This is a genomic window from Xanthomonas campestris pv. campestris str. ATCC 33913 (assembly GCF_000007145.1).
Lineage (GTDB): Bacteria > Pseudomonadota > Gammaproteobacteria > Xanthomonadales > Xanthomonadaceae > Xanthomonas > Xanthomonas campestris.
This window is the reverse complement of record NC_003902.1, coordinates 4952501-5067843: the sequence shown is the minus strand read 5'-3', so window position 1 is coordinate 5067843 and position 115343 is coordinate 4952501. Positions and strand designations below refer to the sequence as shown.

General features: G+C 66.3%; 84 protein-coding genes, 3 other RNA genes and 9 pseudogenes (2 of these 96 running past the window's edge). 51 read left to right on the top strand and 45 right to left on the bottom strand.

What is annotated here, in order from left to right:
* Together XCC_RS22000 and XCC_RS21995 are read right to left on the bottom strand one after the other, a co-directional pair.
* Nucleotides 1-1514, bottom strand: the start of a protein-coding gene (locus tag XCC_RS22000; RefSeq protein WP_011039298.1) for a TonB-dependent receptor. It extends 1531 nt beyond the left edge of the window; 1514 of the gene's 3045 nt are visible here — the first part of the coding sequence; its start codon is at nt 1512-1514; the stop codon falls past the left edge of the window.
* Between the two features lie 779 nt (nt 1515-2293).
* The gene (locus XCC_RS21995) at nt 2294-3136 is read right to left on the bottom strand and encodes an acid phosphatase (protein ID WP_011039297.1); all 843 of its coding nucleotides are present in this window, start codon (nt 3134-3136) and stop codon (nt 2294-2296) included.
* 195 nt (nt 3137-3331) lie between these two features.
* On the opposite strand from XCC_RS21995, the gene XCC_RS21990 reads away from it, so the two are divergent.
* Nucleotides 3332-5647 carry a TonB-dependent receptor gene (locus tag XCC_RS21990; protein WP_011039296.1) on the top strand — a complete coding sequence of 772 codons (2316 nt, stop codon included), beginning with the start codon at nt 3332-3334 and terminating at the stop codon, nt 5645-5647.
* Nucleotides 5648-5821: 174 nt separating this feature from the next.
* Nucleotides 5822-5896: non-coding RNA, sX9 sRNA (locus XCC_RS21985), on the top strand.
* Nucleotides 5897-5914: 18 nt separating this feature from the next.
* Here the strand turns inward: XCC_RS21985 and XCC_RS22590 are convergent.
* Entirely contained in the window at nt 5915-6043 is a 129-nt protein-coding gene (locus XCC_RS22590; protein ID WP_256328407.1) for a hypothetical protein, read from the bottom strand.
* Between XCC_RS22590 and XCC_RS21980 the strand changes: the two genes are divergently transcribed.
* Both XCC_RS21980 and XCC_RS21975 read left to right on the top strand, forming a co-directional pair.
* A complete protein-coding gene (locus XCC_RS21980) occupies nt 6042-7142 on the top strand; it encodes a glycerophosphodiester phosphodiesterase (protein ID WP_029629091.1) in 1101 nt (366 codons plus the stop codon). The genes XCC_RS22590 and XCC_RS21980 overlap by 2 nt on opposite strands.
* A gap of 140 nt (nt 7143-7282) precedes the next feature.
* A pseudogene (locus XCC_RS21975) lies at nt 7283-7390 on the top strand (glycerophosphodiester phosphodiesterase); the annotation flags it as partial.
* Nucleotides 7391-7518: 128 nt separating this feature from the next.
* On the opposite strand, the gene XCC_RS21970 reads toward XCC_RS21975, so the two are convergent.
* Nucleotides 7519-8307: a rhomboid family intramembrane serine protease gene (locus XCC_RS21970; protein WP_011039294.1), complete on the bottom strand. Its 789-nt coding sequence runs from the start codon at nt 8305-8307 to the stop codon at nt 7519-7521.
* A gap of 601 nt (nt 8308-8908) precedes the next feature.
* Entirely contained in the window at nt 8909-9865 is a 957-nt protein-coding gene (locus XCC_RS21965; protein WP_011039293.1) for a TerC family protein, read from the bottom strand.
* Between the two features lie 263 nt (nt 9866-10128).
* On the opposite strand from XCC_RS21965, the gene XCC_RS21960 reads away from it, so the two are divergent.
* Both XCC_RS21960 and XCC_RS21955 read left to right on the top strand, forming a co-directional pair.
* Entirely contained in the window at nt 10129-11298 is a 1170-nt protein-coding gene (locus XCC_RS21960) for a class I SAM-dependent rRNA methyltransferase (RefSeq protein WP_011039292.1), read from the top strand.
* 208 nt (nt 11299-11506) lie between these two features.
* Entirely contained in the window at nt 11507-11824 is a 318-nt protein-coding gene (locus XCC_RS21955; RefSeq protein ID WP_011039291.1) for a hypothetical protein, read from the top strand.
* Nucleotides 11825-12046: 222 nt separating this feature from the next.
* On the opposite strand, the gene XCC_RS21950 is transcribed toward XCC_RS21955, so the two are convergent.
* Nucleotides 12047-13918, bottom strand: coding sequence for an Svx/AvrXca family virulence/avirulence protein (locus tag XCC_RS21950; protein WP_011039290.1), 1872 nt, complete (start codon nt 13916-13918; stop codon nt 12047-12049).
* Between the two features lie 309 nt (nt 13919-14227).
* On the opposite strand from XCC_RS21950, the gene XCC_RS21945 reads away from it, so the two are divergent.
* The 8 genes from XCC_RS21945 (at nt 14228) to XCC_RS21910 (ending at nt 28098) form a co-directional block, all read left to right on the top strand.
* Entirely contained in the window at nt 14228-15472 is a 1245-nt protein-coding gene (locus XCC_RS21945) for a dipeptidase (RefSeq protein WP_011039289.1), read from the top strand.
* A 413-nt stretch (nt 15473-15885) separates the two neighbouring features.
* On the top strand, nt 15886-17196 hold the full coding sequence (locus XCC_RS21940; protein WP_029217132.1) for an MFS transporter: 1311 nt from the start codon (nt 15886-15888) through the stop codon (nt 17194-17196).
* Nucleotides 17197-17230: 34 nt separating this feature from the next.
* Nucleotides 17231-18406 (top strand): glycerate kinase, encoded by a 1176-nt coding sequence (locus XCC_RS21935; RefSeq protein ID WP_011039287.1) that lies wholly within the window; start codon nt 17231-17233, stop codon nt 18404-18406.
* Nucleotides 18407-18456: 50 nt separating this feature from the next.
* The gene (locus tag XCC_RS21930) at nt 18457-19635 is read left to right on the top strand and encodes a sugar diacid recognition domain-containing protein (protein ID WP_011039286.1); all 1179 of its coding nucleotides are present in this window, start codon (nt 18457-18459) and stop codon (nt 19633-19635) included.
* Between the two features lie 183 nt (nt 19636-19818).
* Nucleotides 19819-21615, top strand: coding sequence for a sensor domain-containing diguanylate cyclase (locus XCC_RS21925; RefSeq protein ID WP_016945044.1), 1797 nt, complete (start codon nt 19819-19821; stop codon nt 21613-21615).
* Nucleotides 21616-21722: 107 nt separating this feature from the next.
* Entirely contained in the window at nt 21723-22112 is a 390-nt protein-coding gene (locus XCC_RS21920) for a DUF2628 domain-containing protein (protein ID WP_011039284.1), read from the top strand.
* A 483-nt stretch (nt 22113-22595) separates the two neighbouring features.
* Entirely contained in the window at nt 22596-25526 is a 2931-nt protein-coding gene (locus tag XCC_RS21915; protein WP_011039283.1) for a TonB-dependent receptor plug domain-containing protein, read from the top strand.
* Between the two features lie 97 nt (nt 25527-25623).
* Nucleotides 25624-28098 carry a GH92 family glycosyl hydrolase gene (locus tag XCC_RS21910; protein ID WP_011039282.1) on the top strand — a complete coding sequence of 825 codons (2475 nt, stop codon included), beginning with the start codon at nt 25624-25626 and terminating at the stop codon, nt 28096-28098.
* A 480-nt stretch (nt 28099-28578) separates the two neighbouring features.
* Here the strand turns inward: XCC_RS21910 and XCC_RS21905 are convergent, their stop codons facing one another.
* The 4 genes from XCC_RS21905 to XCC_RS21890 all read right to left on the bottom strand — a co-directional run bounded on the left by XCC_RS21905 (nt 28579) and on the right by XCC_RS21890 (nt 32366).
* Nucleotides 28579-29991 carry an amino acid permease gene (locus XCC_RS21905; protein ID WP_011039281.1) on the bottom strand — a complete coding sequence of 471 codons (1413 nt, stop codon included), beginning with the start codon at nt 29989-29991 and terminating at the stop codon, nt 28579-28581.
* Nucleotides 29992-30343: 352 nt separating this feature from the next.
* Entirely contained in the window at nt 30344-30724 is a 381-nt protein-coding gene (locus XCC_RS21900; protein ID WP_011039280.1) for a hypothetical protein, read from the bottom strand.
* 387 nt (nt 30725-31111) lie between these two features.
* Complete coding sequence (locus XCC_RS21895; protein WP_029217134.1) at nt 31112-31342, bottom strand: hypothetical protein; 231 nt, start codon at nt 31340-31342, stop codon at nt 31112-31114.
* A 103-nt stretch (nt 31343-31445) separates the two neighbouring features.
* Nucleotides 31446-32366 (bottom strand): LysR family transcriptional regulator, encoded by a 921-nt coding sequence (locus tag XCC_RS21890; protein ID WP_011039278.1) that lies wholly within the window; start codon nt 32364-32366, stop codon nt 31446-31448.
* A 95-nt stretch (nt 32367-32461) separates the two neighbouring features.
* Here XCC_RS21890 and XCC_RS21885 point away from each other — a divergent pair, with 95 nt between their 5' ends.
* From XCC_RS21885 to XCC_RS22865, 6 genes and pseudogenes are all read left to right on the top strand, one after another.
* The gene (locus XCC_RS21885; RefSeq protein WP_011039277.1) at nt 32462-33469 is read left to right on the top strand and encodes a zinc-binding alcohol dehydrogenase family protein; all 1008 of its coding nucleotides are present in this window, start codon (nt 32462-32464) and stop codon (nt 33467-33469) included.
* Nucleotides 33470-33502: 33 nt separating this feature from the next.
* Nucleotides 33503-33704, top strand: a pseudogene (locus XCC_RS21880) (zinc-binding dehydrogenase); the annotation flags it as partial.
* Between the two features lie 441 nt (nt 33705-34145).
* Entirely contained in the window at nt 34146-35678 is a 1533-nt protein-coding gene (gene rmuC, locus XCC_RS21875) for a DNA recombination protein RmuC (protein ID WP_029217135.1), read from the top strand.
* Nucleotides 35679-36683: 1005 nt separating this feature from the next.
* Nucleotides 36684-37073 carry a hypothetical protein gene (locus XCC_RS21870; RefSeq protein WP_029629089.1) on the top strand — a complete coding sequence of 130 codons (390 nt, stop codon included), beginning with the start codon at nt 36684-36686 and terminating at the stop codon, nt 37071-37073.
* An 83-nt stretch (nt 37074-37156) separates the two neighbouring features.
* Nucleotides 37157-37702: a glutathione peroxidase gene (locus XCC_RS21865; RefSeq protein WP_011039274.1), complete on the top strand. Its 546-nt coding sequence runs from the start codon at nt 37157-37159 to the stop codon at nt 37700-37702.
* Between the two features lie 315 nt (nt 37703-38017).
* Nucleotides 38018-38290 (top strand): lysozyme inhibitor LprI family protein, encoded by a 273-nt coding sequence (locus XCC_RS22865; RefSeq protein WP_080663162.1) that lies wholly within the window; start codon nt 38018-38020, stop codon nt 38288-38290.
* A 156-nt stretch (nt 38291-38446) separates the two neighbouring features.
* Here the strand turns inward: XCC_RS22865 and XCC_RS21855 are convergent, their stop codons facing one another.
* The 6 genes from XCC_RS21855 to XCC_RS21830 form a co-directional block, all read right to left on the bottom strand.
* Entirely contained in the window at nt 38447-39511 is a 1065-nt protein-coding gene (locus XCC_RS21855) for an MlaA family lipoprotein (protein WP_011039273.1), read from the bottom strand.
* An 11-nt stretch (nt 39512-39522) separates the two neighbouring features.
* Nucleotides 39523-39816 carry an STAS domain-containing protein gene (locus tag XCC_RS21850; RefSeq protein WP_012439719.1) on the bottom strand — a complete coding sequence of 98 codons (294 nt, stop codon included), beginning with the start codon at nt 39814-39816 and terminating at the stop codon, nt 39523-39525.
* A complete protein-coding gene (locus XCC_RS21845; protein ID WP_011039271.1) occupies nt 39806-40471 on the bottom strand; it encodes an MlaC/ttg2D family ABC transporter substrate-binding protein in 666 nt (221 codons plus the stop codon). The genes XCC_RS21850 and XCC_RS21845 overlap by 11 nt, the downstream gene beginning before the upstream one ends.
* Nucleotides 40468-41010, bottom strand: a complete 543-nt coding sequence (mlaD, locus tag XCC_RS21840) for an outer membrane lipid asymmetry maintenance protein MlaD (RefSeq protein ID WP_011039270.1) — start codon at nt 41008-41010, stop codon at nt 40468-40470. The genes XCC_RS21845 and mlaD overlap by 4 nt, the downstream gene beginning before the upstream one ends.
* A gap of 108 nt (nt 41011-41118) precedes the next feature.
* Nucleotides 41119-41868: an MlaE family lipid ABC transporter permease subunit gene (locus XCC_RS21835; protein ID WP_011039269.1), complete on the bottom strand. Its 750-nt coding sequence runs from the start codon at nt 41866-41868 to the stop codon at nt 41119-41121.
* A complete protein-coding gene (locus XCC_RS21830) occupies nt 41868-42662 on the bottom strand; it encodes an ABC transporter ATP-binding protein (protein ID WP_011039268.1) in 795 nt (264 codons plus the stop codon). The genes XCC_RS21835 and XCC_RS21830 overlap by 1 nt, the downstream gene beginning before the upstream one ends.
* A 239-nt stretch (nt 42663-42901) precedes the next feature.
* Between XCC_RS21830 and XCC_RS21825 the strand changes: the two genes are divergently transcribed.
* Nucleotides 42902-43189, top strand: coding sequence for a DUF6916 family protein (locus tag XCC_RS21825; RefSeq protein WP_011039267.1), 288 nt, complete (start codon nt 42902-42904; stop codon nt 43187-43189).
* Here the strand turns inward: XCC_RS21825 and XCC_RS21820 are convergent.
* The 4 genes from XCC_RS21820 to XCC_RS21805 all read right to left on the bottom strand — a co-directional run bounded on the left by XCC_RS21820 (nt 43182) and on the right by XCC_RS21805 (nt 45506).
* Nucleotides 43182-43694, bottom strand: a complete 513-nt coding sequence (locus XCC_RS21820) for a GNAT family N-acetyltransferase (protein WP_043877852.1) — start codon at nt 43692-43694, stop codon at nt 43182-43184. The two genes, XCC_RS21825 and XCC_RS21820, sit on opposite strands and share 8 nt — an antisense overlap.
* Nucleotides 43695-43758: 64 nt before the next feature.
* A complete protein-coding gene (locus tag XCC_RS21815; RefSeq protein WP_011039265.1) occupies nt 43759-44298 on the bottom strand; it encodes a phage tail protein in 540 nt (179 codons plus the stop codon).
* Nucleotides 44299-44358: 60 nt separating this feature from the next.
* Nucleotides 44359-44886 (bottom strand): phage tail protein, encoded by a 528-nt coding sequence (locus XCC_RS21810; protein ID WP_011039264.1) that lies wholly within the window; start codon nt 44884-44886, stop codon nt 44359-44361.
* Nucleotides 44887-44960: 74 nt separating this feature from the next.
* Nucleotides 44961-45506, bottom strand: coding sequence for a phage tail protein (locus XCC_RS21805; RefSeq protein WP_011039263.1), 546 nt, complete (start codon nt 45504-45506; stop codon nt 44961-44963).
* 361 nt (nt 45507-45867) lie between these two features.
* Here XCC_RS21805 and XCC_RS21800 point away from each other — a divergent pair, with 361 nt between their 5' ends.
* The 5 genes from XCC_RS21800 to XCC_RS21780 all read left to right on the top strand — a co-directional run bounded on the left by XCC_RS21800 (nt 45868) and on the right by XCC_RS21780 (nt 61490).
* Nucleotides 45868-50982, top strand: a complete 5115-nt coding sequence (locus XCC_RS21800; RefSeq protein ID WP_420192181.1) for a putative Ig domain-containing protein — start codon at nt 45868-45870, stop codon at nt 50980-50982.
* Nucleotides 50983-51277: 295 nt separating this feature from the next.
* Nucleotides 51278-54682: an exodeoxyribonuclease V subunit gamma gene (gene recC / locus XCC_RS21795; RefSeq protein WP_011039261.1), complete on the top strand. Its 3405-nt coding sequence runs from the start codon at nt 51278-51280 to the stop codon at nt 54680-54682.
* Complete coding sequence (gene recB, locus XCC_RS21790) at nt 54679-58797, top strand: exodeoxyribonuclease V subunit beta (RefSeq protein WP_011039260.1); 4119 nt, start codon at nt 54679-54681, stop codon at nt 58795-58797. Before recC ends, recB begins: the two co-directional genes overlap by 4 nt.
* The gene (recD, locus tag XCC_RS21785; protein WP_011039259.1) at nt 58794-61031 is read left to right on the top strand and encodes an exodeoxyribonuclease V subunit alpha; all 2238 of its coding nucleotides are present in this window, start codon (nt 58794-58796) and stop codon (nt 61029-61031) included. The genes recB and recD overlap by 4 nt, the downstream gene beginning before the upstream one ends.
* 168 nt (nt 61032-61199) lie before the next feature.
* A complete protein-coding gene (locus XCC_RS21780) occupies nt 61200-61490 on the top strand; it encodes a HigA family addiction module antitoxin (protein WP_011039258.1) in 291 nt (96 codons plus the stop codon).
* 532 nt (nt 61491-62022) lie between these two features.
* Here the strand turns inward: XCC_RS21780 and XCC_RS21775 are convergent.
* Nucleotides 62023-62355, bottom strand: coding sequence for a hypothetical protein (locus XCC_RS21775; protein WP_011039257.1), 333 nt, complete (start codon nt 62353-62355; stop codon nt 62023-62025).
* 264 nt (nt 62356-62619) lie between these two features.
* On the opposite strand from XCC_RS21775, the gene XCC_RS21770 reads away from it, so the two are divergent.
* From XCC_RS21770 to XCC_RS21760, 3 genes are all read left to right on the top strand, one after another.
* Entirely contained in the window at nt 62620-63177 is a 558-nt protein-coding gene (locus tag XCC_RS21770; RefSeq protein WP_011039256.1) for a hypothetical protein, read from the top strand.
* A gap of 551 nt (nt 63178-63728) precedes the next feature.
* The gene (locus XCC_RS22705; RefSeq protein ID WP_172973914.1) at nt 63729-64541 is read left to right on the top strand and encodes a peptidoglycan-binding domain-containing protein; all 813 of its coding nucleotides are present in this window, start codon (nt 63729-63731) and stop codon (nt 64539-64541) included.
* A 590-nt stretch (nt 64542-65131) separates the two neighbouring features.
* On the top strand, nt 65132-66499 hold the full coding sequence (locus XCC_RS21760) for an IS5-like element IS1478 family transposase (RefSeq protein WP_011035783.1): 1368 nt from the start codon (nt 65132-65134) through the stop codon (nt 66497-66499).
* 75 nt (nt 66500-66574) lie between these two features.
* On the opposite strand, the pseudogene XCC_RS22860 reads toward XCC_RS21760, so the two are convergent.
* The 5 genes and pseudogenes from XCC_RS22860 to XCC_RS21735 all read right to left on the bottom strand — a co-directional run.
* Nucleotides 66575-66925, bottom strand: a pseudogene (locus XCC_RS22860) (SIR2 family protein); the annotation flags it as partial.
* A gap of 244 nt (nt 66926-67169) precedes the next feature.
* Nucleotides 67170-68189: a ParA family protein gene (locus tag XCC_RS21750; RefSeq protein ID WP_011039254.1), complete on the bottom strand. Its 1020-nt coding sequence runs from the start codon at nt 68187-68189 to the stop codon at nt 67170-67172.
* A gap of 182 nt (nt 68190-68371) precedes the next feature.
* Nucleotides 68372-68524: pseudogene (locus XCC_RS21745) on the bottom strand (topoisomerase DNA-binding C4 zinc finger domain-containing protein); the annotation flags it as partial.
* Between the two features lie 36 nt (nt 68525-68560).
* Nucleotides 68561-69775 carry an IS4-like element IS1481A family transposase gene (locus XCC_RS21740; protein WP_011035386.1) on the bottom strand — a complete coding sequence of 405 codons (1215 nt, stop codon included), beginning with the start codon at nt 69773-69775 and terminating at the stop codon, nt 68561-68563.
* A 129-nt stretch (nt 69776-69904) separates the two neighbouring features.
* Nucleotides 69905-70741, bottom strand: coding sequence for a restriction endonuclease (locus tag XCC_RS21735; RefSeq protein ID WP_019238140.1), 837 nt, complete (start codon nt 70739-70741; stop codon nt 69905-69907).
* A 360-nt stretch (nt 70742-71101) separates the two neighbouring features.
* On the opposite strand from XCC_RS21735, the gene XCC_RS21730 reads away from it, so the two are divergent.
* Nucleotides 71102-71998 carry an RluA family pseudouridine synthase gene (locus XCC_RS21730; protein ID WP_011039253.1) on the top strand — a complete coding sequence of 299 codons (897 nt, stop codon included), beginning with the start codon at nt 71102-71104 and terminating at the stop codon, nt 71996-71998.
* Between the two features lie 24 nt (nt 71999-72022).
* Here XCC_RS21730 and XCC_RS21725 read toward each other — a convergent pair whose 3' ends face one another.
* On the bottom strand, nt 72023-72268 hold the full coding sequence (locus XCC_RS21725; RefSeq protein WP_016945057.1) for a helix-turn-helix domain-containing protein: 246 nt from the start codon (nt 72266-72268) through the stop codon (nt 72023-72025).
* Between the two features lie 111 nt (nt 72269-72379).
* Between XCC_RS21725 and XCC_RS21720 the strand changes: the two genes are divergently transcribed.
* Nucleotides 72380-72709: a hypothetical protein gene (locus tag XCC_RS21720; RefSeq protein WP_012439699.1), complete on the top strand. Its 330-nt coding sequence runs from the start codon at nt 72380-72382 to the stop codon at nt 72707-72709.
* Nucleotides 72710-73105: 396 nt separating this feature from the next.
* Here XCC_RS21720 and XCC_RS21710 read toward each other — a convergent pair.
* Nucleotides 73106-73375 (bottom strand): annotated as a pseudogene (locus XCC_RS21710) (integrase core domain-containing protein); the annotation flags it as partial.
* A 547-nt stretch (nt 73376-73922) separates the two neighbouring features.
* Here XCC_RS21710 and xopL point away from each other — a divergent pair.
* Entirely contained in the window at nt 73923-75548 is a 1626-nt protein-coding gene (gene xopL, locus XCC_RS21705) for a type III secretion system leucine-rich repeat domain-containing effector XopL (protein WP_019238141.1), read from the top strand.
* A 125-nt stretch (nt 75549-75673) separates the two neighbouring features.
* Here xopL and XCC_RS21700 read toward each other — a convergent pair.
* Nucleotides 75674-75909 (bottom strand): annotated as a pseudogene (locus tag XCC_RS21700) (transposase); the annotation flags it as partial.
* A gap of 72 nt (nt 75910-75981) precedes the next feature.
* On the opposite strand from XCC_RS21700, the pseudogene XCC_RS22855 reads away from it, so the two are divergent.
* Both XCC_RS22855 and XCC_RS22850 read left to right on the top strand, forming a co-directional pair.
* Nucleotides 75982-76179, top strand: a pseudogene (locus XCC_RS22855) (IS5/IS1182 family transposase); the annotation flags it as partial.
* A gap of 11 nt (nt 76180-76190) precedes the next feature.
* Nucleotides 76191-76397: pseudogene (locus XCC_RS22850) on the top strand (IS5/IS1182 family transposase); the annotation flags it as partial.
* Between the two features lie 133 nt (nt 76398-76530).
* Here the strand turns inward: XCC_RS22850 and XCC_RS21690 are convergent.
* Entirely contained in the window at nt 76531-77406 is an 876-nt protein-coding gene (locus XCC_RS21690; protein ID WP_011039247.1) for a hypothetical protein, read from the bottom strand.
* 112 nt (nt 77407-77518) lie between these two features.
* A complete protein-coding gene (locus XCC_RS21685) occupies nt 77519-77974 on the bottom strand; it encodes a hypothetical protein (protein ID WP_164923354.1) in 456 nt (151 codons plus the stop codon).
* A 315-nt stretch (nt 77975-78289) separates the two neighbouring features.
* On the opposite strand from XCC_RS21685, the gene XCC_RS21680 reads away from it, so the two are divergent.
* Entirely contained in the window at nt 78290-78691 is a 402-nt protein-coding gene (locus XCC_RS21680; protein ID WP_016945062.1) for an antitoxin Xre/MbcA/ParS toxin-binding domain-containing protein, read from the top strand.
* A 565-nt stretch (nt 78692-79256) separates the two neighbouring features.
* Here XCC_RS21680 and XCC_RS21675 read toward each other — a convergent pair.
* The 3 genes from XCC_RS21675 to XCC_RS21665 form a co-directional block, all read right to left on the bottom strand.
* On the bottom strand, nt 79257-80876 hold the full coding sequence (locus XCC_RS21675; protein WP_019238144.1) for an alpha/beta hydrolase: 1620 nt from the start codon (nt 80874-80876) through the stop codon (nt 79257-79259).
* Nucleotides 80877-81504: 628 nt separating this feature from the next.
* A complete protein-coding gene (locus tag XCC_RS21670) occupies nt 81505-82620 on the bottom strand; it encodes a type II toxin-antitoxin system RelE/ParE family toxin (RefSeq protein ID WP_012439694.1) in 1116 nt (371 codons plus the stop codon).
* Nucleotides 82607-82813 (bottom strand): hypothetical protein, encoded by a 207-nt coding sequence (locus XCC_RS21665; RefSeq protein ID WP_014509615.1) that lies wholly within the window; start codon nt 82811-82813, stop codon nt 82607-82609. The genes XCC_RS21670 and XCC_RS21665 overlap by 14 nt, the downstream gene beginning before the upstream one ends.
* A 258-nt stretch (nt 82814-83071) precedes the next feature.
* Between XCC_RS21665 and XCC_RS21660 the strand changes: the two genes are divergently transcribed.
* Nucleotides 83072-83587 (top strand): hypothetical protein, encoded by a 516-nt coding sequence (locus tag XCC_RS21660; protein ID WP_011039241.1) that lies wholly within the window; start codon nt 83072-83074, stop codon nt 83585-83587.
* A 31-nt stretch (nt 83588-83618) separates the two neighbouring features.
* On the opposite strand, the gene XCC_RS21655 is transcribed toward XCC_RS21660, so the two are convergent.
* Both XCC_RS21655 and XCC_RS21650 read right to left on the bottom strand, forming a co-directional pair.
* Nucleotides 83619-84884 (bottom strand): phospholipase D-like domain-containing protein, encoded by a 1266-nt coding sequence (locus XCC_RS21655; protein WP_043877851.1) that lies wholly within the window; start codon nt 84882-84884, stop codon nt 83619-83621.
* Between the two features lie 143 nt (nt 84885-85027).
* Complete coding sequence (locus tag XCC_RS21650; RefSeq protein WP_014509612.1) at nt 85028-85867, bottom strand: SDR family oxidoreductase; 840 nt, start codon at nt 85865-85867, stop codon at nt 85028-85030.
* Nucleotides 85868-85967: 100 nt separating this feature from the next.
* Here XCC_RS21650 and XCC_RS21645 point away from each other — a divergent pair, with 100 nt between their 5' ends.
* The 3 genes from XCC_RS21645 to XCC_RS21635 all read left to right on the top strand — a co-directional run bounded on the left by XCC_RS21645 (nt 85968) and on the right by XCC_RS21635 (nt 89080).
* Nucleotides 85968-86870 (top strand): LysR family transcriptional regulator, encoded by a 903-nt coding sequence (locus XCC_RS21645; RefSeq protein ID WP_019238146.1) that lies wholly within the window; start codon nt 85968-85970, stop codon nt 86868-86870.
* A 110-nt stretch (nt 86871-86980) separates the two neighbouring features.
* Nucleotides 86981-87526, top strand: a complete 546-nt coding sequence (locus XCC_RS21640) for a YdeI/OmpD-associated family protein (protein WP_011039237.1) — start codon at nt 86981-86983, stop codon at nt 87524-87526.
* 192 nt (nt 87527-87718) lie between these two features.
* Nucleotides 87719-89080, top strand: coding sequence for an MFS transporter (locus XCC_RS21635; protein WP_011039236.1), 1362 nt, complete (start codon nt 87719-87721; stop codon nt 89078-89080).
* A gap of 353 nt (nt 89081-89433) precedes the next feature.
* On the opposite strand, the gene XCC_RS21630 is transcribed toward XCC_RS21635, so the two are convergent.
* The 5 genes from XCC_RS21630 to XCC_RS21610 all read right to left on the bottom strand — a co-directional run bounded on the left by XCC_RS21630 (nt 89434) and on the right by XCC_RS21610 (nt 94834).
* Complete coding sequence (locus tag XCC_RS21630; protein WP_011039235.1) at nt 89434-91734, bottom strand: FUSC family protein; 2301 nt, start codon at nt 91732-91734, stop codon at nt 89434-89436.
* On the bottom strand, nt 91731-93182 hold the full coding sequence (locus tag XCC_RS21625) for an efflux transporter outer membrane subunit (protein ID WP_011039234.1): 1452 nt from the start codon (nt 93180-93182) through the stop codon (nt 91731-91733). The genes XCC_RS21630 and XCC_RS21625 overlap by 4 nt, the downstream gene beginning before the upstream one ends.
* The gene (locus XCC_RS21620; RefSeq protein WP_016945064.1) at nt 93179-94102 is read right to left on the bottom strand and encodes an efflux RND transporter periplasmic adaptor subunit; all 924 of its coding nucleotides are present in this window, start codon (nt 94100-94102) and stop codon (nt 93179-93181) included. The genes XCC_RS21625 and XCC_RS21620 overlap by 4 nt, the downstream gene beginning before the upstream one ends.
* A complete protein-coding gene (locus XCC_RS21615) occupies nt 94099-94317 on the bottom strand; it encodes a DUF1656 domain-containing protein (RefSeq protein WP_011039232.1) in 219 nt (72 codons plus the stop codon). The genes XCC_RS21620 and XCC_RS21615 overlap by 4 nt, the downstream gene beginning before the upstream one ends.
* 73 nt (nt 94318-94390) lie before the next feature.
* Complete coding sequence (locus tag XCC_RS21610) at nt 94391-94834, bottom strand: MarR family winged helix-turn-helix transcriptional regulator (RefSeq protein ID WP_011039231.1); 444 nt, start codon at nt 94832-94834, stop codon at nt 94391-94393.
* Between the two features lie 133 nt (nt 94835-94967).
* On the opposite strand from XCC_RS21610, the gene folE reads away from it, so the two are divergent.
* From folE to XCC_RS21580, 5 genes are all read left to right on the top strand, one after another.
* On the top strand, nt 94968-95570 hold the full coding sequence (gene folE / locus XCC_RS21605) for a GTP cyclohydrolase I FolE (protein WP_016945065.1): 603 nt from the start codon (nt 94968-94970) through the stop codon (nt 95568-95570).
* A 19-nt stretch (nt 95571-95589) separates the two neighbouring features.
* Entirely contained in the window at nt 95590-97059 is a 1470-nt protein-coding gene (locus XCC_RS21600) for a DUF3375 domain-containing protein (protein WP_011039229.1), read from the top strand.
* The gene (locus XCC_RS21595) at nt 97046-97753 is read left to right on the top strand and encodes a DUF4194 domain-containing protein (RefSeq protein ID WP_011039228.1); all 708 of its coding nucleotides are present in this window, start codon (nt 97046-97048) and stop codon (nt 97751-97753) included. The genes XCC_RS21600 and XCC_RS21595 overlap by 14 nt, the downstream gene beginning before the upstream one ends.
* Nucleotides 97754-98868: 1115 nt before the next feature.
* Nucleotides 98869-102885, top strand: a complete 4017-nt coding sequence (locus XCC_RS21585) for an SbcC/MukB-like Walker B domain-containing protein (RefSeq protein WP_011039227.1) — start codon at nt 98869-98871, stop codon at nt 102883-102885.
* 441 nt (nt 102886-103326) lie between these two features.
* The gene (locus XCC_RS21580) at nt 103327-105387 is read left to right on the top strand and encodes a TonB-dependent siderophore receptor (protein ID WP_011270106.1); all 2061 of its coding nucleotides are present in this window, start codon (nt 103327-103329) and stop codon (nt 105385-105387) included.
* A gap of 43 nt (nt 105388-105430) precedes the next feature.
* On the opposite strand, the gene XCC_RS21575 is transcribed toward XCC_RS21580, so the two are convergent.
* From XCC_RS21575 to XCC_RS22845, 3 genes and pseudogenes are all read right to left on the bottom strand, one after another.
* A complete protein-coding gene (locus XCC_RS21575) occupies nt 105431-106204 on the bottom strand; it encodes a sulfite exporter TauE/SafE family protein (RefSeq protein ID WP_014509595.1) in 774 nt (257 codons plus the stop codon).
* A gap of 305 nt (nt 106205-106509) precedes the next feature.
* Nucleotides 106510-106584: non-coding RNA, sX9 sRNA (locus XCC_RS21570), on the bottom strand.
* Nucleotides 106585-106679: 95 nt separating this feature from the next.
* Nucleotides 106680-106868: pseudogene (locus XCC_RS22845) on the bottom strand (hypothetical protein); the annotation flags it as partial.
* A 383-nt stretch (nt 106869-107251) separates the two neighbouring features.
* On the opposite strand from XCC_RS22845, the gene XCC_RS21565 reads away from it, so the two are divergent.
* From XCC_RS21565 to XCC_RS21535, 7 genes are all read left to right on the top strand, one after another.
* Nucleotides 107252-107641 carry a YchJ family protein gene (locus XCC_RS21565; protein ID WP_011039223.1) on the top strand — a complete coding sequence of 130 codons (390 nt, stop codon included), beginning with the start codon at nt 107252-107254 and terminating at the stop codon, nt 107639-107641.
* Between the two features lie 242 nt (nt 107642-107883).
* The gene (locus XCC_RS21560; protein WP_011039222.1) at nt 107884-108093 is read left to right on the top strand and encodes a hypothetical protein; all 210 of its coding nucleotides are present in this window, start codon (nt 107884-107886) and stop codon (nt 108091-108093) included.
* Between the two features lie 187 nt (nt 108094-108280).
* Nucleotides 108281-110440 (top strand): lytic murein transglycosylase, encoded by a 2160-nt coding sequence (locus tag XCC_RS21555; RefSeq protein WP_011039221.1) that lies wholly within the window; start codon nt 108281-108283, stop codon nt 110438-110440.
* Between the two features lie 554 nt (nt 110441-110994).
* On the top strand, nt 110995-112257 hold the full coding sequence (locus tag XCC_RS21550; RefSeq protein WP_011039220.1) for a TCR/Tet family MFS transporter: 1263 nt from the start codon (nt 110995-110997) through the stop codon (nt 112255-112257).
* A 95-nt stretch (nt 112258-112352) separates the two neighbouring features.
* Nucleotides 112353-112946: a biliverdin-producing heme oxygenase gene (locus XCC_RS21545; RefSeq protein WP_012439682.1), complete on the top strand. Its 594-nt coding sequence runs from the start codon at nt 112353-112355 to the stop codon at nt 112944-112946.
* Nucleotides 112943-114847 carry a bacteriophytochrome BphP gene (gene bphP / locus XCC_RS21540; protein WP_011039218.1) on the top strand — a complete coding sequence of 635 codons (1905 nt, stop codon included), beginning with the start codon at nt 112943-112945 and terminating at the stop codon, nt 114845-114847. The genes XCC_RS21545 and bphP overlap by 4 nt, the downstream gene beginning before the upstream one ends.
* A gap of 55 nt (nt 114848-114902) precedes the next feature.
* A non-coding RNA gene (locus tag XCC_RS21535) (sX9 sRNA) lies at nt 114903-114972 on the top strand.
* Nucleotides 114973-115158: 186 nt separating this feature from the next.
* Here the strand turns inward: XCC_RS21535 and XCC_RS21530 are convergent.
* Nucleotides 115159-115343, bottom strand: partial view of a benzoate/H(+) symporter BenE family transporter gene (locus XCC_RS21530; RefSeq protein WP_011039217.1) — the 3' portion only. 1000 nt of this gene lie beyond the right edge of the window; the window shows 185 of its 1185 coding nt (coding positions 1001-1185); its start codon lies off the right edge, out of view; the stop codon is at nt 115159-115161.

The window sequence follows — 115343 nt, the reverse complement described above, 5'->3', positions numbered from 1 at the left end:
TAGGTCTGGCCACGGTGGCTGGATTCGTATTTTTCCTGATCCACGCCAAAGCGCAGTCGGTGCTCGCCCAGCACCCATTCGCCATCCACGCGGAAGGCTTTGCGGACGTCTTCATCGGGTTCGGCATCCAGATCAGCGATGGTCGTGATCGTGCCCGGGTTGCAGCCGATATAGCGGTCAATCACGCTGGTGGTCAGGCCGAAGCTGTACGCCCATGGGCACTCTCCGCCGGCGGGATTGGCAGGTAAGCGGGAATCGATCAGGTTGCTCAAATAGCCGTATTGCGCCGACACGGTGAAATTGTCGGTGAAGTAGCCGGTGTACTTGAGGATGCCGACCTTGCCGCCGTTTTCCATCTCGTACTGCTCGATCGGCACTTCGTGCCTGCCAACGTTGTAGCGGTTATCGCCGTTGGCGTCGGTGTCGTATTCGTAGGTGCGGTACTTGGTCTTGGCCTGGTTGTAGATGCCGGTGAATTCGACCAGGTTGCTGTCGTTGATGTACCAGTCGAGTTTGACCAGGCCCTGCGGCGTCGTGTCACTGACACGCCGGCTGGTCAGCGCGTAGAAGTTGTCTTCCGTCTCCTGGCGGCCTTCCACCATTGCGAAGAAGAACAAGCGGTCCTTGATGATCGGGCCGCTGGCGTAGGCCGAATAGATGGTGCTGTCGAACTGGTCATCGCTACGGTATTGGTACAGCGGGTCCGACGCATCGGGATCGCGCTCGCGCACGTTCTTGGCTGCTGCAGCGCCCCAGTCCGGTGCCCATTCAACGCTGGCGCCGTAATGCCAGTCGTTGGAGCCGGATTTGGTCACGATGCTGACGATGCCGCCCAGCGAGCGCCCGTACTCGGCACCGTAGCCGCCGGTCTTGATCTGCAGCTGGCCGATGCCCTGGAACGGGATGTTGGCAAAGGACAGGAACGTGCGCATGTTGGTCACGTCGAAGCCGTTGATGTAGTAGCCGTTCTCGGCCACCGAGGAGCCGCCGAACGAGGCCAGATTGCCTGCGCCCAGGCCGCTGTCGCCGCGAACGGCGCCCGGCGCCAGCAGCGCCACCGACGACACATCACTGGCCACCGGCAGCGAGACCATCTGCTCGGCCGTGAACACCGTGGTCGATTCCACCGACGACACGTCGATCGGATTGAAGGCCTGTACGCCCACGACCTCCACACGGTCCAGTGTCTTGGCATCGCTGCCGAGCAATACCTGCGAGCCGCTACCGACCTTGACGTCCACCTCGCGCGTCACCCCATCGGCGGTGATCACGTACTTGCCCGGTGGCAATTGGCTGAAAGTGAAACGCCCGTCCGCGCCCGCGGTGATCGAGCGGCTGACGCCGGTCTGCGGGCTCTGGATGGCGATCGTACTTCCTGGCTGGCCACTACCGAAGATCGAGCCGACTGCGCTCTGCGCTTGCACCCCACCGACGACGCACATCCCCAACGCAAGACTCAAGGCACTGCGCTTGATGTTCCTGCACAACACACTACGAACCCCTGGACGCGTCATTCCTCTCTCTCCTGATGAATTCGGTCACGGACACTGCAGACGTGGGACTCGACTGCGATCGCAGTCGAGGGGAACTGCACTTCAGGGATCGCCTGAACAACCTGAACGGATGTCAGCTTCCTGAAGCTTGTCTGAAGATTAACCCAGGATTTACAGAGATGTCATCTTCCGGGAACTTTTAACGAGATCGATGCTTTCGGGCCGGGATTCGTTCGAGCAAATGCTGTATGCGAATGAAGTATTTGCCGCTGCTGCGGAAGTGCCTAAGGGCCAGGAGTTGTGGCAAACGCCAGATGATGCATCTAGGCATGCCAGTGCGCGCTGGCCTTTCGACCTCAGCGAGGTGGTGCGACAGCTGGGCGAGTCAGTGCCGGGAGAACACGCCCGCAGGTCGACCAAGCGGGTCTCTCGCATCTCTTGCGGAAGCATCACCTGCCAAGAGGCCGCCAACTGCTGTGCTCAACGGATGGTGGGTTGCAGGCGCCTATGCCAGGCCAACGCTCTGTGATCGCTAATGCCGCGCATGACCAGCATCTCGGCGGCTATGCGCCAAGGCAGCGGTCAACAAGTAACCAGTGGAAACGGCACTATTGCCAGCGTTAGAGCGGGCAACGCACTGCTGCACGCATGCGCCAGATAGTCTGCCCATCGACTCAGAGCCCAGGCATCCCCATGCCTTCATGCCTGCATGCGCCAATCGACGAATGCTGCGAGCCGCAGTGTTCGGCTGCATGCCTGCGACCTGCACATCGCGCAGGCGCGCATCACTGCGATGTGGCCTACAGCACGCCCGGCAACACCGTCTGCAGGGCGGCGGCTTCTGCCGCGCATGTCGTGGAGTTCGCCGGCGTGGCCTTGGCTATCTCGCGGCGGGCGGCGGCCAGGTCGTTCTGGAACTCGGCGTTGCCATGCAGTGCCGCGACGGTGGCGGCGCCCATGATGCGGCCCTGCAGGACGTCGCTTTGCCAGTGCACGTTGCAGACCAGGCGGCTGTCGCCGAAGGCGCGGCCGCGAGCGAGCAGGGCATCGCGCCTGGCCGGTGCCAGTTCGGCCAGGATCAGGCCCCAGCTCCAGCCGATGGCGGTGTGACCGGACGGGTAGGAGCCGTTCTTGCGTAGGCTGTCGTCGTCGGCCGGGGTGCACATCGGTTGATTGTTGCGCATGAACGGGCGCGGGCGTTGGTAGCGCCCCTTGGCCGCACTGGTGCTGGTGCTGGCATCGCGCAGGCTGCGTTCGAGCAGGCGCAGCAGGTGTGGCGTCGTGGCCTGGTCGATCTGCACGCCCAATGCGCAGCTGAAGTGGCCAACCGCCGCCGGGAAGCCCAGCGCGGCGTCGCGCGTGGCCAGGTCCCAGCGTGGTGTGCCGCGTAGTTGCAGCATCGCCTTGGCCACTGCCTCGTCGTTGGCGAGCGCGGCGCTGCCATCCTGCGGCGGTGGCGGAACCAGCTGCAGGCTGTCGGGCAATTGCTCTTTCTGCAGATAACCACGTGCGTCGGTAGCAATCACCGAACCTGCGGAGGCAGGCTTCTCCCGCGCACTCGCCAGGCCGCTGCCGATCAACAATGTGGCAATTGCGGCGCCAGTCAGCGTCCGATGGAACGAGCGAGCACGGCGCTGCGGCATGGAACACTCCTCAAACGACACAACGGGAAGAACGCGCACATTACGACGCGCAGATGACAGCTGCATGCCGGCGCCACGCAGTGACGGCGCGCGCAACGCAGCGACTGTCGCCGCACTGTCATGCGGCAGTCGCATCGGCGCAAGACAGCTGTCGCACGCTTGCCGCCATCTTTTGACTCTTCCCCCACGCCGCTCATGCCCAAGACCCATCTCCTCAGTGCCGCTGTTCTTACCGCGCTCGTGCTGTCACCGGCCGTGCGCGCCGCCGATACGCCCGCCGAGGCAGGTGCCGACGCGTCTGCCGCCACGGGAACCGTGCAGCAACTCGATGCGGTGTCGGTGATCGGTCAGGGCGAAACCCGTCAGGTGCAGCGCATCACCCAGCAGGACATTCCGGTGCTGCCGCCGGGCACCAGCATCCAGAAGCTGCTCAACCGCATGCCGGGCGTCAACGTGCAGTCCAACGATGCCTTCGGCGCGAACGAAGAGTCGCAGACGATCAGCCTGCGTGGCTTCAACGGCACGCGTCTGGGCTACACGCTCGATGGGTTGCCGCTGGGCGATAACGCGTACGGCAACTACAACGGCCTCAACATCAGCCGCGCGCTGATCGCCGAGAATTTTGGCGGCGTGGAGCTGGCTTCGGGTATCGGTGCGCTCGGTACTGCCTCGACCAGCAACCTCGGCGGCACCATCCAGTACTACTCGGCCGATCCGTCCAGCGTATTTGGCGGCCAGCTGTCGCAGACGGTGGGCTCCGATGCCAACCGCCGCACCTTCCTGCGTATTGATACCGGCGACTACAACGGGTTCTCGGCGTATGTGTCCGGCATCAATGCCGAAGCCGACATGTGGGCGCGCCCCGAGTCGCCGACCACCACCCGCCAGTTCAATGCCAAGGGCGTGTATCAGTTCGACGGCGGCAAGCTGACCGCATTTGCCGATACCTCGCGCACCTCGCAAGCCGATTATTCCTACCTGTCCAAGAGTGGCATGGCGCGTGGTCTGGGCTGGGATTGGAATTTGTACGCACCGGACTGGAACCGTGCGTTGGCGGCGGCGTACTGCGCGCCGGCCACGCGCAATGCGGCGCGCTGCAGCTTCAGTGGTGGCGTGGATAACGTGGACGATGCGTATTACCAGAGCCGCGCGCTGCGCGACGACGACCTGTTCTACGTGGCCGGCGACTTCCAGCCCAACGATGCCATCAGCCTGCACACGCAGGTGTATCACCATGAAAACAAGGGCCAGGGGCATTGGTGGTCACCGGGTCAAGCGTCCAACCCGGGTACGCCGCAGGCACTGCCGATCTCGATCCGCAGCACCAACTACTGGATCAATCGCACTGGCGGTATCGCCTCACTCGGTTGGGATCTGGGCCCGCATCATCTGGAAGCCGGGCTGTGGTACGAGCGCAACCACCACGATGTGGAGCGCAATTTCTACTGGATCGATGGGCCGGTCAGCGATGACAAGTTCCTGCAGGATCCCGACCGCCGGCTGTTCTCGCAGAACTACATCATCACCACGCGGCAGTTCTACGTGCAGGGCAACTTCAAGTTTCTCGACGACCGCCTGAGCGTGGATCTGGGCATCAAGAGCCCGAGCACCGAAATGACCGCGCGCGAGACGCCGGGCATCGCAGTGGAAGCGCCGGTGGCCACCGGCTCGATCAAGGCCAGCGAGTCGGTGCTGCCGCAGATCGGGTTGGGATATCGCCTGGCCGAAGGGCAGGAAGTGTTCGCCTCGTACGCGGAAAACATCGCCGCATTCCAGGGCGGCGGCGCCGGTGGCCCATTGCTGGTGACGCAGGCCTCGTTCGATGCCAGCGTGGGCGCGCTGGAGCCGGAAAAGTCGCGCACCCTGGAAGCCGGCTACCGCTTCGTGCGTGACCGCTTCGAAGCCTCGCTGGTCGGCTACGACGTCACCTTCGACAACCGCCTGCTCTCGCTCAACCCCTGCGCCAGCATCCAGCAGGGCACCACGCCGGCCTGCACCACGCGCTTCTTCAACGTGGGGTCGGTGAGCAGCCGCGGTGGCGAACTGACGGTGATCTGGAAGCCCACCAGCTACCTGCAGTGGTACAACTCGGCCTCGATCAACCGCTCCACCTACGACGACAACTACGTGCAGAACGGGGTGACCATTGCCACTGCCGGCAAGACCACGGTGGATACGCCCAAGCGCATGCTCGCCAGCGAAATCGCCTTCAACTACGCTGGCTGGAATGTCAACCTGCGTGGCAAGTACACCGGTGAGCGCTTCTACACCTACACCAATGATCAGGGCTTTGGCGGTTACACCTCGTTCGATGCCGGCGCCGGCTATGAGTTTGGTCAGGTCAGCATGCTGCAGTCGTTGAAGCTCTCGCTCAACGTGACCAACCTCACCGACAAACGCTACGCCTCCAACCTCACCGCGTTCGCCAACAGCGATCCGAATGGCCGCCAGCTGGCATTCCACGCCAGTGCACCGCGGCAGGTGTTCTTGACGTTGGATGCCAAGTTCTGAGTTAGGGATTGGGGAATCGGGATTGGGGATTCGTAACGGCGGGTCTTGCTGCTGTTTACGGATTTCCGATGCTGATGGACGCTGTTAGTTTTAGAGTGGCTGACAAGACGTAAGAGCAGCTATCAAAACGACTGCGCAGCCGCCAGGCGGGCGCGGCCGGTGCTCGGAATTCTCATGTACCCCCGTACACTCCGGTTCCTCCGCGCCGTCCGCACCCACCTGACGACTGCTCGCTACGTTTTGTTAGCCGCTCTTAGCGCGTGGTTGTCAGGCGTGTACGAACGATGCGGAGAAAGCGGGGGTGTACGTGTAGTACATGCCGCACCACCAATCGGCCGCGTTCGCCTGGCGATCATGCTTTGGTTTGATGGCTACTTTTTCGTTGGAGAAAGGCATGATGCAGTTCCACCGTGTTCTAGTCTTGGGAGCGATGATGGCCGTCATGAGCAGCCCTGCACTGGCAGAAGCGCCGCTGGCCAAGACGGTGCAGATCTTCGCGCACCGCGGTGCCAGCGCATTGCGCCCGGAACATACCTTGGCGTCCTACGCCAAGGCTATCGTCGATGGCGCTGATTTCGTCGAGCCGGATCTGGTGTCGACCAAGGATGGCGTGCTGGTAGCGCGCCATGAGAACGAGATCGGCGGCACCACCGATGTGGCCAGCCATCCGGAGTTTGCCGCGCGCAAGACGCGCAAGACCATCGATGGCCAGGCGCTGGAAGGCTGGTTCACCGAAGACTTCACCCTGGCCGAGTTGAAGACCCTGCGCGCGCGTGAGCGGTTGCCGCAATTGCGTGGCACGCAGTGGGATGGCCATTTTCAGATCGTGACGCTGGACGAGATCATCGACTTCGTTGCGGCAGAGTCGGCCGCCACCGGGCGCACGATTGGGCTGATTCCTGAGATCAAGCACCCGAGCTATTTCAGCGGCCTGGGCCTGGCGATGGAAGACAAGGTGCTGGCCACCCTGCAAGCGCACGCGTATACGCGCACGGCGCCGGTGGTGATCCAGTCGTTCGAGACCACCAACCTGCGCTATCTGCGCGGCAGGATCGGGCGGCAGAGCAACATCCGGCTGCTGCAATTGCTCAGTGGTGCGCAGATGGCGCTGCCCGATGCGGGCAAGGGCGCTGCGCCAGCCACCTATGCGCAACTGAGGACGCCTGCGGGGCTCACGCAGGTTGCCACCTACGCCGACGCGATCGGCCCGGACATCCGCGCGATCATTCCGCTGGATGCGCAGCAGCGCCTGGGTCAACCGACCAGCCTGGTGCGCGATGCGCATGCGGCGGGATTGCAGGTGCAGCCGTACACCTTTCGTCCGGAAAACTATTTTCTCGCCGCCGACAACCGCAGTGGCGGTGCGCCGACCGAACGTAACGAAGCGGGTGCGCTGGCGGAATTGAAGCGCTATCTAGACACCGGCATCGATGCGTTTTTCGCCGATGACCCGGGCCTGGCGCGGCGTGCATTGAGCGGGAAAACACCGCGGTAAGCAACGCATACGTAGGAGCGCGCTTGCGCGCGACGGGGCATTACCGGTGACGCTTCATCGCGCGCAAGCGCGCTCCTACGTGAGGCGGGCGGCGACGTGGATTGGTCGGTGGCTTGTTTGAAGAATGGTGTTACGTGCCTGGTGCACTGGCGCAATTGAAGCGCTATCTGGACACCGGCATCGATGCGTTTTTCGCCGACGACCCGGGCCTGGCGCGGCGTGCATTGAGCGGGAAAACACCGCGGTAAGCAACGCATACGTAGGAGCGCGCTTGCGCGCGATGGGGCGTTACCGGTGACGCTTCATCGCGCGCAAGCGCGCTCCTACAAACGCGGCACAGCACTGATTACTTGGTTAGTCGCCTGCAGAACGCGCACTACGTGCCCGGCGGGCGTTCGCGTGGCGGGAAATGCAGCACCACGTTTTCCGAGCCGTCGTCCTGGCGTTGCCACAGCACCGGCACCTGACGCGGCGGCGGCGGTTCCAGCATGGCGTGCTCGGGGTTGCTGACCTCCCAGGCGGCGTCTTCGTCCTCGTCGTCCCAGCTGTAGCGCGGCTTGGCCTGTTGCGGGTCGCGAAGGCGCAGCAGCAGCGCGGCAATCAGGCCGGCCACCGCGCCGCCCAGATGCGATTGCCAGGACACGCCGGCTTCGTGCGGCAGGATGGTCATCAGCATGCCGCCGTAGAACAGGAACGCGATCATGCTGGTGGCGATCGCCGGGCGGTCGCGGCGCAGCAGGCCCAGCACGAACACCAGGAACATCAGCCCGTGGGTGACACCGCTCGCCCCCAGGTGGCGGCTGCCGGGGTCGCCCAGCAGCCATGCACCCAGGCCCGAGCCCAGCCACAGCAGCGGCAACGCCATCGCGGTGGCACGCGGATACACGCTGCCGGCGAGGGTGCCCAGGATCAGCAGTGCGGCCGCATTGGCGCCCAGATGGGCGAGTGAGCCGTGCAACAGTGGCGCGGTGAGGATGCCGATGAGCCCGTCGGCCTGCAGTGGCGCCACCGCCCACGCACGCCAGTCGAACATGCCCTGGGCGGTGAACACGGCCACCAGCAGCAGCACGGCAGCGAGGCTGAGGTTGAAGGCACGCAAGACCCGGGAGCGATCCAGGCGGTCTTGCGTGGGGGCGTCGGCGATGGCAACAGGATGCGAGGTCATGCCTTCACGGATGGCGTCGCACGGGTTTTTTACAAGCCTATGCGGCTCGGGATAAGCAGGCCCGGCGACGGGATAATCCACTCCCGGCGCCGATCGTTGGCGCATCACCCTGGACGATCTGCGGCTTGGCTGCAGGGCCCTTGCCCGCCCATCATCGCGGGACACGCTGCAAGTACATCCTTGTAAAGCGCTTACGCGGCATCCCTGCCGCGTAAGGTCCCGCGACGGTGGGCGGGCAAGGACCAGTCGGAGCTGGTCGGTGTGCATGTTTTCAACAAAGCCACCTACAAACTGTCTGGTGTGGTGTCCTCGCCGCTTGCGGGACGGGTTCACGGCGTGTCCCGCGAGCGGTGAGGGCACCGCGCCCTCGACTCACCTAGCTTCTGATTGTTGATCTGTCGCTTGGCTGCAGCGCCCTTGCCCGCCCACCGTCGCGACACGCCGCAAGTACATCCCTGTAAGCGCTGACGCGGCATCCATACCGCGTCAGGGCCCGCGATGGTGGGCGGGCAGGGACCCCTCAAGATGGTCGGTGCGCCAGAGACGAGCAGCACACGCGGCGCTGCCCTTCACGAATCCCCAATCCCCCAATCCCAGCCCCTCAGTGCCCAGCCGGCTTCGCCGGGCGCAGCAGGCTCAGCACGATGGTGGCGACCAGGATGGCGACCACCACGGCCAGCGAGACCAGCACCGGGATCTTGTAGAGATCGATGATCATCATCTTGGTGCCGATGAACACCAGGATCACCGCCAGCCCGTACGGCAGCAGGTGGAAGCGGTCGGCCATGCCGGCCAGCAGGAAGAACATCGCGCGCAGGCCCAGCACCGCGAACACGTTGGAGGTCAGCACGATGAACGGGTCGGTGGTGATCGCGAAGATCGCCGGGATGCTGTCCACCGCGAAGATCACATCGATCACCGCGATCAGGATCAACACCACGAACAGCGGGGTGAACCAGCGCTTGCCATCCTTGATCACGCTCAGCAGGTTGCCGTGGTACTGCGGGCTCAGGCGCAGGTGGCCACGCATCCAGCGCAGCACCGGGTTGGCTTCCAGGTCCGGCTCCTTGCCGGCGGAGAACCACATCTTGATGCCGGTCAGCAGCAGGAATGCGCCGAACACGTACAGCAGCCAATGGAACTTGGCCAGCAACATCGAGCCGGCGAAAATCATGATCGCGCGCAGCACGATCGCGCCGAGCACGCCGATGATCAGCACGCGCTGGCGCTGTTCCTCGGGCACGCCGAAGTAGGTCATGACCATCAGGAACACGAAGATGTTGTCGACTGCCAGGGATTTTTCCACCAGGTAGCCGGTGAGGAACTGCAGCCCGATCTGGTCGGCCTGCGCATCGCCCACGCTGCCTTGCAGGTACCACCACAGCCCGGCATTGAAGGCCAGCGCCAGCAGCACCCAGCCGATGCTCCACCAGGTGGCTTCCTTGAAGGTGACCTTGTGGGCACCGCCGTGGCGCATCAGCACCAGATCGATCATCAGCGCCGCGATCACCACGACCGCGAAGCCACCCCATAACCAGACATTGCCAATGGTTTGCATAAGAATCCCGAAAAGTGAAAACGACCTGGACAGCCGGTAGGGCTGAGGCCTTGTGACACGGAAATCGTGGATTCCGGGTGACGGACCTTCGCCTGCGCGGCGAAGGTCTCGCTCGCAACCGGCCGGGCCGGTTGCCGTTGCACCGGAGCGCCTGACAGGCAGGGCTCGTAATGACGGCGACAACGCTGGGAGCTACTCCCCTTCTGCGGCCGATTCTGCGGGCCGGGGGCGGGCGCGTCAATCCAGCCGGATACAATAGGTGAATGAATACTCCTGTCCCCGTCGTCCGACTCAAGAATGCGTGGCGCTCCAGCCACCCGTGGATCTTCCAGAAGCTGGTGGAAAAGCCCGCCGCCAAGCCCAAGCCCGGCACCATCGTCGATGTGGTCGGCGTGGACGGGGAATGGATCGGCCGCGGCTTCTACAACGGCCATTCGCGTATTGCCGTGCGCATCCTGGAAACCGACCAGTCGGTGCCGGTGGATGCGGGCTGGTTCTCGCGCAAGATCGCCGCGGCGGTGAGCCTGCGCCGCGACTGGCTGCAGCTCGATGGCGTGTCCGATGCCTGGCGCGTGGTGCATAGCGAAGGCGATGGCCTGTCCGGGCTGGTGGTGGACCGCTATGGCGACCTGGTGGTGGTGGAATTCTTCGCCGCCGGCATGTTCCGCCACCGCGAGTGGATCTACGAGGCCTTGCGCGAGCAGTTCCCGGGCTGCCGTTTCCACAGCTTTGCCGATGAGCATGTGCAAAAGCAGGAAAGCTTCGATTTCCACAGCAACACCACCACCGAAGCGTCGGTGATCACCGAGTACGGCATCAAGTTCCGTGCCGACCCGGCCGGTGCGCACAAGACCGGTTTCTTTGCCGACCAGCGCGAGAACCGCCAGTGGCTGAGCGAGCAGGTCAAGGACAAGACCGTGCTGGACCTGTGCTGCAACACCGGCGGGTTTGCGGTGTATGCGGCTGCGCGCGGCGCCACCGAGGTGCTGGGCGTGGACATCGACGAAGACGTGATCGCCATTGCCAAGGGCAACGCCAAGCTCAACAACGTGCGCCCGAAGTTCGTGCAGGCCGACATCTTTCCGTGGCTGCGCGATGCGGCCAACCGCGGCGAGAAATACGACGTGGTGATCCTGGACCCGGCCAAGATGACCCGCGACCGCGAGCAGGTGATTCCGGCGCTGAAGAAGTATCTGGACATGAACAAGCTGGCGCTGGGCGTGGTCAAGCCGGGTGGCCTGTTTGCGACCTTCTCGTGCACCGGCCTGGTGGCTGAGCAGGAGTTTCTGGACATGCTGCGGCGCGCTTCGTATTTCTCCGGGCGCACCATCCAGATCCTGAAAGTCGCCGGTGCCGGCCCGGACCATCCGTTCATGGCGCACGTGCAGGAATCGCGTTATCTCAAGGCGGTGTTCTGCCGCGTGGTCGACTGACAACGTCCTTGCTCCTTGCCGGTGCCGTGGGTATCGGCGGGGGCGATGACGCGGGCCGCAGTACGATCGAGGCGTGATGCCCGCGCCATGCCCTGGCACCATGCACGGGGCACATGGCTACACGGACCGCGCTGCACGTGCGCCCATCACCGCGCGCCTGGCAGCCAGTGGGTTGCCGCCCTCCACATCCCGCAGCAGAGGCCTGGCGATGACCACCCACGACGACGAACGCAAGGCGCTGCGCCGGTTGTTGCGGCAGATCGAGCGCCCCAACACCAGCCTGCTGGCCAGCAATTGGCCGGTGTTCGGTGTGTGGCTGCTGTTCGCCGGAGCCTTCATGTATCTGTTCAAGACCGGCGTGCAGTCGCCGCTGCATCCGCTGATCCTGGCGCTGGGTTCGACCTGCCTGGGCGTGTTTGGCGCCTGGATCGTGTTCCTGTCGGTGTGGGCACGGCAGTGGCCGCACCTGCGCGACCACATCGATGCCGACAGCGTGCGTGCACGGCTGGCCGAACTCGACGATTGAGCGGGCCGGTGCGCGCGGCAGTGTGAGCGCAGGCTGTTGATCGGCACGCGATGGGTGTCCGATGCGCGCGTTGCCTGGCTACTCACGCGTGTCACCGCACGCGCAACAAAGACACGCGTGCTGCGCGATCCACAGTCGTGATCGCGCCAGCACCGCACGCACGGCCTCCCTGGCCCGCGCGCGCTGTCTGCGGGGCAGACAACGCTCAGCGCGACAGCTTGATTACCAGCCCGCCGGCCGCGCAGTGATCTCCGGCACCGCCTGGCGCAGGTCTGCACCGAACTCAGGGTTGCGCATCGTCTCGGTGTCGGCATAGCCGTAGAACACGCCCTGGCTAGGTGTGGTGCCTTCGCGCAGTTCCAGATCGCCACGCACCTGGGTGGTGCCGGCCACGGCGACCGCACCGAAGGCGCCCGGGCCCATGAACACGGTCTGGGCCTGCGCGGTGTTGCCGATCACCGCGCCGGGGTGCCATACGGTCAGCCCGCCGAGCACGGCGTTGCCCTGCACGGTGCCGCCCATCACCGTGGCGTGGCCGTCGATGCGCGCATTGCCCAGCACGTTGCCGGCCAGCACGCGCGCGAACGGGCCCACATAGGCGGTGGAGGCGACATTGGCGGTGTTGGCCACCCAGCCACCGCCGTTGGCATGCCGGCGGCCCACCGGCGTGGGCGTGGGCGCGCCGGGCTGGCTGCCGGCCGCAGCGGCGTTGCTCAGGGTCACGCTCCACGGGTAGCGATAGATCGCGTAGTAGGACTGGTCCCACTTGATCTTGTGCATGTTGGTGGGCGCGCCCATCACCATCAGGTACACCGCGCGGTCGCCGCTGCGCAGGGCCACGGTGACGCTGGCTTTGGCGCCGCGCTGCAGGGCGCTGTAGCGCGCGCGGCCGCTGCTGTCGATGCTGACCACGCCCCAGCGCCAGTCCGAATCCGGCGTCGGAATACTGGCCGGGTCGGTCACCAGGCCGGGCAATGCGGTGACCGCGGGCGCAGTCTGCACCTGGCCTTCGAAGCTCACGCCGATGCTGGTGGCGCCGGCAGCGGGGATCAACTGCACCAGGTTGTAGCCCCAGCGCTGTGGCGCCCATTCGAACGGCACGCGGTAGCGGTTGGCCTGGCCGGCGACCGGGTCGAGCACGGTCATGCGCAGCGCGCGGTCGCGGTTGTCCCAGTCCTGGGTGCGTTGCGGATCGAACGCCAGGTTGCTGCCGTAGCGCGCGCGGTACAGCGCGCCCTGATCGCTGCCATCGGGGTTGGTGTAGTCCCAGTTGACGTTGCGCAGCGCCCAGTCGCCGAACACATCGTTCAACTGCGCCTGCGTCCAGCCCATGTTGGTGCGGAGTACCGAAAACGGGTCGGCACTGCGTTGCGCCGGATCGCCCGGCTTGGGCGCCTTGGCCCACAGGTCGTTGACGATGGCGTATCCGTAGCGGTTCTTGAGGTATTCCAGGAACTGCCAGTTGCAGTAGCGGTCGCGGGTGGAGCCCAGATACAGGTGCGGGTAGTTCACCAGCATGCTGGAGCAATGCACGTCGCTGGCGTGGAATTCCGGTAGCTGGTGGGTCATCCAGTTGGCGTGCGATTCCCAGATCCAGCCGGTGTAGTCGGAGTCGCGCAGGCTTTGCGTCTGCCCCTGCAGTGCGTGCGTGAGTTCGTGTGCCAGGCCCCAGTGATCGCGCAGGCCGCCCGGTGCCATCCACATGCCCATGTTGCCGCTGCCGGTGACCCCGCCGCTCAGCCCGAAGCCCGGATCCAGGTGGATGCTGGCCTTGGTCTTGGTGGTGCTGTTGCAGGCCGGCTCGGGAAATTGCAGGCGATTGATGAAGGTGTCCCAGACCATCTCCAGGTGCTCGCCAGCCGCGCGGACGTCGGCGCTGGACACGCCGTCGCCATTCCAGCGGAACGCAAAGTGCGTGGTTTCATAACGCACCGGTGGCATGCCGGCTTCGTTGGCGCGCGCAGTCCAGGGACCGGCCGTGCAGGCCGCACTGGCGGTGGAGGCGGCACCCAGCAGCCCGGTGGCGATCAGGGCGGCGGCCAGCAGACGGCGGGCGGGCAGGCGGCGGGGCAATGCAGGCGATGCGTTGGGCATGAGGGCGCTCGGGCATGAGTGAAGGCGCGCACGCCACCGCACAAACGCCGAGGCGGTGTGGCGAAGCGAGGGCGGTGGCAGGCCGTTGGAGTGGCGGCGGCGCAAGTGTGCGCAGCGCGCGCGGGTCTGCAATTGATTTGAAGATGGATTATTCGGTTATGCAACGCGGTCGGCGTTCGTGCTGTGGCACCGGTGGACATTGCACCGCTGCGCCCGCCCGATGGCGGCCAGCCGATGACGCAGTGCGGGCGCCCGCCGCGCCGACACCTGCGGCTATGATCCGGTGACCCCCCCTGCAAGCGAGACCGCATGAAACTGCACACGCTGTATCTGTCGTTGTTGCTGGCCGCCACCACCTCGGCACACGCGATGGAGTTTTCCGATGCCGAGCTGGCCCGCGCCAGCGCACTGCAAAAGCGACTGGTCACGCTGGATTCGCACCTGGACACGCCGGCCAATCTGGAGCGCGGCGATTTCGATGTGATGCAGGGCCATGCCGGCAATCGGCTGTCGCAGGTGGACTACCCGCGCATGCTCGAAGGCGCGCTCGATGGCGGCTTCTGGGCGGTCTATACCGGGCAAGGCAATCGCAGCGCAGCCGCGCATCTCGATGACCGCGACGCCGGCCTGCAGCGGCTGATGAAGATCCACAACCTGCTGGCCGCGCAGCCGCAACGCTTCGCGCTGGCCACCACGCCCGCCGATGCCGCCCGCATCAAGGCCGCCGGCAAACGCGTGGTGTACATCAGCATGGAAAACGCCAGCCCGCTGGTGGCCGACCCGTCGCTGTTGCGCTTTTATTACGCGCAGGGCCTGCGGCTGATGAGCACGGTGCATTTTCTCAACAACGAGTTCGCCGATTCGGCCACCGACCCGAAAGGGGCCGAGTGGAAAGGCCTGAGCCCGGCCGGCAAGCAGCTGGTGCAGCAGGCACTGGGCATCGTGATCGATCAATCGCATGCCTCCGATGCGGTGTTCGACCAGTTGATCGCGCTGTCGCCGGTGCCGATCGTGCTCTCGCACAGCGGCGCGCGGGCGGTCTACAACCACCCGCGCAACATCGACGACGCACGCCTGAAGGTGCTGGCCGCGCACGGCGGGGTGATCCAGGTGAATTCGTATGGCGGCTATCTCATCGACAGCGGCGCCAGCCCCGAGCGCAAGGCCGCCGAGAAGGCGCTGGCCGACCAATACGGCGGCTGGGAGCATCTGAAGATGTCCGACGGCACCGCCCTGAGTGAAGCGCTCAAGGCGCTGGATGCGCGCTACCCGGTCAAGCGCGCGACCGAAGAGGATTTCTTCGCGCATCTGGAGCACGTGCTCGCCGTCGCCGGGCCCGCGCATGTGGGAATCGGCATGGACTGGGATGGCGGCGGTGGCGTGGTCGGGCTGGAAGACGTCTCCGACCTGCCGCGCATCACCGCCTGGCTGCTGCGCAAGGGCTATAGCGAGCCGCAGATCGCCGGCATCTGGGGTGGGAATCTGCTGCGGGTGATGGAGCAGGCGCAGGCCTATGCGGCTGGGAATCGGGAATCGGGAGTGGGGAATCGTTGAAGCGGTTGGTCGTGCGCGGTGGGGGCAGGGCGTTGTGCAGGGAGAGCGGTGGGGCTGGATGGCTTGTGGGTGGATGGGGTGATGGCTGCGGCGTGATTCGGCTGGGGGGGGGCCTGCGTCCGTGTGCTGAGGTAGCGGGCAGCGCTCGCCGCGTTTGGTGTTGGGCTTGTCTGGCAGCGGTCGGGCGCGCGGCGGCCAGCGGCTGGCTTGGCTAGGTGGGCTGCCTTGGCTGATGGGGCTGAAGCGCTCCGCTTGGGTGTTTGCACAAAAACCAGTATTTGCCGGCGCCACTACAGGCAACGCTCTGCCGAAGATTTCAGGAAAAAGCGCCAACTAGAATGCGTTCACCCCTTCCGCGGTGCGGGCGCTGCGGCGTCCGGTTCGCCTGGACGACCCCTGAGTTGGAGCGTGCGATGACCCCAGCCTCCCGGCCCCTGCCGCAGCCTGACGGCATGGCCGCCACCTACCGCAAGATCCTGCTGCGGCTGATCCCGTTCCTGTTCGTCTGCTACCTGTTCAATTACCTGGACCGGGTCAACGTCGGCTTCGCCAAGTTGCAGATGCTGGGCGATCTGGGCATGAGCGAGACCGTGTACGGGTTGGGCGCAGGCACCTTCTTCATCGGCTACCTGGCCTGCGGGGTGCCGAGCAACCTGATCCTGCAGCGGCTGGGCGCGCGCCGCTGGGTGGCGATCATGATGATCAGCTGGGGCCTGCTCTCCACCGGCCTGATGTTCGTGCGCACCCCGGCCGGGTTCTACACCCTGCGCCTGCTCACCGGCGCGGCCGAGGCCGGCTTTTTCCCGGGCATCGTGCTGTACCTGACGCGCTGGTTCCCGCGCGCGCAGCATGGCCGGGTCATGACCATCTTCATGTCGGCCATTCCCATTTCCGGGGTGCTGGGTGGGCCGTTGTCGGGCTGGATCCTGAGCCATTTTTCGGCCGGGCAGGGCGGGCTGGCCGGCTGGCAGTGGATGTTCCTGCTGCAGGGCCTGCCCACCGTGCTGCTGGGCGTTGGCGTGTGGTTTCTGCTCAGCGATGGCGTGCAGCAGGCCCGCTGGCTGACCCCGGGCGAGAAGCAGGCGCTGACCCGCGCGCTGGACGCCGATGAAGCGGGCAAGCCGGCCGGGGCGTCCACCTCGCTGGCGGCCGTGCTGCGCAACCCGGCGGTGTGGATGCTGGGCACGGTGTACTTCTGCATCCAGAGCGGGGTGTATGCGATCAACTTCTGGCTGCCGTCGATCATCCAGGGCAGCGGCGTCACCGACCCGACCCGGATCGGACTGATGAGTGCCATTCCCTATCTGGCCGCAGCGGTGTTCATGGTGCTGATGGGGCGTTCGGCCGACCGCCGCCGCGAGCGCCGCTGGCATCTGGTGATCCCGCTGCTGATGGGCGCCGCCGGCCTGTGCCTGGCCGCCGCGCTCACCGACCACCTGTGGCTGGCCTTGCTGGGCATGACCCTGGCCACCATGGGCGCGGTCAGCGGGCTGCCGCTGTTCTGGCCGCTGACCAACGGCTTTCTGACCGCCGCCGCCGCGGCCGGTGGGCTGGCGCTGATCAATTCCACCGGGCAGGTTGCCGGCTTCGTCAGCCCCTATCTGGTGGGCTGGATCAAGGACACCACCCACAGCACCGAGCTGGCCCTGTACGTGCTGGCCGCGGCCATGGTGCTGGGCGCCGCGTTGGTGCTGCGGGTACCGGCCAGGGCGGTGAACCAGTGATGCCCGTGCCCCTTTTCGTTGAGCCCATTCCGTCATGAAAATCGTCATCGCGCCCGATTCGTACAAGGAAAGCCTGTCCGCGCTGGAGGTGGCCACCCAGATCGAGGCCGGCTTCCGCGAGGTGTTCCCCGACTGGAGCTACACCAAGGTGCCGGTGGCCGACGGCGGCGAGGGCACGGTGGCGGCGCTGGTCGCCGCGACCGGCGGGCGGGTGATCGACTGCACCGTCAGCGGCCCGCTGGGCACGCCGGTGCAGGCGTTCTTCGGGTTGACCGGCGATGGCCGCACCGCGGTGATCGAGATGGCCGCTGCCAGCGGCCTGGCGCTGGTGCCCCCGGCGCAGCGCGCGCCGCTGCAGGCCAGCACGGCCGGGGTGGGCGAGCTGATCCTGGCCGCGCTGGATGCCGGCGCGCGGCGCTTCATCATCGGGATTGGCGGCAGCGCCACCAACGACGGCGGCGCCGGCATGGCCCAAGCCCTGGGCGCGCGCCTGCTGGATGCGCGTAATGAGCCGATCGGCGCGGGCGGCGGTGCGCTGGCGGCGCTGGCCCGCATCGAGACCGATGGCCTGGACGTGCGGCTGCAGGAATGCCACATCGAAGTGGCCTGCGACGTGGACAACCCGCTGATCGGCCCGACCGGCGCCTCGGCGGTGTTCGGCCCGCAAAAGGGCGCAACGCCGGCCATGGTGCGGCAACTCGATGCCAACCTGCAGCACTACGCCAACCTGCTCGAGCGCGACCTCGGCCTGCGCCTGCACGGCTTGCCCGGTGGCGGCGCGGCCGGCGGGCTGGGCGCTGCGCTGGTGGCGTTTCTGGGCGCGCAGCTGCGGCCCGGCGTGGAGATCGTGGCGCAGGCGCTGGGCCTGGACGCCACCATTGCGCAGGCGGATCTGGTCCTCACCGGCGAAGGCCGCATCGACAGCCAGAGCCTGCATGGCAAGACCCCGGTCGGGGTGGCGCGGGTGGCGCAGCACCACGGCAAGCCGGTGATTGCCATTGCCGGGTGCCTGGGCAACGGCGCCGGCCTGCTGCATGCGCACGGCATCGCAGCGATGTTTGCGGTGGTGCACCGCGCCTGCACGGTGGAGCAGGCCCTGGCCGAGGCGGCCAGCAATGTGCGCATCGCCGCGCGGAACGTGGCCGCCGCGTTGCAGGTGGGCATGGCGCTGGCGCAACCGGGGTTGCCGGTCCCGGCGCGCGCGTCTTGATGGTGCGCCGCGCACGCCGGCCGGCGCCGGGTTTCCCCTAGCATAGGGCGATGCTTACGCTCGACCGCACTCTGGCGCAGTCCATCGTCGACCGTTCGATGACCATCATCGACGGCAACGTCAACGTGATGGACCACACCGGCGTGATCGTTGCCAGCGGCGACCCGGCGCGCATCGGCCAGCTGCATGAAGGCGCGCTGCTGGTGCTGTCGCGGCAGGGGCGGGTGGAGATCGACGCGGCGCTGGCGCAGCAGCTCGACGCAGTACGTCCCGGCGTCAACCTGCCGCTGATCGTCGATGGCCGCGTGCTCGGCTGCGTGGGCCTGACCGGCGACCCTGCGCGCATCGGGCAACAGGCCGAACTGGTGCGCATGGCCGCCGAGGCCATGCTCGAACAAGCCGGGCTGCTGCGCCTGCTGGCCCGCGACGCGCGCCTGCGCGAGGAAGTCACGCTGGGGCTGATCCGCACCGACGGGCCGACCCCGGCGCTGGCCGGCTGGGCCGAACGGCTAGGCATCGCGCTCGATCTGCCGCGCGTAGCTGCGGTGATCGAAGTGGAAAGCGACACCCTGGATCTGGACGCCATGCTGGTGGAGTTGCAGCGCCTGCATACGCTGCTGTCCACGCCCGAGCGCGGCAACCTGATCGCCGCCACCGCGCTCAACGAGCTGGTGGTGCTTAAACCGGCGCTGGACCGGCGCGGGCAGTGGAATGTGGACGAGCAACGCCGGCGTGCACACACCTTGCTCGAGCGCATGCGTGCCAGCAGCCCGCTGCGCATCCGCCTGGCGCTGGGCCAGTATTTTCCGCAGCCCAACGGGCTGGCGCTGTCGCACCAGATCGCGCGCACCACCATGCGCATCGGCAAGGCGCGCACGCCGGGCGCCGATGCCTTCTTCTTCGACGACTACCGCCTGCCGGTGCTGGTGGACGACCTGCGCCAGGCCTGGCAGGCCGAGGAACTACGCAAGCCGCTGCAGGCGCTGCTGACGCAGGACCGCCGCAGCCAGTTGCTGCAGACCTTGTCGTGCTGGTTCGCCAATGGCATGCGCATGACGCCTACCGCCAAGGCGCTGGGCATTCACCGCAATACGCTGGACTACCGCATGCAGCGCATCCAGGACCTGTGTGCGGTGAACCTGGGCGTCACCGACGATTGCATGCGCCTGTATCTGGCGCTGCAGATGCGCCAGGACAGCGCCGCGGCCGAGCCCGAGGGCGCGCAGTAGGTCTGCGCAGGCCAGGCACTGCGTGTGCCACGACGCGGGGCGACGCCGTGCAGGTTCCACGCGCACGCGGCACTGCTGCATCGGTTGCCGCGCCCTGCTGCCGGATGCAGCCGCACATGCCGTTGCGTCCTGGGCCAGCGGCACATCTGCGTGGCAGCGCACGGATTTGCTGCGCGGGCTGTTATGCCTGCTCCGCTAGACTGCGCGGATGACATCGGGCGAGCGACCACGTTGAAACAGCGCCACGTAGCAGCGCCGCTTGCGGCCAACGAGACCGACCGCCTGGCGCGGCTGGCGTTGCTGCGGGTGGTCGATAGCGAAGCCGAACCGTTCTTCGACGCCCTGGCCGCCGCCGCGCAGGCCATTGCCGGCACGCCGATCGCACTGGTGTCGCTGGTGGACGAGCACCGCCAATGGTGGAAGGCCAACGTCGGCCTGCCGGGCGTGTCGCAGACCCCGCGCGAGCTGGCGTTCTGCGCGCATGCCATCCTCGATGACGCAGTGATGGAAGTGCCCAATGCGTCGGACGACCCGCGTTTCAGCGGCAACGAACTGGTCACCGACGCACCCGGCATCCGCTACTACGCCGGTGCCCCGATCGTGCTCTCCGATGGCCTGCGCATGGGCACGGTGTGCGTGATCGACCAGCGCCCGCGACAGCTGCAACCGGCCCAGCTGGAGGCCCTACGGCATCTGGCACGGGTGGCGGCCGAGGGCCTGGAGCAGCGCCGCCTGATGCTGGAGCGTGCCGAGACCAACGCCCAGCTGCAGCAGCGCCTGCGCGAGAGCGAAGCGTTCCTGGAGCGCACCGGGCGGGTGGCCGGCGTGGGCGGTTGGGAAGTGGATGTGGCCAGCGGCACCTTGAGCTGGTCTGACCAGACCTGCCGCCTGCACGATCTGCCGCCGGGCTACCGGCCCAGCCTGGGCGAGGCGATCGCGTTCTATCCGCTGGACGCGCGCGCGGTGATCACCGAGGCGGTGGAAGCCTGCGTACGCGACGGCACGCCATGGGACCTGGAGCTGCCGCTGATCAGCAGTACCGGCCGCCACTTATGGGTGCAGAGCACCGGTGCGATGGACATGACCGACGGGCGCATGCGCCTGATCGGTGCCGTCCAGGACGTCACCGACCGCCACCGCGCGATGGACGCCCTGGCCACCAGCGAGCGCAAGTTCCGCAAGATGTTTCAGTACAGCCTGGGGCTGATCTGCACCCACGACATGGACGGCCGCCTGATCAGCGTGAACCCGGCCGCCGCGCGCTCGCTCGGGCGTAGCGTGGAGGACATGGAAGGCCGCGCGCTGGTGGAATTGGTGCGGCCGGAGCGGCACGCCGCCTTGCACGGTTATCTGTCGCGGATGGTGCTCGATGGCCAGGACTCGGGCGTGATCGAGCTGGTTGCCGGCGATGGCAGCCTGCGCCACTGGCAGTACCACAACGTGCTCGACGTGGAAGCCGATGGCACCGTGGTGCTGGCGCATGCGCAGGACGTGACCAACCAGTACAAGCAGGAAAAGCAGCTGCTGGAATGGTCCTTCACCGACCCGCTGACCAACTGCTTCAACCGCCGCTATCTGGACGAGCTGGACAAGCGCGACCCCAGCGTGCGCTGGGGCTGCATCGTGGTGGACCTGGACAAGTTCAAGCTGGTCAACGACACCCACGGCCACCAGCGCGGCGACGAAGTGCTGGTGCAGATGGCCTGGTTCCTCAACCAGCCGCTGCGCACCCAGGACCGCCTGGTACGGCTGGGCGGCGACGAGTTTTTGGTGCTGCTGCATCAGCCCACACCTGCGCAGCTGAGCGCGCTGGCGCGCGACTATCTGGACGCGGCGGACGATGCGCCGATCCGCTTCACCCTGGGCAGCGCGCTGCGCCAGGACGGCGAAGCACTGGCGGCGGTGGTCGACCGTGCCGACAAGTCGTTGTACGCACTGCGGCGCTCCCGCCGCGGCAGCAGCCCCACCGACCAGCGCTGACCGCGTAGCGCCCCTTTGTTCCTGGTGATGTCCCGGGCGCCGAAAGAGCGTGCTCATGAATACGCGATCGCCTATCATGTAAACGCTTTCAATCATATTGGTACGGAATGGACACCTTCGATCGCACCCAGCTCAGCCCCAAGTGGCAGTTCCGCTTCGACTTCTTCGACCGTCATGGCGGTCCGAAGGATCCTGCCTACAAGGAAACGCTGAAGACGCTGCCGTTCGGCGAGAAGCTCAAGGTCGGCATGAACTTCTACGCGCTGTTCTTCGGCTTCATCTACTTCTTTATCCTGGGCCTGTGGCGCAAGGCGCTGGGCCTGATCGGCATCGGCCTGGTGGTGGGCATCATTGCCTCGTTCCTGCCCGGCTCGCTGGGCAACGCCTTGAGCATCCCGCTGGCCCTGCTGGCCGGCATGAGTGCCAACTACGCCTACTACCTGGACAAGGTGAAGGGCAGCACCAGCTTCAACCCGTTCGAAGGCATGCGCTGGTAAGTCATGGCATGGCCGCGCCGGCCCCTCCCGCCGCTGCGCAGCGTTGCCAAGCCCGGTCTCGACCGGGCTTTTTTATGCCTGTGGCTTGCTGAGCCTGCGCAGCGAGTTCATGAGCCGATGCTTGCTCGAACGCAGAATAAGCAGGCCTTAACCCGCTAATGCCGGACGATCAAGCCAGTTGACTGCTTTTAGTGAGACCACAAGCGGGCGAAACCGTTAGCGGCGCTTGCGTACCCTCAGCAGTCCGCACTGCGCCCACGGCAACTGCCTGAATTCGCAACAGATCCGGGTTCACCCTTCCGCTTGAGTCCGTACGGTCTGCTGCGCCGCAGTATGGCGCCACGGTTTAGCCTTGCTTAATCTTTGCCACACCGTGACACACGTCGCGCCGGATTTGGATCGGTCCAAAGCACACTATCCCCCGCAAGTGTTTGAAAAGACGAAGTCTTTCCGTCGCACCACCGCCCCCGACGAGACGCTTGAATGACCGATTCCCGTTGTCACCGCCCGCGTGTGCTGTCCCAGGCCCTCTTGCTCGCCATGCTGTCACCGTTCCCGGCGCTGGCGCAGCAGGCCGATCCGCAACAACTCGACGCCGTCACCGTGACCGGCTCGCGCATCAAGCGTGTCCAGGCCGAAGGGCCGGCGCCGGTGCAGATCATCGGCTCGGAGGAGATCCGCGCCCAGGGCTTCACCACCGTCTACGACATGCTCGGCACGTTGAACCAGGCGATCGGCACGGTGGAGGCGGATGTCAGCTGGGGCTCGCACACGCCCAACGCCAGCCCGCTCAACCTGCGCAACCTCGGCCCCAACCGCAGCCTGCTGCTGGTCAACGGCCGCCGCGTGGCCGATTACCCGCTTCCCTATAACGGGCAGAGCAACGTCTCCAACTACAGCAACATCCCTGCCGCGGCGGTGGACCGGGTGGAAGTGCTCACCGGTGGTGCCTCGGCGATCTACGGCTCGGACGCGATCGCCGGCGTGGTCAACGTGATCCTCAAGCAGAACTACAGCGGCGACCAGTTCCGCATGCGCGGCGGCACCTCCACCGAGGGCGGGCGCGATACCGCGGATGTGTCCTGGGCCGGCGGGCGCACCGGCGACAACTGGAGCGTGACCTACGCGCTGCAGTACACCAGCCGCGACCCGCTGTTCGGCCGCGACCGTCCGCAGATGGACGACGCCAGCGACGCGCCCTACAGCGCCTGGACCACCGAGCAGCGCCGGGTGGGGTTTCGCCCCAGCAGCGGCATTGCCCTGATCGACAACGCCACCGGCACCCGCCAGGCGCCGCCACCGGGTGCGTGCGAACAGTTTGGCGGCGCCTATTACCGCGCTGATCGGCTGCTCTACAACCGCAATACCGACACCACCACCAACACCGGCCAGCTGTGCGGGCTGAGCGCCGACTACGGCGACTGGCTGCTGCGCAGCGGCAGCAAGGACCTGTCCGGGTATCTGTACGGCACCTGGGAATTCGGCAACGGCGTGCAGGCCTGGACCAACCTGGCGGTGTTCGATTCCGAAGCACAGTGGGGCACCTCGCCGCCGTATGTGCAGCTGCCGGCGGGGCTGGATTACCCGGCCTTCCACGACGTCACCAGCGGCCAGCAGTTGATTGGCGTGCGCCAGTTCACCGCCAACGAAGTCGGCAGCCAGGCCGGCCTGCGCAACCGCAACCGCGAGCGCTCCTGGGACATCAGTGCCGGCCTGCGCGGCACCCTGGCCGACGGCCGCTTCGACTGGGATGCCTCGCTGGGCCGCTCGTACTACCGCGTGCAGGAACGTATCTCCACCGTGGACTGGCAACGTGCCAATGACTATTTCCTCGGCCCGCAGCTGGGCACCGTGGACGGCCTGCCGGCCTACGCCCTGGACCGCGCGCGCTGGTGGACCCCGCTGACCCCGGGCCAGTACGCGCAGATCGGTGCGCACTCGGTGAACCGCGCCGCGTCCTGGGTCAATCAGGGCGCGTTGAGCCTGAGCGGCACCTTGTTCGACGGCTGGGCCGGGCCGATCGAATTTGCCGCGGTGGTCGAAGCCGCGCAGCAGGGCTACCGGCTCAACCCGGACCCGCGCGCCAACCTCGATTACGAAGTGCAGAACGTGGACCGCGGCGGTGGCGAGCGCACCCGTTACTCGGGCGGTCTGGAGTTCAGCGTGCCGCTGACCACCACGCTCACTGCCACGTTGGCTGGCCGCTACGACCGCTATGGCGACTACGAGGCGTTCAACGATGACGCCAACCTGCTGGATATCGGCACGCAGAAGGAATCCACCTGGAGTGCTGGCCTGCAATGGCGGCCAATCGACAGCCTGCTGCTGCGCGGCAGCTACGCCACCAGCTTCCGTGCCCCGGACATGCATTACCTGCTCGGCCAGCCCAGCTCGGCGCAGGTGCGCACGCTGGACCAATACCGCTGCATCGCCAGCGGCGCCTACCAGACCAACAACTGCACCGGCGACAACACCGCGGTGACCTATCCGTTTGCGATCAACCGCCGCGGCACTCCGGATCTGGAATCGGAACTGGGCGACTCGTGGACGGTGGGCTTTGTCTGGGATGCGTTCGAAAATTTCTCCTTCACCGCCGACTACTGGCGCATCCACCTGGACGAAGAAATCCGCGATATCGACGAAACCACCATCCTGCGCGACGAGGCCGGCTGCCGCACCGGGCTGACCATCACGCCCGGGCAGGCCTGGTCCAACCCGGGCGGCGCCGACTACTGCGCCTCGATCCTGGCGCGCGTGCAACGCGATGGCAGCGGCGCGATCACCGCGATCGAGCGCGGCCCGATCAACCTGGCCCAGCGCGATGTCAGCGGCATCGACCTGTCGGCGCGCTACCAGCTCAAGACCGGTTTCGGCGATTTCCAGATGGGGCTCGACTACACCAACCTGCGCTCGATGCGCGAGCAGACTTACCGCACCGACCCCAACCCCGAGCGCCGCGACCGCGACATCCGCAGCAAGCTGCGCGGCAGCGTGAGCTGGCTGTATGGCAACTGGAACGCCACCGTCTACGGCGACCGCGTCGGCGCGGTGCCCAGCGTGCGCTCGCACTGGGGCCTGGACCGGCTGGACAACCCCGGCGGCTGCGTGCCGTTTGCCGATGGCGGGGTGCCAGACGACCGCGCCAACTGCACCGACACCGATCCCAATAGCCCCACCTTCGGCCAGAGCACACGCAAGTACTTTGGCCGCGTAGGCCCGGCGATCACCTGGAACGTCAATGTCGGCTACCGCATCACCCCGGCGATGAAGCTCAACCTGTACATCAACAACGTCTTCAACAGCACCGGCTACAACCACAAGGACCCGTACAAGCTGGACTACGAGTTCTACAACAGCCGCCTGTTCAGCCCGGTTGGCCGCGAGATCGCGGCAGAATACGTGTTCGATTTCTAGAATGCGGTTGCGCGCGTGCCTGCCGGCGCCCTGCTGTGGCAGGCACGCTTCCCACCTGCGACGTCCGCGTCGCCCTCTCCCCCGAGGTGATTCCCGCATGTTGTCTGTCGTGCCCAGCGCCACCCCTGCCTTATCCGCTGCCTGCCCCTGGTGGCGCCGCGCCGCCGCCGGCCTGTGCCTGCTTGGTGTCACTCTCGCCGGCCCGCTGGCCGCGCAGGACCCGGCGCAGGTCAACACCTTCATCGGCAGCAAGGACGACGGCAATACCTTTCCCGGCGCGTCGGCGCCGTTCGGCCTGATCCAGGTCAGCCCGATCGGTGCGCATTACGCCGGCTGGCGCTACGACGACCCCAGCATCCGCGGCTTCGGGCATTCGTTCCTGTCCGGGGCCGGCTGCTGGGAGCAGGGCGGCCAGGTCTCGATCCTGCCGGTAACCGGCAGCATCGGCCCCGGCGGCGATTTCGATACCGGCGACGCCAAGGCCTTCGACCAGAAGCGCTATGCCGCGCGCTACACCCACGACGGCGAAGTGGGCCAGGCCGGCTACTACAAGGTGCGCCTGACCGATTACGGCGGCATCGACGCCGAAGCCACCGCGCTCACCCGCGCCGCCGCCGAGCGCTACACCTTCGCGCCCGGCGCCGACACCGGCCATGTGCTGATCAACGTGGCCCAGGCCAACGACCGCCACGTGGTGATCGGCAGCCAGGTGCAACTGGTGGGTGACCGCGTGGTGGAAGGCAAGCTGACCACGCAGAGCTTCTGCGGCGGCCAGGAATACACCACCTGGTTCCGGCTGGAATTCGACCGCCCGTTCACCGCGTTCGGGGTGTGGGGCGAAGACGGCGGCGTGCCCGGCGCGCGCCACAGCATGGGCGGTGAGCTCAAGCCCAACGGCGCCTGGCTGAGCTTCCCATTGGGCAAGGGCAAGAACGCGCGCGCGGTGACCGTGGTCAGCGCCATCTCGCACGTGGACGCCGAAGGCGCGCGCACCAATCTGCGCGCCGACGGCATGCAGGGCGGCACGCTGCTGGGGCTGGAGCAGATGCGCCAGCGCGCGCAGCAGACCTGGCGCACCGAACTGGCCAGCGTGCAGGTGGAGGGCGCCGGCCGCGACGACCGCACCGTGCTGTACACCGCGCTATACCACGCCCTGCTGCAGCCGCTCACCGGCAGCGATGCCGACGGCCGCTACCGCGGCTACGACGATGCGATCCACCGCGCCGACGGCTGGACCTACTACGAGTATTTCTCGCTGTGGGACACCTACCGCTCGCAGAACCAATTGCTCGCCCTGCTGCGCCCGCAGCGCGCGCGCGACATCGGCCGCTCGCTGCTGGCCATCCACCAGCAGGGTGGCTGGCTGCCGCGCTGGGGCTACGCCAACTACGACACCAACATCATGACCGGCGACCCGGTGACGCCCTTCCTGGTCGACCTGTGGCGCTTCGGCGCGCTGCAGGGCAACGAAGCCGAGGCCTACGCCGCGCTGCGCCAGAACGCCTTCGGCCAGCCGCCCACCAATTCGCGCCACGCCGGCCGCTCCGGCAACGCGAGTTACCTGGCCAACGGCTACGTGCAATACGACCGCGCCTTTCCCTCCAAGGGCATGGACGTGGACCCGCACCACGGCGGTTCGGCCACGCTGGAATACGCGCTGGCCGATTGCGCCCTGGCCCAGATGGCCGGTGCGCTGGGCCATGCACAGGACAGCGCGCAGCTGCGCCAACGCGGCGGCAACTGGCACCGCGTCTGGGATGCGGACGTGCGCGATGCCGACGCCGGCTTCAGCGGTTTTCCGCGCCCGCGGCTGGAAGACGGCAGCTGGTACGCACCCTCCGACGATCACTACAGCCCGCGCTCGCAGCACGGCTTTCACGAGGGCACCGCCTGGCAATACCAGTGGCTGGTGCAGCAGGACATCCCCGGCATGCTGCAGGCCATGCACGGCAGCGAACAGGCAGGCAAACGCCTGGACACCTTCTTCGCCTACGACGACCTGTTGAAGGACCTGGGCAACGGCGCACGCACGCATTGGGTGGTGGGCCCGTACAGCTACTACAACCAGTACCGCTACAACCCCAACAACGAACCGGACCTGCACGCCCCGTGGATGTACACGCTGATCGGCCAGCCGTGGAAGACCGCCACCGTGGTGCGCGCCGCGCAGCAGTTGTTCACCAATGCGCCCAACGGCGTCACCGGCAACGATGACCTGGGCACGATGTCGGCGTGGTACCTGTTCAGTGCCTTCGGCCTGTATCCGGCGGTGCCGGGCAGCGGCGAATTTCTGTTGCATGCGCCGCGCTTCAAGCGGGTCACGCTGGATCTGGGTAACGGCAAGCGCCTGCGCATCGACGCCCCCGGCGCCGATGGCCGCACGCTGCAGTACGTCGATGGCGTCCGCGTCAACGGCAAGCCGCAGCCGCAGGTGTTCCTGGACTGGGCCCGGTTGCAGCAAGGCGGCACGCTGTCGTTTGCGCTGACCAAGCAGGCACCCACTCAGGGCTGGGGCACGCAAGCGGACGCATTGCCCACCTCGTTCTGCGCCACGCCTGCCGCCGCACAGTGACCGCAAGCATCAAGCCGACGCATGAAAGCCCCTCTCCCTGCGGGAGAGGGGTTGGGGTGAGGGTACGAGGCAAAGCCACCGACTCACGCGCGGCAGCAGACTTCCACCGCTAAACCTTCGCCATCGATGATGCAGGGTTGAAGGCGCGTGGCGACGCGTTCCTCATCGCTGGTCGCCGGTGGATACCTGCGGCGCACCCTCATCCGCCCTACGGGCACCTTCTCCCGGTGGGAGAAGGGCACAGCTCACCTGCATTTGGCGGCGGAGTACTCATAGCAGCCGCGCAGCACAGCACTGCTACCGCCAAGACCTTCCCATCGATGATTCACTCTTGAAGGCGCGTGGCGACGCGTTCGTCATCGTTGGCACTGAAAGATATCTGAGGCGCCCCTCATCCGCCCTACGGAGACCTTCTCCCGGCGGGAGAAGTAAGAGCAGCTATCAAAACGACTGCTCGCTATGTTTTGTTAGCCGCTCTAACTACCCCACCTTCCCCAAGCGACTATTCCGCCGCCCGTAGGCCAGGTAGACCACCACGCCCAGCGCGTTCCACACCAGGAACCAGCCCTGCGTGGTGCTCGGCAGGCTCCAGAACAGATACAGGCAGCCCAGGATCGCCACCGGCCCCACCACCCAGGCCAGCGGCGTGCGGAACGCCCGCGCACGGGTGGGTTCGCGCACGCGCAACACCAGCAGACACGCCGCCACCGCCGTAAACGCCGCCAACGTACCGGCATTGGCCAGCGCGGCAATCTCGTCCAGCCGCGCCACGCCCGCCAACGCGGCCACCAGCACCGCGGTGAACAAGGTGATCGCCACCGGCGTGCCGGTGCGTGCATTGACCTTGGACAAGCCACGCGGCAACAGACCGTCGCGCGACATCACAAAGAAGATCCTGCTCTGCCCGTACAGGAACGCCAGCAGCACCGTCGGCAGCGCGATGATCGCCACCGCGCCGATCACCAGCGCCGCCTTGCCATGGCCGAGCTCGCGCAGGATCAACGCCAACGGCTCGGGGCTCTTGCCGAACACGGTGAAGCTCATCGCACCCACCGCCGACAACGCCACCAGCACATAGATCAGCGTGCAACCGATCATCGAACCGACGATGCCGATCGACAGATCGCGCCCCGGGTTCTTGGTCTCTTCGGCCGCAGTGGAGATCGCATCGAACCCGTAGAACGCGAAGAAGATGATCGCCGCCGCCATCACGCCGCGCTCCACGCCATCCGGGCCCATCGCCTTGGAGAAGCCATAGGGCATGAAGGGCTGCAGGTTGGCGCTGTTGAACGCCGGCAGTGCGATCGCCACGAACACGCCCAGCGCAATGATCTTCAGCACCACCAACACCGCATTGAGCGTGGCGCTTTCCTTGGTGCCGGCCATCAGCATGCCGGCCACCAGGAAGGTGATCACCACCGCCGGCAGGTTCACGATGCCGCCGGCGTGCGGCCCGGCAATCAATGCATGCGGCAGATTGACTCCCAACCACTGCAGGAACCCGACGAAATAGCCCGACCAGCCCACCGCCACCGTGCTCACCACCAGCGAATATTCCAGCACCAGGCTCCAGCCCACCACCCAGGCGATGCTCTCGCCCAGTGCGGTGTAGCTGTAGGTGTAGGCGCTGCCGGCGGCCGGCATCATCGTGGCCATCTCCGCATACGCCAGCGCCGCGCAGGCGCACACGATACCGGCGGCCACAAACGAGAGCAGCACCGCCGGGCCGGCCTTGTCCGCGCCCACGCCGATCAGCGTGTAGATGCCGGTGCCGACGATCGCGCCGATGCCCAGCGCGATCAGGTGTGGCCAGCTCAGGCTGCGCACCAGCTGCCGCCCGGCCTCGTGCACGGTGACCTGATCGATGGATTTGCGCCTGAGCCAAGACGACATGGGGACCTCGCAGGAACCAAAAGAATTCCCGAGTGTCGCCCAACGCGGCGCAGCAAAGCTATCGGTCCAAGGTCACGCGACGCCGGGCACGGGCTGTGGCAGCGCGGAGTTAATTAGATCGACGCGCTGGAAACGCAGCGGCTGGTGGCGATGCAGCTGCGCGTGAGGCGTTGCGGCGTGATCAGCGCTGGCGCGTCATCGGTGGTGCGAGCTGTCTTGCAATGGATGGCGGCGGCCGTTTCCACGGCATGCTCTGCCGACGCGGGTGATCGCCATCAACAGTGACGACCGGATTGGTTGGTGATGCGCGCGCTGCAAGACACCGGCCAACACTGGCCAGTGTCGGCCACCCTCAATCGATCGACGGACGATGCGGCGGACGTGCACGCCGATACAACAACTGCACCGCCCAGGCGCTGGCCAGGCCGATCGCGCCGGCGGCAAAGTGGCTCCAGTCGAGCACGCGTGGCGCCGCGCCATTGGCATCGTGGCCCCAGAAATTGAACCACAGCAGCACGATCGCAGTGACGATCATGCCCAGCCAGAACCACAGCCGCGTCGCGCCGATGGCATAGATCAAGAACGGCAGTGCCGCACCGATCAGGAAATGCACCGGGAAGAAATACGCGGTGCCATACGGCCGCATCAGGTACCAGATGATCGCCCCAAACAGACCCAGAAAGGCGAACAGGCCCAGGGCAAGCAAACGGGTTTGGGTCTTGACGGTGGTCATCAGGCAGCCTCGCAGGTGAGAACGTCAGCCTACCGGCGCGCAGGTCACGTTGAGGTCAATGCGCGTGCGCCTGCATGCCGCGCCTTCGCAGCATCGCTTCGGGCCGCTTGTGCAACTGCGATGCAGTCGGCGCTGCATGTGCGCAAAAACAGGCGGTTGCGTCATCAAGCACCATCGCGCTGGTGGCCGGTTGATGCGTCATTGAAATCGTTGGCCAATCCCAATGGGATGCAGGTTGTTGTGTACTGCCGATGCGATGGACCCGCAGACATCGCGATGGCGGCGGTGTCGTACATGTTGCGATGTGGCGCTGCTGTCGCGTTGCCGTTCGAGTTACCGCATGCATGGCGGTGCAACACGCCAGTGTGCATGGCACATGTCGAACTGCTAAGGCTCAAGTTTGCCGGCGTAACGCTCGCGCACATGCTGGCTGATGTAGGTACTCAATCCGCGTCCGTCCGCGGCCAGGCGTTGCATGGTGGCGATCGCCTCGGCGCCGGCACTGGCGTCGGTATACACGTAAGTCTCGCCACTGCGAAATTGCACCGCGATCGCGCCGGTGGTAACCGCATAGGCCACCACGCCGGAGTCGCCATCGCGGTTGCCGTAGCGCTGCAGCAAGGGAGGACGGCGCGTGACCATGCACACAGGCTAGGGCGGCTACGGTGAGGATGCCTTCAACGGACGCGGCCGCGTGCGCCGCTGTGCGCGCGGTGGTGGCTCAGCTCGCCGGCAGACCTGGCAACAGCGCAGTCAACGCCTGGCAGCGCTGCGCGAAGTCCGCATGCAACTGGCGAACGGCGGGCGAGAACTGCTTGCGATGCGGGCACACCAGCTGCAATGGCAGCCGGTCGCCGTAGGCCGGCAGCAGCACTTCCAGGCGCCCGGCCTGCACATCGGCGCAGACATCCAGCCACGACTTGTAGGCGATGCCTTCGCCCGCCACCGCCCAGCGCCGCACGACGTCGGCGTCGTCGCACAGCATCGCCCCACGCACCGGCACGGTCTGGCGGCGGCCATCACCCTCGAACTGCCAGCGGTCGTACGGGCGCCCGGCCAGCACGTACAGCAGACAGGCGTGCTCGCGCAGCGCCTCCAGCGTGCTTGGCCGCCCATGCCGGTGCAGATAATCCGGTGCGGCCACCAGCACGCGGCGGTTGTCCGGCGCCAGCGGCAGTGCCACGTGGTCGGCGTCGTCGATGCGCCCCAGCCGGAACGCCACATCCACCGGCGCGCGGTACAGGTCGGCCACCTGGTCGGACAGGTGCAGGCGCAGCGTCAGCCGTGGATGCGTCGCGCGGAACGCGGTCAGCCACGGCAGCAGCACGTTGCGGCCCAGGTCCGACGGCGCGGTCACCTGCAGCAGCCCGTGCAGCGCCTGGTCGCCGCCGCGCACCTGCTCGCGGCCATCGCGCAGCAACTCCAACACCTGGCGCACGTACGGCAGGTACTGCTCGCCCTCGGCGGTGAGCCGCAGGCTGCGGGTGGAGCGTGCAAACAGGCGCAGGTCCAGCGCCCGTTCCAGCCGGGCCACTGCGGCACTGGCCTGGCCCGGCAACAGGTCGGCCTCGCGCGCGGCACTGGAAAAACTGCCCAGCGCTGCGGTGCGCACGAACAGCGCCAGATCATCGAACCGGACCATCTTCTCTCCAGCAGTGAAACTGCTTGCGCAGTTTGCCGGTTTTTCCGGAAATGGCGATGGCGCACGCTGCAGCTCCTCGCCCCACGGCCACCACCATGAAAGCCATCGCCTACCCGCAACACGGCCTGCCCATCGACGACCCGCGCGCGCTGGTCGCGCTCGACCTGCCACTGCCCACGCCCGGCCCACGCGATCTGCGCGTGCGCATCCACGCCATTTCGGTCAACCCGGTCGACACCAAGGTGCGCGCCACGGCGCCGGTGGAGGCGCCCCGCGTGCTGGGCTGGGACGCCAGCGGCGTGGTCGATGCGGTCGGTGACGAGGTGACCCTGTTCCAGCCGGGCGACGCGGTGTACTACGCCGGCGCGCTGACCCGCCCCGGCACCAATGCCGAATACCACCTGGTGGACGAGCGCCTGGTCGGCCGCAAGCCCGCCACGCTCGACGACGCATCCGCCGCCGCGTTGCCGCTGACTGCCATCACCGCCTGGGAACTGCTGTTCGACCGGCTCGGCATTGTTGAAGGCGGCGGCGCAGGCCAGACCCTGCTGGTGGTCGGCGCGGCCGGCGGGGTCGGCTCGATCCTGGTGCAACTGGCACGCGCGCTGACCCAGCTCACCGTGGTGGGCACCGCCTCGCGCCCGCAGACGCAGGACTGGGTCTACGCGCTCGGCGCCCACCATGTGATCGACCACACCGAGCCGCTGGCGGCCGGCCTGCAGCGCATCGGCATCGCCCAGGTGCAACATGTGGCCAGCCTCACCCATACCGACCAGCACTTCGCGCAATTGGTCGAGGTGCTCGCCCCGCAAGGCCAGCTGGCGCTGATCGACGACCCCGCCACGCTCGATGCGCTGCCGCTCAAGCGCAAGAGCCTGTCGCTGCACTGGGAACTGATGTTCACCCGCTCGCTGTTCGCCACCGACGACATGATCGCCCAGCACCACCTGCTCAACCGTGTCGCCGCGCTGGTGGAGTCCGGTGTACTGCGCACCACGCTGGGCGAGCACTACGGCCGCATCACCGTGGACAACCTGCGCCGCGCGCACGCCGCGCTGGAATCGCACCGCACCCGCGGCAAGCTGGTGCTGGAAGGTTTTTGAACGAGCGGTGGGTGCTGCACGGGGCGTTGATGTTTCACCGGCTCGCTGTTCGCCACCGATAACACGATCGCTCGGCAGCACTTGTTCAACCGCGTCGCCGCATTTGTGGAGTCCGGCGTGCTGCGCACGACGCTGGGCGAGCACGACGGCCGCATTAAGGTGGATAACCTGCGCTGCGCAAGCCGCGCTGGAATCGCATCGCACCCGCGGCAAACTGGTGCTGGAGGGATTTTGAGCGAGCGGTAGTGGTGATGGCGGTGGCCGCTGCGGGACGTGGCGCCACAGCGCGTCTCGCGTTCGCGCGATGCAGGGCGGGCACCAGGTCGGCGGCGGCTGCGCTGCGGTGACGAGGCCTGGATTGCGAGCGATGGCACGCGCTGTGTGGATGGCGGCATCGGTCTGTGCGTGGTGTTGCGATCAATCCCGCTAAGGACCGACTGCGCGTGGCAGCCGCGCAGTCGGTCGGGTGCAGTGCGGCGCAGGTCGCAGTGCACCGCCAGCGCGCGCCACGCAGTTCACCCCGAACCAGCACGTGCGCCCTCCCGACCATCAGGCAACCACTGCGCCGACCCTGCAGCCGGCCACCCACTGACGCAGCTGCTGCGACCGGCACCGCTACACTGCGCGCATGTCATCCGAATCCCTCATCCTCATCGGGCTGCTGTGCGCAGTCTTCGTGCTGCAGCTGGCCATGCTGCTGCGGCGCTCTTCCACCACCGGGCTGGAGCAGGCGCTGCGCGCCGAACAACGCGACGGCCGCGGCGAACTACGCGAACAACTCGAGGGCCTGGCGCGGCAGCAGGATGGCCGCCTGGAGACCTTCGCGCGCAATCTCACCGAGCTCTCCACCCGCACCGACCAGCGCCTGGACCTGCTGCGCGACGCGCTCGGCGAAGATGCCCGCAAGGCACGCGAAGAAAGCACCCAGGCGCAGCTGCGCACCGGCGAGCTGCTCACCGGGCGGCTGACTGAATTGCGCACCCAGCTCGATGGTTTTGGCCAGCAGCAGGAAGCCCGTATCCACGTGTTCGGGCAGCAACTCACCGAGCTGATCGCACGCACCGACACCCACATGGCCGCGCTGCGTGAAGCGCTCGCCGAGGACGCGCGCAAGGGCCGCGCCGAAGCGGGCGAGTCGCAGCAGCGCTTCACCGAAGCGCTGGGCCAACGCCTGACCGAACTGACCCAGCGCAACGAACTGCGCATCGGCGAAATGCGCGCCACGCTCGAGCAACAGCTGGCCAGCCTGCAGAGCGACAACGCCAGCAAGCTGGAACTGATGCGCGCCACCGTCGACGAGAAACTGCAGACCACGCTCAACACGCGCCTGGACGCCTCCTTCAAGCTGGTGTCCGAGCGGCTGGAGCAGGTGCAGCGCGGCCTGGGCGAAATGCAGCAGCTGGCCACCGGCGTGGGCGACCTCAAGCGCGTGCTCACCAACGTCAAGGACCGCGGCGGCTGGGGCGAAGTGCAGCTGGAGAACATCCTGGAGCAGACGCTGACGATGGAGCAGTACGCGCGCAGCGTCCGGGTCAAGCCCGACAGCGCGGAAGCGGTGGATTTCGCGATCCGCCTGCCAGGGCGCGGCGACGACACGGTGGTGTGGCTGCCGGTCGATGCCAAGTTCCCGCGCGAGGACTACGAACGCCTGATCGACGCGCAGGAAAAAGGCGACCTCGACGCAATCAAGAGTTCGACCGCGCAGCTGGAACGCGCCATCCGCATCCAGGCCAAATCCATCAGCGACAAGTACGTCTGCCCGCCGCACACCACCGACTTCGCAGTGATGTTCCTGCCCACCGAAGGCCTGTACGCCGAAGTGATCCGCCGTGCCGGGCTGGTCGACCTGCTGCAGCGCGAACATCGCGTGGTGCTGGCCGGGCCGACCACCTTTACCGCCCTGCTCAACAGCCTGCAGATGGGCTTCCGGACCCTGGCGATCGAAAAGCGCTCCAGCGAGGTCTGGCAGGTGCTGGGCGCGGTGAAGAGCGAATTCGGCAAGTTTGCCGGCATTCTCGAAAAGGCCGAGCGGCAGATCACCACGGTCGGCAAGAGCCTGGGCGAAGCCAGCCGCAAGACCCGCACCATCGAGCGCCGCCTGCGTGGCGTGGAAACCCTGGCCGGCGAGCAATCGCAGGCGTTGCTCGACGACGCCGGCAACGACGACACCGGCAGCAGTGATGACGAGGCCGGTGACGAGCAGGAATGAGTGCGGCGTGCAGCGTGCCAGTGCGGAAGAGGGCCAGTGCAGATGGTTCGTTCGCGCGACCAACGGTGAGCCGGCTACACCGTAACCAGCGCGGGCAAGCCACTCACCTCACAGCCGCACCCAGTGCATCGAACCGCATTCGGTAGGAGCGCCCTCGGGCGCGATGAGGCATTCCCGATAACGCCCCATCGCGCCCAAGGGCGCTCCTACACGGCCAACGCCATCTCACAGCCGTCGCTGGTTTAGTCGTGATCCATTCCGCTGCAAATCGATGCACAAGCCACGTAATCGGCAAGCTCTCAAATCGCAACTGACCTCACGTAGGAGCGCCCTCGGGCGCGATGAGGCCTTCCCGGTAACGCCCCATCGCGCCCAAGGGCGCTCCTACACGGCCAACGCCATCTCACAGCCGTCGCTGGTTTAGTCGTGATCCACTCCGCTGCAAATCGATGCACGAGCCACGTGATCGGCAAGCTCTCACCTCGCAACGGATCTTCCGTAGGAGCGCCCTCGGGCGCGACGAGGCATTCCCGGTAACGCTTGATCGCGCCCAGGTGCGCCCCTACACAGTTGAAGGCATCTCACATCAACGGGTTAGCTGGTGATCCACGCTGGCGCAACCGACGCATAGCCATGGGTCGGCAACCCGGCTGCATCCCAACCGATACCCGTAGGAGCGCCCTCGGGCGCGATGAGGCCTTCCCGGTAACGCCCCATCGCGCCCAAGGGCGCTCCTACACGGCCAACGCCGTCTCACAGCCGCCGCGGTTTTAGTCGTGATCCACCCCGCTGCAAATCGACGCACGGGCCACGTGATCGGCAAGCTCTCACCTCGCAACGGATCTCCCGTAGGAGCGCCCTCGGGCGCGATGAAGCCTTCCCCGTAACGCCGCAGCGCTCCCAGCTACGCCCCCACGCCGCAGCCGCAGCCATCGCCCACCCGAGCACGCCACGCAGACACACCAGCCGCGATGCTTGCCTCACCTTGTTCAAGAAGAAGCCCGCATGTCGAGCCGATGGATGTACACGACACTGTCCGCACTGCTGCTGGCCGCCTGCAGCAATACGCCCACCACGCAACCGTCCCAGGCGGCGGGCGTGACACCTGCACCATCCACATCCACATCCACATCCACAGACGCTGCCGCCTGCACCGCCAAAGGCGGTCAGATGCGTCCGGTAGGCCGCATGCAGACGCCGCGGTGTGTGGTGCCCTACGCCGATGCCGGCAAGACCTGCACCGACAACTCGGATTGCAGCGGTGATTGCCTGGCCACCAGCATCGTGCCCGCCGGCACCGCCACCAGCGGCACCTGCCAGCGCGACAGCGATCGCTTCGGTTGCCGCCAGGAAGTGGTCGGCGGCATGGGCCAGGCAGCGCTGTGCATCGATTGATCCGCTGACCTTAGCGCGTCGGGTGCAGCGCTCGCGCTCGCCCGGCGGTTATGCTCTGGCGCTTTCTCCAACAGGACGCACCGATGAGCCAGAGCATCCACGACATTCCCGTGACCGACATCAACGGTGGCGCCACCAGCCTGGCCGCGCATCGCGGCAAGGTGCTGCTGGTGGTCAACGTCGCCTCCAAGTGCGGGCTGACTCCCCAGTACGAAGGCCTGGAAGCGCTGTACCGCGACAAGCAGGCCCAGGGCCTGGAAGTGCTGGGTTTCCCGGCCAACGACTTCAATGGGCAGGAGCCCGGCAGCGAGGCGGAGATCGCCCAGTTCTGCCAGCTTACCTATGACGTCACCTTCCCGCTGTTCTCCAAGATCGCCGTCACCGGCGCCGAGATCCATCCGTTGTACCAGGCGCTGACCAGCGCACAGCCGCAGGCCACCGGCGATGGCCCGATGCGCGAAAAGCTGGCCGGCTACGGCATCGCCGCCAACCCGGCACCGGGCGTGTTGTGGAACTTCGAAAAATTCCTGATCGGCCGCGACGGCCAGGTCATCGAACGCTTCGCACCCGACGTCGCCGCCGATGACGTCCGCCTGCGCCAGGCCGTCGATGCGGCGTTGGCGCACTAACCGGCGCTGCTTGGACAAAGACATATTGCGACTCGTCATCCAGTCAGCCACCTGTTCGATTTCGGTCCAACAGGGCGCTGCTACGCGGGCGGTCTCAGCAGTTGCATTCCACGTTGACTGACCGTGCAGACGTAGAGAAGAGCAATGCGTGAAAGCCAAAGAGACACCGTGAGGCACCTACTTCCACTCCTGAGCCTTCTTTACTGCGTTTCAGCACATGCATCTGACCTATGTGTGGACCTGGCGACAACTGCGCAGAGCAATGCCTGCTGGACCAAAGAGGTTGCGTAGTCGCAGGCACACCTCGACGACTATCTGCAGGCAGCAGGCACAAGGGCGCTGACAGATTTTGGTCTGTCAGCCGATGCGTTCGATGCAGCGCAAGCTGCCTGGCGGACTTACAGCGAAAGGCAATGCGGTAATGTGCGTGTGTTGTGGGGCACCGCATCAGTCGCGCTGGCGAAAGCGGCGAGCTGTCGCGTCGATCTCAACGATCAGCGCTCCCATGATCTATGGAAGAGCTACCTCACCTACGCCGATCGCACTCCTTCCGTCATGCCCGAACCGGCGCTGCGGTCCGGTAAATAGCGGCGCCGTGGAACGAACGCCTGCTTAAACGCAGAAGGCATCGGTACCAACACGCCGCATGTACCACGCGGATCAGGGCGGCATGCGCCACAACAAAAAAGCCCGGGATCGCTCCCGGGCTTTTTTATATTTTCCAGCAAACCACTCACCCACCCATCAGCGAATCCACTGCGGGATCGGCATGGCGTCCACCGGGACCGTGCTGTCCTTGTCTTCGCGCAGGTATTCCGGCAGCTCGCCGTCTTCCTTGCGCTGGCTGCGCAGGTCGCGGGTGATCTGGTAGTTGCGGCGCTGCATCCAGGCATCGCGGGTCAGGGCGTATTCGTCCGGGGCCTGGTCGCGCAGCGAATCCAGCGACATCAGCTGCGCGCGGGTGTCCACCAGCTGCAGGCCCTGCAGGGCGAAGCGTGCGCCGCCATCGTTGACCTGGCGTACCCACGACAGCGGAATGTCGCCGCCCAGGCCCAAGGTATCGCGCACCGTGCGTGGGCCGAACAGCGGCAGCTCGAAGTAGCGCGAGTTGCGCCAGCCCCACACGCCCAGCGTCTGGCCGAAGTCTTCGCTGCGGCGCGGGATGCCGGCGGCGCTGGCCGGGTCGAACAGGCCGGCCACGCCCAGCGTGGAGTTCATCACGAAGCGGCCCAGGGTCTGCACCGCGTAGACCGGATGGCCCTGCAGCAGCTGGTTGACCATGGTCAGCGGCGAACCCAGGTTGTCGAAGAAGTTGGTCACGCCCAGGCGCGCCGGGCGCGGCACCACCTTGGTGTAGCCGGTCGCCAGCGGCCGGGCCACGCCGCGGTCCACCGCCAGGTTGAAGCGGTGCATGCCGCGGTTGTAGCGCTCCCACGGGTCGTAGGCCGGGGCACCGCCAGGCAGGGCCGGGCCTGCGGCTGCGCCGCCGGCTTGCGGCGCGGTGGAGCCGTACAAGGCGTCGAAATCATCTTCGGCCGTGGTCGGCGCGTCAGGCGTGCCGCTGTCGGCAGCGCTGCTGGCCGGTTCGGCCGGTGCAGTCGCCGCAGTGGCCGCAGTGGCCGGCAGGGCGTCGGGCGCGGCGAAACCGGCCGCGGCCGGCTGCGCGGTCACCCCGGCATCGTCGCGCACCGCGGTGTCGGGGGCGCTGGCAGCAGCATCGGCGGCGGGCGGGGCAGACTTGGGCGTCTGGCTCGCGCAGGCGCCCAGCAGCAGGCAGGCCAACAGGGAAAGGGAGCGGAACTGATTCATGGGGGTGGCACTCAGGCCTGAAAATCGAGAGAGGGCGACAAACGGTAGGCGGCGCACAATTCGTCCAGACCGGACGCCTTGCCCACCACCGTGCCATTGCCGTTGCTGCGCAGGCGCGCGGCCAGTTCGGCCAGCATCGCCACGCCGGCGCTGTCCAGGCGTTGTACACCGGAAAGATCCAGCGTGCGGGCGCCAGCGAGTTGCGCGAGCGCGCGCGGCCACAGATCCGTGACCGCGGCCCGGTCGAGCACGCCGCTTACCGCCAGCGTGTCGCCGTTGCGCTGCAGTTGGTCGTTACTGGCCATTGGCCGGTGTCGCACCCACCTGCAGGTTGCCGCTGCGCAGGTCGGCCGCGACCTTGGCGATGCCCTTTTCGCGCAGCGGGCCGTCGAACTGGGTCTTGAAGGTCTGCACGTAGGAAATGCCTTCGATCATCACGTCGAAGATCTTCCATTGGCCGCCGCTGTTGCGCATCAGGTAGTCGACCGGGGTCGGGTCGTTGCCGGCGCGCAGCAGGTCGGTGGAAACCTTGACGCCGCGGTTGCCCGGCAGCGCGCTTTCAGACTTGGCGCGGAAGGTCGGCTTGCCTTCGAAGTTCAACAGGGCAGTGCCGTAACGCTGCATCAGGTTCTCGGCCAGCGCATCGGCAAACAGCTTGACGTCCGCATCGGAGGCACCGCGGCCGTGCACGCCCAGCACCAGGCGGGCCGAGTAATCACGATCGAAGGCCTTGTTCAATTCGCCATTGATGTACTGGCGCAGGGCGGCCGGGTTGCCGCGGAATTCGGCGCGGCGCTGATCCAGCGTGGACAGGATGCGGGTGCTGCTGTCGATGACGGTCTTGGTGGCCGCGCCCTGGGCAGCAGGCGCGCTGGAGGTGGCCGGCTGTGCCAGCACCGTGGCCGGTGCGCACACCAGCAGGGTCGAGGCCAGGACAGCGGAGAGCAGGGTGGTCTTCATGGGGTTGGTTCCGTAGAGGGGGAGGCGGGCTGCGCAGGCGCGGGCGCCTGGCCGTTGGCAGCGGGGGCATTACTGCTGCCGCCGCCACCACTGAACATGTATTTGCCGACCAGCTGCAGCAGATCCACCGCCGGTTGGGTGAAGCCGATTTCTTCGCCCGGCTTGAGCGTCTCCGGGTCGCCGCCCGGCTGCAGCCCGATATAGCTCTCGCCCAGCAGGCCGCTGGTGAAGATGCCGGCCGAGGTGTCGGCGGGCAGATCCTTGTATTTGGTGTCCAGCGACAGGGTCACCACCGAATCGAACTTGGTCGGATCCAGACTAATGTCGGAGACCTTGCCAATGGTGACGCCGCCGATCTTCACCGGCGCCTGCGGGCGCAGCTGGCCGATCTGGCTGAAGCGCGCAATCAGGGTGTACTGGCTGGAGCCAAAGCCCCAGCGCTGGTTGGTCGAGGCCACCGCCAGTACCAGCAGCGAGGCCAGGGTCAGCAGCAGAAACGCGCCGACGGCAAATTCGAGTCGTGGTCCACGCATGGCCATGGGGTTATCTCACTCCTGGTGGTGCAGGTGCCCCGACGCGGATCGGAGCGGATGGTTCGGTGGGTCCACACACCGCATGTTGCGGGCGGGTGCGAGAAGAGCGGCGGATCATCGGAACAACATGGCCGACAGCACGAAATTGAACATCAGCACCAGCAGCGAGGCGTTGACCACCGCGCGCGTGGTGGCGATCGAGGTGCCTTCGATGGTGGGCTCGGCATGGAAGCCCACGTAGGCGGCCACCAGCGCAGCAGTACCGCCGAAGATCGCCGACTTGAGCATCGCCACGCCGAAGTCGTCCCAGAAATCCACGCTGTTGCTCAGCCCCGACCAGAAGGTGCCATTGTCGATGCCCAGCACGTGGACGGCTTCGAAATAGCCGCCGGTAATGGCCAGCGAGCAGAACACGCCGGTCAACAACGGCACCGTCAGCACCGCGGCCCAGAACCGCGGCGCCACCGCCTTGGCAATCGGGTCGATGGCCATCAGCTCCAGCGCCTTGATCTGGTCGGTAGCGCGCATCAGGCCGAGCTCGGCGGCGATCGAACTGCCGGCGCGGCCAATGAACAGCAGCGCGGTCAGCACCGGCGCCAGCTCGCGGTACAGCGACAGGCCGAGCAAGGTGGACAGCGCATCGGAGGCGCCATAGGTGGTGAGCGTGCGGTAGCCCTGCAGCGTCAGCACCAAGCCGACGAAGGCGCCACCCACGGCGATGATCGGCAGCGAGCGCGCGCCGACCTTGTAGATCTCGCGCACCAGCTCGGCAATGAAGTCGCGTGTGGGCAGCGAGCCGCGCAGCACGGTCAGCGAGAACAGCCCGGCGCGGCCGAAGGCACGGATCGATTCGGCAATGGCCATCAGGCGGCACTCCGGTCGCGGCGCGGCGCCGCATCGAACGGGATCGGGCCGTCCGGCTGGCCGTGCAGGAACTGCTGCACGAGCGGGTCGGTGCTGTCCTGCAGCTGCTCGGGGGTGCCGGCGAACACGATGCCGCCATTGGCGATCACCACCGCCTGGTCGCAGATCGGCAGCGTCTCGTGCACGTGGTGGCTGACGATGATGCTGGTCAGGTCCAGGCTGTCGTTGAGGCGCTGGATCAGGCTCATGATCACGCCCGAGGCGATCGGGTCCAGCCCGGTCAGCGGCTCGTCGTAGATCATCAGCGGCGGGTCCAGCGCCAGCGCGCGCGCCAGTGCCACACGCCGCGCCATGCCGCCGGACAACTCGCGCGGCCAGGCATCGGCCGCGGCCAGCAGGCCCACCGCATGCAGCTTCATCTGCACCAGGCGCTGCAGCACCGGCGCCGGCAGGCGGGTATGCGTGCGCAGCGGCAGCGCGACGTTGTCGGCCACGCTCAGGTCGGTCAACAAGCCATTGCCCTGCAGCAGCACGCCAACATTGCGGCGCATCTCCAGCAGCGCCCGGCTACCGCGCGGAATTTCCTGGCCGAACAAGGTCACGCGGCCGGCCACCGGGCGCAATTCGCCCGTCAGTGCCGCCAGCAAGGTGGACTTGCCGCTGCCGGAGGGACCGAGCACGGCCGTGATGCTGCCGCGCGGGACATCCAGCGACACGTCGCGCAGGATCGCGCGTCCGCCGCGATCGATGCGGACACCGGACAATTGCACGACAGGGGATTCGGACGCCGTCATTGCAGCCTTTAACAGAATTCCAACGCGATAGAGTAACCGTCACACGGCTGAACATAACCGAACCGGTGCGTGCAGTATTGTCGCATGCGCCTGTACCGCAGGCAGATGGCCAACGCCCCCACAACTGCAACGCCCCGTCTCACGAGCGTGACGCAGCACGGGGTTCGTACATGGCTACGTTGTGTGAGGTATGCCTGCACGTAGATGATGGAGCCGCCTTAGCCAGCCCGAGCGTGCAGATGGATTTGCTGACCCTGGAACACTTCGCAGGAAGCGTCAACGACAACTTCTCTGCTGCCTTGAACGACGGCGAGATTCCCTTCGTGCTGGTCGAGGCACGCCCGCTTCCGACCACGCAGGCGGTGCACCGGGCGCCGTTCTCGCTGCTGTTCCGCAACAGTTCGGCGTTTCTGTTTCCGCAGCAGATCTATCAGCTGCGGCACAGCCGGCTGGGCGAGGTCGGGGTATTTCTTGTGCCGGTAGCACGCGAGCGCGACGGCTTTTTGTATCAGGCGATATTCAACTGAGCGGCGTGGCCGCCCTCTCGGCGGGCTGCCAGTGCATCGCAAGGTGGGTACTGCTGGCGTCGCCTGCGAGAAAGCCCAGGCGCGTATAAAGCCGGCGCGCCGCAGGATTGGCATGAAAGACGTGCAATGCCACGCCACAGCCTGCGGCCTGCGCCAACGCCTGCGCATGCATGATCAATGCGGTGCCCACGCCCCTGCCGCGCCAATGCGGTAACAAACTGATATCGACCAGCACGTGCTGCACGGCTGCGCGTTGAAGATACAGCCGGCCGATGCGTTCGTCCGGCGTCTGTACGATCAGAAAGTCGGCGTCGCGATAATGCTGCCGATAATGCGTGCGCTGCAGCGCGAACTGCTGATCCACAAACGCGCGCTTGGTCGTCTCCGGCCAGGGGACGTGCGCCAGTTCGTCGCTGCGTGCGCTGGCATAGAGATTGCGTAGCCAAGGCACATCGGTGTCGTGTTCGGCGCGCAGTGTGATGCGGTGCGCAAGCAGTGCAGGCATGCGCTCGCATTCTGCTTGCGGATGCACGCTCGCTGGAGTCGCGGAAGCTTCGCCCTGCATGGCGTCAATCGAACTGTGGATAGGTGCCAGACAACGCAATGCAGAAATTCACCGCCAGATACGGTTGCTGGTTCTGGTGGGCCAGGCCGTTGCCGGTTGGCAGCAGCGCCGCCGGCGAGAACTGGGTGTCGGGTTGTGTCACCGTCACGAACGGGCGTGCTGTGCTGCCGCCCAGCGCTGAAAGCGCTGCGCCATTGGCGGGCGTGCCGCTTTTCTTGGTCGAATCCGGTTGCGTGAACGCGCTGACGCCATGCTGGTGCGGCGGGATCTGCGTGGGCAACAGGCTCACGGCGGCCGTGCCGAAGCTATTGCCCAACTGCCGGCTGCTCAGTCCCGGGCCCTGCCCCTGCTCGCAGCCGGCGCGTCCACAGAAGTTAGGCAGTTGAAACGTGGTCGTGCCGTTACCGCCATAGACGATGCCCAGCAGCGAGTACAGCGTGGTGTTCTGCTGCAGCGGCAGCGTGGCGCCGTTGCACAACGCCCAGCCGACGGGATTGAAATCGAAGCCGAACAGCTGGATTTCGCCGATATAGGGTTCGGTCATGAACGCGGTCCTTCTATAGAACGTGCAGGCACCGCACCGAGCGCGGCGCGGTGAATGGGCTCAGCTCTGCTGCGGGAAAATGCCGACAGTGGAAATGCAGTACTGCACCGTCAAGGTCGGCATGGTGTTCTCGTGCGCCAGGCCACCGCCGGTGATCGTGGTCGACTGCGTGGCCATCGGCGCTGCCGTGGCACCGGTGGTGTCGGTCGCGTAGAACACGTCGCCGGTGACTGTGCCAGGCAATAGGCCGGACGGCGCGGTGGCCGTCGCGGCAGCGGTTGTGGCCACCAACGTATGTGTGTGCGCCGGCAACTGCAGTCCGGTCAGTGCAACTGACTCGGTGCCAGCCGTCTGGGCGATCACGTAGTTGCTCAGGCCCGGGCCCTGGCCTTGATGCAGCGGCACGCGCCCGCGCAGATCCGGTACCGCGAAGGTGTTCTGCCCATCGCCGCCGTAGGTGTTGCCGATCAGCATGAACAGCACCTCGTAGTCGGAGATCGATAACAGGCTGCCGTCGCAGGCCTGCCAGCCTTGCGGAGTACGCCCGAAGCCGAACATGCGGATCTCGCCGATGAATGGAGTGGCCATGGTGTCCTTTCTGGTCGATGGGCGCGCTGCCCCGCGGCGGTGGCACGCTGCGTTTATGAAATGCAGGCGCCGCGCTAGCTGCGCGAGGGAAAGATGCCGGACAGCGCGATGCAGAAATTGAGCGTGGTGTACGGCTGCAGGTTCGGATGCGGCTGGCTGCCACCGGCCTGAGCCACGGTTGCTGGATTCATTGCCACCAGGGGTCCCGGCGCCGCATACAGCGCGGTGGCCGGACCGGTCGTGCTGGCATTGGTGCCGAAAGAGCGGCCGCTGGGACTACGGTTGTTGCCCGCAGCGCTGGAACCCTCCAGCGAATGGTTGTGCGCTGGCAGGTTGTCGGGCAGCAGCGAAACGTTCTCGGCGCCGGAGTTCTGGCCCATCGGTAGCGGCGAAGGTTGCCAGGCCGGATCTGCAGATGGCGCAAAGCCGACCGGGGTGCGCCCGCGCATGTCCGGCAGCGCGAAGGTGGTACTTCCATTGCCGCCGAAACGCGTACCAAGCAAGCTGAAGAGCGCCTGGTTCTGGTTGACCGGCAGCAACTGCCCATTGCACTGCGCGAAATATTTTGGCGCGAAAACGAAGCCGGTCATCATGATCTGACCCATGAAAAACTCGCTCATGCGGATTTCCTTCCCGTAAGTGCAACACCGACCGCGTGTCGGGGTCATTCGTACAGATACTTGTCCAGTTCTGATTGAGCAAGCCTGGAATATCTAGAACTGGAATGAAGTATTAAGTTTTCATTGTTTATTCGTCAGTCAGTTCCTGTTCAAATACGCTCGCAATGCCGAAGGGGAAAATCTCTAGGGCGGCGTTGCCTTCAGGCACGAGGATCGTTGCCGGCGCCGGGGATGGCGCGCTCCAGGGGTGTGGACAGTGAACAAGCAGCGTAGGTTTCTAGCGGACGCCACCGGCGGCCGCGCACGTTTGGTCGTGATGTTTGTCCTGTTCGCGATGACGCTCTTGGCACCAGGCTGGGCGATGGCGCAAGCCTCGACCTACTGCCCGACCTTGAACGCCACTGTGGTGCAGGGCGGTTCGGTACAGATCGACGTAACGACCTGCGATGGCACGGGGGTAGACGATATCGGCGTTGGCTGGAACGGTGTGCAACCTGCGCACGGCACGATCGTCGTTCCCAACCCAAGCGGCGCCCAGGGCACGCAGATCGTCACCTACACCCATAACGGTGACAACGCCACCAGCGATACGTTCCCGCTAGAAGATGGCCGGAGCGACATCATCACTGTCAACATCACCATCACCCCGAGCCAGCCGACGCTGTCGATCAACGACGTCTCGGTGAATGAAGGCAATGCCGGCACGAGCAATGCCACCTTCACCGTCTCGCTCAGCCAGCCGGCCGGTGCCGGCGGCGCCAGCTTCGATATCGCCACCGCCGATGGCTCAGCCATCGCAGGCGTGGACTACGTCGCCTCCAGCCTCACCGGGCAGACCATCCCCGCTGGTAGTAGCAGCGCGACTTTCACCGTGCTGGTCAACGGCGACACGCTCAGCGAACCCAACGAGACCTTCTTCGTCAACGTCAGCAACGTCAGCGGCGCCGGGGTCAGCGACGCCCAAGGCCAGGGCACCATCGTCAACGACGATGCGCTGCCTTCGCTGTCGATCGACGACGTCAGCGTCAACGAAGGCAACAGCGGCACCACCACGGCCACCTTCACGGTGACCCTGAGCGCGGCCAGCGGCCAGACCGTGTCGGTCAATTACGCCAGCGCCGACGGTACTGCCACCGCCGGCAGCGACTATGTCGCGCGTTCCGGCACCCTGACGTTCGCGCCCGGCACCACCGCGCAAGGCGTGGCCATCACCGTCAACGGCGATACCGCGCTCGAACCCAACGAGACCTTCAGCGTCGGCCTGTCCGGTGCCAGCAACGCAAGCATCGCGCGCGCCACCGGCGCCGGCACCATCCTCAACGACGACGTGGTGGTGACGGTCGGGCCGGCATCGCTGCCGGCGGCGACCGCGGGCAGCGCCTACAGCCAGAACCTGAGCGCCAGCGGCGGCACCGCGCCGTACAGCTTCGCCGTCACTGCCGGTGCGTTGCCGGCCGGGCTGACCCTGAGCGCTGCCGGCGTGCTGTCCGGCACGCCCACGGCCACCGGCAGCTTCAACTTCACCGCCACCGCTACCGATAGCGGCGGCAGTCCCACCAGCGGCAACCGTGCCTACACGTTGACCGTGGCCGGCGCGACGGTGACCTTGCCGGCGACCAGCTTGCCGGCCGGCACTGCAGGCCAGGCTTATTCGGGGGCGCTCAACCCAGCGACCGGCGGCATTCCGCCGTATACCTACGCCGTCACTGCCGGCGCCCTGCCGGCGGGCATCACGCTCAATGGCAGCAGCGGCGCCTTGACCGGCACCCCCGGCAGCGTGGGCAGCTTTGCCTTCAGCGTGACCGCCACCGACAGCACCAGCGGCACGCCCTCGCAGGGCACACGCGGTTACACCTTGAACATCGCCGCGCCGCCGATTGTGGTTGCGCCGTCCACGCTGCCGGCCGCCACGCGTGGCACTGCCTACAGCCAGACGCTGAGCGCCAGTGGCGGCACCGCGCCGTACACCTACGCACTCGCCAGTGGCGCATTGCCGGCCGGCCTCACCCTGGCCAGCAACGGCACGCTGTCGGGTACCGCAACGGTGGAAGGCAGCTTCAACTTCACCGTGACCGCCACCGATGCGGGGAGCTTCACCGCCAATCAGGCCTACAGCCTGACCGTGGCTGGCCCGAACCTGGTGTTGCCGGCAAGCAGCTTGCCGGCAGGTACCGCCGGGCAGGCGTACTCCGCGTCGATCACGCCCGCCACGGGCGGCACCGCGCCTTACAGCTATGCACTGACCGCCGGTGCGTTGCCGACGGGTGTGGTCGTGGACGTGGCGACCGGTGGACTCAGCGGCACGCCGACCGTGGCGGGCACGTTCAACTTCACCCTGACCGTGTCCGACAGCACGCCCAGCCCGGCGGCGCAGGCCAGCCGCAGCTACACGCTGACCATCGCAGCACCTGTCATCGTGGTCGCGCCCACTGCGCTGCCGGCGGCCACGCGCGGCACGGTCTACAGCCAGACGCTCAGCGCCAGCGGCGGAACCGCGCCATACACGTATGCCGTCAGCGCGGGCAACGTGCCGGCTGGCCTCACCCTGGCCAGCAACGGCACGCTGTCCGGCACCGCGACGGTGGAAGGCAGCTTCAACTTCACCGTGACTGCGACCGATGCAAACACCTTCACCGCTTCGCAGGCCTATGCAGTGACGGTGGCCGGCCCGAACCTGGCGTTGCCGGCGAGCAGCTTGCCGGCAGGTACGGCGGGGCAGGCCTACGCGGCGACGATTGCTCCTGCCACCGGCGGCACCGCGCCCTACAGCTATGCACTGAGCGCCGGCGTATTGCCCAACGGCGTTGTCCTCGATACGGCGACCGGCGGCCTCAGCGGCATGCCGACCCTGTCTGGCACGTTCAACTTCACCCTGACTGTCACCGACAGCACGCCCAGCCCGGCTGCGCAGGCCAGCCAGAGTTACACGCTGAGCATTGCGGCACCTGTCATCGTGGTCGCGCCCACTGCGCTACCGGCTGCAACCCGCGGCACGGCCTACAGCCAAGTACTGACCGCCAGCGGCGGCACCGCGCCGTACACCTATGAGGTGAACGCAGGCAGTGCACCAGCTGGCCTCACCTTGGCCAGCAACGGCACGCTGTCCGGTAACCCGACGGTGGAAGGCGGCTTCAATTTCACCGTGACGGCGACCGACGCGAACAACTTCACCGCGTCGCAGGCCTATGTACTGACGGTGGCCAGCCCGAACCTGGCCTTGCCGGCCAGCAACTTGCCGGCCGGTACGGCGGGGCAGGCCTACACGGCGGCGATTTCGCCGGTGACCGGCGGCACTGCGCCGTACAGCTATGCACTGACCGCGGGCGCATTGCCGAGCGGTGTGGTGCTGGACGCTGCGACCGGCACGCTCAGCGGTACGCCAACGGTGTCTGGCACGTTCAACTTCACCCTGACTGTCACCGACAGCACGCCCAGCCCGGCCGCGCAGGCCAACCAGAGCTACACGCTGAGCATTGCCGGCGCCACGTTGGTACCTAGTCAACCCACGCTGCCGCCAGCGGTGCGCGGTACGCCGTACAGCCAGGTGTTGACCGCCACCGGTGGTGTTGCGCCGTACACCTACAGCGTTGCCAGCGGCACCTTGCCGGCCGGACTGACGCTGGCGAGCAACGGCGTGTTGTCAGGCACGCCCACCGCCGAAGGCAGCACGTCCTTCACCATCGCGGTGGCCGATGCCGGCAACGCTACTGCGACGCAGGCGTACACCTTCACGGTGAGCACGGCGGCCCCGGTTGCCGTGGCCGATACCGCAGCGACCATGAGCGATGCGGCGGTGACGGTGCCAGTGACCGCCAACGACACCGGCAACATCACTGCGATCGCCATTGCGACCGCGCCGACCAACGGCACCGCCGCGGTCAATGGGCTGGAGCTGGTGTACACGCCGGCGGCCGGGTTTGTCGGCACCGATGTGGTGAGCTACACGGTCACCGGCAGCGGTGGAACCTCGGCCGCAGCAACGGTGACCATCGCCGTCAATGCGCGCCCGATCGCCGTGTCGGTCACCGCCGAGGCGGTGCCGGGTGCGGCCTCGCAGGTCGATCTGACCCGTGATGCCACCGGCGGGCCGTTCGTGGCCGCCGCGGTGGTCGCAGTGCTGCCGGCCTCGGCCGGGACCGCCACCATCACCCAGGTGGGTGGTGCAGCGGCGGCAGCGGCGCGCACTTCCGGCTTTGTGCCTGCGGCCACTGCGCAGGCTTCTTCACCCAGCTTCATGCTGACCTTCGTGGCGAACCCGGCTTTCGTCGGTCAGGCCACCGTGCAGTTCACCTTGTCCAACGCGTTCGCCACCTCGGCGGCGGCAAGCGTGACCTTCACCGTGGCGCCGCGGCGCGACCCGAGTGTGGATGCGGAAGTGCGTGGCCTGATCGATGCGCAGTCCGAGTCGACGCGGCGCTTCGCCAAGGCGCAGATCGACAACTTCCAGCGCCGTCTGGAAGCCACCCACCGTGGCGGCAGCACGCTGAGCAATGCGGTGACCTTCCAGCCGACCTCGCATTGCCGCCAGGCCGATCGCGGCATCAGCGCGCAGCCGTGCAGCCCGGACACCCAGGATGCCGACAACGAGTTCCGCGATGCGCCAGCGATGGCGACCGGCGGCACCGGCGGTGCGCAGGGCCAGGGCGACCTGGGCCTGTGGGTGGGCGGTGCGATCCGCTCCGGCAGCCTGGACAGGCAGGCCAACACCAACGGCGTGGACTTCCAGACCGATGGCTTGAGCGTGGGTGCGGACTACCGGCTGGCGCCGTCGCTGGCAGTGGGTGCGGGCCTGGGTTGGGGCCGCGACGACAGCGATGTAGGCAGGAACGGCAGCCACTCCAAGGCCACCGCCTACACCATGGCGCTGTATGCCAGCTTCCATCCGGGCAAGGCGTTTTTCTTCGACACCCTGGTGGGTTATCAGTTGCTGTCTTACGACCTGCGTCGTTTCGTCACCGACGACGCTTCGATGGCCGAAGGCAGCCGCGACGGCAAGCAGTGGATCGCCTCGCTGTCCAGCGGTGCAGACCTGCAACGCGGCAATCTGCAGATCACCCCGTATGCGCGGGTGGATGTGGCGCGGGCAACCCTGGATGGCTACGTCGAAGATGGCATCGCGCCGTTCGCGCTGCGCTATGACGACATGGATGTGGCCACCACCACCGGCAACCTGGGCCTGCGCCTGGAATGGCGCCGCGATGTGGCCTGGGGACGCCTGACCCCGCAGGTCCGCGTGGAGTATCAGCGCGACTTCCAGGGCCGCGGCGACGCAACGCTGGGCTATGCCGACATCATCGGTGGCCCGGTGTATCGCACCGGTCAGAACGCGTTCGATCGCAACCGCCTGATGGTCGGTATCGGTGCGGCCTTGCTGACCGAACAAGGCTTGTCGACGCGGCTGGAATACCGCGGCATCACCGACGGCGACAGCGGCAACGATCAGACCTGGATGATCAACCTGGAAAAGAAATACTGATCGCGTCTGTCGACGGGCAGTGAGCAATGCGAAGGGCCGTGCAGATGTACGGTCCTTCGCGTTTGTCGGGTGCGTCGCTTAGGAGCGTGCAGCCGGCGAGTGGGTATGCCCGTCGCCGGGACTAGTGGTGCAGCGCTGTAGGTCCATACAGAGGGCATGACAGCGATCATTGCAGTGGCGATGTAGCGACCGCACCAGGCAACGTGCATTGCGCTCTGCGGGGCGCAGTGCGCAATGCACGCATACGCCTCCCCAGACTGCGCATCTCGCCTGCATCCGGCACAATGCCGCACGCATGCATGCCACGTCCGCGCCCGATTTCCGTCTGTACCCGTCCAACGCGCTGGATACCCTGGCCGCCTTGCTCGCCGAAGAACTGCGCCGGCCGGTGCCGGAACAACCGGTGTTGCAGCCGGAGGTGGTGCTGATTCCGCAGGTGGCGATGCGGCGCTGGCTGCAGTCCACGCTGGCGGCCGAGCACGGGGTGGCGGCGAATCTGGAATTCCTCACGCCCGGCGAATTCGTCGCGCGCGCGCTGGAGCGCAATCTCGGCCCGGCCGACGACGACCTGGACATGGCCACCACGCAGTGGCGCCTGTACCAGACCCTGCAAGGCGAGCTGGGCAGCGATGCGGCGTTGGCGCCGTTGGCCGGGTATCTGGCCGATGGCGATGCGCTCAAGCCGTGGGCGCTGGCCGGCGAGCTGGGCAGCGTGTTCGAGAAATACCAGGCCTGGCGGCGCGACTGGTTGCTGCGCTGGGAAAGCGGTGCCGACGCGGACGACCCGCAGGCGCGGCTGTGGCGCAGCATCGCCGGCGGGCGGCAGTACCGTGCGCGCCGCATCGGCCAGTATCTGGACCGTTATGCGCGCCCGGACGGCCCGCTGCCGCAGGGTTTGCCGAAGCGGTTGTTTGCCTTCGCCATCCTCAATGTGTCCCCGGACGTGCTGCGCGTGCTGGCCACGCAGGCGCGGGTGGGTACGCTGCATTTCTATCTGCCCACGCCCACGCAAGGCTATTGGGGCGATCTGCAGACGCTGTGGCAGCGCCGCCGCGAGGGCGGGGCGGTGGCGTTGTTCGCCGAGCAGGTGCAGGAAAACCCGTTGCTGCAGGCCTGGGGCGCGGCCGGGCGCGATTTCATGGCATTGGTCGGCGATTACGAAGTGGTGCACCCGCTGGCCGAGATCGCCGCCTACGCCGACCCGCTGGACGCCGGCCGTCGCACGCTGGCCGAGGGTGGCCTGGGCGACAGCCTGCTGCGGCGCATGCAGAGCGACCTGTTCCATCGCCACGCCCCGGCCGTGCCGCCCGTGTTGCCGGCGGTGAACCTGCACGACCCCAGCCTGCAGGTGCACGCCTGCCACACGCGGTTGCGCGAGCTGCAGGTGCTGCACGACCAACTGCGCGCGTTGCTGGACGATGCGCGCTTCGACCCGCCGCTGCAGCCGCGCGAGATCGCGGTGCTGTCGCCGGACATCGACCCGTACGTGCCGTATCTGGACGCGGTGTTCGGTGGCCATGGCAGCGATGACGGGCTGCCGTACGCACTGGCCGACGCCAGCCCGCTGGCCAGCGAGCCGTTGGCCGATGTGTTCCTCACCTTGCTGGGCCTGCCGATTTCGCGCTTTGGCCTGCACGAGATCCTGGACCTGCTGGCCAGTGCACCGATCGCCGAGGCCGCCGGGCTGGACGAAGCCGGGCTGGAGCGCCTGCGTGGCTGGCTGCACGGCGCCGGCGCGCGCTGGGGGCTGGATGCGGTGCACCGGCGCCAGCACCAGGCGCCTGGCGACGATGCCTACACCTGGCGCTTTGCGCTGGACCGCCTGCTGCTCGGCCATGCCAGCGGTGCCGAGGACGACATCGACGGCGTGGCGCCCTGGCCGCAGCTGGAAGGCAGCGCGCTGGCCGCGCTGGACACCTTGCTGCGGCTGCTGCGCGTGCTCGATCGCCACCAGGCCGCGCTGGCCGAGGCGATGACGCCGGTGCAGTGGCGCGAATGCCTGCTCGGCCTGCTGGAGGCGCTGATCCCGGCCGCCCCCTCGGCGCCGCGGGCGCAGCGCGCGCTGGAGCGGCTACGTACCTTGATCGACCAGTTCGCCCGCGACGCGGTGCGCGCCGAGTACGCCGGCAACGTGCCAGCCGAGGTGGTGCGTGCGCACTTTGCCGCGGTGCTGGGCGAGTCGGACACGCGCGCGCCGCTGCTCACCGGCGGCATCAGCTTCGGCCGCATGGTGCCGATGCGCCTGCTGCCGTTCCGCGCCATCTGCCTGCTGGGCATGAACGATGGCGACTTCCCGCGCCGCGACCCGGCTGCCGGGCTCAATCGCCTCACCGCCGAACTGGGCACCGAGCGCCGCCGCCATGGCGACCGCTCCACCCGCGAAGACGATCGCTTTTTGTTCCTGCAGTTGTTCGCCTCCGCGCAGGAGGTGTTCTATCTCAGCTATCTCGGTGCCGATGCGCGCGATGGCACGGTGCGCGAACCCTCGGTGCTGGTGAGCGAGCTGCTGGGCAGCGCCGCGCAGTACCACGCCGATCCAAAGGCGATCGATGCGCTGGTGGTGCGCCACCCGTTGCAGCCGTTCGCTGCCGCCGCGTTTGGTGCGGTGGGCGAAGACGGTGCCGACCCGCGCCGTTTCAGCTACCGCCGGCAATGGCGGCCGGCGGTAGACAGCCTGGCCGGGCAACGCCAGCCGCTGGCGCCGTGGGTGGCCGGTGCGTTGCCGGCCGACGCCAGCGTATTGCCGGCCAGTGTCTCGATCGACGACCTGCGCCGCCTGTTCGCCGACCCGGCCGGGCAGTTCCTGCGCCATCGCCTGGGCATGCGGCTGCCGGACCCGGCTGGCGAAGACAGCGACCTGGAGCCGCTGCTGGCGCCCACCCGCGGGCTGGAGCAGTACGGCTTGCAGCAGCAGGTGTTCGAAGCCGCCTTGGCGGGCGATGCCGACGGCCTGTACGAGCGCTTGCGTGCGCGCGCACTGCTGCCATCGGGCCCATTGGGGCGGCGCCAGCTCGATGAGCGCCTGCGTCAGCTGCGCCCGTATGCCGACGTATTTCGGCAGTGGCGTGGCGAGGCACCGGCGCAGTCGCAGCGGCTGCAGGTGGAGATCGACGGTACCAACGTCCACGGCCGCGTGCCCGGGTGGTATGCGAACGGGGTAGGGCGTGTGCAGGTGGGCGCGCTCAGCGGCCGCAGCGCGATTCGCGACGGCCTGGAATGGCTGCTGCTGCGCGCGGCCGGCGAGCGCGTGCCGTTCGTGCGTTTCTTCGAGCACGACGACAGCCTGGGCCCGCATCCGATCGACCCCGAGCCGCTGTCGCAGACGCAGGCACGCGCGGCCCTGGGCGAATTGCTGCAGCTGTACCGGCAAGGCCTGCAGACGCCGCTGGCGTTCGCGCCGTACAGCAGCTGGAAATACCACCAGGCCGCCCGCAACGACGAACTGGACAAGGCCATCAAGGACGCGCACGGCCAGTGGCAATCGAGTTTCGGCTGGAGCGAATCGCACAGCCCGGAGCTGCGCCTGGTCACCCGTGGCCGCGACCCGTTCGGTGATGCGCAGCAGTTCGTTGACTTCGCCCGCACCAGCCATCAGCTGTTCGCGCTGCTCGAAGACGGCAGCGCGCCGGCACCGCTGGATCCCGCGCGCGTGATCGAGAGCTGGCGCCAGTGGCGTGGCGCGCAGGACGACGCCGAATGAGCAACAGCCCCGTGACCGACCCATATCTGCACCTGCCGCTACACGGCGTGCGCCTGATCGAGGCCAGCGCCGGCACCGGCAAGACCTTCACCCTGGCCACGTTGTTTACGCGGCTGGTGGTGGAGCGGCAGCTGCGCATCGGCCAGATCCTGGCGGTGACCTTTACCGAAGCCGCCACCCAGGAGCTGCGCCGCCGCATCCGCGAGCGCCTGGCCCTGGCCGCCACCCTGGTCCCCGACGCCCGCGCAGGCGCGGCCGCAACCGAAGCGCAGACAACGCTGCTGCCCGACGCCTCATCGGCTGGTGTAGGAGCGGCCTTGGCCGCGACCGAACCCACCCAGACGCAGGCGAGCGATGCGCCATCGTCTGCGATCAACATGGTCCTGCCCGCGACCGCACCTAGCGATCACCTGTCGCACCCGCCAGCGCAGACACCCCCGCAACCACACGCCCCGGCCGCACCCGACGCCGTCCTCACCCGCGCCATCCTCACCGCACACCTGGCCACCGGCACGGAGACTCCCTCCGCGCTACGCCGCCGCTTGCAGCAGGCGGTGGAAGAAATCGACCTGGCGGCCATCTTCACCATCCACGGCTTTTGCGCGCGCGTGCTGCGCGAACACGCGCTGGAAAGCGGCCAGGCCTTTGCCGCGCCGCAACTGCTGGCCAACGACCGCGAACTGCTCGGCGAGGTGGCCGCCGACCTGTGGCGGCAGCGCGCCGCCGATGCCGCCATGGCCGCCGATCTGGTGGCGCTGTGGCCGGCCGGCCCCACCGCCCTGGCCAGCGACCTGCGCGCGCTGGTGCAGCAGCCCGAATTGCTGCCCGCTGTCGCCGCACCAACGCCGGACCCGCAGCCCGCGCGCCAGGCCGCCGCGCAGGCCGTGGTGGCCGCGTTGCGTGCGCATGGCGATACCGCCTACGACGCGGTGGCCGCCGCGTTCGAGCACAAGATCTTCGATGGCCGCCGCGCGCGCCGCCCCAGTTTCGACAAGGCCTTCGAGCAACTGTGGCAGGGCAGTGCCGAGGCGCATTGGGTGCTGGACGACGGCGGCCATCTGGACAAATTGCTGCCGCAGCGCCTGCGCGAATTCTGCAAGGACGGCGCGCACGACCGCGTGCCGTGCTCGCCGCTGTTCGACGCGCTCGCCGTGTGGCAACAGGCCGATGCAGTGGTGCGCCAGTGGGAAGGGCAGCGCCGCATCCGCCTGCTGCATGCGCTGCGCGACGATGCCGTGCTGCAGCTGGCGCAGCGCAAGCGCCAGCGCCGCGTGCAAACCTACGACGACCTGGTCGATGGCGTCGCTCGCGCATTGCAGGGCCCGCAGGCCGAAGCGCTGGTGCAGCGGCTGCGCGCGCAATACGCCATTGCGCTGGTGGACGAATTCCAGGACACCGACGACCGCCAGTGGCAGATCTTCTCGCGCGTGTTCGGGCCTGAGCACGGTGCCTCCGGCGCGGCATTCGCGCCGGACGATGATGCGGATTTCGACAACGCTGCCGGCACCCCGCCGCCGCGCCTGCTCGCCTTGATCGGCGACCCCAAGCAGGCCATCTACGGCTTCCGCGGTGGCGACGTGCAGACCTATCTGGCTGCGGCCACCACCGCACAACGCGCGCCGCCGCTGGAGCACAACTTCCGCTCGCGCCCCGGCGTGCTGGCGGCCATCGACGCGCTGTACGCGCAGGCTGGCTATGCCGAGGCCTTCCTCACCGAGGGCATCGCGTTTCATCCGGTGCAGCCGGGTACCAAACGCAGCGACGCCGATCTGCAGCGCGATGACGCCGCGGCCCCGGCACTGACGCTGTGGCGCGCGCCTGCGCCGCCACCGCCCGCGAAAGGCAAACCCAAACCCTGGAGCGCCGGCCGCGCGCGCGAGCTGTGCACCGCTGCCTGCGTGGCGGCCATCCGCGGTTGGCTGGCCGGTGGCCGCGACGGCAGCGCCAGCATCAACGGCCGCCCGGTGCAGGCCGGCGACATCGCGGTGCTGGTGCGTAGTCATGGCGAGGCCACGCGCATCCAGCAAGCGCTGGGCGCGGTGGGCATTCCTGCGGTGGCGGCCGGCAAGCAGAGCCTGTTCGCCACCGACGAAGCACTGGAACTGCTCGCCTTGCTGCAGGCCTTGCTCGACCCGGGCGACGACAGCCGCCTGCGTGCCGCGCTGGCCACCGTGCTGATCGGCGAAGACGCCGCCGCCATTGCCGCCCTCGAACACGACGGCGAGCGTCATCGCCGCTGGCAGCAGCAGGCGCTGGACTGGCGCGAACGCTGGCAGCGCGGCGGCCCGTTGGCCCTGGTCGGCGATCTGGGGGCCACGCATGGGCAACGCCTGCTGGCCCTGGTCGATGGCGAACGCCGTCTCACCAACTACCTGCAACTGGCCGAGCTGCTGCAGGAAGCCGACACCCGCGCGCTCGGCCCGCACGGCCTGGTCGACTGGCTGGCACGCCGCATCGCCAATGCCGACGACAATGACGAGACCCAGCAGCTGCGGCTGGAATCGGACGCGCGCCGCGTGCAGATCGTCACCCTGCACAAGAGCAAGGGCCTGGAATACCCCCTGGTGTTCCTGCCGTACATCGGCATTGGCCGTGCCGATAAAAGCCCGGGCCGCCATTGCGTGGTGCACGCGCCACCGCATGGCCGCCAGCTGCACTGGAACACCTCCAAATGGAGCGCCGACGACACCGCCAGCTGGAGCACCGCCGAGACGGCGTGGAAGCACGAACAGCGCGCCGAAGACGCGCGCCTGCTCTACGTCGGCCTGACCCGCGCCGAGCACGCGCTGTGGATCGCCACCGGTGCTTTCCACCAGCACGAGCGCACCGCGCTGGCGCCGATGCTGCGCGACCCGGCCGCACTGCAGGCCAGCGCCGGTGCAGGGGTGATCGCCCTCGACGACACCGCGCCGCCGGCCACGCTGCCGCGCCTGCCCGCCGACGACGCGGTGCAGGTGCCCGCCGCGCGGCTGGCGCAGCGCCACGTGGTGCCGGACTGGTGGGTCTACAGCTTCACCCAGCTGGCCAATGCCGACGCCGGCAGCGACCCGATGGCCAGCGCCACGCTCGCCAGCAGTGGCGGCAGCGACGAACCGCCGGCCAGCGAGCCGGTGAGCGCGCCCGCCGAGGTGGAGGCGTTCGACCCCCGCTTTGCTGGCAACCGCTTCGGCGTGGCCATGCACGATGTGTTCGAACGCTGCGACTTCGCCGCCTGGCGCAACTGGTGCCCCGGCCAGCCCGCGCCCGAGGGCCAGGCCGCCGCCATTCTCGAAGCGCTGCAACGCGGCGGCTACGCCCAGGACGAACTGGACGACGGCCTGGCCATGCTCACCCGCCTGGTCGGCCACACCCTCACCGTGACCCTGCCCGAGGGCACCTGCCTGGCCGCGGTGCCCGAGCCGCAGCGCCGCAACGAGATGGAATTCCACTTCGCCATGCGGCCCACCCGCGTGGACGCCCTGCTGGCGCTGCTGCACCGCTTTGGCGTGGTCACCGAGCGCCAGGCCTTCGGCGCGCGCCAACGCCTGGAAGGCCTGATGACCGGCCTGATCGACCTCACCTACTGCGCGGACGGGCGCTGGTACGTGCTCGACTACAAATCCAACCGCCTGCCGGCCTACGACCCCGACGCCCTGGCGCGGGCCATGGCGCACAGCGAGTACGAACTGCAGGCGCTGATCTACACCATCGCCTTGCACCGTTGGCTGCGCTTCCGCCTGGGTGCCAGCTACGACTACGCCCGCGACTTCGGCGGCGTGCGCTACCTGTTCTGCCGCGGCCTGGACGCGGCCCGTAACCCCGCCGCCGACTCCAGCTCCATCCTCGGTTCCGGTTCCGGTTCCGGTTCCGACTCCGACTCCGACTCCGTCAACGGCGCCAGCTCCGTCTCCGGTTCCGACCCCGCCAGCGACGCCATGTCCGATACGCCTGCACCCAATACGCCTGTGCCTGGCATTTACGCCTGGCGCTTCGATCCGGCGCTGGTCCAAGCCCTGGACGCCCTGTTCGCCGGCAATCCCACCGAGCCTCTTTCCAGTGACGCCTTAAAGCCCCTCTCCCCTCGGGAGAGGGGTTGGGGTGAGGGTACGTCCACCACGGGAACGCCCACCCCATGAACCACCCAAACCTCCTAACCGCCCTCAACCAGGCCGGCGCCCTACGCACGCTAGATCTGGCCTTCGCCCAGAGCCTGCAACGCCTGGCCCCGGACACCGACCCCCAGGTGTTGGCCGGCGCCGCACTCGCCTCACTGGCCGTCACCAGCGGCCACGCAGGGCTGGATCCCACCCGCGCCGCCATGCTGCTGGATGCGCGCGAGGGGCCATCGCCCGCGCTCCCGGACCCAACCGACTGGCAACGCACCCTGGCCGCCTCGCGCTGGGTCGACCAACCGAATCCGCAAGAGCCGGCCGCCGCCGACTGCCCGCTAGTCCTCGAACACGGCCTGCTCTACCTGCGCCGCTACCGCGAGTACGAACGCCGCTTGGCACTAGGTCTGCAACGCATCGCCGCCCATTCGCCGCCGCCCTTCGCCGCCGCCACGCTAGCCCCGCTGTTCGAGCAGTTATTCCCCCAGGCTTCCCCTCTCCCCCAGGGAGAGGGTGCCCGAAGGGCGGGTGAGGGTACGGGCCTGCCCGAGCCATCCATCTACCAAGACGGCACGAACCCACCCGAGCCATCCCACCACCAAGACCACCAAGCCCAAGCCGCCGCCCTCGCCCTACGCCGCACCCTGCTGCTGGTCACCGGCGGCCCCGGCACCGGCAAGACCACCACCATCGCCCGCCTGCTGTTGCTGCGCATCGCCCAAGCACACGCATCCAACACCCCGGCCCCGCGCATCGCCCTGGCCGCACCCACCGGCCGCGCCGCCGAGCGCATGGCCGAAAGCCTGCGCGCCGCCGTCGCGCGCGCCATCGCCAACGGCATCGACCCGGCCCTGGCCGACGCCCTGCCCACCGGTGCCAGCACCCTGCATCGCCTGCTCGGCGTCATCCCGGACTCCCCGCAGTTCCGCCACACCGCCGACAACCCGTTGCCATTCGACCTGATCGTCGTCGACGAGGCTTCCATGGTCGACCTGCCGCTGATGTGCAAGCTGGTCGAAGCCGTGGCCGACGGCACCCAGCTGATCCTGCTCGGCGACGCCGACCAGCTACCCTCGGTGGAAGCCGGCGACGTGCTCGCCGCCATCCTGCAGGCCGCCGGCCCCGGCGATACCCTGCAGCCGCAAGACGCCGACGCGCTGCAACCGCTGCTCGGCAGCGCCCCCCCTGGCAGCACGCCTGCCAGCATCCAGACCGGCGGCCACACCATCAGCCACACCCACACCGGCGGCCTCGCAGGCCACCGCGTCCACCTGCTACGCGGCTACCGCCAAGCAGACAACTTTGCACTCACCCCGTTGGCCGACGCCATTCGCACCAGCGACGCCGACACCGCCCTGGCCCTGCTACGCAGCGGCGAACTGGCCGGCGTGCACTTCCACGAAGACGGCGAGGACCCGCTGGCCCTGGGCCGCGACGCACTGCTCGCGCACTGGCGCGCGCTGGCTGATGCACACGACCCCGCCGCCGCCCTGCGCGATGCCGCGCGCCTGCGCCTGCTCACCGCCGTACGCGCCGGCCCGCAAGGTGCGCGCGGCCTCAACGCCCGCATCGAACAACTGCTGGCCGAATCCGGCTCCGGCGCCCGCCGCCTCGGCAGCGCCTCGCCCTGGTTCCAGGGCCGCCTGCTGCTGATCACCGAAAACAGCTACCGCCACGGCCTGTTCAACGGCGACGTCGGCATCTGCCTGCGCAGCGAAGCGAGTCCCTTTTCGGAGCGAAGCGACACAAACGCTCCCTCGGAGCGCAGCGACGCGAGCACCGTTACAGCGCGTAGCGACGCAGCTGCGTCTTCCGGCCCAAGCCACAGCATCGGCACCGCAAATCGCGCCGACCCCGTCGCCGAACGCCGTGCCCAAGGCCCGTTGGTCGCCTGGTTCGAAGGCGACGGCGACAGCCAGGTACGCGGCTTCCACCCCGCCGCCTTGCCCGCCCACGAAAGCGCTTTCGCCATGACCGTGCATAAAGCCCAGGGCAGCGAATTCGACACCGTCTGGCTGCAATTGCCCACCCGCGACGCCCGCGTGCTCAGCCGCGAACTGCTCTACACCGGCATCACCCGCGCCCGCCGCGCCCTGCACCTGGCCGGCAGCGAGGCAGCTCTGCGCGCAGCGCTCGCACGGCACGCCGCGCGTATCTCCGGCCTGGCGTGGCGGTTGGGTGGGGAGCAGATGCAGCCGGCACCCGTTGAGCAAACAGCAGAACCACCCACTGTCACGCCTGTGCAGGGGTCGTTGTTCTGATGGACGCGAGCCGGCGCAATGGCGGCAGGGAAAAGTGTTCTCAGGCAAAGAGCTGTAGCAAAAGGCAGTTATTCGAAACTTTCGAATAACTGCCGCCGACAGCAATAGCTGCGACACCAATCATTAAAATCGCGGCGATCATTGCCACTGAGCAAGAGGCATCTGTCCATGACAGTCCTACCCAACATCCACCCCGGCGAAATCCTGCTTGAGGAGTTCCTCGAGCCGATGGGCATCAGCCAGAACGCACTGGCGCGGGCCACCGATGTACCGCCGCGCCGCATCAACGAGATCGTGCTGGGCAAGCGTGGCATCACCGCCGACACCGCCGTGCGTCTGGCTGCAGCGTTCGGCACGACCGAGCGCTGCTGGCTGGGCCTGCAAGCCGATTACGAGCTCGAAGAGGCGCACCGCGCGCTGGGCGATCTGCCGTCACGGATCAAGCGGCTGGCGGCTTGAGGGGAGGGGGTCTCGCACGTCACGCTGACAACGGAGCACGCCCAGTGACCTGTAAGGCCTGTCGATGGCGTAGCAGCGCGTGAGCGTGCACAGGCAGGAACGCGCACACTGATGCCTGGTGTCACCCTAAACGCGAGGTCAGGCGATCCACCTGACCTCGTCTGCCAGGTAGCAGGCCGGGCGGCTTACTTGCCCTTCTTTTCCTGCTTGGCCGCGCGCTTTTCCTTCAGCGTCTTGGCCGGCTCTTTCTTCTGGCTCTTTTTCTGGTCCATCCCCTTGCTCATGACACCCTCGTAGTTGCTGGATTGATCGGTCGGGCAGCGCCATGACCCTGGCGTGCCTGCGCACTGTAAGGCTTGCGCGCGCTGGATGGCAGGGGAGAGCAGGCGGAGCGACGGGCGGTGGGCCATGCTTGGCGTTTCCTCAAGGGGCAGGCGCCGGCCGATCGGCGCGGCCGGCAACCCCACGAACGCAAAAACGCCCGCGTGCGACGGTCAAGGTCTGCACGCGGGCGCTGGCGACAGCGGCGGCCTTACTTGGTCGGCACGCGCTGGTACTGCTCGCCGCCGGTATTGAGGTGGCCGTTGGCCTCATCGATGGCGAAGTTCACCGTTTCGCCATCGTTGCTGACCTGCAGCGCCCCGTCCTTGTAGACCGCCGGGTAGCTCTCGGTCTTGGGGGTGCGGCTGAAGAACTTCGGCGTGGTGCTGCGGACCATGAAGGTCTCGCCATTGCGCTCGATGTCCATCGTCTCTTCCTGCGTCTGCACGTTGACCCAGTGGCCGACGAACTTCTCGCCCTCCACCTTGGCGCAACCGCTCACCAGCAATGCCGCGGCCAGCGCGGTGCCCATCCACTTCATCATCGTGTGTTCTCCCGTTGAGGCTGGGGCGAGGATGGCGGGTTGGGGATGTACGGGAGGTCAAGGCCGCACAATGGTAGGCCGAATATGAGCGCCCCTCATACCCTGAAAAAACACAACCTCACCGCGTTACCCGCTACTTCCTTGCGCGCACAGAAAAAGGCTGGAAGATCACCAAACAGCTTGAGCTATGGGTAAGCTGAGGTCGTCTTGCGGCCCCGCCAAGGGGGGCTTTCAGATGCCTCCGCCATGAAGTAAGGAGAAATAATGAGTATGGGCGCCTATCACCTGAATCCATATCTCGCCTTTGCTGCAGTGATTTGTGTCTCGACGGCGGGATGTACTTCGCCTGCGCAGGCAGTTGCGTCGCAGCGCGAGCATCCGAGTCAGCACAAGGAGCAAGCTCCGGTCGCTTGTCCCTCGAAGGATTTCAACACGTTTCTTCAGCGATATGCCGATGTTGCCAATGACGACGCACGTCGCCGTTTCACTAACGACCCGTTGGAGTACGAGGTTCCGACTCATACGGTTGAAGAAGAAACTGAGTCATCACCAGATACGCATATCTCCAAGCGAACCGGCCCCTCTCGCCTTGAATTATTCCCCTACCGGTACTTCAAGGATGCGAAAGTATTCGATCAACTAGCCGCAGGAAGAAGCAAGCCTGAGCCAAAAAGTGAGGTTGGCTCTCATGTCTCCGTAGAGCTGACGGCTAACGAAGGTCGTAAAGTAAATTTCGGTATGGAATACGAAGTAGATACATACGTATTCGAGAAGCGTCAGGGCTGTTGGTACCTGACACGGGCGATTAATCTCAGGGACTGACAAGGAGTTGGGAGATGGCAGCACAGGATGTTAAACAGCAGACCCCCTATCGCGTCATTCAACTTGAGTGGGATGCGGAAAAAGGTGAGCGCAACGAGGCTGTCGGAAACTTCGACGAGTTAGTTACGCACCATCCCAAAAGCAACAGTGATGCTCATCTGGTCGACGGCAAAGTCGTGGGCGGTCAAGCAGGTCGGACGCTGGGAGTGGTTGGTGGCGAAATCCAGGAGATCGAAGTCTCCAAGGCAGGTAAGGACTATGGCCTTCGTCCTGATCAGGTATTGTTGAAGAAGGACTTCATGCTTGAGGATTCCAGGTTGCCTTCTGGGCCTTCTTCAAGGTCGCTGGATGTTCCGTCGCCCGTTGCCGGCGTTGTTGGTACGGTCAATACGTCAAAGGGGTTGGTAGATGTGCTGGATCGGGAAGGTGGTGATGTCATCCTCCGTGTCCGGCATATGTCGCCACTCCACGTAAAGGCTGGCGATCAGGTCGAGTACGGCCAGGCGTTAGGCGTGCAAGGCAAGCAGGCAACAGGAGCAATTCACGTGCATATGGAGGTGGACAGTCGCTACTACCAACACTACGAGAACTATGTAGGCGATCTGGTCAGCGGTCGCCTGTCCATCGATGCAGAAAGGCGCGATCGTGGCATTGAACCCAGGCCGTTCGTGGATGACGGAACAATCCGCATCGGTGGATCGTCCGAGATGGTTCAAAAGGTGCAGCAAACCTTGAATGCGGAAGGCTATCGCGGCGCAGACAATCAGCCACTTCAGGAGGATGGTGTCTACCGCCTGTCGATGCAGGCAGCAGTGATCAACTACCAGCAGGCGCACGGCCTCTCTCAAACAGGTGACATCGACCCCGCGACATTGCAGCAGATTGCTCCGCGTACCTTCCCGCCCGAGCTGAATCGGGAAGATCACAACGCCACGCCAACCTATCGCAATCTCCAGGGCGCCGTGCCCTCGCAAGACCCACTACATCGTCAGGCCGAAGAGGACGTGCGCCGCCTGGAGCAGAGCCTTGGCCGCGACTATGACGACAATAGTGCCCGGCTGGCGGCCAGCAGCGCCCACTTGGCCAAAGCGAACGGACTAACGCAGATCGACCATGTAGTGTTGAGCAATCAAACAGCTGCCGTGGGGAAGGGCGAGAACGTGTTTGTGGTCCAGGGCGCATTGGATAACCCCGCTCATCTGATGGCGCACATGAAGACGAGCGATGCTATCGCTCAGCCTGTAGAGCAATCTCTTTCGCAGCTGCAGACGCTGAGCGAAACGCAGCGGCAGCAACAGGCCCAGCAGCAAAGCCAGCAGCAGGATCAACAACAACTGAGTGCGCCCCAACATCGAATGGTCTGAGCAGCTGAAGATTCTCTTTGGCAGCTTCCAATCAGTGGCCGACGAGCTTCTCGACCGCCACCTTGGAGCAATCGCTCACCAGCAGTGCGGCGGCCAGCGCGGTGCCCATCTACTTCATTATCGTGTGTTCTCCAGTTGAGGCTGCGCTGAGGATGGCGGGTGGGGGATGTCTGGGAGGTCAAGGTTTCTTTGCGACGCGGACTCGAATAACAAGAGTCGCTCACGCAGTCAAAAAGTTGACCAAGCCCACAACGTCTTAATTTCTTGCCAGATTCACCTTAGTGACCAAATCATTCAACGCAACACCGAAGTTTTTATGATCACCCGCGCTGTTCTCGTACTGAATAAAATTTAAATTCAAGCTTGATCCAACTACCTTTAAAACATCAGGGTGCAGGGATCCTTTGCTAATCATGAAGTAATGACTCCCACCAATGGCGTGCTTATATCGATAGTCTTCGAGAAGTAGCCTAGTCGCCCCTGAAAAACCCCCAATCACCCAACGCCCGCAAGGCCTTGATGTCTGCAGTGGCGTGCCAGAACTACCAGTTTTCGCTACGCTGAAGGCTGGTTTCTGGCAATTTCCACTCATGCATACACGCCGTCCTGCTGCCGAGCACATGCCTGCCGAGGAGTTGTTTCGTTCGCGCCTGGAGAACCAGATCGATCTGCGGCATCCGCTGGCGCAGCTGAGCCAACGGATGCCGTGGACGGCGTTGGAGCAAGCACTTTCATCGCGCTTGCCGGCCACCCAGGCTGGTGGCGGTCGGCCGGCATTGCCGGTGCGGCTGATCGCCGGTTTGCTCTACCTCAAACACGCCTACGACCTGTCCGATGAGGCGGTGTGCGAGCGTTGGCTGGAAAATCCGTATTGGCAGTTTTTCACTGGCGAGGTCGTGTTCCAGACGCGCTTGCCGTGCGATGCCAGCTCGCTGACGCGCTGGCGTCAGCGGCTTGACGAAGCGGGGATGGAAGAGTTGCTGGCACACACCATCAACGCTGCACATGCCATGCAGGCGGTGGACGCACGCGAGTTGTCGCGGGTGATCGTGGACACCACGGTGCAGGAAAAGGCGATTGCCTATCCGACCGATAGTCGGTTGCTGGAGGTGGCACGCAAGAAACTGGTGCTGCTGGCCAAGCGTTACGGCATCGGGTTGCGGCAGAGCTACGCACGGCAAGGTCCGGCCCTGAGCCGCAAGGCGGGCCGCTATGCGCATGCACGCCAGTTCAAGCGCATGCAGCGCGTGCTGCGACGTCAACGCACGGTCTTGGGGCGGGTGTTGCGCGATATCGCGCGCAAGCTGGACCAGGTGGAACCCGGCGTGCGCGAGCGCATCGCGGTCTGGCTGGAACGTGCGCAACGGCTGTACACGCAGCGTCCGAAGGACAAACAAAAACTGTACGCATTGCATGCCCCGGAAGTGGAATGCATCGGTAAGGGCAAGGCGCGTCAAGCGTACGAATTCGGCGTCAAGGTCGGCATTGCGGTCACCGCCTGCAAGGGATTGGTCGTGGGTGCGCGTAGCTTCCCGGGCAACCCGTACGACGGCGACACCTTGGCCGAGCAGCTGGAGCAGACACGCGGGTTGCTGCAGGATCTGAGCGTAGAACCGACGGTGGCGATCGTGGACCTGGGCTATCGCGGGCGCGAGGTCGATGGCGTGCAGGTGCTCCATCGTGGCAAGGCCAAGACGCTGACGCGACGGCAATGGCGCTGGATCAAACGACGGCAGGCGGTGGAACCGGTGATCGGACATCTGAAAGACGACTGCAGGTTGCGTCGCTGCAGGCTGAAAGGTGCACAAGGCGATGCGCTGCACGTACTCGGCTGCGCCGCCGGCTACAACCTGCGCTGGCTGCTGCGCTGGATCGCGTTTTTGCGTGCCTGGATGCGGGCGATGGGATGGCCATCCTTTAGCGCCGTGCCGCTGTCGCCGATGACACTTGGTGCTTGAAGGGGGTTTTTCAGGGGCGACTAGCCTAATGTCAGGATCGTCCAGTCCGCAGCCTAAAAAAAGAAATGTATGGGTACAAAGGAGCGCTCTAACTAAATCATAGACGGCGCTGGACTGAGAGCGAGCCTTTGCATAATCGCTTGCCGTAAAAATAAGCTTATCTGGGGTAGTTATGCTTCCGTGTAGCTTTACAACCACAGGATATTTGGACCTTAAAGCTTCTGCAACGTCGTCATCGTAATATTCTTTAACTAGAATAGTGTTTCCAGTTTCTTTTTTTACATAAGTATCATAAATTGCGTCAAAATTTGGAGTAATTGTAAATCTAGCGTCTAGCTGAAGAAGGTGCTTGTGTACTTCTGACGCAGAAAACCCTGGGTCGTGGAAGCTTTCGCGTAGCAACTGTTTAAATTTATCCCTTCCCATCTCTTCGCGAATCACATCGCAAGCTAATAGAAGATTGCTCTGTTGAACAAGCTCCTTTAGGCTAGGTTGCAGCCTTTTGGGAATTTTCTTTATTGCTTTTTCTAAGAAAAATTTCCAAGTAGGAGGGCGAGTTTTATTATCGGTTCCAAGGGAATTGGCAGATACCCCTGATCCAAAAAAAATTACTACCCGACGAAGTGATATCTCCTCAACCAAATCCCTTGGCCAATCTATCACTTTCACATCAATTTCCTTTGGAATTCATGTTGGCCTCGATTTTGTCAACTATTCCGGATATTACGCTGTCAAACTGCCTCACTTTGTCGAAATGAGCTCCGACCACCCCATCTGCTTTCTTGAGCGCAAATATCGGCACGGTCGCAGTTTGTGCCATAGGGACTAGGCTTTGAAAGTAAGGAATTTCTCCGAGTTTGTAATTTAGCTTCTGACCTTTGTTAAGAGGTAATATCAGGTGTTTGCTAACAAGTGGATCTATTTTCTTAATTATTTTTTCATATGCTGAAACCGGCTGTTTCTTTCCATCGACAGTTTTCGCAGTGTACTGCTGAGTTACGTAGCCTAAAAAGCTTACTCCAAGTTCGCTCAGCGCATCGCCAGACTCCACTTTGAAAGACGTCCCCTGATCCTCTTTGAAGCTTACCAGTCCTCTTTCTATCCCCTTGGTCCAGTTTTTTAGAGCTACTTCAATATTTTGAAGACCTCTCAGGCTAAAGATGTCAGATGACATGGGGAGGATGAAGTGGTCGCTTGATAAAAGAACCGTTCTATTGATCGCTCCCAACGAAGGACCCATGTCGAAAAAAACCAAATCGTATCCGTCTGATCTTGCCCATGAAATAAGGTTTCTGAAGAAAAAGGTAGTTCTAAGTCCCCGTTCATCTCCAGCAATTGCGTCAAGCCAGTCCTTTGCTAGAAAATCTTCCGCTAGAGAAAACTTAGGGTCGCCGGGAACTATGTCTACGTTAAAACCATCGCTTCGTAGAACCGGTGGTATGCCGTAGCCCTTCGACTTCTTAAGGCTGGCTATAAGCGAATTTATTGTCGCGCTATCGGAGGAGGAGGATGCGTAAAGCTTGTCTAAGACCTTTTCCTTAATCATGTATGCAGTCGCATTACACTGAGGGTCCGCATCAACAACTAGAACTTTTTTGCCTCGCTTGATTGAGAAATAAGCTGCGAGGTTACACAAAAGCGTTGTCTTCCCCACTCCGCCCTTGTTGTTGAAAACACAGATGGTTCGCATTCTTTGTTTTTCCTAGGTGGGGACTTTATGCCCCGAAGCATAAAAAATATAGTGGATCAGTAAGGATAAAGGAAGGAGGCGGTGTACTTTAGCGCGGTGACATGGCGCGGCGGAAGCAACAGGCTGGTAACACGACCAACTCGACACGCGGCTGATTTTTTTAAAAACGGGGTCAGTTTCACTCACGCAGTTCCTCTGCACTTCGGGAACTGGCTGCAACCTAGGAAGTTCTCGCCGGTGCGTCGGTTCCTTCTCTGCACAAGTGCGCTGCGGCAGCATGCGCAGCTTGGGGTAGCGACTGTTGCGGAGGCAGTGGACTCAGCTGAGGCAAAGACTAGAGACAGGGTCAGGTTCTAAGGTATCCCCACGTTTTACACCGTAAGCGTCATCTGCTCGCGCACTGCCGCAGGCAGTGCGCGCAAGCGCCCTATCCACCGTGAGACGGGTTCCATCGGCCACTGCCTGACCAGCGCTTCTCGGCCGATGCGTAGCGTGGAGTAAAGCTTGCGTGTGCTGTTGCGAGGAGACAGCCACTGGGCGATACCGGTCGCTTCGCATCCCAGCCCCGCCAACCAGCTGGCGAATGCAGCCAACGTATTGATCAGCAGCAGGATCTGCAGTCGCTCGCCGCGTCGGGTCAAACTGTCTTCCAGCGCCTGGCCGTAGCGATGTGATTTCAGATCGCGAAATGCAAGCTCGATCTGCATCCGTCGTGCGTACACATTGACCAACTGCTTTGCGCTGGGCGCCTGCAGCTGCGGGGATGCAACGATGAGCCAAGGCTCGCGCTCGCGCGCTGCGGCCTTCAGACTCGATGACGCACGCGAGACTTTGGCGGGTGAGCGGCGATTGCACTGTTTGCGCCCTTGCCGTGCCTTGGCGTAAATCACCAACCTGCAATCGAGTGGATCGCTGCGATTGGCCTGCATCGGCGGTAACTCGCATGCACGATTGGACGCCAACACATGCAGTTTCCGGCTGTCGATCCACTGATCTGCTTCATCCCGCACGTCCTGCGGCTTGACTTGCGTGCGCCCGCGCAGTCGCCCAACCCAACACCAGCCCATGGCCGATACAGCGCGGAACCACGGTGTCCGGAAGCCGGCGTCAGTGACCAGGATCGGGCGAACATCGTCCGGAACCAGTGCCCTCAGTTGTTGCAAGAAGCGTCTTTCTGCACCAGGCGATCCCTGCTGCTTTCCTGGCACTACCATGTCCAGCAAGGTAAGCGTGCGGCCGCCCACCGGCACCGCTGCGCGCAGCAGACACCACGATTTGTCTGGCTTCAGATCGCTCCAGTCGATGACGATTACCGGCTGCGCGCCGCGCAGCAGCCAGTGCGCCATCTCGTGGTCGATCACTGATCGCTCGACCTGCAAATTGCGATTACTCAACAGGCGATCAACTGCCTTGAGCGGCGCGCGCACCCGCAGTGCGCTCGGCCACGAACGTGCGATGTCCATCAGTGTCAGCCTGCGTCCGTGCAACAACGCCTCGACCGCATGCAGCAACGCGCGTTCGCGCAACGCATGCATCCCGGACAGTGAGTTGGGCAGGCACTTCTGCAATACTTCGCTGGCGCGCATGGTCGTCAACCTTCTCTGGCTTAGTCACCTTGAAGATTGCGCCATGCGCGCACTTTCTTCCAGGCAATTACGTCGCAAGTGATTGATTTGCCAGGAGGAAATGTGGGGAAACCTCAGGGTCAGGTTCACTTACGCAGTTCCTCTGCATTTCGGGAACTGGCTGCAGCCAAGAAAGTTCTCGCGCGTGCGCCGGTTCCTTCTCTGTACAAGCTTGCTTCCGCAACGCGGGCAACTTGGTGTGGCGATTGTTGCGGAGGCAGTCGACTCAGTTGAAGCAAAGACAGGGTCGATGCGTACTGGTGCCGACGTCGACTGCGCTGTGGCTTGCTGTTGCACTGCTCGGATCATGTCCAACAACTGTTCGCCACCGATCAATTCAATCGGCTTGCCTTCAGCGAAGCGCTCGGCGTCCTTAGTGTAGGTTCCGATGCAGGCGATCTTCACTGCGTGCGCGTGGTGATGGGCGAGCAAGCCGAACATTTCTCGCACGATGCTGACGCCAACCTGCTGGCGCTTCCACTGTTTGCATTGCACTAGCGTGCGGCGGCCGTCCTTGCGCAGGATCAGGTCGATGCCGCCGTCTGCGCCGCCCAGGCCGGTTTCTTCGACGCTGTAGCCCTGGCGGCGAAAGGCTTCGCCCACCAATAGTTCGAACTGGCGCCAGCCGCCGGCGGCTAGGCTATCCAGGCTTGTGCGTGTTTCCAGAAAGCGTCGCCGACTGCGTGCGCCCAGATAGGAGAACAGCGCGGCGAGCCAGCAGATGCCGAGTAGCATCCACGCCAGTGGTCCAAACATCGCCGTTGATTGCTGTGCAATGCCCTGCGACAGCATTCCGCCGTGGTGAGAAAACCACCAGCCAATGCCGTAGTGCATGCCCAGATACGCAACGATTCCCCCAACAACGCCCACCGGCCACGGCAACGTAGCCAACGCTTCAAACCCGCTCTGTTTCTTTCTGCGTCCCATGCAAGAACCCCCGTTCCAGCTTTGACCATAGCCGCTGCGGCGGGTTTTGTCAGCACACCATCGGTGCTGATGCGCGCAATGTCCCATCTGCTATCGGCGCGAGGTTTTGAGCCGACACGAGCCCGATCTTCGCGCTACAGCTTGAGCTCGCTTGCGCGTGCATCGGCTTACTCGCACGCGCATGAGCATCGATGCCCTCAACCAGGCCGCATCAGAGTGCTGTGTGGGTTCAATCGCGTGTGTCATGGAAAGCGCTCGAACGTCGCGTGACGTTGGCGAGGCGCGGCACAGTTGCAGATGGCGTCGTTGCGGCAAGGTACGATTCCCGCCTACTTGCTTGAGTGCGCTTTCGCCGCCGCCATGTCCGTTCCACGCCCCATCCGCGATGGCATTCCCGCCAGCCAGTTCCAACTTCCCGCTGGCCCCTGGCAGACGGTGTTTGAGGCGCTATGCGCGTGCTTTCCGGGCGTGGATGGCGCCACGTGGCTTGATCGCTTCGCGCGCGGGCGTGTGCTGGATGCGCAGCAGCAGGCGCTGGAGGTTTCTGCGCCCTATCGGCTGGGCGCGGAGATCTACTATTTCCGCGAGGTGGCGGATGAGCCCACCATCTCGGCGGTAGAGACGGTGGTGCATGCCGACGGGCAGATTGTGGTTGCCTGCAAGCCGCACTTCCTGCCGGTCGTCCCCGCAGGTGCGTATGTACGCGAGACCTTGCTGGCCCGGCTGGTGCGGCGCTTCGACAATCCATCGCTGGTGCCACTGCACCGCATCGACCGCGATACCGCCGGGCTGGTGCTGTTCTCAGCTAATCCGGCAACACGCGGGATTTACCAGGCGTTGTTTCGTGAGCGACGCATCCACAAACACTATCTGGCGGTGGCACCGCCGCTACCGGCGCTGACGTTTCCATACGTGCATCGCAGCCGGCTGGAGCCGGGCGAGCCGTTCTTCCGCATGCGCGAGGGCGTGGGCGAGCCGAACAGCGAGACGGTGATCGATGTGGTCGCGCGCGGCGCAGACATGTGGACCTATCGGCTGGAGCCGGTCACCGGGCGCAAGCACCAGTTGCGCGTGCATATGGCCGCCCTGGGCGTGCCGATCCTGCATGACCGTTTCTATCCAGAGCTGGAAGATCAGCGGCCCGATGATCCGGAACGGCCACTGCAGTTGTTCGCACACATGTTGGCGTTCGATGACCCGATCACGGGTGAGCCTAGGCGCTTTACGGCGACGGTCGGGCCGAACAGACAGAAGTGAAGCAATACGCGATGCTATGGCGGATTACTTTAGTTCCTTCTCGAACTCGGTAACGAACTTGGTCAGTGAGGTTCCGCAGGCATTGCAGAAGTCCCGCAACTGAAGAAGATCCATCCGGCGACTGCCGCGCTCAACGTCACTTACATACGACTGCGGGCGCTCCAGCGCAGTGCTCAGGGCCACCTGCGTTAGCCCGGCGGAGAGGCGAAGCTCGCGCAGTTGCTGCAGCAAGATGTCGTAATGATCTTTATGGATTGACTTGATTGGCATGGCGGCAACGTTGATAGGCCGCACTAAAGCTATATCCCCTTTTCAAATATCTGAAAAAGGGATAAATTTAGGTGGCGGATATCTCGTCCGCTTACGTCGAGGACGCACGCCATGACTGCTTCGAAAGCCCTTTCGACTACCGCTCGGCGACGCGCCACGCCAGCGGCCAAGCTGCAAATGCACGAAGAGCCCTTCACCATCGGCGTAACCATCGAGCAGATCGACCAGTTCCATACGCTGCTGCGCACGATCACTGCGCAGAGCGACATGGTGGCGGTGTGCAGCGGCAAGCCGCTGGACGCCACCAGTCTGTCGGTTCTGGGCGAGAGCATCTTCAATGCCGCCCGCGCGGTACGCGGTGTGGTCGACGAGATTTACGAGCAGCGGCTGGGCGGTGACGGTGTTGCCCCGGTGTCGCACGCAATGCAGCGCCAGGCGTAAGTCTTCCCTCCGCGCCGCACCTATGATCGCGCCCACGCTCCTGCTGCATGTCCATGCTAGCGTTCCGCTGGCTAGAGCAGGCTGGCCGAAGGAGCGGGGCATGCGGGTCGATCCGATGCGCGAAGGTGTCGAGCTAGCGGGTAGCAGGCCGTTTGCCCGAGTCGCGTGGGCGTTGTTGTGGCTTGCGCTGGCCGCGTTCACGGCCAAGTTTGGGCACTACGTGTACCTGAAGTAGGCCGCGCTGGAGTCGCCTGCATACGCCGTGTTCGTCATCCGGCGCGGCTGGCTATGGTGCCACCTGGGTGGTAGCGGCGCCGGCAGTGCACCGGCCACGTTGCAGGTCGTCACGCAACGCTGGCGCAGGCACGCATGGGTGCACCGTCGGGTTGGGCGTGCCTAGGTGTTCAGTCCCGGCATTAGATGGATCGGATCCACCTTGAACAGATCGGGTTCGGATGTCCACTGCTTGCAGATGAATTCGTACGGCGTCAGACCCTTCAATGCTTTGAGCCTGCGACCGTAGTTGTAGGCGTCGATGAAGTTGGCCAAATGCTGTTGCAGTTGTGCGTGATCGTCGTAATGGAAGCCTTTGACAGTGGCTTCCTTGATCGTCCGATTCATCCGCTCAACCTGCCCGTTGGTCCACGCGGGATGCTCGGCTGCAGTGCGTAGAGACAGTCTTCCAGCGGCAGCAATGTGTGCTTGCGGAAAGCGACAATCGCCGCCTCATCCGCAACGGACAACACGGTCGTGGTGGCGCTCCATGCAGAACCTGGCCGATCGTGCTTCCTTCCATTCGAGGGAAAATAATGCACCATCAAAACCTGGGATCAAACAGAGGTGATAGTGTCGCGTATCTGTGGTGCGTTGTTCAGAGCTTTCCTAAACACCTGTCGTGCGTGCCGGGACTTCGCCATACCGATGAAGTCTTCGCGCTACGCCTGTGATGCAATGCGCCCTGGCTCGATAATGGTAAGTGTCATCACTGCATCTAATCAGGACTGGCATGCCTCGGATCACAAGCTTTTTCACGCGACAAACGCCAGTGGACAATCCGCAACGTGCCCAATCGCCTGTCGGCGCAGTCAGGAACGAGCGGACACCGCCGGCAGACCAAACGCAGCGCGCGCCTGGCCCGCTCAGCGGCCTGTCTCGACGCCAGCCTAACGCGGGGGCACGAAGCGAGACATCCAGGCCGCGACTCGCTGCGGATGTGCTTGAATTTGATGAGCTTGGTGCAGCGTTGGAGTCGTCCGAAATACCGCAGCTGGATCCCAGCGAACGCAGGCGGTTCAATATTGATACGACAGCGTCTGCGCAGCTTGTGTCAGCGGGCGGCCGGGTCCTGCAACGCAGTACGCAGCTTCGCTCTTACGAAAGTGTGCTCTTGGAGTGGCGCGACCAATGCGCGGCAAACGCCGACCAATGGCGCGAGGCCTGGATTTCCGCCAACGAAAGCGTGACCGGCGCGGAGTTAAATCTTGAAGTCGCACTGCGAATAAGCGCGGCACATCTAGCGCGTGCAGCGTCGCACAACGTTGCATCGTTGGATCTCTCATACCTTCCACTGCCACGATTCCCGGAGCAGACTTTCCGCTTTGGGCATCTTCAAGACATGAGCATCGCCGGCGCGGGCTTGTTGGAACTTCCCGAATCCATCAGTGACCTGGCCAACTTGCGGACCTTGACGTTGAGTCAAAATCCGATCGGCGCGTTGCCTGCGTCCATTTCCAGGCTGGGGGAATTGCAAGAGCTCACCATCTTCAGCTGCCCCAACCTGACCGAACTCCCTGAACATCTTGCAATTCGCAACACTGCTGGCCAGCGCGAAGGATTGGTCAAGCTGCGGACGCTGACACTGTCGCGCACAGGAATCCGCTCGCTCCCGTCATCGCTTGAATACCTGAAAGATCTGACCCACCTAAAAATCAACTCCTCGCCACTTACCGAACTCAACACAAGCATTCATCGCCTCCCCCTGCTGGAAGAGGTTGATCTGCGCGGCTGCACGCGTTTACGCCATTACCCTTCGATTTCGGGACAGCAGTGGTCGCTTAGGAAACTCAGCCTGCAGGACTGCAGCTCTCTGCAAACGCTGCCATCGAATATTGACGCACTGCGGAATCTGCAAGAGCTCGACCTGCGCGGCTGCAACAACCTGCGCGCACTCCCGCCCAGTATTTCCGGGTTACCTGACCATTGCACGATCCGTGCGCCAGCACATTTGCAAGCTTCACTTGACCAGCTCCGACCGCGCAGGCCCCCGCTTGCCCGTCCCTGGGACGTTGCGGGCCCTTCCACTCCCCAGGTTGCCGGCGCCTCGTCCTCCGCGGCCAGGCCCAGTGACGACGATCCGGCAATCACGCAAGCGCGTCAGAAGATCGAAGATACCGTTTACGCTCTGTTCGCAGCGATCGACGAAGACAGGAATCCTTTCGTCCAGAACGCTCCGTATTTCATTCCAGAAAAGCGTGAGGAGGGAACTCCCATCGTCCTTGGCGAAGTGGATGGGATCCAACAAATGCTCAAAGAAAGCAGCCGCGAGGTGTTTAAGAACAAGCTCATCGGTTTAGCAAATAGTCTGCAACAACGTCGCATCCCGCATCCTTGGAAGGCGTCTGACCGGCTTGACACAGCCGAACATAAAGCATTTGTTAATTCGCATCTTGGCACCTTCAACGAGCATTCTCCGATCAACGGAGTCAGTCTCTACAAAGCGGCTCAGATGTGGAAGACCCGCGAACTGCTCGTCCACAACGATCCAACAAACCGCGATTTCCTCCCGCCTATTCCAACGTACTCCCTCCCGGAACAAGCGACTGACGCTTCTGAGAGTTAGGGAAGGTCTGAACAACAGATCAGACCTCCCAAATTCCAGTTTCACGCATGTCACTGACGCGCAAAATGCTGCGTACGATGCGATTGCTGCAACGTTCTGGCGGCTTTGGCTGCCGCCAGGCAGTATTCCCCCCTGGCAGGCAGCAACTGCCGGCGCGCCATACACAGGGTTGACAGCGCAAACAACGTCAACACCTGCGCCATGTTCTTGGCCAGGCCGCGATAGCGGACCTTGGTGTAACCAAACTGCCGCTTGATCACCGGAACAGATGGTCCACCTTGGCGCGTACGCTGGCTTTGAAGTGTTCCCAACGCGCTTCTCGAGCACGCTCACGTTTGTTGCCAATGGCTTGCATCCTCGAGCGTTTAGGGAAGGTCTGAACAAAGCAGTCTGATCTGCGACAATCGATCAACGAACCGAGCGGACGATTTCGATGCAGCTGACCTTCGGCGACGCGGAGTACAACGGCAAGCGCAAGCAGACGCGGCGCAAGGTGTTTCTGGCCGAGATGGATCAGGTGGTGCCGTGGAAGGACCTGCTGGCACTGATCGAACCGCAGTATCCCAAGTCGGGGCAGCCGGGGCGACAGCCGTATCGGCTGGAGACGATGCTGCGCATCCACTTTCTGCAAACGTCGCCGATATCGCGCAGACGCACAAGCTGCTGCATGGCAAGGAAGACACGCTCAGCGGAGATAGCCGTTACACGGGTCTGGAGAAGTGTGCGGAGATGGCGCGCAAGCGCAAGTTGCGCTACCTGATTGCAGAGAAGCCGTCCAAGCTCAAGCAGATCAAGAACGCGCGCCAGTTGCAGTGGACCAAGCGCTGGGAGCACACCAAGGGCAGCCTGCGGGCGAAGGTGGACCATCCATTTCGGGTGATCAAGCCTTGTGGGCGAGGTAGTTCCAATACAGCTCGCGATTCTCCTCCCGCGCATAGGCAGAAAGAATCCGAAGATCGTCTTGCGTCAGTTCTGGCATGCATCACCTCCTTGTCGCTGGCAAGCGCTCAGGTGCCGGTGGGCGCCGGCATGAAGTCTTCAATGCACTGCGCGCGCGGTCCTGGATCTTCTTCCAGTCCTTCAATGCAACGCGCACATAGTCGATCTCCACTGCGACCTTCATCTCCGGAATGACGAACACGTGCTCGCAGCTGGGAAGTTCCCGCTCTTTGCTGCGGACAAGCTTGCCCTCACGGAACTCCACGCCGGACGGTTCGACCGCGCGGGACGTGCACTTGATGATGGTGTCGATGTTCCCTTTTGCGTCGCGGCTGACATACCAGTCCTTGTAGTAGCTTGCCTCCATGATGGAATTGGACGGTTTCAGCCCTTGCGCCAGGTAGTGTTCGCGGTAGGCCGCGACATTGGCGTAGTAAGGCGTTAGTCCGTGAATTTCCTCCCCCTTTGTGCGCGTGTTGATATCCGCTTCTGGGGTGTCCTGCGTTGCGCCGTCCGGCGTGTACTGCCGCCGAAGAAATGCATCGGGGTCCACGCGGTCGAGGTAGCGATAGCCGATATTGACGGTGCGGGTGGCCACGTCCAGTTTCAGGTGGGCACGCTCGCCAGGAGCGAATGCGTTCAACTCCGGGTATTCCAGATACAGCCCGAAGCTGCCATCGAAATTCGGCCCCATCTGGTCGTCGAAATAGTTGGCAGGAATCTGCAACTTGTACGGACCCAGGCACGCCTCCATCACCGGCGGCGGGCTGGTGCCGGGGTCTTGCGGACCGCCACGTTGCCGGACGCATCCTTGTTCGTTGGTCATGGTGTTGGCGCCTGTTTGCGTTGCGCTGCAGCCCGGAACGGAGAAGCCCAGTACCATGCATGCAAGCCCGGCCAAGGCCAGTGGGTGTCTCATGCATCCTCCTGCGCAGCATGCTGGAGTTGAGTATAGGCAGAGCCCGGACTGCAAGCGACGCAACTACATTGCGTGCAGCCGGGCGAATCGGCACTGCTATCGCGCGTCAGCCTCAACGCATCTTGTACAACACCGCCGCACCCGGCCTGGGCTCGAACATCGGCACGGTCTGCTGCGTGAGCGCGGTGCCCTTGGCGTCCCACACCAGGGTCTCGACGGGGTAGTCCTCGCTGCGGGTCATTGTGCCGATCTGTTTGACGATCACCGTCTTGGCGGCGGGCACTTCCGGGTTCCAGGCGAACACGCCCAGGCGGCCATAGAACACCGCCGGCGCGGCGGCATCGAGGCGGCGGTCCGGGCACATCACCAGGCCGCGTTCGAGCATCACGCGCAGCGCGCCGACGGGCACGGCCTTGACGGCGGGCGAGGTGCGGTCGGTGCTGTGGCCGGGGCAGACATTGGCCGAGCGGGTGAGCATGTCTTCGACCACCTCGCGGTCGGGCTGGGCAAACGCCGGCAGGGCGGCGGCGGACAGGGCAAGTGCGGTGAGCGCGGGCTTCCAGGGCATCTGACAACTCCTCATGAGGTGACACTCCAATCCTGCAGCCCTGCAAGCGCGGGCTGCTGCCAGTAACGCGCCCGGATCCTAGCAATCCGTTCGTTAAGCACCGGGAACGCGCGGAGCCGCGCCAGCGATGCAGTGGCCGCCATGCAGCGCACGCCGCACCTGGGCAGCGCCGCCGCCGCGTGGCGCCCATGGCCGTGGCCGGCCGGCGCGAATGACAACGCAAGCTGACGCCTTCACCGGCTGTCGGGAGACTCCTGATTGAGCGGCGGCGGTGCGGCAGATAGCGTGCGCCCTATCACACTGGTGGACTGCCCCATGGAACGCGCCGACCTCATTGCAGCACTGCTCACCGGCATGCGGCGTGCCGAAGATTTTCGCGCGCAGGCGGCGGCGTACCGCACCGCGCACAGCGAGCAGATGGAGCACGACCACGGCAAGGCCGCCGATGCCGAGCTGGTGCTGTCGCTGTTCGCGTTCACGCCCGACCACCTCAAGCTGCTGGGCAGCGCCGGCATCGAGGCCCTGGGCGAGATCGTCTGCCACGCCTGGGCCTTGAACGGCGGCAACAACGAGGCGCTGATTCGCTGGTTCCGTGAGCCGATGAACGCACTGGATGGCCAGACACCCGCATCCATGGTGCGCGCCGGGCGTCTGCAGGTCTTGCTGCTGGTGCTACGGCAACAGGCGCAGTGGGAGTTGCCGAGGCGCTCGGCGTGAGTCGCTGAGGTGTAACAGCGCCGCTGCAGGGCCGGCGCCTGGATGGTGCGCGTCACGACGCGCTGCTGCGCGCGGCCGATGTCACTCGGTGCTGGGTTGATGCGTGTTGTGCGTTGTCACCCCTGCACGCGAGTGAGTGTTGGCTAACGAAGAACTGCGCTGGCACTGCTAATTGCTGCTGATGCTTCGCGGTACGCAGTGCAGCAAGCCGCAATGCCGCGTTCGTTGCGCGTGTGGCTGCGCAGCGTGCTGTTATTGCTGGGTTGATGCGTGTTGTGCGTTGTCACCCCTGCACGCGAGTGAGTGTTGGTTAACGAGGAACTGCGCTGCACCGTGAGTGGTGCTGATGCTTGGTGTTACGCAGCGCAGCGAGCTGCCACGACGCATCGCCCCGCGTGTGGCTGCGCTACGTGCTGCTATTCGCGATGCCAGTGCACGCAGCGATCGGGCGATCTGCTACTTGCGCTGCCACCGCGATCGCCATGCCCTACACGCCGGCCACACGTCGCACGTCGCACGCACGGCCGGCACACCCAACCGCTCAGGCATCCATGCAGCGGCACGCTCAGCGCTTCGGTCGCGCCACTGCGTACATCTCCCAGGCGATCTTCTTCATCAAGGCGTTGCTGTCCTCGCCCTCTTTGTACAGATCGAAGTGGGTGCGGCCTTCCAGATAGCGGAAGTCGCTCTTGGCGCCCAGGCCGTCCAGCACCGCCTGGAATTTACGCGCCGCGCCGTCCAGGTAGAACGTATCGGCGGTGCCCACGATCAGGTGAATCTTGCCGTCCAGGTCGGGCTTGAGCATGGGCCACTGCGCGGCCACGCGCGCGGAAATGTCGTAGTGGGTGCGCCAGTAGGCCACCACGGCCGGGTCGACTTTGCCGGTGTCGCGGTCGAACATCGGCACCGGGCGCCCGTCGGCGCCGCGCGGTGAAAACACCCACTCGAACGAGGTGAGCTGGCCGCCGTAGGGGCCGAGCACGCGTTCGAGCTTGGCGAAGGTTTCCAGGTCGGCCAGCACCTTGCCCTGGTCGCGCACCAGCGGGAACTGGCTCCCATCAGCGCGCCGGTAAACGTTGGCGTTGGGTGCGTACAGATCCGGGCCGGTGAAGTCGTGGAAGTCGCTGGAATCCGGTGAGGTGGACCAGGTGCCGCCAAATAGCTTGGGGTAGCGCGTCTGCAACCACAGCGTGGCCCAGCCGCCGGACGAATGCCCGTTCAAGAACCGGCCGCTGGCCTTGCCATCCATCTTGTACTGCTTTTCCAACGCCGGAATCAGCTCCTCGGTGAGCGCGGTGCCCCAGGGCCCGTTGTTGACCGAATCGGCGAACTCGTGGGTGCCGGTGGGCGTGGCCTGGTCCAGGAACACCCAGATCATCGGCGGCATCTGCTTGGCCGCCATCGCGCTCCAGGTGGAGGCGATGCTGCCGGCAAAGCTGTTATAGCCGCCGCCGAAGCCGTGGGTGACATACACCGTGGGATAGCGCGTGGCGGCCTTGGCGTCGTAGCCGGGCGGTGTCAGCACGCGCGCACGGATGGACGTGGGCCGGCCCCAGAACGCACTCAGGGCCGGGCTCACCATCGATGCATCGGCACTGTGCAACTTGGCCTCGGGCACGGCATCGCGCACTGCCTGCGGCGCCCGTGGCGATACCTGCCACGGGTCGTCGGAGACCGGCACCTGCGTGCTCAGGGTCAGCGTGGGCAGAGCGGCGTTCTTGCCCAGCGTGGCCTGCGTGACCGCGCTCAGCAGGTCACCGCCACTGCGGCCGCCGTAGCCGTAGTTGTGGTCCGCATCCAGCACCGCCTGCAGCAGGTACTCGCCAGCCGGCAGCGCGGAAAACGCGCTGGGGAAGGCGAGGTTATCCAGGTCGATCTGGACACTGCCGCCGGGCGCCAGGCCGGTGACTTCCTGCGCCGCCACTGCCACCGCGCTGGGGCGGAACGGGCTTGCGTCCACCTGTTCCACCTTGCCGTCCTTGTTGCGCTCCTTGGCCGCCGCCTGCGCGTCCTTGGCCAGGGTGGCGAACACCAGCAAGCGGCCAGACGCGGCCTGGTCGCTGGCGCCGCCCAGGGTGACGCGCAGCAAGCGATGGGCCGCCACCGGCGTGGCGGCGTGCGCGCAACAGGCACACAACAAGCCAATGGCCAGGCCCACACGCGGGGCAAGACGATGCAGGAGCATGGAGATCCTTTGGTAGCGGGTGGATGGCGTGGGCGACACCGCCCTGCGCAAGACTGTAGCCAGTTTCCTGCCGCTTACGTGCTCTCGGGGCGAGAGGACGTCGCTCGGGGCGACTTGCCGTTCGTGCGGACCTGCGCTGGCATGGCCTGCCTCCAGCGAGATGCCGTCGCGTGGGCGAACCCGGCACGCGGGCGGAACGCACCTGCGCAACGCTGCGCTGCTCGCGTGGTCTGCAATGGCGATCAACCCCAAGGGTTGATCACGTCCAATCCCATCGCTGCGAACGGCGCCGTGTCACGTGTTGCCACCGCCACGTCTTGCGAGGCTGCGGTTGCAGCGAAGTAAGCATCTGCGTAGCCGAGGGTCAGCGCGGTGTTTCGGGCGTTCGACGCAAGCGATGCAAATGCGTGCGAGGCGTGCAAATCGAACGACAGCAGGCGCCCCCTTGAACAAGGGCAACACCTCGCTTTCCAACCGCGAATGCAATGTGGACCGCTTGCGGCCCTCGGGCAGGTTGCTTGCACTTTAGAAAAGTGCAAGCACTAGGCAGCGTCAACCTGCCCGGTATCGATGCAGCCATTCCGGCACGTGCAGGTAAGGGGAATCCGGGCCCACCTAGTCCAACCGTTTACCGATACGGTCCAGGCCCGCGCCACACCGGTTCGCCCTGGCGGTAGACCTCCATCATGTTGATGACTTCGCGGGCGTCGCCAATGCTCTTGAGCTCGGGCGAATCCGGCGGCAGCAGGCGGCATTTGCTGGAGCCGCGTTTGAGCGCGACGTCCAGCGGGCAGACCATGCGTTGCTGGGTGCCGGGCAGGATGATGGCGATCTCCTGCATGCCTTGCTCCTTCCAGGCGCGCAGCTGGGTTTCGCTGCGCACTTCGTAATACACCTGGAAGCCGCCCACATCCATGCTGGGCTGGGCGTTGTTGCGGTCGTTGCGGCGGCCCTGGCTGATGGTGGAGGTGTTGGCGGTGCCGTCTTCGGCGCCGTCGGCCTCTTCTTCCAGCATGCCGGGCGGGCGGCCGGTCCAGGTTTCCGGGCGGCGCTGGGTGGAGGCGGCCGGCGGCGCCGGCGGTTGCGGCGGAGTGGGACGGGTCTGGCGCCGAGTTTGTCGGCGGCGTTCGGCCAGGCTGCCGGGCGCGGTGTCGCCCTGCGGCGGTACCGGGTTCTTGGCCTGCTGCACCAGCGTGGACTGCACCGGCGAGGCAGCCGGCGGCGGTTGCACGGGCGTGGGTGTGGGCGATGGCGGTACCGGGGTGGGCGAGGGCACCGGTTGATCGGGCTGGGAGGTGTCGCCGACGAAGTCCACCTTGGTGCGGCCACCGCTGGCCGAGCCCTGCGGCGGGGTCATGCTGGGCGTGGAGGCCGACAACAGGATCAGCAGCATCAGCACATGCAGCAGCGCGCTGATCAGCGCGGCAATCCACGGTTCGATGCGCTCGATCACCGGCTCGGTGCGCGGCAGCCAGTCCTGGGTCTCCAGGCGCACATGCAGCAGCTGCAGGGCGTCGTCGCGCACGCGGTACACCAGCACGTACGGGGTGTGCTTCACCGTCCATTCGCGGGTACCTGCAACCCGGCCGGCACGGCCACGGCCGGGTTGCTCGGCCAGGGTGCGGGTGGCTTCGCGCACCTGCCGGGCCATCGCCGCGGCCGCGGTGGGGTTGAGCGCGTGGTAGTGATCCTGGGCGTGGGCGAGCTGCGTGGCGGCCGGGACGGTCCAGTCACGCCGCAACATCAACACCCCATCTGGCGAACATCGCCGTCACCTGTGCCGGGCTGGCGATCTGGCCCTGGTCGGCAGCGGCCATGCCTGCATGCACCGCGGCCTCGAAGCGGGCGCCGTCCACCGCGCGCGCAAGGTCGTCCCACCCGGCGGCCTCGGGCAGCGCGTCGATCAGCTGGTGCGCGTGTTGCTTGATGGGGGACATGGCACTGCGGTGGGGGAACACTGGCGGCAAGTCTACCGCCGCCGCCTGGATCCGCGTGTGGCAACGGCTGCCGCAGGCGGGCGTTGCGTTCACCGGCCGGCCGCGGGGTGTGCGAAGTCGCCCCGCGCGTTGCCGGGTAGCTGGGGTACAGCGGCGCGGATGGCTGCAGAAAGTGACACTTGGCACCTTGTTCGTGCCCGGGCCGGGTTTCATCCTGCAGCTCTCGCTTCACCCACCTCACCCCGCAAAGGATGTTGCATGCCCGCCTACGCCATTGCCCCGCTGACGCCCTATCTGTCGATGGCTGCGGTTGCCTTCTTCTACTACCGCCGCATCCGCCGCAGCTTCGGGCGCCAACCCTGGAAGCCGGTGGCCGCGACCTTGCGCACCGCCCTGTTGCTGGTGGCCACCGCGGCGTTGGGCTACGCCGCCTACGGGTTGCCTGGGGTGGCGCCGGGTGTGGCGCTGGGCGCGGTGGTCGGCGCGGGGCTGGGTGTGGTGTCGTTGCGTTACACGCATGCCGAATGGGTGGACGGCCGCGGCTGGTACACGCCCAATCCGTGGATTGGCGGCGCGCTGATGCTGGTGTTGCTTGGCCGCCTGGCCTGGCGCTGGACCGATGGCGCCTTCAGCGGCGGCGCGGCGGTGGCCGGGTCACAGGCCAGCCCGCTCACGCTCGGCATCGCCGCGGCGCTGGTGCTGTACTCGCTGGTGCACGTGGGCGGGGTGTGGTGGCGCTTGCGTCAGCTGCGGCTGCAGGCCTCGGCGTACTGAGAAAGCCGGCGTTGGTTGGCGTGCTGCCAGCTCACACCTGCGAGCGGATCGGAATCACCAGCTTCTCGGCCAGCTTCTCGCGCAGCGGGCGCGCGCGCCAGCGTTCCAGGCTGTAGGCCTGCGCCTGCTGCAGATCGCGCTCGAACACCGTGGTCATGCGCGCGGCCAGCGTGCGGTCGTACACGTTGAGGCTGGCTTCGTCGTTGAGCCGGAACGAGCGGATGTCGAAGTTGGTCGAGCCCACCGACACCAGCAGCCCGTCCACGATCAGCAACTTGGTGTGCAGCATGGTGGTCTGGTACTCGTGGATCTCGATGCCGGCCTGCAGCAGCGGTTCCCAACTGGCCTTGGACGCCAGCCGCACCGAAATCGCATCGATGTGCGGGCCGGGCAGCAGCACGCGGATGCGCACCCCGCGCGTGCGCGCTTCCAGCAGCGCGCGGGTGATCAAGGCATCGGGCACGAAGTACGCCGCCGCCAGGTCGATGGAGGTGGACGCCGCGGCAATGGCCACCAGGTACATCAGGTGCATGCTCTCGCTGCCACCGGAGGGCGAGGCCACGAACAGCTGCGCGTCGCTGTCGCCGGCAGGTGTGAGCGCCGGGTAGTAGTCTGCGCCGTTGACCACGCGGCCGGTGCTCTTGATCCAGTTGTCGTTGAAGGCGGTCTGCACCTGCGCCACCACCGGCCCTTCGATGCGGTAATGCGTATCGCGCCAGTGCTCCGGGTCCTGCGCATCGCCCATCCACTGATCGGCCACGCCCACGCCGCCGGTGAAGCCGATGCGGCCGTCGATCACCAGCAACTTGCGATGGGTGCGGTTGTTGATGCGGTGCAGGTTGTACCAGGCCAGCGGGCGGTAGCGGTGCACTTCCACGCCGGCCTCGGTCATGGTGTCCACCAGCGCGTGATCCATCTTCAGGCTGCCGCCCCAGTCGATGGTGACGCGCACCTCCACCCCGGCACGCGCGCGCTCGGACAGCGCTTCGCTGAACTCGCGGCCGATCTCGCCCGACCAATAGATGTAGGTTTCAAAGGTGATGGTGCGCTTTGCTGCGCGAATGGCGGCCAGCATCGCCGGGAAAATCTCCTGGCCGTTCTGCAGCACATCGACCTTGTTGCCGGGCAGGATCGCCGGGCCCAGCAACACCGACATCTCGCGCTTGAACTGCGGGTCGGCCACGTCGTACAGATGCTTGGGAATGTGCTGGAGCTTCTTTTCCGGCGTGGCGAAGTTCAGCGCCAGCAACCCACCCACCAGCGTGGCAATGACCGAAGCCACGATGATCCATGTCATGCATCCACTCCCGTTTCCCGCGCCGTCGCGGCCTCAAGCGGCCGGCATTCTGGCAAGCCGGCGCGGTGGAGGTTGTGAAGGGGAGCGGCAACTGCGCGCTGGCGGAGAGATGCGAGCGGCCGTTATCAGCGCCGCGGCTTGCGCTAGTGCGCCGTCGCCGGTGCATCAGTGGAAAACGCGATCGCGCGTTGGGCTTCGAGCGCAGCCAGGCGCGTGCTGAGGGCGGCGTGGATGGCGTGATACGCCGCGGTGCCCATGACCAGGCGCAGCGGCGGTGGGGTCTGTTCGGTGCAGGCGATCATCGCGTCCACCATGCGCTGCGGGTCGCCGGTGATGACCCAGCTGCCGTCGTCCAGCGCGCGGAGCAGTGCGTCGACCGGGGTGTTGGCGTAGTCGGGCGGCAGTGCGGTGCGTTCCAGTGCGGCGCCGAAGTTGGTGCGCGCCGGGCCGGGTTCGGCCAGGGTGAACTGGATGCCGAAGCCGGCCACTTCCTGGCGCACCGCTTCGACATAGCCTTCGATCCCCCACTTGCTGGCGTGGTACAGGCTGAAGCCGGGGTAGGCGATCTGCCCGCCCTCGGAGGACACTTGCACCACGTGCCCGCCACCTTGCCGGCGCAGGTGCGGCAGCGCGGCCTGGATCACGCTGATGGAGCCGATGAGGTTGGTGTCGATCAGCGCGCGCACCTGCGCGTCGGTGGCGGCCTCGGCCGCGCCCAGCGTGCCGTAGCCGGCGTTGCTGATCACCACATCGATGCGGCCCAGCGCCGCGAATGCCTGTGCCACGACCGCCTGCACCGCGGCGGTGTCGCGCACGTCCAGCTGCAGTACGGTCAATGCGTTGCCGTGCGCTGCCTGCAGGTCGGCCAGGGCGTCCGCCCGCCGCACGGTGGCGGCGACGCGATCGCCGCGCGCCAGCAGGGTCTGGGTCAGGCCGCGGCCGAAGCCGGAAGAGGCGCCAGTGATGAGCCAGGTCGTGGACATGGGAGTGGCCTGTGGTTCGGAGAGGAGCCCCACTCTAGAAACCGCGGATTGCTGGGTCTATGGCATAGAGTTCGAATGAGTTGATGCGGTTTTGCCACCAATGCCCAAGCCCTCGTTCAACGACCTTGCCGCGTTCACTGCCGTGGCCACGCACCGCAGCTTCCGGCGTGCGGCCAGCGAGGTCGGGTTGGCACCGTCGTCGCTCAGCCATGTGATCAGCGCGCTGGAGCGCAACCTCGGCGTGCGCCTGCTGCACCGGACCACGCGCAGCGTGTCGCTCACCGAAGCCGGCGCGCGCCTGTACGCAAAGTTGGTCCCGGCGCTGCAGGACGTGGACCAGGCGTTGCTGGAGCTGGACGATTTCCGCGGCGGGCCCACCGGCACCGTGCGGATCAACGCGCCCGAAGTGGTGGTGCAGTTGCTGCTGCAGCAGGTGGTGCCGCACGTGCTGGCGCGCTACCCGGCGCTGTCGGTGGATCTGGTGAGCGAAGGCCGGCTGGTGGATATCGTGGCGGCCGGGTTCGATGCCGGCATCCGCTTCAGCGAGTCGGTGCCGCAGGACATGGTGGCGGTGCCGTTCGGTGGGCCGGCACGTTTCGTGGCGGTTGCCGCACCGGACTATCTCGCACGCGCCGGGACGCCCGACACGCCCGATGCCTTGCAGCGGCACGCCTGCATCCGCCACCGCATGCCCAGCGGCAAGCTGTATCGCTGGGAGTTCGAACGGCGGGGCGAGGACGTGGTGATCGATGTGCCCGGGCGGCTCACCCTGGACCAGATCCCGCTGATGTGCGAAGCCGCCGAAGGCGGGCTGGGCATTGCCTATGTGCCCGAATACGCGGTGCGCGCAGCACTGCAGCGCGGCACGCTGGTGCAGGTGTTGGAGGCGTGGTGCCCGGCGTTTCCGGGGCTGGTGCTGTATTACCCGGGGCGACGCCAGTTGCCGCCGGGCTTGCGCGCGTTGATCGATACGCTTAAGGAACTGCTGCCGCAGGAGGCGTGAGCGCGCGCATGCGGCCTCGAGCGTGTGGCGGTTTGCATGCCTGCGCACGCGCCAGCACCGCACCGCGCAGGCAGCAGATGCCAGCCATTTGCGGTGCTATCGTCCGCGCCATGGGCACCGCCGCCATCCGCTTCACCACCACCTTGCTGCAACCGGCAACGCCGGCCGATGCCACGTGGGTGTTTCTAGTGCTGCCTGCCAACGCAAGCGGCGCATTGCCGACGCGCAGCATGGTCAGCGTGCGCGGCAGCCTGGCCGGGCATCCATTGCAGGCCACGCTGCAACCGGACGGGCAGGGCGGGCATTGGCTGAAGCTGGACGCCGCGCTGCAGCGCGCCGCCGGGGTGGCCGCCGGCGACACGGTGACGCTGGAGATCGCACCGGTGGAAGTGGAGCCCGAGCCGGTGGTGCCCGACGATCTGCACGCCGCACTTGCCGCGCACCCCGCCGCGCAGGCGACCTGGAACGACATCACTGCGGTGGCGCGGCGCGACTGGATTTTCTGGGTCACCTCGGGGAAAAAGGCCGAGACGCGAAGCAAGCGCATTGCCACCGCCTGCGACATGCTGGGCTCCGGCAAGCGGCGCGCGTGTTGCTTCGATCGCTCGGGCATGTACAGCAAATCGCTGAGCGCGCCGACGCCGAAAGCGAGCTGAAGCGTCACGCCTTACGCAGCTGCATTTGGCGATGGAACACACGCAGCGCGCCTGCAACGTAGTGGTTTCCAGCCACAGACACCGGCGGACTAGCCGCTTGCGCGGCGCCTGCCTATGCGCCGAAATGCTTACATGCGTCACACAAGCGCGCACCTATACTCCGGGGCTGTCCCACCAAGAGGTTCTGACCGCATGAGCGCACCCCCATCGTCTCCGATTGCCGCCGGTTCTGGCGCAGCACCCGGCAGCCTTCGCCGCTCGGTGTCCAACACGCTCAAGGGATCGGCCGGCAATCTCGTCGAGTGGTATGACGTCTACGTCTACTCGGTGTTCGCGACCTATTTCGAATCGCAGTTCTTCTCCAAGGAAGACAAGAACGCCACCATGTTCGTGTGGGCGATCTTCGCGATGACCTTCCTGATGCGGCCGATCGGCGCGTGGTACTTCGGCCGCTTCGCCGACCGCTATGGCCGCCGGTTGGCGCTGACCATTTCGGTGTCGATGATGGCGCTGTGCTCGTTCGTCATCGCGATCACGCCGACGGTGTCCACCATTGGCATTGCCGCACCGATCATCCTGTTGCTGGCGCGCCTGTTGCAGGGCTTTGCGACCGGTGGCGAATACGGCACCAGCGCCACCTACATGTCCGAAGCGGCCATTCCCGGCCGACGCGGATTTTTGTCGTCGTTCCATTACGTCACCCTGGTGGGCGGCCACGTGCTGGCGCAGACCACGTTGCTGGTGATGCTGCATTTCTTCGATGCACCGCAGGTGTCGGAGTGGGGCTGGCGCGTGGCGTTCGGCCTGGGCGGTATCGGCGCGTTGGTGGTGTTCTGGCTGCGCCAGACCATGGACGAGTCGCTGAGCTCCGAATCGATTGCCGATTCGCGCACCGGCAAGGCCAAGGCCTCCGGTTCGATGCGTGAGTTGTTCGTCAACCAGTGGCGCCCGCTGCTGCTGTGCTTCTTGATCACCGCCGGCGGCACGATCGCGTTCTACACCTACTCGGTGACCGGCCCGAAGATGATCCAGACCGCGTTCGCCGGTGGCGACGTGATGGCCGGCACCATCATCAACCTGGTTGCGCTGACGGTGCTGATGCTGATGCAGCCGGTGGGTGGCTGGTTGTCGGACATCGTGGGCCGCAAGAGCCTGTTGGTGTTCTTCGGCATCGGCGGCGTGCTCTACACCTGGTTCCTGGTGATGGAACTGCCCAAGCAGACCGACTGGCTGACCGCGTTCGCGATCCTCACCGTGGGCTTTGTGATCCTGACCGGCTACACCTCGATCAACGCGGTGGTGAAGGCCGAGCTGTTCCCCACCCATGTGCGCGCGCTGGGCGTCGGCCTGGGCTATGCGCTGGCCAATTCCGCGTTTGGTGGCACCGCGCCGCTGCTGTACCAGGCCTCGTTGAAGACCGGCCACGTGAGCGAGTTCGTGATCTACGCCACGGCGGTGATCGCGGTGTCTTTGGTGGTCTACATCTTCTTCCTGACCAACAAGGGCAGCAATTGGCTGGACCACGAAGACGTGATGCATACGCGCAAGCGCTGAGGTGCGCTGGCGTGCTTTAGGGATCCTTCTCCCATCGGGAGAAGGTGCTCGAAGGGCGGATGAGGGTGCGGCTCAGCGCACTGCCAGGTGGCGGCGAGGACTCCCTTGCCGCCACACGTCTTTGAAGATGAGGCACCTGCTGCGTCAGATGGCGTCTTGAGATGGTGGTGAGCGCGCTGTCTCGGTCCACGAGCCGCGCGGTGGTTGATGACGATCTGCACCGCACGTGTCGGTGCTGTCTCTTGCGTACTCATGACTCGCCACACGCGGCTCCGTGTCGCAACACCGGCACACAAGGCAACGCGCGCCAGTGGCATGCAAACACTGCTTGATCGCTTTGAAAGAAGCGCGACTCACGCCAACTGCGGATGCCCTGTCGCGTTGTCCGGCACGGTTGCGTCAACGAACAGGCTGGAACGCAAGCCGATCAAGCCGAGCAGGGCTTCATCGCGGTGCGTGCCGGCCGGCACCTGGCCAACGCGCGCCAGCGAGGCGTCCAGGCGTGTGCGCAAGGTGTCGGGGCCGGGCAGCGGGCGCTTGTGCGCCACCTGCTGCCGGTAATGCGTGGCCACATCGGCAAGGATCGCGTCCACCGCGGCGATGCTCGCTGGCGGCAGGCCATGCCGGGCGCGGCGCAGCTGGAGGATGTTCAAGCCCACGCGGATTTCGGTGAGCATGTCCACCGACGCCAGGTCGCTACCGGGCGGTGCCACCGCCAGGCGTGGCGCGAGCAGGCCGAGCAAATCGAGCATGCGTGCGGCGAACTGGTGGCGGTCCTGCGCACCACGGCCATCGGCGGCAGCGGCCAGCGTGCGCCAGCCCTGCCGCACCAGCCGGCGTGCGCTCCATTCGGCACCCACCGAGCGGAACAGCCGCGTCAGCACCACGGCAAATCCAATGCCCAGCACCATCGCTACCGCAGCGTTGACGAAGCTCTGGATGTTGGCGTTGTAGGTGTTCTGCAGGCTCAGCAGCGCGGTGAGATTCACCACCAGCGGCAGCGCGATCAACATGGTCTTGGGCCGATGCAGCAACGCGCCCAGCGGCAAAAACACCGCGGCCAGTACCAGCACCAGCATCGGGAAATCATGGATGGCCGGGAAGATGCCGAACAGGTAGATGCCCGCCACCACGCTGGCGACCACCGCCCAGGTAAGGAAGGACACCATGCTGGGCGCGGGGTCGTCCTGCGCGGCAAAGAAGGCGGCCGTGACCGCCGCCATCATCGCGCCATTGCCGCCGCCTTCCCAGTCGATGCCGATCCACAGCACGCAGTACGCCATCAGCGCGAAGCCGGCGCTCAACGCAGAAAACGCCGCCATGCCGTAGTCGATATGCCGTGCGTCACCTGCCGTGGCCGGTGCATCGGTGGAAAGGCGGCTGGAAGAGCGGGTGAGGCGTTGTAGCAGCGATGCGGGCTGGCTGGACGCGGCGCTGGGCGCGGTGTCCGCGTGTGCGGGAGCACCGGGCGATGTCTCGCCGCCCGACTTGCCCACATGTTGCGGCACGGTCGATCGCAGGCGCACCTCGGCGCCGGCCCCGGCATCGGTTTCCGGTACAGCGCGATCACGTGCTGCAGCCGGCAACGCAGGTAACGCCGTGCCCTGCAGCAAGGCGGATTCCAGCGCGCGGCAGTCCTGCCACAGATCCAGCAGTTCCTCCAGGCGCAGCAGCAGGCTGGCCAGCAGCAGATGCTGCAGGTCGTCATCCACCGCCGGGCGCAGTGCAGCGATGCGGGCACGCAGGCTGGCCACCGCCGCGTCGGCATCGGCGTCGCCTGCAGAGATCATTTCGGGCTGCTCAGCCGCGGTCTGTGCGGCATCGGGCCCAGCGCGCTCCACCCAGGCGCCGATGTCCTCCAGCAGCGCGATCAGCTCGCCCGGCAGCGCGCGTGAGGCTGCGTGCAAGGCATCCAGCCGGTCGGCGATCGAGGACAGCACCGGCAGCAGCAGCAACATGCGCGCGCGCAAGTGTTCCAGCGCGGGGGCGGCCCCGGCGTGGCGCGGGTCGTCATGCCGCACGAAGGCGATCAAGGCCTCGAACTGCACCAGGTCGGCGGCCAGCCGGTTGCGCGGCGCCTGTGCCGGGCCGCGCTGCAGCACCTGCCGGCACCATTGCGCCGCGTCCTGCATCCAGTTGCCGATGCGTGCGGTGAGCATCGGCCGCACCGAGGCCGGGAACACCAGCGCGGCGAACAGCACCGCCATCACCGTGCCCAGAATGATCTCTTCGCTGCGCGCCACCACGGTATCGAAAATGCCTTCCGGCGCGGTCACCGCCGGAAAGCCGATAAAGGCGGTGGTGTAGCCGGCCAGCAGGAAGGCATACCCGCGCGGGCCACGATTGAGCAGCGCCAGGAACAGGCAGGCCGACAACCACAGCGCCATCGCCGCGCTGAGCAGCAGCGGCGTTTCCACCAGGTTGGGCAGCATGACCAGCGTGGCCGCGCCGGCCAGCAGGGTACCTAGCACGCGGTATACGCCCTTGGCGCGGGTGGGGCCGAGCAGGGGCTGGGAGACGATGTACACCGTGGCCATCGCCCAGTACGGGCGCGACAGATTGCCGGCCAGGCCCACGTACAACGCCGCGATCGCCGCGGCGAAGGTCTTGGCCGAAAACAGCCACGCCTGGCGGTCGCGCAGCAAGGCGTTCATCGCGCAGCGGTCGCGTCGGTGGCCGGTTCCCAGCCACCGCCCAGGGCCAGGAACAACTGGATCTGGTCCTTGGACACCTGCGCCTGCGCATCGGCCAGGGTCATGTCGGCGGTGGCCAGGGTGCGCTCGGCATCCAGGCTGGATAGGTAGGGCGTGCGCCCGCCCTGGTACAGCCGGCGGTTCTGCGATGAGGCCAGTTCGGCCTGCTGCTGCGCCTGTTCGAGCAGGCGCAGGCGGTCCAGGTCCTGCGCATAGCGCGAGAGCGTGGTCTGCACTTCGCGCAGTGCCTGCAGCACGGTGTGGTCGAACTGCGCCACCGCCGCGTCGGCACCCGCCTCGGTGGCACGCACGCGGGCATGCGCGCCGCTGGACGGCAGCGTCCAGGAAATCAGCGGGCCGATCGACCAGGCGTGGGTCGCCGGCTCGCCGATATCGGCCAGCAGGCCGGTGGCGCCGATCGAGCCGCCCAAGCGGATGTCCGGATACAGCTCGGCGGTGGCCACGCCGATGCGCGCGGTGGCCGCGGCCAGCCGGCGTTCGGCCTGGCGGACGTCCGGGCGGCGCGCAAGCAGGGTGCGGCCGTCGCCGATCGGGATCGGCTGTTGCAGCGCCGGTGCGTGCGCGCAGCTGTCCACCCCGGCCGGCAGTTCGCCGGGGGTCTTGCCCAGCAGCGCGGCCAGCGCGTAGCCGGCGGCCTGGCGGCGTGCACGCAGCGGCGGCAACGCGGCTTCCAGCATCGCCACCTGCGCGGTGGCGCGGGCCAGATCCGGCGGGGTGCCGCGGCCGGCGCTGATCAGGCGCTGGGTCACCGTGCGGCTGCGTTGTTGCAGCTGCAGCGAGTGCTCGGCCACATGCAGCTCGTGGTTGGCGTTGCAGATCTCCACATAGCTGCCGGCCACCTGTGCGGCCACGCTGACGCGGGCCAGGTCGATCGCCGCCTGCGCGGCCTGGGTGTCGGCGTGCGCGGCTTCGGCACCGTGTTGCAGCTTGCCGAACAGATCGAACTGGTAGGACACGCCGAACTTGCCGTCGGCCAGGTTGAACACGGGCAGTTTTTCTTCCTGCAGGAAGGCTTCGGCCGAGATCTGCGCGCGGCTGACGCCGGCTTCCACTTCATAGTCGAACCCGCCTGCGTCCAGCGCCTGCTCGTACACGGCCGCGGCGCGGCGCAGGTTGGCGCTGGCCACCTTGAGCTCGACGTTGTCGCGCAGGGCCTGTTCGACCAGGCCATCGAGCATCGGGTCCTGATACAGCGCCCACCAGCGTGCCGGGAGTGGCGCGCCCGGTTGCACCTGCGCGTTGCCGGTGTCCAGGAACGGCGCGTTGGCGGCCGGCCGGTTGTAGACCGCCTCGCGCGGCAGCGCGTAGTCGGGGCCGACGGTGCTGCAGGCACTCAGTGCGGTCAACGCCGCCGCCAGACCCAGGTGACGCAACGCGGCGCGGCTCATGGCGCGGCCTTCGCCTGCACGCGGGCAGGCGCAGTGGCCGCTGCGGGGCGCGCGGCATCCGGCAGGATGGTGACGGTGGCGGTGCGCCCGGCGATCAACTGCACCTGCGCCGGTACCGCATCCAGCGCAATGCGCACCGGGATGCGCTGCGCCAGCCGCACCCAGTCGAAGGCGGGAGTGACGTTGGGCAGGGCGCCGGCGCTGCCGGTGCGGTAGCGGTCTTCGATGCCGGCGGCGATGCTCTGCACGTGGCCGTGCAGCGTCACCGGCTCGCCCATCAGGTGCACGTCCACGCGCTGGCCCGGGTGCACGCCCTGCAGGCGGGTTTCCTCGAAATAGCCATCGACGCGGAACGAGCCGGTGTCCAGCACTGCCACCACCGGGCGCCCTGCGCTGACATAGTCGCCCACGCGCACGGTGCGGTCGCTGATATGGCCATCGGCCGGGCTGCGCACTTCGGTACGGTCCAGGTTGAGCTGGGCCAGGTCCACTGCCGATTGCGCGGTGGCCACAGCGGCCTGCGCCTTCTGCACGTTGGAGCGGCGCACTTCGGCATCTTCGGCGGCCACCAGGTCCTGCAGGCTGCGGTCGCGTGCGATCTCGCGGCGCAGCTGGGTCAGGGTGGCCTGGCGTTCGGCCAGTGCGGCGCGGGCCTGTTCCAGCGCAATCGCATAACGCGCGCGGTCCACCACGAACAGCAGCTGCCCGCGCGTGACCGCCTGGTTGTCGGCCACCGCCACCTGCTCCACCAGCCCGGACACATCCGGCGCCACCTGAACCACATCGGCGCCCACGTGCGCATCGCGCGTCCACGGTGCATCCATGTAGTACCGCCACAGGTGCTGCAGCACCACTGCGGCCACCACCACCATTGCCAAGGTCAGCAGCGCCGGCCCGGCCGTCTTGATCAGCTTCTTCACGATTGCATCCAACGCATGAGGGAAAACAGGCCGCCCAGCAGGGCGATGTACAGCGCCAGGTTGAACAGGGCCGGGTGCCAGATGTGGCGATACGCCCCGGCCCGCGTCAGCAGCGCGCCAACCGCGCTGTTGAGCAGGTAGGCCAGCGTCATCAACGCCAGCAGGGTGGGTACGAACACACCGTAGAGACTGAATTCTCCGTACATCGGCCACATATCCTGGGGAAGGGAAACAACGACGCCCGGCGCGGCCAGGCCACGCGGCAACCACGGCGGGTCGTCGGCACAACTAGGGCAGGCGCGCGTTCGCCTCGGCGATCAGGCCCCACAGCTTCAACACCACCTCCACCTCGGCATCGCTGAGCGCGCCGAACACCTCGGCCCGCAGCGCCACCAGGCGCGCCTCGATCTGCCCGACCAACGCCTGGCCGGCCTCGGTCAGCCACAACTGGTTGGCACGGCGGTCGCTGCTGTCGGCTTCGCGGCGCACCAGCGCCTGCGCGCACAGCTTGTCCAGCAGCCGTACCAGCGAAGGGCCTTCCATGCCCAGCTGCTGGGCCAGGGCCACCTGGCGGATGCCGCCGCCGGAGCGGCCAATCATCAGCAACGGCCCGGTGCAGGCGCTGGACAGGCCGAACTCGCCAAATGCCTGGTCGGCCAGGCGCTGCCATTGGCGGCTGGCAACCAGCAGGCCGGCACTGAGCTGGGCGCGGGGAGGAAGATAGGTAGTCATCACAATAGATAGGATGCTATCAATTCAACAATGAATCAACTGTCAACTAAACCCCCGGCAGGCAGCGCGGGCCACTGCTGGGGCCGCCGCCCCGTCCTCGGGTACCATGCACGCCCCCTTTGGGTGCATGCGCATGAGCCAGTCCGACCAGCCCGATTCATCCGTTACCCAGGCCCAGGCCGAAGAGGCCGTGCGCACCCTGCTGCGCTGGGCCGGTGAGGATCCTGCCCGCGAAGGCCTGCTGGACACCCCGCGCCGGGTGGCCGAAGCCTATGGCGACTGGTTCAGCGGCTACCGCGAAGAACCGCGCGCCTACCTGGAGCGCACCTTCGAAGAAGTGGCCGGCTACGACGAATTGATCGTGCTGCGCGACATCTCCTATGAAAGCCATTGCGAGCACCACATGGCGCCGATCATCGGCAAGGTGCACGTGGGCTACCTGCCGCGCGGCAAGGTGGTGGGCATCAGCAAGCTGGCCCGCGTGGTGGAAAGCTACGCGCGCCGCTTCCAGGTGCAGGAAAAGATGACCGCACAGATCGCCCAGTGCATCCAGGACGTGCTGCAACCGCGCGGCGTGGGCGTGGTGGTGGAAGGCGCGCACGAATGCATGACCACCCGCGGCATCCACAAGCGCGGCGTCAGCATGGTGACCTCCAAGATGCTCGGCAGCTTCCGCGAGGACGCGCGCACCCGCGCCGAATTCCTGCAGTTCATCGAAGTGGGCGGCAAGCGTTGAGGCAGCTCCGGCAGGCGTCATGAAGCATCAGGCACGGATTGCCGGCTACCGCCACTTGCGCGACCAGCCGGCGTGGAAATTGCTCGCCGCCGATCACGCACCGGAGCTGATCGGCCTGCTGCAGACCCTGTTGATGGACGGCGAACGCCGGCTGCCATCGGCGGTGCTGCATGCGCGCCTGCAGCGCCAGCTGGATGCCTTGCGCGGCGACGAACTTTCCCGCGAGCTGCCGCGCACCGCGCAGGCCTACCTGGCGCACTGGCTGGCGCAGGGCTGGCTGGAACGCCGGCTGCCCGAAGGCGCAGCCGAAGAAGAATACGAACTCTCGCGTGCCGCCACCCAGGCCATCCGTTTCATCGCCGGCCTGCGCGAGAGCGGCAGCAGCGCCACCGAAAGCCGGCTGTCGCTGGTGATCCAGCAGCTGGTGCAACTGGCCGGCCAGACCGAAGCCGACCCTGACGCGCGCCTGGCAGCACTACGCGCAGAGCGCGAGCGCATCGATGCCGAGATCGAGCGGGTGGCCGCCGGCCGCGTCGGTGCGCTGGACGGCAAGCGCGCGCTGGAACGCACCCGCGACCTGATCCATCTCTCCGATGAACTGGCCGAAGATTTCCATCGCGTGCGCGATGACTTCGAACAACTCAACCGGCAATTTCGCGAACGCATCATCGACGACGAAGGCGCGCGCGGCGATGTGCTGGAGCAGTTGTTCAACGGCGTGGACGTGATTGCCGACAGCGAGGCCGGACGCACCTTCGAGGCGTTCTGGAGCCTGCTCAACGACACCCAGCAGAGCAGCCAGCTCGATCAGGCACTGGATGCGCTGCTGGCACGCGGTTTCGCCCGCAAGCTCGACCGCCGCGAACGCGCCTTCCTGCGCGGGTTGACCGGCACGCTGCTGGAGCGCGGCGGCGAAGTGCACACGGTGATGCAGCACTTCGCACGTAGCCTGCGCGGGTTCGTGCAGAGCCGCGGGTATCTGGAACAGCGCCGGCTCAACCAATTGCTCAAGCAGGCACAGGGCGAAGCCTTGCACCTGCGCGAGAGCCTGCACGCCACCACCGCCACCGGCTACACGCAGGCATTGAGCGGCAGCCGCCTGCGCTCGTTGTCGCAGTGGCGCCTGCACGACCCGCGCCTCACCCAGGTCGATGGCCGCGTGTACGCGGCCGACGCGGCAGAGATCTCGCTGGACAGCGTGGGCGATTTGGTCGCGCAATCGGAGATCGACGTGCGCAGCCTGCGCCGCGATCTGCACGCGCTGCTCGGCGAGCGCCCGCGGCTCACCATCGGCGATGCGTTGCAGCAGCGGCCGGCGGTGCAGGGGCTGGGCAGTGTGATCGGCTATCTGTCGCTGGGCACGCGCCACGGCCTGGTGATCGATGGCCACATGGAAACGGTGCAATGGGAAGGCGGCGACGGCACGTTGCGGCGCGCACGCATTCCTTTGGTGTGGTTTACCCGGGAGAAACGCAATGAACTGGTCTGAGCAGGCAGCGCTGGATGCGCACGACGACGATGACGCCGACGCACACGCCAGCGCGCTGAGGCTGCCGGCCAGCGATGCCGCCAGCGCCGCGCAGGGCGGCGCGTTGTTCCTCGGCGACACCGGTACGCTGCCATTCGATGCGCGCCGCGCGCTGTGCCAGCTGTTGGCCGGCCCCAGCATCGACGCGCAGCGGCACGGCGGTTTGTGGCCTGCGCTGCTACGCAACGAGGTGGCAGTACGCCAGGTGCTGTGCGAACTGTTCCTGGAGCTGGTACTGGACCGCGAAGGCGGAGTGGCGTTCACCCGCCAGGCCGACACCGCCGAGCTGGAATCGCCCACCTTGCTGCGCAGCGCGCCGCTGACCTTCATCGAGTCGGTGCTGCTGCTGTTCCTGCGTCAGCAACTGGCCGAAGCCGATACGCGCGGCGAGCGCGCGGTGGTGGACGAGGCGCAGTTGGTGGAGGCGTTGTCGGTGTACGAAAAGAACGTGTCCACCGACAGGGCCGGGTTTACGCGGCGGGTGATGACGGCCATCGGCAAGATGCGCGAGAACCAGTTGCTGTCGCGGTTGCGCGGCAGCGAGGAGCGTTACGAGGTGTCGCCGGTGTTGAAGTTGTTGTTCTCGGCCGAGGATGTGCAGGCGTTGGTGGTGGCGTATCGGGAGTTGCGCGAGGGGGAGGTTGCTGCGGATTGATGTCGTCTGCGCCTGGGACGGCATCTCCCTTCTCCCATCGGGAGAAGGTGCCCGGAGGGCGGATGAGGGTACGGTGTCAGGGAGTGCCGTGCTGTGCGGATTTGTTCTGCGCCTGGGCCTGCATCTTCCCTCTCCCTCCGGGAGAAGGTGCCCGAAGGGCGGATGAGGGTGCGGTATCAGGGGGGGGGGCCGTGCTGTGCGGATTTGTTCTGCGCATGGGCCTGCATCTTCCTTCTCCCTCCGGGAGAAGGTGCCCGTAGGGCGGATGAGGGTACGGCGTTGGGCGATGGTTGGTTTGTTGTGGGTTGTGGGTTTGCTTGAGGTTGGGTGGAGTGTTGAGCAGAGCTTTCACGCCCTACGGGCGCGAGTCACTTTTCTTTGCTTGTGCAAAGAAAAGTAACCAAAAGAAAGCACACCCCGTCCTCGCGCCTTCCGCGCTGCGCGCTCCAGGTGCGCAAGGCCGGCAGAAATTTTTGTAAGGGACATCCGTGTCCCTTACAAAAACGTCGCGCATCCCTGCGCGCCGCCCTGCGGGTTGTATCTGCCGGCCTTGCCGCTGCTGTATGGGGGCCCGGAAAGCAAACTGCGTAAGCAACGGCAACGGCAACGGCAACGGCAACGGCAATGGCAAGAACAGCAGCAACGGCAGCAGTAGCAGTAGCGGCAACAACGCCAACAACAGCAACAGCGGCGAGAAGAAGAACACGTGAGGTTTTGTAAGAAACGCAGTGGCGTTCGCAGCAAGACGTCGATGCAGTCGCAAAGAGCGATGTAGTAACGAAAAATAGCGATGTAGTAACGAAAGACGGTGCAGTGGGCGAGAAGGAGCAGTGGTGGTCGGTTCATGCCAAGCGTGTTGATGGTGCAGGCATTCGAAGAAAAACCTGCTGCCGCGCGTCTTCTTACCGTCGCCTGAAAGACTAGGGCACCCGCTCTTGTAGGAGCGACCTTGGTCGCGAAGCCGTCCACGCACCCCATCCGTCGTTCTGCCACGCTCGTCCCGCAACACGCAACACGCAACACGCAACACGCAACCCCGCACCACAAGAAATGCATCACCGGTCGTATTGGTCTGTCCCTGGTGTCTCTGTCGTTCCGTTTTTGGTGAGTGAGCAATGAATTCCCAGTCCAACCTGTCGCCGGCGTCGCCGGGTGCTTCCTTGTTTGCCGAGACGCTGGCTGAGCAGCGTGCGCAGCAGTTTCGTATGCGGCGTTTGCAGGTACACAACTGGGGCACGTTCAACGGGTTGACCGAGGTGCCGATCGCGGAGAAGGGCTTCCTGTTCGTGGGGCGGTCCGGGTCTGGCAAGTCGACGTTGCTGGATGCGATGTCGGCATTGCTGACGCCACCGAGCATCGTGGACTTCAACGCAGCCGCGCGCGAGGCCGAGCGCAGTGGGCGCGACCGTAGCCTGGTGTCGTATGTGCGCGGTGCCTGGGCCGATCAGCAGGACAGCGCGTCCGGTGAGATCGCCACGCAGTACCTGCGCAAGGGCGCGACCTGGACGGCGTTGGTATTGGAGTACCGCAACGCGCAAGGCGAGGCGGTGAGCCTGGTGCGGCTGTTCTGGATCGCCGGCAGCGGCAATGCCGCGGCGGATGTGCGGCGGCATTACATGGTGGTGCCGCGCGCGTTCGATGTGGCCAGCGAGCTGGAGGGTTTCGATCTGGATCTGCGCAAGCTCAAGGCGCGGCTGGGCGAGGACGTGGCGCATTTCGACGGTTTCGCCGGCTATGCAGAGCGCTTCCGGCATGCGTTGGGCATCGGCAACGACATGGCACTGCGGCTGCTGCACAAGACCCAGTCAGCGAAGAACCTCGGCGATCTCAACGCCTTCCTGCGTGGCTTCATGCTCGATGAGCCGCGCACCTTCGAAGCGGCAGACCGGCTGGTCGAAGACTTCGCCGAGCTCGATGGTGCGCACCATGCAGTGGTCACCGCGCGACGGCAGGTGGAAACGCTCAGCCCGGCGCGCGAGCACCATGCCGCGCTGATGGCCTTGCGCCGCAGCGTTGGCGAATTGCGTGAATTGCAGCTGGGCGTGGACAGCTACCGCGAGCAACAACGGCTGGCCTTGCTGGAGGCGCGCCTGCAGGAGGTCGACAGCCAGGACCGCGGCCTGGCCGGCGAAGAAGGCCAGCGCCGTGAGTCGTTGGACAACCACGAACAGAAACTGGCCGGGCTGGAGCGCGAACAGCGCGCCGCCGGCGGTGAGCAGATCGAAGAACTCGAACGCGAGCGCGTGCGGGTGGAACGCGAGCGCGATGAGCGCCTGCGTCGCCGTGCGCAGATCGAGCAGGCCTGCCGCCAGCTCGGCACCGCCTTGGCGGCCGGCGCCAGTGGGTTCGCCGCCCAGGTGGCGCATGCGCAGGGAGTGCTCGATGGCGGCAAGCAGCACGCCAGCACACTGGACGAGGCCATCGCCGAGCGCATGGGTGAACGCCGCGACGATGAGCGCCGCTTTGCCGAGATCCGTGCAGAACTGGACGCGCTAAAGAAAGCGCCGTCGAGCATGCCCGCACCGATGCAGGCGCTGCGCGCGCGGCTGTGCGACGACACCGGCATTGCCGAATCCGCGCTGCCTTTTGTCGGCGAGCTGTTGCAGGTGCGCGAGGACCAGGTGGCCTGGCGTGGCGCGATCGAGCGCGTGCTGCACGGCTTTGCGCAGTCGCTGTTGGTGGACGAGCGGCATTACGCGCAGGTCAGCGAATGGGTCAACCGCACCCACATCGGCACGCGGCTGGTGTACTTCCGCGTGCGCCGCAATGACGAGCTGCATTCGCGCCGTGTCGATCCCAACGCGCTGCCCGGCAAGCTGCAACTGCGCGAGCATGCCTTCACCGAGTGGCTGCGCAACGAGCTCACCCGTCGCTTCGATTACGCCTGCGTGGACAACGCCGCAGCGCTGCGCAATGCCGACCGCGCCATCACCCGCGAGGGCCAAGTCAAGCATCCCGGCGACCGCTACGAAAAGGACGACCGCCACGCCGTCAACGACCGCAAGCGCTGGCTGCTCGGTCACGACAACCGCGACAAGCTCAAGGTCTTCGAGCGCGAAGCGCAGGCGCTGGCCCAGCGCATTGCCAGTTGCGACGCCGACGTGGCCGCGCTGCGCAAGCAACGCGAGCAGGACCAGGAAAAACGGCTGGCCGCGCACACCCTGGTGGAGCGCGACTGGGACGAGATCGACGTCGGCCCCAAGCTGCAACGCCTGAGCGATATCGATGAACAACTGCAGCAACTGCGCGAAGGCGATAGCGGCCTGCGCGCACTGGGCCAGGCGATCGACACCGCGCGCACGCTGCGCGATCAGGCCAAGCGCACGTATGAAGACGTGCGGCTTGAGCGCGCGCAGCTGGCACGCGAGCGCGTGCGACTGGAACAGCAGCAGGCCGCCTGCGCCGGCCGTGCCGGCACCGCTGCGCTCACACCCACGCAGTTGCAGGGCCTGCAGGAGCGCCTGGCCGCGTTGGCGCCGCTGTCGCTGGACACTCTGGAAGCGCATTTCCGTGTGGTCGAACGTGGGCTGGCCGAGCAACTGGCCGAAAGCCAGGGCCGCGACAGCCGGCTCAGCGCGCAGCTGCTCGAATGCTTCCGCCGGTATTGCCAGCAATGGCCAGAAGACAGCGGCGACTTCACCGTGAGCCTGGCCAGCGCCGACGATTTCCTCGCGCGGCTGGACCGGCTGGAAAGCGATGGCTTGCCGCGTCACGAGCACCGCTTCTTCGACCTGCTGCAGACCCAGAGCAAGAACAATCTGCTCGCCTTGCAGCGCCACACCGCCGAAGCCCACAAGGGCATCAAGCAGCGCATGGACGAGGTCAACGCCAGCCTGGAGCAGGTGCCGTTCAACCGCGACACCATCCTGACCATCGAGGTCAGCGACCGCCGTCTGGCCGAGGTGCAGGAATTCCAGCAGCAGCTACGCGCCGTGTTGTCGCATCAGCAGACCGAAGACCGCGCGCTGGCCGAAGCGCAGTTCGCCACCTTGCGCACGCTGGTGGCGCGGCTTGGCGCGCAGGAGCCGGAGGCGCGGCGCTGGCGCGAGCAGGTGCTGGATGTGCGCCTGCATGTGGAATTCATCGGCGTGGAGCTGGATGCACAGACCCGCGCGCAGGTGGAGATCTACCGCAGTGGCGCCGGCAAGTCCGGCGGCCAGCGCCAGAAGCTGGCCACCACCTGCCTGGCGGCCGCGCTGCGGTATCAGCTGGGTGGCGAAGACGGCGAATTGCCGCGCTATTGCGCCGTGGTGCTGGACGAAGCCTTCGACAAGGCCGACAACGAATTCACCGCGCTGGCGATGAACATCTTCGAGAATTTCGGCTTCCAGATGGTGGTGGCCACGCCGCTGAAGTCGGTGATGACGCTGGAGCCTTTCATCGGCGGTGCGTGTTTCGTGGAAATCAGCGGCCGCCACAATTCCGGCGTGTTGTTGATCGAGTACGACGAACAGGCGCAGCGCTTGAAACTGCCGGAGCGCTCGCGTGGGGAAGAAGCGGCGGCACCGCCGGCCGAACAGGGGGGCGCTGTGGCACCAGGCGAGCGCGCAGAACGTGCTCCGGTGATCGCTGTGGAGTCTGGCCACGCGGCAAGCGTGCACCTAGCGGAGACCACGGCAGTGCTTGTGCAGGGCGATGCAGTCACGGACGGGCAGTCGCGCGGCCACAAGCGCACACGCGCGGCGGCCACCGCATCGACGGCGGCGCCAGTGCCTGCGCCCGCTGGCAAGCGCAGCACGTCTGCAGCTGCAACATCAGCGACGGCCGCGCCAGCCACGGGCACGGCGGACGCGTCGAACGCACGGCGCAAACAGGCTGCAACCCCTGACACGCCACCGAAGCCAACCAAGCCGGCGAGCACGCGGTCTGGGTCCTCCGGCACGCCCGCTGCCAAGCGCACAACCACCGCGAAAGCCGCGGCCGTGCTGAAGGCCTCCAACGCCACGCCGGCCGTTGCGGCCAAGCGCACGGGCAAGGCGCCGAAACGCGTGAGCAAGCCAGCATCAGCTCAGCAGGTGGCCAAACCGGTATCGAAATCCAAGCCCACGGCCAAGCCCGCGACGGCGGCTTCCGCCAAGAGCCGCGTCGCGTCCACGCGCGGCTCTGCTCCCAAGGCGCGCAGCAAACGCTGAGCGCGGCCCCCGCGACCGCGCCACCGGGGCGGTCGCGAGGGTACGGTGTCTACGCGATGCGGCCGTACGCCCGCAGTCGCGCCGCGCCCGCAACGGCGACGAACTCGCGCACGCGGGCGTTGCAGCGTCGCCAATGACCCCCGCTGACTAGCTGGCACGCCTGTGTCGCACGTCGTGTGCCGCGCCGGCTTCAAGCGAGAGCCGGCCCACGGATCCGCCGCCGCTCCAGGCAGGCCACGCCCGCAGCGACACCTGCAGGCTGTCTTGAAGGCTGCAGACACGCACGCACGTCAGGCCTCACGCGGAAGACCTCAGCGTACCCATCAAGCCAACCGCCACCGCCAGGCGAACCCAAACTCCCCGACATTCGCGGATAAGAATCGTTATCATTGATGGCCGGATGTGTCCGCTCTGCGGCGTATCGCCCCGCAGAAGAGCCCGATGACCCCACTCCCCACGCGTCGCCACCTGTTGTTCGTATCCCTGTTTGCCGCAATGCCGGCCGCCGCCCAGGAAGCCAGCCTGCTCGACGCCATCGTGGTCAGCGAAAAGCGCGCCCTGTATCGGCCCGAAAAAGCCGCCGGCGCCACCCGTACCCAGACACCGGTGGAGCGCATTCCGCAGGCGATCCAGGTGGTGCCGCGTTCGGTGATCGACGAGCAGCAGCTCACCCGTTTGGTCGATGTAGTGGCCAATGTCTCCAACGTGCAGCCCGGCGGCACGCAGGGCAATCGCTCTGAGACCTTCGTGATCCGTGGCTTCGAAGCGTCCTCGTACGCGGTCGACGGCATCCTGCTCAATCCCACGCAGAACTTCACCGAAACCGTGCGCGATCTGGCCAATGTCGCGCAGGTGGAAGTGCTCAAAGGCCCGGCGGCAGTGCTGTATGGGCGCGGCGAACCGGGCGGGGTGATCAACCTGGTCACACTGCGGCCGGATGCGGTGTTTGGCGGCAACGCCTCGGTGCAGGTGGCCGAGCACGGCCTGCGCCGCGTGCAGTCCAGCGTCACCGGGCCGCTGAGCCCCACGCTGTCGGCGCGCCTGAGCGCGGCGGTGCAGCAGACCGGCAGTTTCCGTGATGCCCAGGCCGATGGCGACCGCGTGTTCGTGTCGCCATCGCTGGCGTGGCGGCCGAATGAGCGCCTGCGCGCGGATCTGGATATCGAATACACCCGCCAGACCAGCCCGGGCGACCGTGGTCTGGTGGCCATCGACGGAGTGGTGCGTGGCCCGGCGCAGCGCAGCTTCGGCGAGCCGTGGTCGCGCAATCGCGGCATCTCGCGCACGGCCCGCGGGCGTATCGAAGTCGACGCCACCGATTGGCTCACGCTGCGCCAGATCGTCAATCATCAGGACGGCGACAGCGGCCGCGGTGTGGCCGACTTCACTGGCTTCAGTGCCGACCGCGCGTTCCTGCAGCGCCGCGCCGTGCGCCAGGACCAGCAGGTGCGCGCCACCACCTCGCAGACCGAAGCGCTGGCGCGTTTCGACACCGGCCCGTTGCGCCATCAGGTCCTGGCCGGTGCCGAATATGTCGATGCGCATCGCCACACCGACGAGGCCCGTGCGCCGCTGGCGCGCATCAGCGTGCGCACTCCGGTGCAGGGCGCCTTGCCGGGCACCTATGTGCCAGCGCGCGAGATCGCAGTCGATGCGCGCTACGCCGCACTGTATGTGCAGGACCAGATCAGCCTGGGCGAGCGCTGGGATGTGCTGGCCGGCGTGCGCTGGGACGATGTGCAACAGACCACTCTCGACAACGGTTCCCGCACCCGCGAAGACGGCCGGCGCGCCTCACCGCGCCTGGGCGTGGTGTGGAAGGCCGCACCGCAGTTGTCGCTGTATGCCAATACCTCCACCTCGTTTCGCCCACGCAGCGCCAGCGTGTTTGCCGGTGGCAGCGCGCCGCCGGAAACCGGCCGCCAGTACGAGCTCGGCATGAAGAGTGCGCTGCTCGACAACCGCGTGCTCGCCACCGTCGCCGCATTCCAGATCACCAAGGACAACGTCGCCACCGCCGACCCGAACAACGATGGCTTCGTGCTGGTCACCGGGCAGCAGCGCGTGCGCGGACTGGAGCTGGATGTCACCGGCGAACTCACCCCGAACTGGCGCCTGATCCTGGGCGCCGGTTATCTGGACGCGCAGGTCACCCGCGACACCGTCATCGCCAGCGGCAACCGCCTGCGTGGCGTGCCACGCGTCAGCGCCAGCCTGTGGAGCACCTACCACGTCGCCAGCGGCCCGCTGTACGGGCTGACGCTGGGCGCAGGCGCGGTGCATGTGGGCGAGCGCGAAGGCGATCTCGCCAACAGCTACCGCATCCCCGGCTACACGCGCTTCGATGCGTCGGCGGCGTATCGCTTCGGCGGCCGCTACCAACTGGCGCTGCTGCTGCGCAACCTCGGCAACCGCTTCTACATCGAACAACCGGTGACGCAAACCACCAACTACCCCGGCGCGCCCCGCACGCTGTCGGCAACGCTGAGCATGGAATTCTAGGCATCGGATTGGCTCACGGCGCCGCGCCGCCGCGGCGTGCGTCTCAGTGCAGCAGGTCCCAGCCCATCTTGCCGATCAACACCACCACCAGCACCAGGAACAACTGCCGGATCAACGGCGTGCCGCCGCGCAGTGCCAGCCGCGTGCCGGCCACTGCACCGGCCACGTTGGCCGCGGCCATCGGCACGCCAACCGCCAGCATCACCTGGCCGGTGGGCAGGAAGAACGACAGTGCCGCCAGGTTGGTCGCCAGGTTCACCACCTTGGCCGCGGCCGAGGCGCGCAAAAAATCCAGCCCGAAGAAGCGGATGAACAGGAAGATCAGAAAGCTGCCCGTGCCCGGGCCGAAGAAGCCATCGTAGAAGCCGATTGCCGCGCCCATCGCCAAGGCGGTGACCAACTCGCGGCGGCCGATGGCGCGCGGGCGGTGCAGGGCGCCGAAGTCCTTCTTGATCAGCGTGTAGCCCAGCATTGCGATCAGCAACACCAGGATCAGCGGCCGCACCGCCTGCTTGGGCAGCAGGCTCACCGCCGTCGCACCCAGAAACGAAAACGTAAACGCCGCCGCAGTGGCGTAGAGCACCGGCCGCCACGGAAACCGCACGTTGCGCGCATAGCGCCACGCCGATGCACCGGTGCCGAACATCGCACTGAACTTGTTGGTGCCCAGAATCAGCGACGGCGCCTGCTGCGGCAACGTCGCAAACAACCCCGGCAACTGGATCAACCCGCCGCCGCCCACCGCGGCATCCACCAGCCCGGCCACGAAGGCGATGCACAGCAGCCACGGCAACTCGGTGGGAATCAGTTCCAGCAAGGCGGTGCTCCGCACGACGGGGGCGACAGCATAGCGCCGCACTGACGGCGCTCCACGCCGGGTTGCACGGATATATGTCGCGGTGTTCTCCGCGCGCTGGTCGCGGCCAATCGCAAGGACAACGCCGCCGCTGTTCTGCGTGGCAACAAGGTAGGCGCGCAGCTGCGTACGCGCGTGCTCGGCGATCTACGCTGGCGACTCCCCGTCGCGGTTCAAAAAGCCGTGCGAGGTTGCCGCGAAGCGATTACGGCGCAGGCCGCTGTCCACCGCAAGAATGCGGCGGCGCGCAGGCGCGCTGTAAGAGCGGCTAACAAAACGTAGCGAGCAGTCGCCAGGTGGGTGCGCACGGCGCGGAGGAACCGGAATGTACGTGGGTACATGCCGATTTCGAGCACCGGCCGCGCCCGCCTGACGGCTGCGCAGTAGTTTTGATAGCTGCTCTAAGCCGGCCAAGGCGTACTCGGCACAGGCCTGCGTCGTCATCCCAATGGTCGTCGATGCAGTTCCAGTAGTCGCGGTGTTCGCGCACCAAGGGTGGCCTTGAGCTCCTTGGCCGGCTGCGGCCCGCCATCGGCCTCCACGCGGGCGATCTCGAAGCGCGCGTTGCTGTTGCACAGGCGCCATCGGTGTCGTCGAACAAGGGGCGCACGCCGACCAGGGCTTTGTTGCGCGCCTGCGCAGCTGTGCAGTAAGCGCGGCCCGGATTAAGACGTAAGCGGTGGTTTTACTGAAGCCCACCTGCGGAAGAGAGGTAGGCGTGAGAGTAATGCGCGCAGCCTCGCTGACGTCCACGCGCAAAGCTGCGAGCCACTGCCAAAGCCACTACGCAACTTTGCGCGTACGAAGTGACGAGGACGCGCGCGCAAGGAGCATCACTACAACGTGCGTATCAGTGCCCACTCACGCTCCCGCACACGTCAACTACCAAGTAGAAGCCCGCATCCCGCATCCCGCATCCCCAATCCCCAATCCCCAATCCCCAATTCCCAATTCCCAATTCCCAATTCCCAATTCCCAATTCCCAACCGCAGCCCGCACAATCCCACCATGTCACCGTCCACACCCACCGATCCCTGTCCCTGCGGCCGCGCCGCCGGCTACGCCCAGTGCTGCGGCCAGTACCATGCCGGCGCTGCGGCGCCCGATGCGGAAACGCTGATGCGCGCGCGCTACAGCGCTTATGTCCGCCGCAACGTCGATTACCTGCTGGCGAGCTGGCATCCGTCCACGCGGCCGGCCGAGCTGGCGCTGGACGAAGGCGGCCGCACCACCTGGCTGGGCCTGAACGTGCAGCGCGCCATCGCCACCGGCGCAGACACCGCCGAGGTGGTGTTCCTGGCCCGTTACCGCATCGGCGGTGGCAGTGCGGTACGCATGACCGAACACAGCCGGTTCGTGCGCGAGGATGGCCACTGGTACTACCTGGACGCCCGGTAAGGCCGCGCTAACACACCGACGTCATCGCCCAACGCCGCACCTGCGATCACGGTGCAAGGCCGGCGCGCCACACGGTCCGCCGGGTCGCCGGTCATTCCGGTAGTCGCGTCCACGTGCCACGCCAGCCAGCCCAAACCGCCCGACGAACGGCGCCATCCCGCCCGGTTTGTCGACGCCACGTTCGCAGCCGATCCCGGAAGCTTGCCGCGCCGGCGGACTGCGCCGCGGGGTGGGACGGGATCATGGCAACCTTCAATCTCTGGCAATGGCTGCTGCTGGCACTGGTGGTGTTCGCGATCGTGCTGCCGACGCTGGTGGCCGCCGCGATGATCTGGTTCGGCCCCCGCCACGACACCCCGCGCCTGCCACGCAGCGTCCGCCGCAGTGGCGACGCCACCGGCGCAACCCCGGCGCTGTCGCTGCTGTCGGGCATCACCGGCGACGGCAGCTAAACCAGCGCTGCCGCCCCATCACGGCGGCGCAACCAGCATCGCTAGCCCAGCACGGCGCCAGACGCCTGCCTGATTCCTGCGCCCCCTGCACGCGCCCCGGCCGTCAGGTTGGCTATGCTCCCCGGCTCAACCCGCCGCGCAGGAGCCTTCATCGCATGCCGTTCGTTTTTCTGCCGGCCCTGAGCCCATGACGCCGCTGTGGCGTGCGTTGCCGCTGCTGCTGGGCCTGGCGCCGTTCGCCGCCTGGGCCGACCCCGCGTTCGACCGCTGCCTGGCCGGGCTGCAGACCCAGGCCGCCGCCAAGGGTGTGGATGCCGCCAGCTTCCAGCGCTTCACCGCCGGTCTGGCCGCCGACCCCAGCGTGTTGCCGCTGCTGGACGCGCAACCGGAATTCACCACCCCGATCTGGGACTATCTGGCCAGCCTGGTCGATAGCCAGCGCGTGAGCGATGGCCAGGCCATGTTGGTGACTCACCGCGAGCTGCTCACCCGCCTGTCCGAACAAACCGGCGTGGACCCGGCCACCATCGTGGCGGTGTGGGGCGTGGAGAGCGATTACGGCCGCATCACCGGCAAGCGCCCGTTGCTGGTGTCGCTGGCCACGCTGTCGTGCGCCGGCCGCCGCCAACCGTTCTTCCGCGGCGAATTCCTGGCCCTGCTCGGATTATTGCAGCAGGGCGACCTGGCGCCCGAGGGGCTGACCGGCTCCTGGGCCGGTGCGTTCGGGCAGACCCAGTTCATGCCGTCCACCTATGCGCGCATCGCCATCGACGGCGATGGCGATGGCCGCCGCGACCTGGTCGCCAGCATTCCCGACGCGCTGGCTTCCACCGCCAACTATCTGGTCAAGGCTGGCTGGGAACGCGCCCGCCCCTGGGGCATGGAAGTGCGCCTGCCGGCCGGCTTCGACGCCAACAAGGCCGGCCGCACCCGCCGCCAACCGCTGCAGGCCTGGCAGGCCGCCGGCCTGCTCGGCACCGACGGCAAGCCGCTCGCCCCGACCGGGCTGCCGGCCGAGACCGCCGCCGCCCTGTTGCTGCCGGCCGGCCCCACCGGCCCCGCGTTCCTGGTGTTCCGCAACTACGACGCGATCTACGCCTACAACGCGGCCGAAAGCTACGCTCTCTCGATCGCCCTGCTGGCCGATCGCCTGCGCGGTGGCGCCGGCCTGGTCGCCTCCTGGCCCACCGACGATCCCGGCCTGGGCCGGCCCGAACGCCGGCAACTGCAGCAACTGCTGCTGGCCCGCGGCCACCAGATCGGCGAAGCCGATGGCATGGTCGGCACCGCCACCCGCCGCGCCATCCAGGTCGAGCAGACCCGCCTGGGCCTGCAGCCGGCCGATGGTCGCGCCGGCCAACGCATCCTCACCGCCTTGCGCACCGCCCCGCCGGTGACCGGCGCCGCCGTTCGCGGCACCGCGTTCACGCTGCCGGCGGCCTATCCCGCATTCGTCCAATCTCCCATCGTCCAGAAGGCATCCCCCATGTCCGACGTCACCGGCCTGCGCACAGGCGACTTCCACGGTTTTCCCTCGCTGCTGATCGACACCCCGTATTCCACCGCGGCCATCAGCCTGTTCGGCGGCCAACTGCTGTCGTTCGTGCCCAAGGGCGGGCAGGACGTGATGTGGCTGTCGCCCACCGCCAAGCAGCCGCCCACGCCCATCCGCGGCGGCGCGCCGGTGTGCTGGCCGTATTTCGGCCGCCAGGATCAGACCGGTGACGTGCCGGCGCACGGCTTCGTCCGCACGGTGCCGTGGCAGCTCACCGAGAGCCGCCGCGAAGACGACGGCACTTTAGTGCTCACGCTCACGCCGCCGACCTTCGATGACCTGGCGCTGCGCCTGCACATGACCCTGCGCATCGGCCGCACGCTAGAACAACGCCTGGTCACCGAAAACGTCAGCAAGGCGCCGGTGCGCTTCACCCAGGCCCTGCACAACTACTTCCGCGTCGGCGACGCGCTCAAAGTGAGCGTGCAGGGCCTGGACGGGCTGGACTATCTCGACAAGTACGAGAACTACGCCATCGCGCACCGCCAGCAGGGCGACTGGAGCCTGCGCGATCCGCGCGACCCCGGCCGCAGCGACCGCATCTACACCAACGCCGGCGGCCACTACACCCTCACCGACCCGGTGCTGGGCCGCCGCATCGACATCCGCACCGAAGGCAGCCGCTCGCTGGTGGCCTGGAATCCGGGCGAAGACGCCGCCAGCAAGATGGCCGACGTCGGCACCGGCTGGCGCGACTACGTCTGCCTGGAAGCCGCCAACGCCGGCCCTGACGTGATCGAACTGGCGCCCGGCGCCAGCCACACGCTGGGCCAGACCATCAGCGTTGAATAACCGCAAGGATTGCCTAAGCCACTCTCACAACCCGCGCTGCTTCCAAGACAGTAAAGAGGCAGCAACGACTCCCTTCTCCCATCGGGAGCAGGTGCCCGAAGGGCGGATGAGGGGACGTGCGAAGCCTGCTGAAGTTTGAGTGCACGTCTGGCTTCGCCCAGTACCCTCACCCAACCCCTCTCCCGGCGGGAGAGGGGCTTTACTCCATCACGCTGATCTTGTGCCAGACACAGGCCAGGCGCTTCCCTTCTCCCATCGGGAGAAGGTGCCCCAGGGGCGAATGAGGGGACGTGCGAAGCCTGGTGAAGTTTGAGTGCACGTCTGGCTTCGCCCCGTACCCTCACCCCAACCCCTTTCCCGGCGGGAGAGGGCTTTAACTCCATCACGCTGATTTTGCGCCAGACACAGGCCAGGCGCTTCCCTTTTACTTTCGGGAGAAGGTGCACCGCAGGGGCGGATGAGGGGACGGGGCGTATCAGGCGACAGCCCATCCCCCATAACCCCACTACCCACTCCACCGCTACACTCGCCGCTTCGCCCCTGCGTGCCGCGCGATGTCCATCTCTCCTGATTCCGCATCCGCTCCCGCTCCGGGCCGGCGCCGCGCCGCACTGATCTTCATCTTCATCACCGTGCTGATCGACGTGCTGTCCTTCGGCGTCATCATCCCGGTGCTGCCCGATCTGGTCAGGCAATTCACCGGCGGCGACTATGCAGCCGCAGCTGGCTGGATCGGCTGGTTCGGGTTTCTGTTCGCCGCCATCCAGTTCGTGTGCTCGCCGTTGCAGGGCACTTTGTCCGACCGCTACGGCCGCCGCCCGGTGATCCTGCTGTCGTGCCTGGGGCTGGGCCTGGACTTCATCCTGATGGCACTCGCCCACACGCTGCCGATGCTGCTGCTGGCGCGGGTGATTTCAGGCGTGTGCTCGGCCAGCTTTTCCACCGCCAATGCCTACATCGCCGATGTCACCCCGGCCGACAAGCGCGCCGGCGCGTTCGGCATGCTCGGCGCCGCATTCGGCATTGGCTTTGTCGCCGGCCCGTTGATCGGCGGCTGGCTGGGCAGCATCGGCCTGCGCTGGCCGTTCTGGTTCGCCGCCGGTCTGGCGCTGTTGAACGTGCTGTACGGCTGGTTCGTGTTGCCCGAGTCGCTGCCGCCGGAGCGCCGCACCGCGCGGCTGGACTGGTCGCATGCCAACCCGTTCGGTGCGTTGAAGCTGCTGCGCCGCTACCCGCAGGTGTTCGGCCTGGCCTCGGTGGTGTTCCTGGCCAACCTGGCCCATTACGTCTACCCCAGCATCTTCGTGCTGTTTGCCAGCTACCAGTACCACTGGGGCCCGCGCGAGGTGAGCTGGGTGCTGGCCGGTGTCGGGGTGTGCAGCATCATCGTCAACGCCGTGCTGGTCGGCCGCATCGTGCGCTGGCTGGGTGAGCGGCGCGCGCTGTTGCTCGGCCTGGGCTGCGGCGTGATCGGCTTTGTGATCTACGGCCTGGCCGGCAGCGGCCGCACCTTTCTGCTGGGCGTGCCGATCAGTGCCTTCTGGGCGGTGGCCGCCCCGGCTGCGCAAGCCTTGATTACCCGCGAAGTCGGTGCCGACGCCCAGGGCCGCGTGCAGGGCGCGCTCACCAGCCTGGTCAGCCTGGGCGGCATCGCCGGCCCGCTGTTGTTCGCCAATGTCTTCGCCTGGTTCATCGGCAGCGGCGCGCCGCTGCACCTGCCCGGCGCACCCTGGTTGCTGGCCGGCCTGCTGCTGGCCGCGGGCTGGTTCATGGCCTGGAAGCGGGCAGGGCGCAGCCCGGCACTGGCGCAGGGCTGAAACCAACCGGTTCATGCAGCGGACGCGCCCGCTTTTTGCCTGGCTCGCATGCCCTGCTAGGCTGAGCAGCTTGGCTTTTGACTGTCTTCCTACGCATGCGTTCTGACACCCCGGTTGCCCCGCTTTCGGCTGCGCTCGCGCTGCGGCATGCCACGCAGGAGGCGCACACCCGGGTTGAGGCGGTGCCGCTGATGCAGGCGCTGGGGCAGGGCCACATCGACGCCGAGACTTACGCGCAGGTGCTGCGCCGGCATCACCGGCTGCTGGCCGGTTTCGAAGAACAGCTGAGCGACTGGCTGGTGACCCTGGTGGGCAGCGGATGGCAGTACCGCCGCCGGGTGCCGGCGTTGCGGGAGGATCTGCGCGTGCTCGGCCAACCCGTCGATGCCGCGGTGCCGCCGCCGCCGGCCAGCAGCGAGGCGGTGCGCTGGGGCATGCTGTATGTCATCGAAGGCTCTCAGCTCGGTGGCCGGGTGATCGCACGTATGCTGCGCAAACGTCAGCCGGGCCTGGCGCATGCATTGCACTATTTCGAACTGGCCGACGAAGACCCGGCCGGCTGGCGGCGCTTTCAGGCGGTGCTTGAGCAACGCCTGCAGAGCGCAGCGGCGCGTGCCGACGCCATCGCCGGCGCGCAGGCCATGTTTGCCCATTTCCACACCTGCCTGGCAGCGGAGGCACGTCCTTGAGCACTGCAACCAACCCGTTGGACCTGGACGTCTGTGCGCGCGAACCCATCCATATTCCCGGCCTGATCCAGCCTTACGGCGTGCTGCTGGTGATCGACCCCGCCGACGGCCGCATCGTGCAGGCCAGCACCACCGCCGCCGATCTGCTCGGCGTGCCGATGGCCGCGCTGCTTGGCATGCCCTACACCCAGGTGCTGACGCTGCCCGAAGCACAGCCGTTCGCCGTCGATGACCAGCCACAGCACCTGATGCATGCCGAGGTGCGGTTCCCGCAACGCGCCACGCCACCAGACAGCGCCTGGGTCGCGGCCTGGCATCTGTATCCGCAGCAGTGGCTGGTGGAAATGGAGCCGCGCGATGCGCGCCTGCTCGATGTCACCCTGCGCGAGGCGATGCCGCTGCTGCGCAGTGTCGAACGCGATCCCGGCATCGCCGAGGCAGCGGTGCGCGTGGCCAAGGGCCTGCGCAGCCTGATCGGCTTCGACCGCGTGATGATCTACCGCTTCGATGAGGAGTGGAACGGCGACATCATCGCCGAGGCGCGCAAGCCGGAACTGGAGGCCTATCTCGGCCTGCATTACCCCGCCAGCGACATCCCGGCGCAGGCGCGCGCGCTGTACCTGCGCAACCGGGTCCGCCAGATTGCCGATGTCGGCTACCAGCCGTCGCCGATCCAGCCCACCGTGCATCCGCAGTTGGGCACGCCGGTGGATTTGAGCGATGTGAGCCTGCGCAGCGTTTCGCCGGTGCACCTGGAGTACCTGGCCAACATGGGCGTCACCGCCACGCTGGTCGCCTCCATCGTGGTCAACGATGCGCTGTGGGGGTTGATCTCCTGCCATCACTACAGCCCGCATTTCACCAACCACGCCATGCGCGATGTCACCGATGCGGTGGCGCGCACCCTGGCCGGGCGGATCGGCGCGCTGCAGGCGGTGGCCCGTGCGCGCCTGGAATCGGTGCTGCTCACCGTGCGCGAAAAACTCATCACCGACTTCAACGATGCCGAGCACATGACCGTCGAACTGCTCGACGACATGGCCCCGGACCTGATGGATGTGGTGGACGCCGACGGTGTGGCGATCTTCCACGGCAACGACATCAGCCGCCACGGCACCACCCCGGACGTGGCGGCGCTGCGGCGCATCCGCGATCACATCGAATCCGAACACCACGATGCCCTGCGCGAAGACGCGGTCGGCGCGCTGCATGTGGACGCCATCGGCGAGGTCTTCCCCGAGCTCGCCGACCTGGCGCCATTGGCGGCCGGCTTCATCTTCGTGCCGCTGATGCCGCAATCGCGCAGCGCCCTGCTATGGACCCGCCGCGAGCAGATCCAGCAGATCAAATGGGCCGGCAATCCGCAGCTGGCCAAGCTGGAAGACATCCCCAACTCGCGCTTGTCGCCACGCAAGAGTTTCGACCTGTGGCAGCAGACGGTGCGCGGCCGTGCGCGGCGCTGGTCGCCGCTGCACCTGGAATCGGCCCGCAGCCTGCGCGTGCTGATCGAACTGATGGAGCGCAAGCGCTTCCAGCAGGACTTCACCCTGCTGGAAGCCTCGCTCTCACGCCTGCGCGATGGCGTGGCCATCATCGAGCGCGGCACGGCCAATGCCGCGCACCGCCTGCTGTTCGTCAACACCGCCTTTGCCGATGTCTGCGGCAGCGACGTCGCCGAGCTGATCGGACGTGAGCTGCAGACGCTGTACGCCAGCGATGCACCACGCGCCAACGTGGAACTGTTGCAGGATGCGCTGCGCAACGGCCGGGCCGCCTACGTCACCTTGCCGTTGCAAGTGAGCGACGGCGCACCGGTCTATCGCCAGTTCCACCTTGAACCTCTCCCCAGCCCCAGCGGGGTGACCGCGCACTGGTTGTTACAGCTGCGCGATCCGGAATAAGAGCAGCGATCAAAATGACTGCGCAGCCACCATGCGGGCGCGGCCGGTGCTCGGGATCGGCATGACTCCGGTTCCTCCGCGCTGTCCGCACCCACCTGACGGCTGCTCGCTACGTGTTATCAGCCGCTCTAAGCCATCGCGCAGCGTGCGCGGGCGCGCCCCGAGGCAACGCGCTGTCGAATGAGCGCGCACTCTTTGCGGCGTCAAGCATGGCGGCTTGATGCCGCAGGACCGCCGCCGGCCATATGCGGTGGCGGCAGCGGCCTTGCGGCACAGGCGCAGCGTCCATGGTGCTGGGCCGGTGCCTTGTCTCAGTGCTGCGGTCGGCGCGGCCGCAAGGCGATCAAGGTGATCGCACCGGCCAGCAAGCCCCAGAACGAGGCCCCGATCCCGCCCAACGTGAGTCCGGAGGCGGTCACCAGGAAGGTGATCAGCGCCGCCTCGCGCTCCGGCTCCTCGCGCAACGCCGCCGCCAGGCTGTTGCCGATCGTGCCCA

What these genes read in the sequence shown, in the direction of transcription:
- XCC_RS21905 (WP_011039281.1), bottom strand. Translation starts at nt 29,991, where the DNA reads ATGTCGTCTTGGCTCAGGCGCAAATCCATCGATCAGGTCACCGTGCAC.
- XCC_RS21560 (WP_011039222.1), top strand. Translation starts at nt 107,884, where the DNA reads ATGGCAACCTTCAATCTCTGGCAATGGCTGCTGCTGGCACTGGTGGTG.
- XCC_RS21770 (WP_011039256.1), top strand. Translation starts at nt 62,620, where the DNA reads ATGAGTATGGGCGCCTATCACCTGAATCCATATCTCGCCTTTGCTGCA.
- XCC_RS21815 (WP_011039265.1), bottom strand. Translation starts at nt 44,298, where the DNA reads ATGACCGAACCCTATATCGGCGAAATCCAGCTGTTCGGCTTCGATTTC.
- XCC_RS21850 (WP_012439719.1), bottom strand. Translation starts at nt 39,816, where the DNA reads ATGGCCAGTAACGACCAACTGCAGCGCAACGGCGACACGCTGGCGGTA.
- XCC_RS21940 (WP_029217132.1), top strand. Translation starts at nt 15,886, where the DNA reads ATGACCCCAGCCTCCCGGCCCCTGCCGCAGCCTGACGGCATGGCCGCC.
- XCC_RS21650 (WP_014509612.1), bottom strand. Translation starts at nt 85,867, where the DNA reads ATGTCCACGACCTGGCTCATCACTGGCGCCTCTTCCGGCTTCGGCCGC.
- XCC_RS21735 (WP_019238140.1), bottom strand. Translation starts at nt 70,741, where the DNA reads ATGGGACGCAGAAAGAAACAGAGCGGGTTTGAAGCGTTGGCTACGTTG.
- XCC_RS22705 (WP_172973914.1), top strand. Translation starts at nt 63,729, where the DNA reads ATGGAGGTGGACAGTCGCTACTACCAACACTACGAGAACTATGTAGGC.
- XCC_RS21955 (WP_011039291.1), top strand. Translation starts at nt 11,507, where the DNA reads ATGACCACCCACGACGACGAACGCAAGGCGCTGCGCCGGTTGTTGCGG.
- XCC_RS21855 (WP_011039273.1), bottom strand. Translation starts at nt 39,511, where the DNA reads ATGAATCAGTTCCGCTCCCTTTCCCTGTTGGCCTGCCTGCTGCTGGGC.
- recB (WP_011039260.1), top strand. Translation starts at nt 54,679, where the DNA reads ATGAGCAACAGCCCCGTGACCGACCCATATCTGCACCTGCCGCTACAC.
- XCC_RS21825 (WP_011039267.1), top strand. Translation starts at nt 42,902, where the DNA reads ATGGATTTGCTGACCCTGGAACACTTCGCAGGAAGCGTCAACGACAAC.
- XCC_RS21950 (WP_011039290.1), bottom strand. Translation starts at nt 13,918, where the DNA reads ATGCCCAACGCATCGCCTGCATTGCCCCGCCGCCTGCCCGCCCGCCGT.
- mlaD (WP_011039270.1), bottom strand. Translation starts at nt 41,010, where the DNA reads ATGGCCATGCGTGGACCACGACTCGAATTTGCCGTCGGCGCGTTTCTG.
- XCC_RS21720 (WP_012439699.1), top strand. Translation starts at nt 72,380, where the DNA reads ATGACTGCTTCGAAAGCCCTTTCGACTACCGCTCGGCGACGCGCCACG.
- XCC_RS21555 (WP_011039221.1), top strand. Translation starts at nt 108,281, where the DNA reads ATGACGCCGCTGTGGCGTGCGTTGCCGCTGCTGCTGGGCCTGGCGCCG.
- XCC_RS21595 (WP_011039228.1), top strand. Translation starts at nt 97,046, where the DNA reads ATGAACTGGTCTGAGCAGGCAGCGCTGGATGCGCACGACGACGATGAC.
- XCC_RS21945 (WP_011039289.1), top strand. Translation starts at nt 14,228, where the DNA reads ATGAAACTGCACACGCTGTATCTGTCGTTGTTGCTGGCCGCCACCACC.
- folE (WP_016945065.1), top strand. Translation starts at nt 94,968, where the DNA reads ATGAGCCAGTCCGACCAGCCCGATTCATCCGTTACCCAGGCCCAGGCC.
- XCC_RS21660 (WP_011039241.1), top strand. Translation starts at nt 83,072, where the DNA reads ATGCCCGCCTACGCCATTGCCCCGCTGACGCCCTATCTGTCGATGGCT.
- XCC_RS21640 (WP_011039237.1), top strand. Translation starts at nt 86,981, where the DNA reads ATGGGCACCGCCGCCATCCGCTTCACCACCACCTTGCTGCAACCGGCA.
- XCC_RS21670 (WP_012439694.1), bottom strand. Translation starts at nt 82,620, where the DNA reads ATGTTGCGGCGTGACTGGACCGTCCCGGCCGCCACGCAGCTCGCCCAC.
- XCC_RS21915 (WP_011039283.1), top strand. Translation starts at nt 22,596, where the DNA reads ATGACCGATTCCCGTTGTCACCGCCCGCGTGTGCTGTCCCAGGCCCTC.
- XCC_RS21760 (WP_011035783.1), top strand. Translation starts at nt 65,132, where the DNA reads ATGCATACACGCCGTCCTGCTGCCGAGCACATGCCTGCCGAGGAGTTG.
- XCC_RS21890 (WP_011039278.1), bottom strand. Translation starts at nt 32,366, where the DNA reads ATGGTCCGGTTCGATGATCTGGCGCTGTTCGTGCGCACCGCAGCGCTG.
- XCC_RS21925 (WP_016945044.1), top strand. Translation starts at nt 19,819, where the DNA reads ATGCCTGCTCCGCTAGACTGCGCGGATGACATCGGGCGAGCGACCACG.
- XCC_RS22590 (WP_256328407.1), bottom strand. Translation starts at nt 6,043, where the DNA reads ATGCCTTTCTCCAACGAAAAAGTAGCCATCAAACCAAAGCATGATCGC.
- XCC_RS21820 (WP_043877852.1), bottom strand. Translation starts at nt 43,694, where the DNA reads ATGCCTGCACTGCTTGCGCACCGCATCACACTGCGCGCCGAACACGAC.
- XCC_RS21600 (WP_011039229.1), top strand. Translation starts at nt 95,590, where the DNA reads ATGAAGCATCAGGCACGGATTGCCGGCTACCGCCACTTGCGCGACCAG.
- XCC_RS21690 (WP_011039247.1), bottom strand. Translation starts at nt 77,406, where the DNA reads ATGAGACACCCACTGGCCTTGGCCGGGCTTGCATGCATGGTACTGGGC.
- XCC_RS21780 (WP_011039258.1), top strand. Translation starts at nt 61,200, where the DNA reads ATGACAGTCCTACCCAACATCCACCCCGGCGAAATCCTGCTTGAGGAG.
- XCC_RS21565 (WP_011039223.1), top strand. Translation starts at nt 107,252, where the DNA reads ATGTCACCGTCCACACCCACCGATCCCTGTCCCTGCGGCCGCGCCGCC.
- XCC_RS21675 (WP_019238144.1), bottom strand. Translation starts at nt 80,876, where the DNA reads ATGCTCCTGCATCGTCTTGCCCCGCGTGTGGGCCTGGCCATTGGCTTG.
- XCC_RS21810 (WP_011039264.1), bottom strand. Translation starts at nt 44,886, where the DNA reads ATGGCCACTCCATTCATCGGCGAGATCCGCATGTTCGGCTTCGGGCGT.
- XCC_RS21900 (WP_011039280.1), bottom strand. Translation starts at nt 30,724, where the DNA reads ATGACCACCGTCAAGACCCAAACCCGTTTGCTTGCCCTGGGCCTGTTC.
- XCC_RS21550 (WP_011039220.1), top strand. Translation starts at nt 110,995, where the DNA reads ATGTCCATCTCTCCTGATTCCGCATCCGCTCCCGCTCCGGGCCGGCGC.
- XCC_RS21865 (WP_011039274.1), top strand. Translation starts at nt 37,157, where the DNA reads ATGAGCCAGAGCATCCACGACATTCCCGTGACCGACATCAACGGTGGC.
- XCC_RS21965 (WP_011039293.1), bottom strand. Translation starts at nt 9,865, where the DNA reads ATGCAAACCATTGGCAATGTCTGGTTATGGGGTGGCTTCGCGGTCGTG.
- XCC_RS21920 (WP_011039284.1), top strand. Translation starts at nt 21,723, where the DNA reads ATGGACACCTTCGATCGCACCCAGCTCAGCCCCAAGTGGCAGTTCCGC.
- XCC_RS21580 (WP_011270106.1), top strand. Translation starts at nt 103,327, where the DNA reads ATGACCCCACTCCCCACGCGTCGCCACCTGTTGTTCGTATCCCTGTTT.
- XCC_RS21645 (WP_019238146.1), top strand. Translation starts at nt 85,968, where the DNA reads ATGCCCAAGCCCTCGTTCAACGACCTTGCCGCGTTCACTGCCGTGGCC.
- XCC_RS21740 (WP_011035386.1), bottom strand. Translation starts at nt 69,775, where the DNA reads ATGCGCGCCAGCGAAGTATTGCAGAAGTGCCTGCCCAACTCACTGTCC.
- XCC_RS21545 (WP_012439682.1), top strand. Translation starts at nt 112,353, where the DNA reads ATGCGTTCTGACACCCCGGTTGCCCCGCTTTCGGCTGCGCTCGCGCTG.
- recD (WP_011039259.1), top strand. Translation starts at nt 58,794, where the DNA reads ATGAACCACCCAAACCTCCTAACCGCCCTCAACCAGGCCGGCGCCCTA.
- XCC_RS21630 (WP_011039235.1), bottom strand. Translation starts at nt 91,734, where the DNA reads ATGAACGCCTTGCTGCGCGACCGCCAGGCGTGGCTGTTTTCGGCCAAG.
- XCC_RS21625 (WP_011039234.1), bottom strand. Translation starts at nt 93,182, where the DNA reads ATGAGCCGCGCCGCGTTGCGTCACCTGGGTCTGGCGGCGGCGTTGACC.
- XCC_RS21680 (WP_016945062.1), top strand. Translation starts at nt 78,290, where the DNA reads ATGGAACGCGCCGACCTCATTGCAGCACTGCTCACCGGCATGCGGCGT.
- XCC_RS21665 (WP_014509615.1), bottom strand. Translation starts at nt 82,813, where the DNA reads ATGTCCCCCATCAAGCAACACGCGCACCAGCTGATCGACGCGCTGCCC.
- XCC_RS21930 (WP_011039286.1), top strand. Translation starts at nt 18,457, where the DNA reads ATGCTTACGCTCGACCGCACTCTGGCGCAGTCCATCGTCGACCGTTCG.
- XCC_RS21775 (WP_011039257.1), bottom strand. Translation starts at nt 62,355, where the DNA reads ATGATGAAGTGGATGGGCACCGCGCTGGCCGCGGCATTGCTGGTGAGC.
- XCC_RS21800 (WP_420192181.1), top strand. Translation starts at nt 45,868, where the DNA reads ATGGCGCAAGCCTCGACCTACTGCCCGACCTTGAACGCCACTGTGGTG.
- XCC_RS21585 (WP_011039227.1), top strand. Translation starts at nt 98,869, where the DNA reads ATGAATTCCCAGTCCAACCTGTCGCCGGCGTCGCCGGGTGCTTCCTTG.
- XCC_RS21885 (WP_011039277.1), top strand. Translation starts at nt 32,462, where the DNA reads ATGAAAGCCATCGCCTACCCGCAACACGGCCTGCCCATCGACGACCCG.
- XCC_RS21970 (WP_011039294.1), bottom strand. Translation starts at nt 8,307, where the DNA reads ATGACCTCGCATCCTGTTGCCATCGCCGACGCCCCCACGCAAGACCGC.
- XCC_RS21805 (WP_011039263.1), bottom strand. Translation starts at nt 45,506, where the DNA reads ATGAGCGAGTTTTTCATGGGTCAGATCATGATGACCGGCTTCGTTTTC.
- XCC_RS21730 (WP_011039253.1), top strand. Translation starts at nt 71,102, where the DNA reads ATGTCCGTTCCACGCCCCATCCGCGATGGCATTCCCGCCAGCCAGTTC.
- XCC_RS21750 (WP_011039254.1), bottom strand. Translation starts at nt 68,189, where the DNA reads ATGCGAACCATCTGTGTTTTCAACAACAAGGGCGGAGTGGGGAAGACA.
- XCC_RS21655 (WP_043877851.1), bottom strand. Translation starts at nt 84,884, where the DNA reads ATGACATGGATCATCGTGGCTTCGGTCATTGCCACGCTGGTGGGTGGG.
- XCC_RS21870 (WP_029629089.1), top strand. Translation starts at nt 36,684, where the DNA reads ATGTCGAGCCGATGGATGTACACGACACTGTCCGCACTGCTGCTGGCC.
- XCC_RS21725 (WP_016945057.1), bottom strand. Translation starts at nt 72,268, where the DNA reads ATGCCAATCAAGTCAATCCATAAAGATCATTACGACATCTTGCTGCAG.
- XCC_RS21960 (WP_011039292.1), top strand. Translation starts at nt 10,129, where the DNA reads ATGAATACTCCTGTCCCCGTCGTCCGACTCAAGAATGCGTGGCGCTCC.
- XCC_RS21995 (WP_011039297.1), bottom strand. Translation starts at nt 3,136, where the DNA reads ATGCCGCAGCGCCGTGCTCGCTCGTTCCATCGGACGCTGACTGGCGCC.
- XCC_RS21845 (WP_011039271.1), bottom strand. Translation starts at nt 40,471, where the DNA reads ATGAAGACCACCCTGCTCTCCGCTGTCCTGGCCTCGACCCTGCTGGTG.
- XCC_RS21980 (WP_029629091.1), top strand. Translation starts at nt 6,042, where the DNA reads ATGATGCAGTTCCACCGTGTTCTAGTCTTGGGAGCGATGATGGCCGTC.
- XCC_RS21990 (WP_011039296.1), top strand. Translation starts at nt 3,332, where the DNA reads ATGCCCAAGACCCATCTCCTCAGTGCCGCTGTTCTTACCGCGCTCGTG.
- XCC_RS21635 (WP_011039236.1), top strand. Translation starts at nt 87,719, where the DNA reads ATGAGCGCACCCCCATCGTCTCCGATTGCCGCCGGTTCTGGCGCAGCA.
- XCC_RS21615 (WP_011039232.1), bottom strand. Translation starts at nt 94,317, where the DNA reads ATGTGGCCGATGTACGGAGAATTCAGTCTCTACGGTGTGTTCGTACCC.
- XCC_RS21835 (WP_011039269.1), bottom strand. Translation starts at nt 41,868, where the DNA reads ATGGCCATTGCCGAATCGATCCGTGCCTTCGGCCGCGCCGGGCTGTTC.
- recC (WP_011039261.1), top strand. Translation starts at nt 51,278, where the DNA reads ATGCATGCCACGTCCGCGCCCGATTTCCGTCTGTACCCGTCCAACGCG.
- XCC_RS21935 (WP_011039287.1), top strand. Translation starts at nt 17,231, where the DNA reads ATGAAAATCGTCATCGCGCCCGATTCGTACAAGGAAAGCCTGTCCGCG.
- XCC_RS21910 (WP_011039282.1), top strand. Translation starts at nt 25,624, where the DNA reads ATGTTGTCTGTCGTGCCCAGCGCCACCCCTGCCTTATCCGCTGCCTGC.
- XCC_RS21685 (WP_164923354.1), bottom strand. Translation starts at nt 77,974, where the DNA reads ATGCCCTGGAAGCCCGCGCTCACCGCACTTGCCCTGTCCGCCGCCGCC.
- XCC_RS21830 (WP_011039268.1), bottom strand. Translation starts at nt 42,662, where the DNA reads ATGACGGCGTCCGAATCCCCTGTCGTGCAATTGTCCGGTGTCCGCATC.
- XCC_RS21610 (WP_011039231.1), bottom strand. Translation starts at nt 94,834, where the DNA reads ATGACTACCTATCTTCCTCCCCGCGCCCAGCTCAGTGCCGGCCTGCTG.